Origin of the sequence: Phaeocystidibacter marisrubri (genome assembly GCF_008933165.1) — a bacterium.
Taxonomy (GTDB): domain Bacteria; phylum Bacteroidota; class Bacteroidia; order Flavobacteriales; family Schleiferiaceae; genus Phaeocystidibacter; species Phaeocystidibacter marisrubri.
The window spans coordinates 115,343-230,685 of record NZ_WBVQ01000001.1 but is presented as its reverse complement, the minus strand read 5'-3'; the positions used below and the strand labels follow the sequence as shown (position 1 = coordinate 230,685).

At 45.3% G+C, this 115,343-nt stretch carries 96 protein-coding genes, 2 tRNA genes and 3 rRNA genes (2 of these 101 running past the window's edge); 45 read left to right on the top strand and 56 right to left on the bottom strand.

Features of this window, described 5'->3' with window-relative positions; translation table 11 throughout:
- A protein-coding gene (locus F8C82_RS01010) for an exonuclease domain-containing protein (RefSeq protein ID WP_151691575.1) crosses the window boundary here: on the top strand, positions 1 to 436 show its 3' portion. The gene continues 902 nt to the left of window position 1, outside the view; the window shows 436 of its 1,338 coding nt (coding positions 903-1,338); the start codon falls outside the window, past its left edge; it ends in the stop codon at positions 434 to 436.
- Here F8C82_RS01010 and F8C82_RS01005 read toward each other — a convergent pair.
- The 3 genes from F8C82_RS01005 to F8C82_RS00995 are packed head-to-tail and all read right to left on the bottom strand — an operon-like array spanning position 433 to position 2,947.
- Positions 433 to 1,029: an outer membrane beta-barrel protein gene (locus F8C82_RS01005; protein WP_151691574.1), complete on the bottom strand. Its 597-nt coding sequence runs from the start codon at positions 1,027 to 1,029 to the stop codon at positions 433 to 435. The two genes, F8C82_RS01010 and F8C82_RS01005, sit on opposite strands and share 4 nt — an antisense overlap.
- A gap of 17 nt (positions 1,030 to 1,046) precedes the next feature.
- Entirely contained in the window at positions 1,047 to 1,997 is a 951-nt protein-coding gene (locus tag F8C82_RS01000; protein ID WP_151691573.1) for a phosphoribosylaminoimidazolesuccinocarboxamide synthase, read from the bottom strand.
- Complete coding sequence (locus F8C82_RS00995) at positions 1,994 to 2,947, bottom strand: PhoH family protein (RefSeq protein WP_151692895.1); 954 nt, start codon at positions 2,945 to 2,947, stop codon at positions 1,994 to 1,996. Before F8C82_RS00995 ends, F8C82_RS01000 begins: the two co-directional genes overlap by 4 nt.
- 104 nt (positions 2,948 to 3,051) lie before the next feature.
- On the opposite strand from F8C82_RS00995, the gene F8C82_RS00990 reads away from it, so the two are divergent.
- From F8C82_RS00990 to F8C82_RS00965, 6 genes are all read left to right on the top strand, one after another.
- Positions 3,052 to 3,849: an SAM hydrolase/SAM-dependent halogenase family protein gene (locus F8C82_RS00990; protein WP_151691572.1), complete on the top strand. Its 798-nt coding sequence runs from the start codon at positions 3,052 to 3,054 to the stop codon at positions 3,847 to 3,849.
- On the top strand, positions 3,846 to 4,142 hold the full coding sequence (locus tag F8C82_RS00985; RefSeq protein ID WP_151691571.1) for a putative quinol monooxygenase: 297 nt from the start codon (positions 3,846 to 3,848) through the stop codon (positions 4,140 to 4,142). The genes F8C82_RS00990 and F8C82_RS00985 overlap by 4 nt, the downstream gene beginning before the upstream one ends.
- Positions 4,139 to 6,595, top strand: a complete 2,457-nt coding sequence (gene gldG, locus F8C82_RS00980) for a gliding motility-associated ABC transporter substrate-binding protein GldG (RefSeq protein WP_151691570.1) — start codon at positions 4,139 to 4,141, stop codon at positions 6,593 to 6,595. The genes F8C82_RS00985 and gldG overlap by 4 nt, the downstream gene beginning before the upstream one ends.
- Entirely contained in the window at positions 6,592 to 7,608 is a 1,017-nt protein-coding gene (locus tag F8C82_RS00975; RefSeq protein ID WP_151691569.1) for a hypothetical protein, read from the top strand. The genes gldG and F8C82_RS00975 overlap by 4 nt, the downstream gene beginning before the upstream one ends.
- Before the next feature lie 105 nt (positions 7,609 to 7,713).
- Positions 7,714 to 8,835, top strand: coding sequence for a DNA polymerase III subunit beta (gene dnaN / locus F8C82_RS00970; protein ID WP_151691568.1), 1,122 nt, complete (start codon positions 7,714 to 7,716; stop codon positions 8,833 to 8,835).
- Positions 8,836 to 8,841: 6 nt separating this feature from the next.
- A complete protein-coding gene (locus F8C82_RS00965; protein WP_151691567.1) occupies positions 8,842 to 9,486 on the top strand; it encodes a metallophosphoesterase in 645 nt (214 codons plus the stop codon).
- A gap of 4 nt (positions 9,487 to 9,490) precedes the next feature.
- Here the strand turns inward: F8C82_RS00965 and nadB are convergent, their stop codons facing one another.
- Positions 9,491 to 10,951: an L-aspartate oxidase gene (gene nadB, locus F8C82_RS00960; RefSeq protein WP_170266105.1), complete on the bottom strand. Its 1,461-nt coding sequence runs from the start codon at positions 10,949 to 10,951 to the stop codon at positions 9,491 to 9,493.
- A gap of 7 nt (positions 10,952 to 10,958) precedes the next feature.
- On the bottom strand, positions 10,959 to 11,912 hold the full coding sequence (nadA, locus tag F8C82_RS00955) for a quinolinate synthase NadA (protein ID WP_151691565.1): 954 nt from the start codon (positions 11,910 to 11,912) through the stop codon (positions 10,959 to 10,961).
- Between the two features lie 255 nt (positions 11,913 to 12,167).
- On the opposite strand from nadA, the gene pruA reads away from it, so the two are divergent.
- Positions 12,168 to 13,793 (top strand): L-glutamate gamma-semialdehyde dehydrogenase, encoded by a 1,626-nt coding sequence (gene pruA, locus F8C82_RS00950; RefSeq protein ID WP_151691564.1) that lies wholly within the window; start codon positions 12,168 to 12,170, stop codon positions 13,791 to 13,793.
- Positions 13,794 to 14,064: 271 nt separating this feature from the next.
- The gene (locus tag F8C82_RS00945; protein ID WP_151691563.1) at positions 14,065 to 14,550 is read left to right on the top strand and encodes a hypothetical protein; all 486 of its coding nucleotides are present in this window, start codon (positions 14,065 to 14,067) and stop codon (positions 14,548 to 14,550) included.
- A gap of 26 nt (positions 14,551 to 14,576) precedes the next feature.
- Here the strand turns inward: F8C82_RS00945 and rsmG are convergent, their stop codons facing one another.
- Positions 14,577 to 15,209, bottom strand: a complete 633-nt coding sequence (gene rsmG / locus F8C82_RS00940; protein WP_151691562.1) for a 16S rRNA (guanine(527)-N(7))-methyltransferase RsmG — start codon at positions 15,207 to 15,209, stop codon at positions 14,577 to 14,579.
- Positions 15,209 to 16,333, bottom strand: a complete 1,125-nt coding sequence (locus F8C82_RS00935; protein WP_151691561.1) for a glycosyltransferase — start codon at positions 16,331 to 16,333, stop codon at positions 15,209 to 15,211. Before F8C82_RS00935 ends, rsmG begins: the two co-directional genes overlap by 1 nt.
- A 70-nt stretch (positions 16,334 to 16,403) precedes the next feature.
- Between F8C82_RS00935 and tgt the strand changes: the two genes are divergently transcribed.
- The 7 genes from tgt to F8C82_RS00900 all read left to right on the top strand — a co-directional run bounded on the left by tgt (position 16,404) and on the right by F8C82_RS00900 (position 26,252).
- Positions 16,404 to 17,534, top strand: a complete 1,131-nt coding sequence (gene tgt, locus F8C82_RS00930; RefSeq protein ID WP_151691560.1) for a tRNA guanosine(34) transglycosylase Tgt — start codon at positions 16,404 to 16,406, stop codon at positions 17,532 to 17,534.
- Complete coding sequence (locus F8C82_RS00925) at positions 17,535 to 18,620, top strand: LptF/LptG family permease (protein ID WP_151691559.1); 1,086 nt, start codon at positions 17,535 to 17,537, stop codon at positions 18,618 to 18,620.
- The gene (locus F8C82_RS00920; RefSeq protein ID WP_317132261.1) at positions 18,577 to 19,518 is read left to right on the top strand and encodes a DMT family transporter; all 942 of its coding nucleotides are present in this window, start codon (positions 18,577 to 18,579) and stop codon (positions 19,516 to 19,518) included. Before F8C82_RS00925 ends, F8C82_RS00920 begins: the two co-directional genes overlap by 44 nt.
- 45 nt (positions 19,519 to 19,563) lie before the next feature.
- Positions 19,564 to 20,517: an acetyl-CoA carboxylase carboxyltransferase subunit alpha gene (locus F8C82_RS00915; protein WP_151691557.1), complete on the top strand. Its 954-nt coding sequence runs from the start codon at positions 19,564 to 19,566 to the stop codon at positions 20,515 to 20,517.
- A gap of 236 nt (positions 20,518 to 20,753) precedes the next feature.
- Positions 20,754 to 22,271 carry a replicative DNA helicase gene (gene dnaB / locus F8C82_RS00910; RefSeq protein WP_151691556.1) on the top strand — a complete coding sequence of 506 codons (1,518 nt, stop codon included), beginning with the start codon at positions 20,754 to 20,756 and terminating at the stop codon, positions 22,269 to 22,271.
- A gap of 64 nt (positions 22,272 to 22,335) precedes the next feature.
- Positions 22,336 to 23,520, top strand: a complete 1,185-nt coding sequence (locus F8C82_RS00905) for an asparagine synthetase B (RefSeq protein ID WP_407675822.1) — start codon at positions 22,336 to 22,338, stop codon at positions 23,518 to 23,520.
- Between the two features lie 188 nt (positions 23,521 to 23,708).
- Positions 23,709 to 26,252 (top strand): adenosylcobalamin-dependent ribonucleoside-diphosphate reductase, encoded by a 2,544-nt coding sequence (locus F8C82_RS00900; RefSeq protein WP_151691555.1) that lies wholly within the window; start codon positions 23,709 to 23,711, stop codon positions 26,250 to 26,252.
- Positions 26,253 to 26,299: 47 nt separating this feature from the next.
- Here F8C82_RS00900 and F8C82_RS00895 read toward each other — a convergent pair whose 3' ends face one another.
- The 15 genes from F8C82_RS00895 to porU form a co-directional block, all read right to left on the bottom strand.
- Entirely contained in the window at positions 26,300 to 28,165 is a 1,866-nt protein-coding gene (locus F8C82_RS00895) for a putative porin (RefSeq protein ID WP_151691554.1), read from the bottom strand.
- Positions 28,166 to 28,368: 203 nt separating this feature from the next.
- Positions 28,369 to 28,479 (bottom strand): 5S ribosomal RNA (gene rrf, locus F8C82_RS00890).
- 66 nt (positions 28,480 to 28,545) lie between these two features.
- Positions 28,546 to 31,422, bottom strand: a 23S ribosomal RNA gene (locus F8C82_RS00885).
- A gap of 144 nt (positions 31,423 to 31,566) precedes the next feature.
- Positions 31,567 to 31,640 (bottom strand) — tRNA-Ala (locus tag F8C82_RS00880).
- A 15-nt stretch (positions 31,641 to 31,655) separates the two neighbouring features.
- A tRNA-Ile gene (locus tag F8C82_RS00875) sits at positions 31,656 to 31,729 on the bottom strand.
- A gap of 164 nt (positions 31,730 to 31,893) precedes the next feature.
- Positions 31,894 to 33,412 (bottom strand): 16S ribosomal RNA (locus tag F8C82_RS00870).
- Together the 16S, 23S and 5S rRNA genes with 2 tRNA genes alongside form the textbook arrangement of a ribosomal RNA operon.
- A 637-nt stretch (positions 33,413 to 34,049) precedes the next feature.
- Positions 34,050 to 34,745 carry an SDR family NAD(P)-dependent oxidoreductase gene (locus tag F8C82_RS00865; protein ID WP_151691553.1) on the bottom strand — a complete coding sequence of 232 codons (696 nt, stop codon included), beginning with the start codon at positions 34,743 to 34,745 and terminating at the stop codon, positions 34,050 to 34,052.
- Positions 34,746 to 34,770: 25 nt separating this feature from the next.
- Positions 34,771 to 34,917: a FeoB-associated Cys-rich membrane protein gene (locus tag F8C82_RS00860; protein ID WP_151691552.1), complete on the bottom strand. Its 147-nt coding sequence runs from the start codon at positions 34,915 to 34,917 to the stop codon at positions 34,771 to 34,773.
- Complete coding sequence (feoB, locus tag F8C82_RS00855) at positions 34,917 to 37,025, bottom strand: ferrous iron transport protein B (protein WP_151691551.1); 2,109 nt, start codon at positions 37,023 to 37,025, stop codon at positions 34,917 to 34,919. The genes F8C82_RS00860 and feoB overlap by 1 nt, the downstream gene beginning before the upstream one ends.
- Entirely contained in the window at positions 37,022 to 37,267 is a 246-nt protein-coding gene (locus tag F8C82_RS00850; RefSeq protein ID WP_151691550.1) for a FeoA family protein, read from the bottom strand. The genes feoB and F8C82_RS00850 overlap by 4 nt, the downstream gene beginning before the upstream one ends.
- A 164-nt stretch (positions 37,268 to 37,431) precedes the next feature.
- Complete coding sequence (locus F8C82_RS00845) at positions 37,432 to 38,667, bottom strand: pyruvate dehydrogenase complex dihydrolipoamide acetyltransferase (RefSeq protein WP_151691549.1); 1,236 nt, start codon at positions 38,665 to 38,667, stop codon at positions 37,432 to 37,434.
- Positions 38,668 to 38,691: 24 nt separating this feature from the next.
- On the bottom strand, positions 38,692 to 39,687 hold the full coding sequence (gene pdhA, locus F8C82_RS00840) for a pyruvate dehydrogenase (acetyl-transferring) E1 component subunit alpha (protein WP_151691548.1): 996 nt from the start codon (positions 39,685 to 39,687) through the stop codon (positions 38,692 to 38,694).
- Positions 39,688 to 39,736: 49 nt separating this feature from the next.
- Positions 39,737 to 40,210 carry a cytidine deaminase gene (cdd, locus tag F8C82_RS00835; protein WP_151691547.1) on the bottom strand — a complete coding sequence of 158 codons (474 nt, stop codon included), beginning with the start codon at positions 40,208 to 40,210 and terminating at the stop codon, positions 39,737 to 39,739.
- Positions 40,210 to 41,385 carry a type IX secretion system outer membrane channel protein PorV gene (porV, locus tag F8C82_RS00830; protein WP_151691546.1) on the bottom strand — a complete coding sequence of 392 codons (1,176 nt, stop codon included), beginning with the start codon at positions 41,383 to 41,385 and terminating at the stop codon, positions 40,210 to 40,212. The genes cdd and porV overlap by 1 nt, the downstream gene beginning before the upstream one ends.
- A gap of 48 nt (positions 41,386 to 41,433) precedes the next feature.
- A complete protein-coding gene (gene porU, locus F8C82_RS00825; RefSeq protein WP_170266104.1) occupies positions 41,434 to 45,198 on the bottom strand; it encodes a type IX secretion system sortase PorU in 3,765 nt (1,254 codons plus the stop codon).
- A 290-nt stretch (positions 45,199 to 45,488) separates the two neighbouring features.
- On the opposite strand from porU, the gene F8C82_RS00820 reads away from it, so the two are divergent.
- From F8C82_RS00820 to F8C82_RS00810, 3 genes are all read left to right on the top strand, one after another.
- Complete coding sequence (locus tag F8C82_RS00820) at positions 45,489 to 46,469, top strand: PorP/SprF family type IX secretion system membrane protein (RefSeq protein WP_151691544.1); 981 nt, start codon at positions 45,489 to 45,491, stop codon at positions 46,467 to 46,469.
- A 23-nt stretch (positions 46,470 to 46,492) separates the two neighbouring features.
- Positions 46,493 to 48,088 carry an SUMF1/EgtB/PvdO family nonheme iron enzyme gene (locus tag F8C82_RS00815; protein WP_151691543.1) on the top strand — a complete coding sequence of 532 codons (1,596 nt, stop codon included), beginning with the start codon at positions 46,493 to 46,495 and terminating at the stop codon, positions 48,086 to 48,088.
- Positions 48,089 to 48,165: 77 nt separating this feature from the next.
- Positions 48,166 to 49,440, top strand: coding sequence for a UDP-N-acetylmuramoyl-tripeptide--D-alanyl-D-alanine ligase (locus F8C82_RS00810; RefSeq protein WP_151691542.1), 1,275 nt, complete (start codon positions 48,166 to 48,168; stop codon positions 49,438 to 49,440).
- A 15-nt stretch (positions 49,441 to 49,455) separates the two neighbouring features.
- Here the strand turns inward: F8C82_RS00810 and F8C82_RS00805 are convergent, their stop codons facing one another.
- Together F8C82_RS00805 and alaS are read right to left on the bottom strand one after the other, a co-directional pair.
- Positions 49,456 to 50,184, bottom strand: a complete 729-nt coding sequence (locus F8C82_RS00805; protein WP_151691541.1) for an outer membrane beta-barrel protein — start codon at positions 50,182 to 50,184, stop codon at positions 49,456 to 49,458.
- Between the two features lie 3 nt (positions 50,185 to 50,187).
- A complete protein-coding gene (gene alaS / locus F8C82_RS00800; protein ID WP_151692893.1) occupies positions 50,188 to 52,788 on the bottom strand; it encodes an alanine--tRNA ligase in 2,601 nt (866 codons plus the stop codon).
- Between the two features lie 187 nt (positions 52,789 to 52,975).
- Between alaS and F8C82_RS00795 the strand changes: the two genes are divergently transcribed.
- Complete coding sequence (locus tag F8C82_RS00795; protein ID WP_151691540.1) at positions 52,976 to 53,212, top strand: hypothetical protein; 237 nt, start codon at positions 52,976 to 52,978, stop codon at positions 53,210 to 53,212.
- Positions 53,213 to 53,323: 111 nt separating this feature from the next.
- Positions 53,324 to 54,298 (top strand): M23 family metallopeptidase, encoded by a 975-nt coding sequence (locus tag F8C82_RS00790; protein WP_151691539.1) that lies wholly within the window; start codon positions 53,324 to 53,326, stop codon positions 54,296 to 54,298.
- Here the strand turns inward: F8C82_RS00790 and F8C82_RS14965 are convergent, their stop codons facing one another.
- Complete coding sequence (locus F8C82_RS14965; RefSeq protein WP_151691538.1) at positions 54,299 to 55,132, bottom strand: M23 family metallopeptidase; 834 nt, start codon at positions 55,130 to 55,132, stop codon at positions 54,299 to 54,301.
- Positions 55,133 to 55,281: 149 nt separating this feature from the next.
- Between F8C82_RS14965 and F8C82_RS00780 the strand changes: the two genes are divergently transcribed.
- Positions 55,282 to 56,943: an ArnT family glycosyltransferase gene (locus tag F8C82_RS00780; protein ID WP_151691537.1), complete on the top strand. Its 1,662-nt coding sequence runs from the start codon at positions 55,282 to 55,284 to the stop codon at positions 56,941 to 56,943.
- On the opposite strand, the gene F8C82_RS00775 is transcribed toward F8C82_RS00780, so the two are convergent.
- The gene (locus F8C82_RS00775; protein ID WP_151691536.1) at positions 56,910 to 57,671 is read right to left on the bottom strand and encodes a glycosyltransferase family 2 protein; all 762 of its coding nucleotides are present in this window, start codon (positions 57,669 to 57,671) and stop codon (positions 56,910 to 56,912) included. The two genes, F8C82_RS00780 and F8C82_RS00775, sit on opposite strands and share 34 nt — an antisense overlap.
- A gap of 142 nt (positions 57,672 to 57,813) precedes the next feature.
- Here F8C82_RS00775 and F8C82_RS00770 point away from each other — a divergent pair, with 142 nt between their 5' ends.
- The 15 genes from F8C82_RS00770 (at position 57,814) to F8C82_RS00700 (ending at position 69,230) form a co-directional block, all read left to right on the top strand.
- On the top strand, positions 57,814 to 58,149 hold the full coding sequence (locus F8C82_RS00770; protein WP_151691535.1) for a MerR family transcriptional regulator: 336 nt from the start codon (positions 57,814 to 57,816) through the stop codon (positions 58,147 to 58,149).
- Positions 58,150 to 58,152: 3 nt separating this feature from the next.
- Positions 58,153 to 58,752 carry a LemA family protein gene (locus F8C82_RS00765; protein ID WP_151691534.1) on the top strand — a complete coding sequence of 200 codons (600 nt, stop codon included), beginning with the start codon at positions 58,153 to 58,155 and terminating at the stop codon, positions 58,750 to 58,752.
- On the top strand, positions 58,752 to 59,204 hold the full coding sequence (locus F8C82_RS00760; protein WP_151691533.1) for a TPM domain-containing protein: 453 nt from the start codon (positions 58,752 to 58,754) through the stop codon (positions 59,202 to 59,204). The genes F8C82_RS00765 and F8C82_RS00760 overlap by 1 nt, the downstream gene beginning before the upstream one ends.
- Entirely contained in the window at positions 59,201 to 59,956 is a 756-nt protein-coding gene (locus tag F8C82_RS00755; protein WP_151691532.1) for a TPM domain-containing protein, read from the top strand. Before F8C82_RS00760 ends, F8C82_RS00755 begins: the two co-directional genes overlap by 4 nt.
- A 167-nt stretch (positions 59,957 to 60,123) precedes the next feature.
- Positions 60,124 to 60,540, top strand: coding sequence for a hypothetical protein (locus tag F8C82_RS00750; RefSeq protein WP_151691531.1), 417 nt, complete (start codon positions 60,124 to 60,126; stop codon positions 60,538 to 60,540).
- 173 nt (positions 60,541 to 60,713) lie between these two features.
- Positions 60,714 to 61,247, top strand: coding sequence for a DUF3575 domain-containing protein (locus tag F8C82_RS00745; RefSeq protein WP_151691530.1), 534 nt, complete (start codon positions 60,714 to 60,716; stop codon positions 61,245 to 61,247).
- Between the two features lie 142 nt (positions 61,248 to 61,389).
- A complete protein-coding gene (locus F8C82_RS00740) occupies positions 61,390 to 61,803 on the top strand; it encodes a 6-pyruvoyl trahydropterin synthase family protein (RefSeq protein WP_151691529.1) in 414 nt (137 codons plus the stop codon).
- A gap of 33 nt (positions 61,804 to 61,836) precedes the next feature.
- Complete coding sequence (gene fabD / locus F8C82_RS00735; RefSeq protein WP_151691528.1) at positions 61,837 to 62,712, top strand: ACP S-malonyltransferase; 876 nt, start codon at positions 61,837 to 61,839, stop codon at positions 62,710 to 62,712.
- On the top strand, positions 62,709 to 63,755 hold the full coding sequence (locus F8C82_RS00730; protein WP_151691527.1) for a diphosphomevalonate/mevalonate 3,5-bisphosphate decarboxylase family protein: 1,047 nt from the start codon (positions 62,709 to 62,711) through the stop codon (positions 63,753 to 63,755). The genes fabD and F8C82_RS00730 overlap by 4 nt, the downstream gene beginning before the upstream one ends.
- On the top strand, positions 63,752 to 64,690 hold the full coding sequence (locus F8C82_RS00725) for a mevalonate kinase family protein (protein WP_151691526.1): 939 nt from the start codon (positions 63,752 to 63,754) through the stop codon (positions 64,688 to 64,690). The genes F8C82_RS00730 and F8C82_RS00725 overlap by 4 nt, the downstream gene beginning before the upstream one ends.
- On the top strand, positions 64,687 to 65,574 hold the full coding sequence (locus F8C82_RS00720; protein WP_151691525.1) for a geranylgeranylglycerol-phosphate geranylgeranyltransferase: 888 nt from the start codon (positions 64,687 to 64,689) through the stop codon (positions 65,572 to 65,574). The genes F8C82_RS00725 and F8C82_RS00720 overlap by 4 nt, the downstream gene beginning before the upstream one ends.
- A gap of 83 nt (positions 65,575 to 65,657) precedes the next feature.
- Complete coding sequence (locus tag F8C82_RS00715; RefSeq protein ID WP_151691524.1) at positions 65,658 to 67,046, top strand: dipeptidase; 1,389 nt, start codon at positions 65,658 to 65,660, stop codon at positions 67,044 to 67,046.
- Positions 67,047 to 67,143: 97 nt separating this feature from the next.
- Positions 67,144 to 67,590 (top strand): SMI1/KNR4 family protein, encoded by a 447-nt coding sequence (locus F8C82_RS00710; RefSeq protein ID WP_151691523.1) that lies wholly within the window; start codon positions 67,144 to 67,146, stop codon positions 67,588 to 67,590.
- Between the two features lie 193 nt (positions 67,591 to 67,783).
- The gene (locus F8C82_RS00705; protein ID WP_151691522.1) at positions 67,784 to 68,095 is read left to right on the top strand and encodes a putative quinol monooxygenase; all 312 of its coding nucleotides are present in this window, start codon (positions 67,784 to 67,786) and stop codon (positions 68,093 to 68,095) included.
- Positions 68,096 to 68,162: 67 nt separating this feature from the next.
- On the top strand, positions 68,163 to 69,230 hold the full coding sequence (locus F8C82_RS00700; RefSeq protein WP_151691521.1) for a BamA/TamA family outer membrane protein: 1,068 nt from the start codon (positions 68,163 to 68,165) through the stop codon (positions 69,228 to 69,230).
- A 114-nt stretch (positions 69,231 to 69,344) separates the two neighbouring features.
- Here F8C82_RS00700 and F8C82_RS00695 read toward each other — a convergent pair whose 3' ends face one another.
- Positions 69,345 to 70,559 carry a porin family protein gene (locus tag F8C82_RS00695; RefSeq protein WP_151691520.1) on the bottom strand — a complete coding sequence of 405 codons (1,215 nt, stop codon included), beginning with the start codon at positions 70,557 to 70,559 and terminating at the stop codon, positions 69,345 to 69,347.
- Positions 70,560 to 70,653: 94 nt separating this feature from the next.
- Positions 70,654 to 72,897: an inorganic phosphate transporter gene (locus tag F8C82_RS00690; RefSeq protein ID WP_151691519.1), complete on the bottom strand. Its 2,244-nt coding sequence runs from the start codon at positions 72,895 to 72,897 to the stop codon at positions 70,654 to 70,656.
- A 183-nt stretch (positions 72,898 to 73,080) separates the two neighbouring features.
- Between F8C82_RS00690 and F8C82_RS00685 the strand changes: the two genes are divergently transcribed.
- On the top strand, positions 73,081 to 75,066 hold the full coding sequence (locus F8C82_RS00685) for a thioredoxin domain-containing protein (protein WP_170266103.1): 1,986 nt from the start codon (positions 73,081 to 73,083) through the stop codon (positions 75,064 to 75,066).
- Positions 75,063 to 75,626, top strand: a complete 564-nt coding sequence (locus F8C82_RS00680) for a DNA-3-methyladenine glycosylase I (RefSeq protein WP_151691517.1) — start codon at positions 75,063 to 75,065, stop codon at positions 75,624 to 75,626. Before F8C82_RS00685 ends, F8C82_RS00680 begins: the two co-directional genes overlap by 4 nt.
- Here the strand turns inward: F8C82_RS00680 and tsaB are convergent.
- From tsaB to F8C82_RS00590, 18 genes are all read right to left on the bottom strand, one after another.
- Positions 75,615 to 76,313: a tRNA (adenosine(37)-N6)-threonylcarbamoyltransferase complex dimerization subunit type 1 TsaB gene (gene tsaB, locus F8C82_RS00675; protein WP_151691516.1), complete on the bottom strand. Its 699-nt coding sequence runs from the start codon at positions 76,311 to 76,313 to the stop codon at positions 75,615 to 75,617. The two genes, F8C82_RS00680 and tsaB, sit on opposite strands and share 12 nt — an antisense overlap.
- Positions 76,314 to 77,591 (bottom strand): efflux RND transporter periplasmic adaptor subunit, encoded by a 1,278-nt coding sequence (locus F8C82_RS00670; protein ID WP_151691515.1) that lies wholly within the window; start codon positions 77,589 to 77,591, stop codon positions 76,314 to 76,316.
- Between the two features lies 1 nt (position 77,592).
- On the bottom strand, positions 77,593 to 79,014 hold the full coding sequence (locus F8C82_RS00665; protein WP_151691514.1) for a TolC family protein: 1,422 nt from the start codon (positions 79,012 to 79,014) through the stop codon (positions 77,593 to 77,595).
- 77 nt (positions 79,015 to 79,091) lie between these two features.
- The gene (locus F8C82_RS00660) at positions 79,092 to 79,346 is read right to left on the bottom strand and encodes a hypothetical protein (RefSeq protein ID WP_151691513.1); all 255 of its coding nucleotides are present in this window, start codon (positions 79,344 to 79,346) and stop codon (positions 79,092 to 79,094) included.
- The gene (locus F8C82_RS00655) at positions 79,336 to 79,869 is read right to left on the bottom strand and encodes a DUF420 domain-containing protein (RefSeq protein ID WP_151691512.1); all 534 of its coding nucleotides are present in this window, start codon (positions 79,867 to 79,869) and stop codon (positions 79,336 to 79,338) included. The genes F8C82_RS00660 and F8C82_RS00655 overlap by 11 nt, the downstream gene beginning before the upstream one ends.
- Positions 79,866 to 80,558 carry an SCO family protein gene (locus tag F8C82_RS00650; protein ID WP_170266102.1) on the bottom strand — a complete coding sequence of 231 codons (693 nt, stop codon included), beginning with the start codon at positions 80,556 to 80,558 and terminating at the stop codon, positions 79,866 to 79,868. The genes F8C82_RS00655 and F8C82_RS00650 overlap by 4 nt, the downstream gene beginning before the upstream one ends.
- Positions 80,559 to 80,593: 35 nt before the next feature.
- The gene (locus F8C82_RS00645; protein WP_151691510.1) at positions 80,594 to 80,923 is read right to left on the bottom strand and encodes a cytochrome C oxidase subunit IV family protein; all 330 of its coding nucleotides are present in this window, start codon (positions 80,921 to 80,923) and stop codon (positions 80,594 to 80,596) included.
- Between the two features lie 18 nt (positions 80,924 to 80,941).
- Positions 80,942 to 81,889, bottom strand: a complete 948-nt coding sequence (locus F8C82_RS00640) for a cytochrome c oxidase subunit 3 (RefSeq protein WP_151691509.1) — start codon at positions 81,887 to 81,889, stop codon at positions 80,942 to 80,944.
- 28 nt (positions 81,890 to 81,917) lie between these two features.
- On the bottom strand, positions 81,918 to 82,502 hold the full coding sequence (locus tag F8C82_RS00635) for a cytochrome c oxidase subunit 3 (protein ID WP_170266101.1): 585 nt from the start codon (positions 82,500 to 82,502) through the stop codon (positions 81,918 to 81,920).
- 5 nt (positions 82,503 to 82,507) lie between these two features.
- Complete coding sequence (gene cyoE, locus F8C82_RS00630) at positions 82,508 to 83,416, bottom strand: heme o synthase (protein ID WP_151691507.1); 909 nt, start codon at positions 83,414 to 83,416, stop codon at positions 82,508 to 82,510.
- A gap of 56 nt (positions 83,417 to 83,472) precedes the next feature.
- On the bottom strand, positions 83,473 to 84,270 hold the full coding sequence (gene cysQ / locus F8C82_RS00625) for a 3'(2'),5'-bisphosphate nucleotidase CysQ (protein WP_151691506.1): 798 nt from the start codon (positions 84,268 to 84,270) through the stop codon (positions 83,473 to 83,475).
- Between the two features lie 75 nt (positions 84,271 to 84,345).
- A complete protein-coding gene (locus tag F8C82_RS00620; RefSeq protein WP_151691505.1) occupies positions 84,346 to 85,056 on the bottom strand; it encodes an energy transducer TonB in 711 nt (236 codons plus the stop codon).
- Between the two features lie 47 nt (positions 85,057 to 85,103).
- On the bottom strand, positions 85,104 to 85,826 hold the full coding sequence (locus tag F8C82_RS00615; protein WP_151691504.1) for a hypothetical protein: 723 nt from the start codon (positions 85,824 to 85,826) through the stop codon (positions 85,104 to 85,106).
- Between the two features lie 57 nt (positions 85,827 to 85,883).
- Positions 85,884 to 86,261 carry a VanZ family protein gene (locus F8C82_RS00610; protein ID WP_170266100.1) on the bottom strand — a complete coding sequence of 126 codons (378 nt, stop codon included), beginning with the start codon at positions 86,259 to 86,261 and terminating at the stop codon, positions 85,884 to 85,886.
- Positions 86,254 to 86,634: a glycine cleavage system protein GcvH gene (gene gcvH, locus F8C82_RS00605; protein WP_151691502.1), complete on the bottom strand. Its 381-nt coding sequence runs from the start codon at positions 86,632 to 86,634 to the stop codon at positions 86,254 to 86,256. Before gcvH ends, F8C82_RS00610 begins: the two co-directional genes overlap by 8 nt.
- Before the next feature lie 53 nt (positions 86,635 to 86,687).
- Positions 86,688 to 94,028 (bottom strand): T9SS outer membrane translocon Sov/SprA, encoded by a 7,341-nt coding sequence (sov, locus tag F8C82_RS00600; protein WP_170266099.1) that lies wholly within the window; start codon positions 94,026 to 94,028, stop codon positions 86,688 to 86,690.
- Positions 94,029 to 94,030: 2 nt separating this feature from the next.
- A complete protein-coding gene (ruvA, locus tag F8C82_RS00595; protein ID WP_151691500.1) occupies positions 94,031 to 94,606 on the bottom strand; it encodes a Holliday junction branch migration protein RuvA in 576 nt (191 codons plus the stop codon).
- Positions 94,607 to 94,776: 170 nt separating this feature from the next.
- The gene (locus tag F8C82_RS00590) at positions 94,777 to 95,484 is read right to left on the bottom strand and encodes a T9SS type A sorting domain-containing protein (RefSeq protein ID WP_151691499.1); all 708 of its coding nucleotides are present in this window, start codon (positions 95,482 to 95,484) and stop codon (positions 94,777 to 94,779) included.
- A gap of 96 nt (positions 95,485 to 95,580) precedes the next feature.
- Between F8C82_RS00590 and F8C82_RS00585 the strand changes: the two genes are divergently transcribed.
- The 5 genes from F8C82_RS00585 to F8C82_RS00565 all read left to right on the top strand — a co-directional run bounded on the left by F8C82_RS00585 (position 95,581) and on the right by F8C82_RS00565 (position 101,244).
- Positions 95,581 to 97,524, top strand: coding sequence for a T9SS type A sorting domain-containing protein (locus F8C82_RS00585; RefSeq protein WP_151691498.1), 1,944 nt, complete (start codon positions 95,581 to 95,583; stop codon positions 97,522 to 97,524).
- A 79-nt stretch (positions 97,525 to 97,603) separates the two neighbouring features.
- Positions 97,604 to 98,086, top strand: a complete 483-nt coding sequence (locus F8C82_RS00580) for a TlpA family protein disulfide reductase (RefSeq protein ID WP_151691497.1) — start codon at positions 97,604 to 97,606, stop codon at positions 98,084 to 98,086.
- Entirely contained in the window at positions 98,086 to 99,777 is a 1,692-nt protein-coding gene (locus tag F8C82_RS00575) for a DUF6029 family protein (RefSeq protein ID WP_151691496.1), read from the top strand. The genes F8C82_RS00580 and F8C82_RS00575 overlap by 1 nt, the downstream gene beginning before the upstream one ends.
- A 19-nt stretch (positions 99,778 to 99,796) precedes the next feature.
- The gene (locus F8C82_RS00570) at positions 99,797 to 100,642 is read left to right on the top strand and encodes an Omp28 family outer membrane lipoprotein (protein WP_151691495.1); all 846 of its coding nucleotides are present in this window, start codon (positions 99,797 to 99,799) and stop codon (positions 100,640 to 100,642) included.
- Positions 100,639 to 101,244, top strand: coding sequence for a porin family protein (locus tag F8C82_RS00565; protein WP_151691494.1), 606 nt, complete (start codon positions 100,639 to 100,641; stop codon positions 101,242 to 101,244). The genes F8C82_RS00570 and F8C82_RS00565 overlap by 4 nt, the downstream gene beginning before the upstream one ends.
- Here F8C82_RS00565 and queG read toward each other — a convergent pair.
- Together queG and ruvB are read right to left on the bottom strand one after the other, a co-directional pair.
- Entirely contained in the window at positions 101,235 to 102,158 is a 924-nt protein-coding gene (gene queG, locus F8C82_RS00560) for a tRNA epoxyqueuosine(34) reductase QueG (RefSeq protein WP_151691493.1), read from the bottom strand. The two genes, F8C82_RS00565 and queG, sit on opposite strands and share 10 nt — an antisense overlap.
- Positions 102,158 to 103,183 carry a Holliday junction branch migration DNA helicase RuvB gene (gene ruvB, locus F8C82_RS00555; protein WP_151691492.1) on the bottom strand — a complete coding sequence of 342 codons (1,026 nt, stop codon included), beginning with the start codon at positions 103,181 to 103,183 and terminating at the stop codon, positions 102,158 to 102,160. Before ruvB ends, queG begins: the two co-directional genes overlap by 1 nt.
- Positions 103,184 to 103,545: 362 nt before the next feature.
- Between ruvB and F8C82_RS00550 the strand changes: the two genes are divergently transcribed.
- On the top strand, positions 103,546 to 104,538 hold the full coding sequence (locus F8C82_RS00550) for a helix-turn-helix domain-containing protein (protein ID WP_151691491.1): 993 nt from the start codon (positions 103,546 to 103,548) through the stop codon (positions 104,536 to 104,538).
- A gap of 64 nt (positions 104,539 to 104,602) precedes the next feature.
- Here F8C82_RS00550 and F8C82_RS00545 read toward each other — a convergent pair whose 3' ends face one another.
- The 8 genes in view from F8C82_RS00545 to F8C82_RS00510 are tightly spaced (at most 34 nt apart) and all read right to left on the bottom strand, a layout consistent with a single transcriptional unit that may run on beyond the window.
- A complete protein-coding gene (locus F8C82_RS00545; protein ID WP_151691490.1) occupies positions 104,603 to 106,384 on the bottom strand; it encodes a cytochrome c oxidase subunit I in 1,782 nt (593 codons plus the stop codon).
- 34 nt (positions 106,385 to 106,418) lie between these two features.
- Positions 106,419 to 107,450 (bottom strand): cytochrome c oxidase subunit II, encoded by a 1,032-nt coding sequence (locus tag F8C82_RS00540; RefSeq protein ID WP_151691489.1) that lies wholly within the window; start codon positions 107,448 to 107,450, stop codon positions 106,419 to 106,421.
- Positions 107,451 to 107,470: 20 nt separating this feature from the next.
- Positions 107,471 to 108,868, bottom strand: a complete 1,398-nt coding sequence (locus tag F8C82_RS00535; protein ID WP_151691488.1) for a quinol:cytochrome C oxidoreductase — start codon at positions 108,866 to 108,868, stop codon at positions 107,471 to 107,473.
- Between the two features lie 20 nt (positions 108,869 to 108,888).
- Complete coding sequence (locus F8C82_RS00530) at positions 108,889 to 109,539, bottom strand: c-type cytochrome (RefSeq protein WP_223279403.1); 651 nt, start codon at positions 109,537 to 109,539, stop codon at positions 108,889 to 108,891.
- 10 nt (positions 109,540 to 109,549) lie between these two features.
- Positions 109,550 to 110,089, bottom strand: a complete 540-nt coding sequence (locus F8C82_RS00525; RefSeq protein WP_151691487.1) for a DUF3341 domain-containing protein — start codon at positions 110,087 to 110,089, stop codon at positions 109,550 to 109,552.
- The gene (nrfD, locus tag F8C82_RS00520) at positions 110,076 to 111,464 is read right to left on the bottom strand and encodes an NrfD/PsrC family molybdoenzyme membrane anchor subunit (protein WP_151691486.1); all 1,389 of its coding nucleotides are present in this window, start codon (positions 111,462 to 111,464) and stop codon (positions 110,076 to 110,078) included. Before nrfD ends, F8C82_RS00525 begins: the two co-directional genes overlap by 14 nt.
- Before the next feature lie 26 nt (positions 111,465 to 111,490).
- The gene (locus F8C82_RS00515; RefSeq protein WP_151691485.1) at positions 111,491 to 114,601 is read right to left on the bottom strand and encodes a TAT-variant-translocated molybdopterin oxidoreductase; all 3,111 of its coding nucleotides are present in this window, start codon (positions 114,599 to 114,601) and stop codon (positions 111,491 to 111,493) included.
- A gap of 20 nt (positions 114,602 to 114,621) precedes the next feature.
- Positions 114,622 to 115,343: the 3' portion of a c-type cytochrome gene (locus F8C82_RS00510; protein ID WP_151691484.1), read on the bottom strand. It continues 550 nt past the right edge of the window; only the last 722 of its 1,272 coding nucleotides appear in the window; its start codon lies off the right edge, out of view; its stop codon occupies positions 114,622 to 114,624.

Below are 115,343 nucleotides of genomic sequence, written 5' to 3'. Positions count from 1 at the left end.
GGAACGTCCCATCATCCATTTCTCCGACGAAGCCACTGGATTAGAACTGGCCGCTCAATACTGTAGAAACTTCGGAATTCAACCCAAAGATGTAGCCATGTCTTTTCAATTGGATGCCATGCAAGCGTTCTACAACGAGCATTTAGAAGTTCAGAAAATCAGAGTTACATCGCCCATTAAGCGCGTTTGGAGAACGGCTTTCCCATTCATCAATGCCATGTTAATTGACAAGGGAAGAAAGACCGGAGAAAAGTCGATGGTTCTTATTGAAGACGGAAAACTGCGCGGCTACGGCTACTTTGAACTCGAAATGCAAGTGGCCGATTTGGAAACCGTTAAGCGATCAATTACGTCCATAGCTTCATCGAGCTACTTGGCGAGCTTGGTTTACGATCATTACCACAAAGGAAAGTTTGACGAAGTCCGCACCTATTAAAACAGGGCGTAACCGAGACTCAAGATCAACTGACCCGTTCGGGCATCTACGTCGTACTCCTGACCATCAATCACCACTTTTTCAGCCAAATTCTGAAGGGATCCCTCGTACTTCAAATCAATAATGAAGTTCCCTAAGGTTAGCCCGAATCCAGCTTGATAGCCCAGCGAACCACTTCGATAATCCACTTCAATGATATCTGAAGGATGAGACAAATTGTAACTCATCACAGGTCCGCCAATGATACTTGCTGGACCGAATTTAATCCCTAACAACACAGGTACATCCAGTCGAGTAAGCTGAAAGCTCTTGGTGGAACTCGTTCCATTACTCTCTTCAATTTGCACCTTGCTGTTTAGCGATGAATAAATGACTTCGGGCTGAATATACAGACCCAAAATCTTTACTCGGGTATACACTCCGGCATGCCACCCCAAAGCATTGTTAGCCGAGAGATTTTCAATATTCGCATTCGACTCTAAGTCGCTAAACACAACGTTCGAAGAACTCATTCCTCCTTTCAAACCGAAGTCCAATTGAGCGTAAACTCCTGTGGACAAAAGAGACAGAAATGCGACAAATAGGGGTTTCATGAGAAGTGATTTTAGATCTAAAGCTTTGCTAGGGCTTCTTCAACATTGTGCTGAATTCGTTCTGGAATATTCGTGAGGTCACCAGGTTCAAACGTTTTACCCGTTACCTTTTCGTATAATTCTCGATAACGTTCGCTCACCATAGTCACAAATTCCGAGGTCATTTCCGGTACAGATTGCCCCTCTTTTCCTTGAAAGCCGTTTTCAATCAACCACTGACGAACAAACTCTTTTGACAACTGACGTTGAGCTTCGCCGGCATCTTGACGCTCCGCATACCCCTCTAGATAAAAATAGCGCGAAGAATCTGGTGTGTGAATTTCATCAATCAATACGATCGTTCCATCCTGCAACTTTCCGAATTCATACTTTGTATCCACCAAGATCAAGCCGCGCTCATTGGCCATTTCTTGACCGCGTTGGAAGAGTGCACGCGTGTATTTCTCCAATTGGAGATAATCGCCTTCATCTACAATTCCTTTGGCTAAAATATCTTCCCGAGAGATGTCCTCATCGTGCAAGCCCATATCCGCCTTGGTAGTTGGGGTGATAATCGGTTCTGGGAAAGCATCATTCTCGCGAAGCCCTTCTGGCATTTGCACACCACAAAGCATGCGTTCTCCCGACTTATATGTACGTGCTGCGTGACCACTCAAGTAGCCGCGAATCACCATCTCCACTTTAAAAGGAGTTGCCTTCTTTCCAATGGTCACTACAGGGTCTGGTGAAACCAGTTTCCAATTCGGAACGATATCCGAAGTCGCATCGAGAAAATGCTCAGCAATTTGATTGAGCACTTGTCCTTTGTAAGGAATCCCCGCAGGAAGCACTACATCAAATGCAGAAATACGGTCGCTGGCTACCATCACGAGAATATCATCTCCTATGGAATAGACGTCGCGTACTTTTCCGTGGTACACGTGTGTTTGGCCCGTAAAATTGAAGTCTGACTTATCGAGTGCGTTCATGATTTCTTCTCTTCTTTATCGTATGCGTGAATGATATCCTTCACCAATGGGTGACGAATCACGTCTTTATCATCTAATTCAACAATGGAAATGCCTTTCACATTTCGAAGAATGCGAAGTGCTTCTTTCAGTCCCGAGCCTTGGTTTCGCGGCAAATCAACCTGAGTAGCATCGCCCGTCACAATGAATTTTGCGTGTTTCCCCATACGGGTGAGGAACATCTTCATTTGAGAATGGGTGGTGTTCTGGGCTTCATCCAAAATCACAAAAGCGTGATCCAAGGTTCTACCGCGCATAAAGGCAAGCGGTGCAATTTCAATCACCTTCGTTTCGAGATAGTACTGCAACTTCTCATGGTGAATCATATCGCGAAGCGCATCGTACAACGGTTGCATGTACGGATCGAGCTTCTCCTTCATATCGCCTGGCAAAAAACCCAAATTCTCTCCGGCTTCCACCGCTGGACGAGTGAGGATGATTCGCTTCACTTCTTTATTCTTCAAAGCGCGAACAGCCAATGCAACACCGGTGTAGGTCTTACCCGTACCTGCCGGCCCTATGGCAAACAACATATCGTTTTCATTCACGGCTTTCACCATGCGCTTTTGGTTGAGTGTTCGCGCTTTAATCAAGTTTCCACCTGAACCATGCACTAGAACATCATCAATCTCCGCGTAGGTTTTCGCCACCTCTCTACCGTCTTCCATCACAATGCGTTCAATTTGATTCTCCGAAATTGAATTGTAAAGCTGAAGGTGACGTATAATCAAATTCAGTTTCTCTTCGAACTGCTCAACAATCTGGTCATCTCCATTAATCTTGATCTTATCACCACGAGCGGTAATCTTCAATTTTGGAAAAAAACTCTTGAGCAAGTTTAAATATCGGTTATTTGAACCGTACAAATCCTGAGGATTAGTATCTTCTAGAAGGACTGTTTTCTCTATCAAATGAGAGGTCAATTAACGTTATGTACGAACCGCTTCAATTCGTACTTTTGAGTCCACAAAATAACAGAATATCCCTGAATTTACGTGCTGTTCCCGAGTGATTTATGAACCTAGTTACGCTGACATCCGACTACGGAAATGCCGATCATGACATTGCTGCCTTTAAAGGGCAGTTGTTGAGCGACGCCCCAAACTCTCAGATTATTGATGTGAGTCATGCGGTTTCGCCCTACAATGTGATGCAGGCAGCCTACCTTTTAGGTAGAACGTACAAGCGCTTTCCGGCGGGGACGGTTCACATCATTCTCGTAGACGCATACCAAGGAAGTACCAAGAACTATCTGGTTGCTCAAATTGAGGGACAGTATTTTGTGGCGGCCGACAATGGGGTACTCACCTTGATTGCACCTGACATCGGTTTTGAAAAACTGGTTGCCGTTGACTTGAGAAACACCAATCAGAACTTATACCCGGAGGATGCGTTAGCTCAAATCAGCGCGCATCTCTTGAAGGGAGGCAAACCAGATGTACTGGGTCAACCTGCTAGAGAATACACCGTTAAGTCCGCCTCTCGTCCCACGCTTAAAACCGATGGCAATGGGATTATCGCCAATGTGATTCATATCGATACCTTTGGCAACTTAGTGACCAACGTAACCCGAAAGTGGTTAAAAGACCATGTGGGAGACCGGAAGCTAATCGTAGTGGCAAGAAACAAGAGGATAACCCGTTTGGTGGATTCCTATTTTGAAGGCCCAACCGAAGGGGAACTCTTTGGCGTTTTCAACAGAGATGGCCATTTGGAAATCGCTGTTCAAAAACCTGCCGGAAAATTTAAAAATAGCGCATGCAGCCTGTTGGGATTGCACGTGAATAACAACATCTTCATCGAATTTGAATGATTGTACGAGTTGTAAAAATGCACTTTAGAGCTGAGGAGATTGACAATTTCCGCGCCCTCTTCGAGAGCCGTAAAGAGTTCATCCGCGGATTTGAAGGATGTGAATACCTCGAACTTTGGCAGGATGTAAACACGCCGGAAATTTTCTTCACGTATTCGCACTGGACACATGAAGATCGCTTGGAAAATTACCGCAAAAGTGAGCTCTTTAAGGATGTTTGGAGCAAGACCAAAGCTCTATTTGCCGAAAAACCCCAAGCATGGAGTGTTGAACCTCAAGTGAAGATGCCATGATTAGCTTATTCAAAAAGGAAATCCGCTCATTCTTCAATTCGTTGATGGGATACCTTGTTATCTCTGTATTCCTCATCTTGAACAGCTTGTTTTTGTGGATCATTCCCAACAATGGATTCAATTTGATGGATTCTGGATACGCCAGTATTGATGGACTGTTTATGATTGCCCCATGGGTTTTCATGTTCCTGATTCCCGCTATCACCATGCGCATGTTCGCCGATGAAAAGAAGGCGGGCACCATGGAGTTCCTGTTGACAAAACCCCTCACTGAAATTCAAGTCTTAGTTGCCAAATTCGCAGCCGCACTTGCCCTTGTACTTTTCAGTTTACTTCCTACTCTCCTCTATTATTACAGTATCTACGAGTTAGGCGATCCCGTTGGGAACATCGACTCTGGAGCAACCATGGGGAGCTACATTGGCTTGATACTCATTGCAGGTGCCTATACTGCCATTGGACTCTTTGCTTCCTCAAATACCGACAATCAGATCATCAGCTTTATCGTCGCTGCAGTCATCTCTTTCCTCTTCTATACTGGATTTGATCAAGTGGCCGAATTGGACATTTTTGGGGATTTGGATCTCTTTATCTACAACTTGGGGATTAATGAACACTACCTCAGCATCAGTAGAGGTGTGGTGGATTCAAGAGACGTGCTCTACTTCGCGGGGCTTATCGTGTTTTTTGGAGCACTTGCCCGATTGGTTGTTCAAAGTAGAAAGTGGGATAAGAGTACGAGAAGAAACGACTTGATTCAATTCGGACTTCTCACAGCCATGGTATTGCTTTTGAACATTGCTGGATCTTTCGAATACATGCGTTTGGATCTCACCGCAGAGAAGAGATACAGCTTGAATGAAGCAACCATCGACTTACTCGACCAAGTGGAAGACCCACTCCTCTTCCGCGTTTACTTAGAAGGTGATTTTCCAGCGGATATCCAGCGATTGGAATTGGAAACCAAGCAAATGTTGGACGAATTTCGCGCTCATAATGGAATGATTGAATACGAATTCATCAACCCAAATGAGAGTGAAAGCGATGATGACCGAGTGACCTTTGCGCAACAACTACAACAGCGCGGGCTAACTCCTTTCACCATACAAGAAGCAAATCAAGACGGACAATCTACTCAACAGATTTTCCCTGGAGCTATTGTGTCGTACCAAAATGCAGAAACAGCTATCAACCTTCTGCAAACCCAAATCATGCAGTCGAATTCCACACAAGTGAACAACAGTGTTCAAAATCTGGAATACAACTTAGCTTCTGCGCTTCGACGCTTGATTTTGAAAGAAAAACCGACCATCGGTTTTATGGAAGGACACGGCGAACTCGAAGCCAAACACGTTGCGAGTATTGCCGCAGACCTATCGGGTACATACAGCTTAAGTCGCTTCAACATTCGCGAATTCCAAGTGGATTCCATCAGTGGAAAGATCAGTATTGTCGATCAAATGCGTCGTATCAACCGCTTTGATCTACTTATCATTGCCAAGCCGCAAACCCCTTTTGTAGATGTTGATCGATTCTTGATTGACCAATACATCATGAATGGCGGGAAAGTGATTTGGATGGTGGATGCCGTTAAGGCTGAAATGGATAGTTTGAGCTATGCCAGTGAGTTTTTAGGCATTCCAACACTCGACAAGTTGAACATAGACGACATGCTTTTCACGTATGGAGTGCGTTTAAATACCGTTTTGCTTCAAGACATCATGTGTGCAATGGTGAACGATCGTCGTCAACTTCGTCCATGGCCGTACTTCCCTATCATCATGCCGAGGGTAAAGCACCCTATCACCAAAGACCTCAACGCGGTGAAGCTTGAGTTTGCAGGTACCATTGATACCATTTTCTCGCCTAGAGTAAAGAAGACCCCACTATTAGTGAGTTCTGAAAACAGCAAGGCTCAGGCTATGCCTGGACTCGTTGGACTGAAATCACTCTACACCGATGCGAATCCAGCCGAGTTTAGACAGCAATACCTCCCAGTAGCCTACTTGCTAGAAGGTGAGTTTGAATCGGTTTATCGCCACCGACTATTACCGAGAACTGCAGAGCTCGCACAACTCAAATTGAAGAATACTAGCTCTTGGACACAGCAAGTCGTTATTGCTGATGGTGATATCATCAAGAACCAACTCAATGTCATTGATCCGAACATCCCACGTGGTACGCCACTTAAATTGGGCTACGATCAATACATTCCCGTTCAGTATGGAAATGATGATTTCATGCTGAATGTAGTAGACTACTTGTTGGACGAATCTGGGCTGATTTCGGTTCGTTCTCGAGAATTGAAAATTCGCCTATTGAATTCTGTTGAAATAAAAAATTCAAGGACTTATTGGGCCGTTTTGAACACGGTTGCACCTATCCTGTTTATCATCCTATTTGGTGTACTCTACACCTGGAATAGAAAGCGCAAATACGCCATCAAAGCATGAAAAAGAAGTCGAAAGTTAACATAGGACTATTCGGAATTGTCGTTGCCATTACCATCTTTATCTCCACCCGAGATTTTGGAGGAAATTCAACGCTGAACGACAATAGAGAGGAATATGACATGGCCGTTAAAGACACCGCGGCGATCACAAAAATTGTCATTGAAAGCAAGGAACCCGGTAAGGTTGAACTGACTCGCGAGGGCAACAAATGGATGGTGAATGGTAAATACATCGCTCGTCCCGGTGCCATTCAAGAACTGCTTCTCACTTTCCACAAAGTCACTCTGCGTCACTTCCCCACCGAAAATGCAGAAGAGAACATTTTGAGAAGAATGGCTTCTCATGGAAAAGATGTAAAAATCTACCAAGGCGATGATCTGGTAATGAACTTCATAGTAGGAACCGACAACCTCGATCAGTTGGGGACTTACATGATGAAGAAAGGTGCATCTCGACCTTACGCCATGCATATTCCCGGTTTTAACGGATACTTGAGTTCACGCTTCTTTACGCGAGAAGACCTGTGGAAATACCGCGTAATTTTCGGAACGGACAATTTAGACATCCGAAAGCTCACTATGGAATATGGAATTGTTCCAGAAGAGAGTTTCTCTATTGAGCAGAATGAAAATGGCGATTTAAAAGTCCTCGACAACAACGGACTTCCCATTGAGCCATTTAATTCACAGCATGCTCGTTTCTATCTGGGATCGATACGCACCTTACAGTACGAAGGAGCCATTCTAGAAGATGAAGGGGCCTACGCCAAGATCGATTCGCTTCGCAACACCATACCAGTGTTCAAATTGTCGGTAACCGATAAGACAGGTGAAACCAAAGACATCGAAGCGTTCTATGCACCAGCAGAACCAGACACCTATGACGATGCAGGTCAACCGATGAAATACGATCCAGACAGCTTCTATGCGATTATCAATGGAGAGCAATATGTGTTAATCCAAACCTATGCTTTTGGTAACATCCTCCAGACCAAAGAGTACTTCAACCGATAATTGTGAATCTCGTGTTAGCAAAATTCGAATTGCGAATCGGATAAGCTACCTTGAACAATTATATTTGCTCTTTGCCGAATCTATTCGCAGCAAACAGATTACCTCATGAAATTCATAGTATCCAGCGGAACCCTATTGCGTGAATTACAAGCCATTGGCGGTGTAATCAATAACAACAACACGCTTCCTATTCTCGATAACTTCCTATTCGAACTAAGCGAAAACAGCCTCAAAGTTTCCGCTTCGGATTTGGAAACCACTATGAGCACTAAGCTTGCAGTGGAAACTGAATCTGAAGGTCTTGCCGCCGTTCCGGCCAAGATTCTTTTGGATACCCTAAAGACATTTCCAGAGCAGCCGCTTACATTCGTATTGGATGAAAAGTCGCACTCTGTTGAAGTGAGTTCAGATTTTGGTAAGTACTCACTCGCCTTTGTTGATGGAGATGAGTTTCCACAGCTTCCAGAATTGGAAGATGCTTCGGAAGCGAGTATTCCAGGTGAAGTTCTAGCTACAGCTATTTCTAAAACCATCTTCGCTGCAGGTAACGACGACCTTCGTCCAGTGATGTCGGGCGTTTTCTTCCAGTTCGCATCAGACAGTCTCACTTTTGTGGCTACCGATGCTCACAAATTGGTACGTTATCGCAGAACTGACTTGAACACACCGAACACGGCTGAGTTCATCATGCCACGCAAACCGTTGAACTTGTTACGCTCTTCCCTTTCTAGCACAGATGGAGATGTGAAGATCCACTACAACGAAACGAACGCACGCTTTGAATACGACAACATCATTATGACGTGTCGTTTGATTGATGGCAAATACCCGAACTACGAAGCGGTAATTCCAAAGGACAATCCAAATCGCATGCTAATTGACCGCTCTGGTTTCCTCGGTTCGGTTAAGCGTGTATCGATTTTCTCGAACAAAACGACTCACCAGATTCGTCTAAAAATTGCAGGTGCCGAATTGACTATTTCTGCAGAAGACCTCGATTTCAGCAATAAAGCGGTTGAACGCCTAACCTGTGATTACGACGGGTCGGATATGGAAATTGGCTTCAACAGTCGCTTCCTCACAGAAATGCTCAACAACTTGGAATCTGATGCTGTTCGCGTAGAGCTCAGTGCTCCAAACCGAGCAGGATTATTGATTCCAGCAGATGGCACTGACGAAGGTGAGGACCTTCTCATGCTTGTAATGCCAGTGATGCTCAACGCATAAGCAATTATGAATATTCTGGCCGTAGGCGATGTCCATGGCTGCTACCACACGTTTAAACAACTGGTAGAAGAACATTGGAATCCGGAGAATGAATTTCTGATTCAGGTTGGCGACCTCATCAACAAAGGTCGCAATTCCGGAAAAGTGTACGCCTATGCCCGCCGTTTGCAGGATGAATACCCTTACCAGGTATTCTTCTTAAAAGGCAATCACGAAGAACGCTTTATCAAGTTGCACAATCGGCCCGGTGTGGATAAACTGATTGACAAGTGCAAAAAGGACTTTGTGAAGCGTGACATCAATATCAAACGTGCACTAGAGTGGATGAAAGCTCTACCACTGAAGTGGGAGAATCCATCCATTCTAATCACGCACGCTGGCATCAGTCCTTTTTCCAAAGATCCGTACGGCCCTAACGCCCGAAGAGGCGTTCTTCACAACCGAAGTTCGCTAAAGAATATTGGGAAAGTTCAGGTTCACGGTCACTTATTGCTCGACAAAGGCGAACCTGCTTACAGCAGTGAATCGAACTCATGGTGTATTGATACAGCCGCATGGACTGGAAAAAAGCTGACTGCACTAAGACTTAACTATGATGGGCAAATCCTTGAAAAAATTCAAGTGAACACCCACCCCAAAGACATACGTTAAGGGATTAGGCCATCCAAGTTAATGCTCCTACATCTTGCGAATAGCGCAGGGAATCTTTGGCGATTTCAATACAAAGTGCCAATCGAAGTGCGAGTTCTCTATTGGACGTTGATTCTTTTCTCGATTCCCAGGATGCGATCATTTCATCGAGTTCTGCTCGGTTGCGCATCACTCCCAAATAGCGACTCACCTCTCGTTGCAGGTTTTCGATTTCGCTGCGATCGGATGCCTCACTTTCTGAAAACTCTGCCGCGAGCGGCACATCAGAAACGGCTCTCTCCACTGATTTGGAAATGGAATCTGCTACGGTTCGTGCAAAAACGATAGCCTCTAGAAGTGAATTCGAGGCCAAGCGATTGGCACCGTGCAAACCCGTTCGAGCACATTCACCCAAGGCCCATAACCCCGACACATTGGTGGCCCCTGAAATCGCAGTATCGATTCCACCACAATGGTAGTGTGATGCAGGAGTAACAGGGATCAAGTCCACCGCTGGATCAAGCCCCCTTTGGCGCAAGCCCTCTGATATGATAGGGAAAACTTCTTCAAACTTACCGGTCTCAAAATGCGTCACATCCAGATACATCCACTTTACATCTGCCTTGAGCATTTCGTTGTAAATGGATTTTGACACAACGTCCCGTGTAGCCAAATCGCCACGCTTGTCGTATTGTGTCATGAAGGCCACTCCGTCATGATTTCTCAAAATTCCGCCTGCTCCTCGAACGGCTTCAGAAATAAGCAGTGACTTTCCGGGTTGATCGGAATACAGCACGGTAGGGTGAAATTGTACAAAAGCCATGTCGCGAACCTTTGCTCCTAATTCCATGGCTAAGGCCACTCCACTTCCCCACGCCAAATCAGGATTTGATGTTGTGTTGAAAAGCGCGCCCAAACCTCCCGTTGCCAAAACGGTATGATCGGCTTCAACGGTGTAATATTCCTCACCATCGTGAAGTAGAGCTCCTCCACAAGAACCATCGGATCGACGGAGCAGCTTGTCAGCTCGCCATCCTTTGTGAACTTCAATATTCGGATGAGATTCCAACTGCTCATAAAGAGCCGTCATAATTCCCTTCCCTGTATAGTCTTTTATATGAAGAATTCGAGAGGCCGAATGACCTCCTTCTCTGTGTAGAGAATAAGAGTGATCTTCTACCTCATCAAAGTGGACACCCCATGATTCCAGTTGTGAAATTTCTTCTGCAGCATGTTCGATCACGTATCGAGCTACAGTTTCATCCGTCATTCCAGCACCTGCCTCTAGAGTATCTTCCAAATGTTGATCGAGCGAATCTTCGGTATTGGACAATACCGCTGCGATTCCACCTTGGGCGTGATAGGAATTGGTGTCCTGAACGTGCTTCGGCATCGCCAAAACCACCTGATTTCCACTGTGGGCCAAATGTATGGCGACTGCTGTTCCTGCTAGTCCACCTCCTACAACCAGTACTCGGTTCTTCATAGTGCAATTAGGCCGGACGCAAGTTCCAGTTAAGCATTCTATCAATAGGTCGGCGGGCATTGGCAATGGTCGCTTCGTCTAATTCTATAAACGGAGCTTCGTCGCGCATGCATCGGTAGAGCTTCTCCAAGGTGTTCATCTTCATGAAAGCACACTCGCTACACGCACATGTATTGTCTTCTACGCCTGGGGCTGGAATAAATTCAATATCTGGATATCTCAGGCGCATCTTATGTAGGATACCGTGCTCGGTAGCAACGATGTAACGCTTGTGATTCTTTCCTTCTGGATAATTCAATAATGCAGCGGTAGAACCGATGAATTCTGCAATCTTTAGAATAGGTGTTTCCGACTCTGGATGGGCAATCATAGCTGCATCTGGGTATTTCTGCTTCAATTCAATGATGCGTTCCAAATCGAATGCCTCGTGTACCATGCATGCACCTTCCCAGAGCACCATATCTCTTCCGGTTTTCTCTATCAAGTATTTACCTAGATTCACATCTGGAGCAAACACAATAGGCTGATCTTCTGGGATGCTATTAATCAACTCCACTGCATTACTGCTGGTACATACCCAATCACTCATGGTTTTGATCTCCGCAGAAGCATTGATGTAAGTCACCACTGTGTGATTTGGGTAATTCTTGAGGAACTCGCGGAATTGATCAGGCGGACAAGAATCTGCCAGCGAACAACCTGCAGCCATATCCGGTAAAACCACCTTTTTAGATGGATTGATAATCTTGGCGGTTTCAGCCATAAAATGAACACCTGCAAAGACAATCAAATCGGCCTCTGTTTCAGCAGCGCGCTGTGCCAATGCGAGGCTATCCCCTACAAAGTCGGCAATGTCTTGAATATCTGACTCTTGGTAATAATGCGCTAGTACCACCGCATTCTTCTCTTCTTTAAGCTCGTTGATTTGCTTAAAAAGCTCCTGCTTTCTTTCCTCGTTCATACCGGTTCAGTTATGGTATATAAAACCCGAAAGGTCAAATTTAGTTCTAATCGGGCGCAAGTTGGCTCTATTTCGAAAGGTAGTCTATGAGAATTGTCAGGCTCTCATGTTTCCACCCCATAAGTACAACGTGAAAATTGTGCTTAACCGGTTTGTAATCAACACTTTTTTCATTCGCGGAACTTCAGTAACCTAGGTCATATGCTATTCCAATGTGATTGGCTACTTTTGCCTCGAACCCAAAAATATTCCGTCATGCCAAAGGGAATTTATCACGTACCTATTGCCGTGAACGAACCGGTTTTGAGCTATGCTCCCGGTACTCCAGAAAGAGACGAGTTGTTGAGCACTTACCGCAAGATGAAATCGCAGGTAATGGACATTCCTATGTTCATTAACGGTAAGGAGGTTCGCACTAACGATACCCACGCACTTTATCCACCGCACGAGCTGAAGACTCAAATTGGTACTTACCATAGAGGAACCAAGCAGCACGTTCAAGATGCGGTTGACGCAGCCTTGGAAGCGCGTGAAAAGTGGGCAAACTTGAGTTGGGAGCACCGTGCTAGCATCTTCTTGAAAGCGGCTGATTTGATTGCCGGACCATTCCGCGCACGCATCAATGCTGCCACCATGTTGGCTCAAAGTAAGAACGCCATGCAAGCTGAAATCGACTCAGCATGTGAGTTGGCCGACTTCCTTCGTTTCAACGTTCAGTACATGACCGAGATTTACGACAACCAACCTGAATCCTCTGATGGGGTTTGGAACCGTTTGGAATACCGTCCACTCGAAGGATTCGTATTCGCCATCACTCCATTCAACTTTACCGCTATTGCAGGTAATCTTCCAGCAGCACCAGCTCTTATGGGGTGTGTAGCAGTTTGGAAGCCCGCAGATTCTCAGATTTACTCTGCGAATGTTGTCATGGAAGTATTCCGCGAAGCCGGTGTTCCTGCAGGAGTAATCAACTTGGTATTTGCTGATGGCCCAGATGCAGGTGATGTTGTATTCAACCACCCTGAATTTGCAGGTCTTCACTTTACGGGATCTACCAACGTATTCCGTCATCTATGGCAAACCATCGGTGAGAACATCTCTAAGTACAAGAGCTACCCACGCATTGTAGGAGAAACGGGAGGAAAAGACTTCATTGTAGCTCACCCTTCTTCTAACGTTCAAGAAGTAGCCGTAGCCATTGCTCGCGGTGCTTTTGAATTCCAAGGTCAGAAGTGTTCTGCAGCATCTCGTGCTTACCTTCCTTCTAACATTGCTAGCGACATTCTCGATCGCGCCGTTGCAATAGTGAAAGATTTCAAGATGGGTTCTCCTGAGAACTTTGAAAACTTCATCACAGCGGTCATCGATGAGCGTGCATTCGACAAGATTGCGGGCTACATCGACTTCATCAAGGAGCAAGATGACGCTGAGATTCTAGTAGGTGGTAACTACGATAAGTCTGAAGGTTATTTCATCGAGCCTACCATCGTGAAGACTTCCAACCCAATGTTCCGCACCATGTGTGAGGAAATCTTTGGTCCAGTAATTACGATTTACGAATACCCAGAAAACGAGTGGTCAGAAACCTTGAAATTGGTTAACGCTACTGGCGAATACGCATTGACAGGAGCCATCTTCTCACAAGATCGTTACGCGATTGAAGAGGCAACTAAAGCATTGGAAAATGCGGCTGGTAACTTCTACATCAACGACAAGCCAACTGGAGCCGTTGTTGGTCAGCAGCCATTTGGTGGCGCACGTGGATCAGGTACAAACGACAAGGCAGGTTCTTATTTGAATCTTCTTCGTTGGGTATCTCCTCGTACTATCAAGGAAACCTTCGTTCCACCAACCGATTACAAGTACCCATTCTTGGGGTAATCCGATATGGAAACAAACGAGAAAGTCCCTGCCAATTGGTAGGGACTTTTTTATTTCACACCATCTATAAGCATTTCTATAAGTGGCCAAAAATTGTTGTTTTGAAGCAAAATGGCCACTTATAGTTACTACAGAGTGGTTGAATCATTTTATCTATTTTGCTCCTCTTATAACAACTCCACAAAAAATCTCTCTGATGACTGAATGTCCTGTTTGCAAAACTATATGTCATAATAACCAAGCCACTTGTCATCATTGCAATTATCCATTTATGGGATCGGAGCAAGATAAGGCCACCTTTATTGCAGAGTCGGTTAATTTTAAATACGACATAGAAAAAGCACAAAAGCGCATAGTCATTGCCCGTCGCATCTTAGCCGTGCTAAGCATCCTCTACTTTGTCAGTATCGCATACATCACTTCTAAACTACCTGCCACTGATGCATTTGGTGTAGCGATAATTATGGGAATAATTCCGGTAACCTTCCTCATCTCTGCCATTTTCATGAAAAAAGCACCACTGGCAATGGCATGGCTCAGTTTGGGAGTCTACATCACCTACGCACTAATCGAAATGATGATAGACCCTATCACATTGTTACAAGGATTAGTCTGGAGAGTACTCATCATCGGATCCCTCTCAGGTGTTCTCGTTGTTGTCCACAACATTAGACGAATTGCCAAAAAGTCCAACTACTTCATGAGTCAGATCTTCCCAGACAAAAAATTCCAAGTATTGGATGAATTGAACGGATGAGTCTGTAGCAAGAAACCAGAATCCACCTAGCCCTTCTTCGCTGGCAAGTACACCACGTACTTCGTCTCAAAGAAGTCTTCTTCAAAGAAGTCTGAAATAGGGAACAGCTCCGCCTTAGGGAAATCGGCGAGTTCTTCGGTCAGGTCGCCACCTTTGAGGTAAAGAATGCCATTGGGTAAGGTGTGCTGCGAATGCGATTTGAACTTGCGTTTTACCCAGTTCACAAACTTGGGCATTTGGGTAACCGCACGAGAAACAACAAAGTCGAAGGACATCTTTACATCTTCAGCTCTTCCGTGAATGGCCTTCACATTTGTAAGTCCTAGCTCCTCGGCAACTCCATTCACCACCTTAATCTTCTTGCCGATACTATCCACCAAAACAAAGTCCGTTTCAGGAAAGAGTATCGCCAAGGGAATCCCCGGAAAACCACCGCCTGTGCCAACGTCGAGAACCTGTGCACCAGGGGCAAAAGCAATGATGCGTGCAATGGCCATGCTGTGAAGAAGGTGACGTTCGTTGAAGGATTCCATATCCTTCCGACTGATCACGTTGATCTTCGCATTCCAATCTTCATACAGATCTTTCAAACGAGAGAGCTGATCAACCTGATCCGTTGTTAAATCTGGAAAGTAGGCTAGCACTTTGTTGATTTCCATCACTTCCACTTTTTTGAGGTGCCAAGAACCTTGTTAAGAATGAGGAGATATCCACCGGTTAGCACCCAAATCATTTCGTACACAGGCCACAAAAGTACCAAATCGGCATTGCCCAAAAATCTTGAGGTAGTAAATCCAACTACCCACTGGGCAATGGTCCGAAGCCCTACCACTCCCAACATAATATACATGTGGAATTCATCAACGAAAGGAAGAGCCATTGCGAAGAAGAACCAAAACCAAAAAATGGATGCGGCAAAAGTGGCAAGCACAAACTTGTGGTGCGGCTTATACAGTGTTGACGTAGAAAAATGACGACGTTTTTGTGTGATCCATTCCTTCCAGGTCTCTTTGCTTTCCGTTAAGGTATGAGCGGTGTCTTTCGCCACAACTCCAACTTTGCCTCGCTTAGCTGCGGAATTCACGAATAAATCATCGTCCCCACTTGGAACATGGATGTGCTTAATAAAACCATTCTGTTCAAACCAAAGTGACTTGCGGTAGGCAAGGTTTCGACCCACTCCCATGTAAGGCATCCCCCAGAAATTCCAAGCGAAATACTGAAGAGCAGTTTGTACGGTTTCAAATCGACTAAGGGCATTGACTACGCCCTTGGTTTTAATGACATCGCCATAACCGAGAACAATCTCCTTCCCCCCCATAAACCCAGAAATCATTTCACGAATCCAATCTGGACTACTCGGGTAACAATCTGCGTCGGTAAGCAGAAGGTGTTCGTTTTGAGCCGCTTTAATACCGAGCGCCAAACCGTACTTCTTACCGTGCCAGAAATGATCATTTTCGGGAACACGAACAATGCGGAGGTGATCGTGCTCTTTTTGCATCTCTTCCAACACGTCGATGGAATCGTCGCTACTCATATCATTCACGGCAATCACCTCAAAGTTGGGGTAATCTTGATGAAGGATGGTTGGCAAATACTTCTTGAAATTCTCGGCTTCATTCCTTCCCACAACAATAACACTCACGGGTGGAAGTAAGTCTGCCCGCTGCGTTTCGTGCGGTTTTTTAAAGGAGAACCGAGGAAATATCAGCAACCAATACAGCAACTGAACTGCTGCAATGCCGATAAATACTGAAAATAGAAGCTCTGGTGTATTCATAGGTAATCGAGGGCAAATGTATGACACTCATTTCGACCTTCACCGTAGAAAATTCCGCTATTTTTGCCCGATGCAATTTGAACTGCAATCTACAGACCCAAAGAGTAAGGCGAGAGCTGGGAAAGTCACTACAGATCACGGAGTGATTGAAACCCCCATTTTCATGCCTGTTGGCACCGTCGCATCCGTAAAGGCGGTGCATCAAACCGAGTTAGTTGAAGACACCAAGGCGGAAATCATTCTTGGTAATACCTATCACTTGTACCTGAGACCGGGCACAGAAACGCTTACCGCAGCTGGAGGTCTCCACAAGTTTATGAGTTGGGATCGTCCTATCCTGACGGATTCTGGTGGGTTTCAAGTGTACTCGCTAGACGGCATCAACAAGATTAAGGAAGAAGGTGTGAAATTCAAGTCGCACATTGACGGCTCCTACCACCTCTTCACTCCAGAAAATGTTATGGACATTCAGCGTCAAATTGGCGCAGATATCATCATGGCCTTTGACGAGTGTACTCCATATCCTTGTCCGCCGGAATACGCGAAAGAAGCAATGGATCGTACCCACCGTTGGTTGCAGCGTTGTATTAATCGCTTTGACGAAACGGAACCTCTGTACGGGCATTCGCAAACCCTTTTCCCTATTGTTCAAGGCTCAGTTTATCCAGAACTTCGCAAGATTTCCGCGGAATTCATTGCAGAGACCAATAGAGAGGGATATGCCATTGGCGGCTTGAGCGTGGGCGAACCTCACGAAGAAATGTACGCCATGAGTGATTTGGTGTGCGACATTTTGCCCAAGGACAAACCGCGTTATTTGATGGGTGTCGGAACTCCGGCCAACATTTTGGAAAACATTGCTTTGGGAGTAGATATGTTCGACTGTGTGATGCCGGCTCGTAACGGTAGAAATGGTCAGCTCTTTACTTCTGAAGGGATCATCAATATTAAAAATGCCAAATGGGAAAGAGACTTTTCTCCCATTGACTCCAATGGCACCAGTTACGTCGATCAGCTTTATACCAAAGCCTATCTTCGTCACCTCTTCCGCTCTAACGAATATTTAGGACGTCAGATTGCGACTTTACACAATTTAAGGTTCTATTTGTGGTTGGTGAAGGAAGCCCGTGAGCGAATCATTAATGGCACCTTCCGAGAGTGGAAAGAATTGATGGTTCCCAAATTGCAAAATCGCTTGTAAGTGAAGCTTGTTGATCGCTACATATTTAAGAAATTCCTTGGCACATTTACCTTGTTTTTTGTGCTCTTGATGCTCATTGCTGTGGTGATTGACATCTCTGAGAAATTGGAGGATTTCACCAAGAATGGTGCGCTTTTAAATGAGATCGTTTTCGACTATTACGTGAACTTCATCGCGTACTATGGCAACCTGTTTAGCGCCTTAATCCTCTTCTTGTCTACCATCTTCTTCACATCCAAGATGGCCAACAATACCGAAATTGTTCCTATTCTGACCGGAGGAAGAAGTTTTAGTCGATTTACGGTTCCTTACTTTTTTGGAGCAACGGTAGTCTTCTTAATCAGTGCGGCCATCAACCATTTCGTCATTCCAGTCACCAATGTAAAGCGCCTAGAATTCGAGGCAAAATACACTCAAGTAAGAGACGACCGACGAACCACTCAAATCTTTCGTCAGGTTGAACCCGGGCATGTCGTTTACTTCTACTCCTTTAGTCCAGAGCGTAATGCCGGCTATCAATTCACCTACGATGTGTACGACATCAAAGAGAATCGAATGGTGAAAAAACTGGAGGCCGACTACGTTCGCTACGACAGTATTAAAGGTACCTGGCGACTCGACAACTGGGAAATCCGAAACATCCATGAGGATGGCACGGAATCTCTGCAGAGAGGTCGGCGTGTGGACACCACCTTTTCCTTTGACGGCAACGATATCGTACCCAGACTATCGTCTACCGCGATGATGACCACGCCCGACTTAATCAAATTTATTGAAAAAGAAGAGCTGCGTGGCTCCGAGCGATTGAACTTTCATATCATCGAGCTCAACAACCGTACAGCCTACCCTTTCTCCAGCTTCATCCTTGTTCTCATTGCTGTTTCCATCAGCAGTAGAAAACGACGAGGGGGATTGGGGGTCAATATTGCCATAGGTCTCATTTTGGTGATGATCTACATCTTCTTCATGCAGATATCTACCACCCTATCAACGCATGGAAACTTTCCTCCTACTTTAGCTGTTTGGACACCGAATATGGTCTTTGCCCTTCTGGGTATTATCAGCTTCCGACTTGCTCCTAAGTAAACGTACATATAACGCCCAGCTCAGACTCCATTTCGTTGTATTTCTATGGGGTTTTACTGCCATCCTGGGAGATATAATTTCCGTGGATTCCATCCCCCTTGTGACCTATCGCATGCTCATCGCCGTCATTTCCATTTACGCCTTTCTGAAATTTAAAGGAGTAAATGTTGCTGTAAGCGGTCCTTTGCGATGGAAGCTCTATGGTGCGGGGATGATTATAGCCCTTCATTGGATCACCTTTTTCCATGCCATAAAGATCTCAACGGTTAGTGTCACTTTAGCCTGCATCGGATCGGGAACCCTCTTCGTTTCCATTCTGGAACCCTTATTCTTTAGGCGAAAGATTGCCCTATCTGAAGTCTTATTGGGAATCGCAGTTGCGGCCGGGATCTTCACCATAGCCAATGCAGAAACCAGTTATATCAATGGAGTCATAGTCGCATTGATTTCCGCATTCCTTTCCGCCCTTTTCAGCGTGATGAACGGGATGCTTGTGAAGAAGAGCAACTCTGCGGTGATCACCGTTCATGAACTCTTTGGGGGATGGTTGGCAATTGCACTTTTGATGATCGCTCAACTCGCCTTTGGAGAGCGCAGCGTAGAATCTATTTCACTTACAGCCAAAGACGTTGGGCTCTTAATTGTACTGGGAACCATTGCCACCGCTTATGCCTTCATCGAATCGGTAGCAGTGATGAAGGAACTCAGTCCATTTACCGTGGTTCTCACCATCAACTTAGAACCTGTTTATGGCATTTTACTCGCCTATTTCCTCCTTGGCGATGATGAAAAAATGTCGCCTGAGTTCTACTTTGGAGCATTAATTATCCTAGCTTCCGTTCTGATTAACGGGTACTTAAAGCGCAAACAGCGAAGAAGATCACAAGAAACTTCGTAGGAAAGCGGATATTCGTAATTTGCACCCCCTAAATAATTCCTACATATGGACTATCTAGACTTCGAGACCCCTATCCAGGAGTTGGAGGAACAGTTGGAAAAAACCCGTGGCTTGGAAGTTGAAACCAACACGGACATGAACAAGACCATCAAGGAACTTGAAAAGCGTATTGTTCAAACCAGAAAGGAAATCGCAAAGAATCTCACACCTTGGCAACGCGTACAATTGTCGCGTCACCCAAGCAGACCGTATACACTCGCTTATATTGAAGCCATGACCAATGGCAACTTTCTAGAACTTCACGGGGATCGTGGAGTGAAAGATGACAAAGCGATGGTTGGCGGTTGGGGAGAAATCGATGGCGAATCTTACATGTTCATCGGCCAACAGAAAGGAGTAAACACCAAGATGCGTCAGTACCGCAACTTTGGTATGCCCAATCCTGAAGGGTACCGCAAGGCACTTCGCCTGATGAAAATGGCAGAGAAATTCAACCGTCCGGTGGTTGCCCTTATCGACACTCCGGGAGCTTTCCCTGGATTGGAAGCCGAGGAGCGAGGCCAAGGTGAAGCCATTGCACGCAACATCTTTGAGATGGCTCGATTGAGAGTTCCTATCATTTGTATCATTATTGGTGAAGGTGCTTCTGGTGGTGCTTTGGGAATTGGTGTAGGCGACAAAGTGCTTATGCTCGAAAACACATGGTACTCTGTGATTTCCCCAGAGAGCTGTTCTTCTATCTTGTGGCGATCTTGGGATTACAAGGAGCAAGCTGCTTCTGCTCTTAAGCTCACTGCTGAAGATATGCTGAAGAACAAACTCATCGATGGTATCATTAAAGAGCCATTGGGTGGAGCACATGTGAATCCAGACGAAATATTCAAGACTGTAGCTTCAGAGATCTCGAAACACTACAACAAATTGAAAACTCTTGATGTAGATAAGCTCATCGACAAACGCGTTGAGAAGTTCTGCAAAATGGGAGTATACAGCGAATAGTATTCGCGTCGTATAAAATGGGAAACGCCGTCCATTGGTCGGCGTTTTTTCATGCTCTGTCATTCCGACATACAGCCTGACGAAGATTGCATTTGGAATGAAAAACGGGTAGGCACACTTCAATCAAACAGAGATATCTTTTTGATTAGCAAGCAATTCCTTCAACATTCAATTCGTTAAAAACTAGGTGAGCTATCCTGTTCATCACCTTATGATATTTGTACTTTTGACTGACGATGAATCAGCCTGACAACAATCCTTCTCCGAGAAGAAATCAAAAAAGTAAGTCCGTAGTTCAACTGGAACAAGGACGAATTCCACCACAAGCCGTAGAGCTTGAGGAGGCCGTATTGGGTGCTCTTTTGATTGACAACTCTGCACTTAACCAAGTCATTGACATCTTGAGTCCAGAGGCCTTTTACAAGGATACGCACTCCAAGATTTATCAAGCCATCCACAATCTATTTGGTCGTTCGGAAGCGATTGATATTTTGACCGTTGCACAAGACTTGAGAAAGAAAGGACAGCTGGATCAAGTGGGAGGAGAATACTACCTCGTACACTTGAGTCAGCGCGTATCTTCATCGGCCCACATTGAATACCACGCTAGAATTATCGTTCAAAAGCATATTCAACGTGAGCTCATTCGAGTTTCCTCTGAGATCATCAACGAGGCATTTGACGAAAGTGCAGACGTACTTGAACTCTTGGACAAAGCAGAACAGAGCTTGTTTAACGTGGCTCAAGGGAACTTGAAAAAGAACTACGAAAGTTCACAAGACCTCATTCACCAAGCGATTTCTAGAATTGAAGAAATCTCTAAGAAAGAAGGTCTTTCAGGAGTTCCAAGTGGATTCTCTCAAGTGGATAGAGTTACATCGGGTTGGCAGCGATCTGACTTGGTGATTATTGCGGCTCGTCCTGGTATGGGTAAAACCGCATTCGTACTCTCCATGGCGAGAAACATCGCCATCGACCATCAAACACCTGTAGCAGTATTCTCTTTGGAGATGAGTTCCGTTCAGTTGATCACTCGTTTGATTTCCAGCGAAACCGGACTTTCTTCGGAGAAGTTGAGAAAGGGAAACTTGGACGATCACGAATGGCAGCAATTGCTAGCGAAGGTGAAGAACTTGGAAGATGCACCTATCTTTATTGACGACACCCCTGCCCTTTCCGTATTTGATATGCGTGCAAAGTGTAGACGTTTGGTAGCACAGCACGGCGTAAGTATCATCATCATTGACTACCTCCAGTTGATGACCGCTGGCGGTGGCAAGAATGGCGGTAACCGCGAACAAGAAATCTCCACGATTTCCCGTTCCCTAAAGAGTATTGCCAAAGAATTGAACGTTCCAGTAATCGCCCTGTCTCAGCTGAGTCGAAGCGTAGAAACACGTGGAGGTAGCAAGCGACCGCTTCTATCTGACCTTCGTGAATCTGGTGCGATTGAGCAAGATGCCGATATCGTATCCTTCATCTACCGTCCAGAATACTATGGAATTACCGAATGGGACGACGATGGAAGTCCAAGTGAATCCCAAGGTGAATTCATGATCGCCAAACACCGTAACGGTAGTTTGGAAAACGTTCGCTTGAAATTTGAAGGCCATATGGCTAAATTCTCCGATCTTGACGAGGTAGGAGGATTTGATCAACCTGCAGTGTTTGAATCTAAAATGAATTCTGATGATGAGAACCAGGACTTCTTCGGCGATTCGGGACCAACAGAAGACTACGGTTCTGCGTTCTAGTACGCTTACCTTTCTCTTTGTATTCCTCAGCTTCTTTGCCAACGCAGATTGGCTGCTCATTCCCATGGATGAACAGGGTCAACGCGATCACCTCAAAGCCTATGGAATTGCCTATTGGTCACTTGAGAGAAGTGTAGAAGTCCAATGGTTATTGAATTATAGAGGAGGCGCCTTCATGATTCCTCATCATGCAGAAATTCAGCGTGAGTGCACAATTCGCGGAGTGAGCTTTGAAACGTTGTCGGATGTTGACGCAGATGGAATTCTAGCGCAGATCGCTTCACCATCTGTGAATATGGAAGCGGTGAAGTTGGAGAAAGCTCCAAAAATCGCCGTCTATTCTCCAGAGGGAAATCAACCTTGGGATGATGCCGTAACACTGGTGCTCACATATGCGGAGATTCCCTACGATATCATTTACGATAGAGAAGTTCTTAACGACGAGCTAACCAAATACGATTGGCTTCACCTTCACCATGAAGACTTCACGGGTCAGTACGGAAAATTTTACGCCAGCTTCCGCATGTCGGCCTGGTACATAGAACAAAAACTTCAGGCCGAAAAAGATGCTGCGGAATTGGGGTTTGATAAAGTTTCCGAGCTCAAGTTAGCGGTAGCCCTTCGAATCAAAGAGTACGTTGCAGGAGGAGGATTTCTCTTCGCCATGTGTTCTGCCACCGATAGCTACGATATTGCACTTTCTGCCGAAGGTGTGGATATCTGCGAACCTATGTTTGACGGTGATCCATCTGATCCCAGCTATCAGAATCAAATCGACTTTACACGTACACTTGCTTTTCGTGATTTCACCCTAAGTCAAGATCCCAACGAATACGAATTCTCGGATATTGACATGACGAATTCGAGAAGAATCGATGCTGAGAATGACTTCTTCACCCTCTTTGATTACTCCGCTAAGTGGGATGTCATTCCTTCCATGCTTTGTCAGAATCACACGAGAATTGTTCCTGGCTTTATGGGACAAACTACAGCGTATCGCCGAGAATTAATCAAGCCCGATGTACTTATCATGGGCGAAACGAAGGCCAATGGAGAAGCTCGATATATTCATGGAGAACTCGGCAGAGGTCAGTGGACCTTCTATGGTGGGCATGATCCTGAAGATTATACCCATCGAGTGGGTGATCCTCCTACGGAATTGGAACTTCATCCAAATTCACCCGGCTATCGACTCATTTTGAACAACATTTTGTTCCCCGCAGCACGTAAGCAGAAACAGAAGACCTAGCGCGCGAATTAGTCGACATCAATCCTTCTCTAGGGATGATAGATAAAATCAAATCCTTCGGAAATCCGCATTATCAAATCGATTTCGGAGTTGTTCACCGCACCGGTTCATAAGTCCAAAATCCCCCTCTTCGAACGAGTCAATTATAGCGCAAACTTTACGGGAAGTATCAACCAAAGTTCAGCTCTATGCCATCAGATATAACCGTATCCACCACGCGGACCTACACCTACGAAGAAGTTTACAGCGCTAGTTTACAATATTTTAGAAACGATGAACTAGCAGCCACTACTTGGATGAACAAGTATGCGCGAAAGAATTCAAAAGGCGAATTTCTAGAAACTACACCTGCAGACATGCACCGCAGGATGGCCCGTGAGTTTGCCCGAATAGAAGGAAAATACAAGGATCAATTCGACCGAAATTCGAAAGGCCTATCCACTTATGGGAAGAACCGTCCGCATCTGGATGAGAAGTCCATTTTCCATCTCTTCGACAATTTCAAATATGTCGTTCCCCAAGGTTCAGTTATGTTTGGTTTGGGCAATACAGATGTTCTTGCCTCTCTTTCCAATTGTGTTGTAATGCCATCCCCGTACGACAGCTACGGTGGTATCATGCACACGGATCAGCAGCTTACTCAACTGTTTAAGAGAAGGTGTGGAGTTGGCATTGATCTATCCTCCCTTCGCCCCTCAAACCAAACTGTAAACAACGCAGCTGGAACCACAAGCGGAGCCGTTTCCTTCATGGAGCGATTCAGCAACACAACACGTGAAGTTGCGCAAAATGGAAGAAGGGGAGCTTTGATGCTAACTATGGATGTAGCCCATCCCGACATTGAGGATTTTGTAAAGATTAAGCAAGATTTATCGAAGGTAACAGGTGCAAACATATCCATTCGCTTGAGCGATGCCTTTATGTCTGCTGTAGAGCAGAAAGAGCCGTTTACTCTGCAATGGCCTATAGATAGTGATAAGCCTTCCGTAACCAAAGAAGTTGACGCGGTTTCGCTTTGGAACACCATCATCAAATGTGCGCATAACTCAGCTGAGCCGGGGCTCATCTTCTGGGATAGACAACATCACTACTCCACCTCAAGCGTGTACCCTGGGTATGAAAACCTTAGTACCAATCCGTGTTCAGAGATCGCCATGCAGGGAGGAGACAGTTGCCGTCTCATTGCAATTAACCTGTACTCTTTCGTAAACGATCCATTCACTGCCGATGCATCGTTTGATTACGAGCTTTTCTATCAAACCACGTATGAAGCACAGCGCCTCATGGACGACTTGGTTGATCTAGAGTTGGAGCATGTTCAGAAAGTCATCGACAAGATCAAACAAGATCCTGAGCCCGATTATATCAAACAACCTGAGCTCGACTTGTGGCAGCTCCTATATGACAATGGTAAGAACGGTAGACGAACCGGCTTGGGCTTTACGGGGCTTGGAGATGCCATCGCAGCACTGGGGTTAAAAATGGATGAAAAGGGTGGTTTGGAAACCATTGACACCATAATGCGTACGAAACTTAAAGGGGAATTCGATAGCTCCATTGACATGAGCATTGAACGCGGTTCTTTCGTAGGTTTCGATCCAGTGATAGAGGCTACCTCTGAATTCATTCAAATGATGAAAGAGGATTTCCCTGAAGTTCACGATAGAATGATGGAACACGGAAGACGAAATATCTCCATTAGTACCGTCGCTCCAACAGGGTCTTTAAGCATGCTCACACAAACCACTTCGGGAATTGAACCTCCATTCATGCTAAGCTACAAGCGCAGAAGAAAATTGAGTGGCAAATCTGATGAAACCAAAGTGAGCTTTGTAGATGAATTGGGAGATGCTTGGGAGGAGTTTGACGTGTACCATGCAAAACTCAAAACATGGATGGAAATCAGTGGAAAGAGCGAAATATCCGAGAGTCCTTATGCGGGAGCCACCGCAAATGAGATTGATTGGATAAAGCGCGTTGAAGTACAATCTATCGTTCAGAAATATACCACACACTCCATCAGTTCAACCATCAACCTCCCTTCTGATGTAAGCGTTGGAAAAGTTGGCGAGATCTATCTCGAATCTTGGAAACATGGACTAAAGGGAATTACTGTATACCGTGATGGTAGTAGAAGTGGAGTTCTGGTTTCTAAAGACGAGAAGAAGGCAAAGGTAGATTTGAACGCTCCCGTCATTCCTCGTCCAGACACATTGGAGGCACGCATCATTCGCTTTAAAAATGAAAGTGAAAACTGGATTGCCGTTGTGGGGATTCTAGACGACTTGCCGTATGAAATCTTTACAGGTAAGGCCGAAGATGCATTCAATCTTCCTCCTTATGTGACCCGAGGTTCCGTTGTACGTGCACGCACGGAAACACAAACACGATACGACTTCCAGTACACGGATAGTCAGGGCTACCGCGTAACCATTGAAGGCTTGTCGCGTTCCTTCAACAAGGAATTCTGGAATTACGCCAAGCTTATTTCAGGGGTACTTCGCCACCGCATGCCTCTGCCTTATGTAGTTGAATTGGTAAGTAATTTGAATCTCGACAATGACTTCATCAATTCATGGAAGAACGGTGTAGCGAGAGCGCTGAAAACCTTCATTCCAGACGGTACGGTTGCAGTAGACAAAACCTGTCCAGATTGCGGAGACACAGACGGATTAATTTACGAAGAAGGATGTTTGAAGTGTAAAAGCTGTGGTCACTCCAAATGTGGATAAGTTAGATCCAAAATAATAGAAAAGGCGGGAAATCACTCCCGCCTTTTTTAATTAAAGAATCTCCATCGGAGTCCCAAATGAATCGTTCGATCTGCCAATGGATAATAAGGTGCTGCGTAGTACGACCTGTTAAATAAGCCCTCTGCGACATTCTCTGCGAGCACGTAGATTTCTGCAGTGCCAATTCTAAATCCAGCAACGGCATTTAGATAGAAGAAGTTCCCAATCTCTTGACCATTTTGAAGATGAAACACTCCAGTTACAGGCATGTAGGCATTGGCTTTATACTTAGAATACACCATGGATTCTAGTCCGGTATAAGCCTTAAGCGCTCCTTCGTAAATTTGCCACTTCCCAAAAATGCCACTTCGGTTCACCCAGGTGGGCAGGCGAAGGATATCTCCAGATCCTGAAGTGACCTGGAAGGTAGTCTTACTCGTCACGATCAACCAGGTGCTGAGTGGAACACGCACATTCAATTCGGTTTGGATGAGCTGCATAGCACCTTCCAATTGCATTGGCAGTGCAGATTCATCATAGTATACCGGTCTGCTCCAGTTATTCAAATTGACTCCCAATCGAATGTAGTCGTTGTAACTGGCATATCCTCCTAACTTTTGATAATAGGTGGACTCCCAGTTGTTGTTCCATCTAAAGTCGTTTCCATACCACTGTTGACTTTGCAAGGTTGGCATTTGATTTTGGAAGATGGCGTCAGCTCCAACTTCAAGACCATATAATTCGGCTCGAAGGTTTCCACGTATGTCAAATCCACCAACTTGAGTTCCTATAATGTGGTACCGTCCTTTAGCTCGCCAGTCAAACGACTTCGTTTCGCCTCTCACCTCTCCAGAGAGATAGATGGCATCTTGTGTGCGTCGTATGGAATCCGTAGAGAGCGCGCCGTAGGCATATCCTATCCCCACTTTCGCATAAGAGAATCCCTTCACACCGCTTTGGAAAACGAGCCCTACTTGCTGATCAGTTGAAAGAACACGGGTGCTATCTCTTGTTTCCGCAGAGTCTAAGTACCAGTTACCAAGAATACTATCTGTTGAAAAGAAGGTTCGATTTGACGTTCTGAAATCACCCTCGTGATACACCCCAATTCCCTTCGCGCCCATACTATCGGCAAACGGAAGATACTGCTGACTAAAAGTCAAATTGAACTGAGTTGCTTTAAAGTAGCTATCATTCCATCGAATATTGATGAGCTCGCGATTTGTTATCAGGCTATCTGGATTGCTAAAACCATCGGTATTGGTAATACCGCCGCTCTCTCTACCGCGGTTTTTATTCCACAATAAAGCCGTTTGATAGCTGTAATGATTATTCTTAGTGCGATAGTGACTACTTGCTTTGACCTGGTCTGAAAGGTTATCCTGAGAAAAATAATCACCTCTGGCAGACACGCGTTGAAAATCAAAGAAGAAATTGAGGCGTTCATGTGCGTTCAGTGTCAAGTACCCCCCAAATAGTTGACCCCGTTCATAACCACTCAAATATCGAATACCCGATAGAGGAGCCTTAACGTCATAGAGAGGAATATCCCGCGCGTTGCCCCAACCGTGGAAATACGATTGAAATCCCGAGCGAGGTCCAATGGAAAGGTCTGGATCATATACCAAATATACCAGTGGTGTGGCAAGGTTAGCCATCGACAACTGCCCGTACAGATCTCTATTCCATTCATTCAGTCGGGTATGATTCAAAACCGTAATGGTACTATCCACCGGACGGAAAGACAACTCGTCCCATTGGCGAATTGTTAAGGCCGAATATGCCTCTTTCAGTGAATCTTCATGAGATTCATTCATAATCACATCAGAGGAATCACGAATAACCACCTCTTGTCCATAGGACATGACGCACGAGAGCAGTGCGATAAGCGATAATGCTACATTCTTTTTCACAGTGAGCGAAGATAGGGAATAGCGGGTTGCAATTGGTTGATGGCAATTGGCTTTTGGCTATTAGCTATGAGGATGAGGAGCAAATGGATGTTCGCTATCGGCTCTGGAGCCTGAAAATTATTACCCTATCGATATGGAGAAATAAGCAAGAGTACAGTACAGCGCAAAAAAAAGCCCTGCCAGCAGAACTGACAGGGCTTGAAGGATGGCGACGACCTACTCTCCCGGGGCGAACCCAGTACCATCGGCGCTGTTAGGCTTAACGACTCTGTTCGGAATGGGAAGAGGTGATCCCTAACGCAATAGTCACCATAAATCGTCGGTCGGTTAAGACCGTATGTTTTAACATATTGATAGAGCCATACAAAAAGACTTTCGGGAAGAAAAAAGCTCACGGGTAATTAGTACTACTCGGCTATGACATTACTGCCTTTACACCTGTAGCCTATCAACGTCATCGTCTATAACGACCCTTAAGAGAAATCTCATCTCGGGATGGGCTTCGCGCTTATATGCTTTCAGCGCTTATCCCTTCCGTACATAGCTACCCTGCGGTGCAGCTGGCGCCACAACAGGTACACTAGCGGTACGTCCAACTCGGTCCTCTCGTACTAAAGTCAGATTCCCTCAAATTTCTTACGCCCACAGCAGATAGAGACCGAACTGTCTCGCGACGTTCTGAACCCAGCTCGCGTGCCACTTTAATGGGCGAACAGCCCAACCCTTGGGACCTTCTCCAGCCCCAGGATGTGACGAGCCGACATCGAGGTGCCAAACCCCCCCGTCGATGTGAGCTCTTGGGGGAGATCAGCCTGTTATCCCCGGAGTACCTTTTATCCTTTGAGCGATGGCCCTTCCATGCGGAACCACCGGATCACTATGCTCTACTTTCGTACCTGATCGACTTGTAGGTCTCACAGTCAAGCACCCTTATGCCATTGCACTCTACGCACGGTTACCAAGCGTGCTGAGGGTACCTTTAGAAGCCTCCGTTACTCTTTTGGAGGCGACCACCCCAGTCAAACTACCCGCCAAGCACTGTCCCCCGTGAGGGGTTAGGCTCCAAACAAGTAAAGGGTGGTATTTCAACGTCGACTCCACAACGCCTAGCGACGCCGCTTCATAGTCTCCCACCTATCCTACACATTACTTGTCCGAAGTCAATACTAAGCTGTAGTGAAGGTTCACGGGGTCTTTTCGTCCCGCTGCGGGTAATCGGCATCTTCACCGATACTACAATTTCACCGAGCTCGTGGCCGAGACAGTGCCCAGATCGTTACACCATTCGTGCAGGTCGGAACTTACCCGACAAGGAATTTCGCTACCTTAGGACCGTTATAGTTACGGCCGCCGTTTACTGGGGCTTCAATTCAATGCTTCTCCGAAGATAACATCTCCTCTTAACCTTCCAGCACCGGGCAGGTGTCAGACCCTATACTTCATCTTTCGATTTCGCAGAGTCCTGTGTTTTTGATAAACAGTCGCCTGGGCCTATTCACTGCGGCCCCACCGGAGTGGGGCGCCTCTTCTCCCGAAGTTACGAGGCGATTTTGCCTAGTTCCTTAGCCACGATTCACTCGAGCGCCTTAGGATTCTCTCCTTGACTACCTGTGTCGGTTTACGGTACGGGTTGTATATACCTGAAGCTTAGAGGTTTTTCTCGGAAGTACGATTACATCCACTATCTCCGCATCCGAAGACTTGGAGTACTATCACGTTCGACTAACAATGCGGATTTGCCTACATCGTCAATATCTACACGCTTTAACGATCTATTCCGTCAGATCGCGGGATTGTCACAGCTTCGTCACCCCATCGCAGTATATACAAGTACTGGAATATTAACCAGTTGTCCATCCACTACCCCCTTCGGGTTCGCGTTAGGTCCCGACTAACCCTCAGCTGATTAGCATTGCTGAGGAAACCTTAGTCTATCGGCGTGCGGGGTTCTCACCCGCATTATCGTTACTCATTCCTACATTTTCTTTTCTATCCGCTCCAGCATGCCTCGCAGCACACCTTCGGCGCAAATAGAATGCTCCCCTACCACTGTATAAATACAATCCATTGCTTCGGTAGTATGCTTATGCCCGATTATTATCCACGCCGGACCGCTCGACTAGTGAGCTGTTACGCACTCTTTAAATGAATGGCTGCTTCCAAGCCAACATCCTAGCTGTCAATGCAGTCTGACCACGTTTGATCAACTTAGCATACATTTGGGGACCTTAGCAGATGGTCTGGGTTCTTTCCCTCTCGGACATGGACCTTAGCACCCATGCCCTCACTCCCGGCAAGCATGTTATAGCATTCGGAGTTTGACAGGATTTGGTAGGCGATGAAACCCCCGCATCCAACCAGTAGCTCTACCTCTATAACACTCAATACCGAGGCTGCACCTAAATGCATTTCGGGGAGTACGAGCTATTTCCAAGTTTGATTAGCCTTTCACCCCTACCCACAGTTCATCCCAAGACTTTTCAACGTCAACGGGTTCGGTCCTCCACTCTGTGTTACCAGAGCTTCAACCTGACCATGGGTAGATCACTTGGTTTCGCGTCTGCCCCCACTGACTGCACGCCCTATTCAGACTCGCTTTCGCTTCGGCTTCGAACCTAAAATTCTTAACCTCGCCAGTGAGGAGCAACTCGTAGGATCATTATGCAAAAGGCACGCCGTCACATCTCATGGATGCTCCGACCGCTTGTAGGCACACGGTTTCAGGTACTATTTCACTCCCTTATTCAGGGTGCTTTTCACCTTTCCCTCACGGTACTTGTTCACTATCGGTCTTCTAGGAGTATTTAGCCTTACCAGATGGTTCTGGCAGATTCAGACAGGATTTCACGTGTCCCGCCCTACTCAGGATACTGCTAAAAATAACATAACGCTACGCTTACGGGACTATCACCCCCTATGGTCCTACTTTCCAGTAGGTTCAGCTTAATTATGCATCTTACGTCGCAGTCCTACAACCCCGACCTTGCCGAAACAAAATCGGTTTGGGCTATTCCCCGTTCGCTCGCCACTACTGAGGGAATCACTATTGTTTTCTCTTCCTCCGGGTACTTAGATGTTTCAGTTCCCCGGGTTAACCTCCTTTCGGATGACATGTCTTCAACATGCCGGGTTGCCCCATTCGGATATCTACGGATCAATGGTCATGTGCACCTCCCCGTAGCTTTTCGCAGCTTATCACGTCCTTCTTCGTCTCTAGAAGCCTAGGCATCCGCCGTATGCCCTTATCTACTTTCTTCTTCCGGTGTTGCAAAACACGATATACATCTTGCAACCGGAAATTCTTTTTGTTGCTCTATTCAATATGTCAAAGAACTTTTCTAACTCTCTACCCTAAACACCAATACTGCTACCGCGTTCAAAGTATTCATAAAGTCAGACTGTGGAGAATATCGGAGTCGAACCGATGACCTCCTGCTTGCAAAGCAGGCGCTCTAGCCAACTGAGCTAATCCCCCTTCTCTGGTATCTTGTAGTCCCGGGCAGACTCGAACTGCCGACCTCTACATTATCAGTGTAGCGCTCTAACCAGCTGAGCTACGGGACTGTTTTCATTGCTAAATGACATCTCCCATATCTCTACGGTAGACGCCCCTACCAGGAAAGGTCCAAGCCTTTCTCATTATCTATTACATACAAAGAAGGAAAAACCAAACTCCTCAATCCTTTCATCCCTAAAGAACCTATTCTTCAGCTCTCTTTTTTCTCTAGAAAGGAGGTGTTCCAGCCACACCTTCCGGTACGGCTACCTTGTTACGACTTAGCCCTAGTTACTGGTTTTACCCTAGGCAGCTCCTTGCGGTTACCGACTTCAGGCACCCCCAGCTTCCATGGCTTGACGGGCGGTGTGTACAAGGCCCGGGAACGTATTCACCGCGTCATGGCTGATACGCGATTACTAGCGATTCCAGCTTCACGTAGTCGAGTTGCAGACTACGATCCGAACTGAGATAGAGTTTGAAGATTCGCTTCTGCTCGCGCAGTCGCTGCCCTCTGTCTCTACCATTGTAGCACGTGTGTAGCCCAGGGTGTAAGGGCCGTGATGATTTGACGTCGTCCCCACCTTCCTCTCAGCTTGCGCTGGCAGTTCCATTAGAGTCCCCGGCCGAACCGCTGGCAACTAATGGTAGGGGTTGCGCTCGTTGCGGGACTTAACCCAACACCTCACGGCACGAGCTGACGACAACCATGCAGCACCTTGCAAAGTGTCCGAAGAAAAACCGGTTTCCCAGTCTGTCACTCTGCATTTAAACCCTGGTAAGGTTCCTCGCGTATCATCGAATTAAACCACATGCTCCACCGCTTGTGCGGGCCCCCGTCAATTCCTTTGAGTTTCACCGTTGCCGGCGTACTCCCCAGGTGGATAACTTAACGCTTTCGCTTGGCCGCCGACCGTATATCGCCGACAGCGAGTTATCATCGTTTACGGCGTGGACTACCAGGGTATCTAATCCTGTTCGCTCCCCACGCTTTCGTCCCTCAGCGTCAGTAGTGCTTTAGTAAGCTGCCTTCGCAATCGGTGTTCTAAGTCATATCTATGCATTTCACCGCTACATGACTTATTCCGCCTACTTCACGCACACTCAAGATCTCCAGTATCAAAGGCAATTCCACAGTTGAGCTGTAGGCTTTCACCTCTGACTTAAAGACCCGCCTACGGACCCTTTAAACCCAATGAATCCGGATAACGCTTGGATCCTCCGTATTACCGCGGCTGCTGGCACGGAGTTAGCCGATCCTTATTCGTATGGTACCTTCAAGCCACTACACGTAGTGGTGTTTATTCCCATACAAAAGCAGTTTACAACCCGTAGGGCCGTCATCCTGCACGCGGCATGGCTGGTTCAGACTTGCGTCCATTGACCAATATTCCTCACTGCTGCCTCCCGTAGGAGTCTGGTCCGTGTCTCAGTACCAGTGTGGGGGACCACCCTCTCAGGCCCCCTACCCATCGTTGCCTTGGTGAGCTGTTACCTCACCAACTAGCTAATGGGACGCATGCCCATCTCAAACCGATAAATCTTTAATTATTAATACATGTGTATCAATAATACTATGGGGTATTAATCCGAATTTCTCCGGGCTATCCCCCTGTTTGAGGTAGGTTGCATACGCGTTACGCACCCGTGCGCCGCTCTCATAATTAGCAAGCTAATTAATCCCGCTCGACTTGCATGTGTTAGGCCTGCCGCTAGCGTTCATCCTGAGCCAGGATCAAACTCTCCATTGTAAAGCGTTTGATGCTGTTTTGCTGTTTCCTCTAGGCTTTCGCCTCTAGGTCTCAAAGTATCTCAGGGCTTGGCTTTCCTTGTTTTCTTTGTACGCAATATGTTAAAGAACTTCTTGTCTTAATCTATTCCCCGCTTCCGTTGTTTCTGCTTGTCAACCTCGCGGCTCACAGCTTCGTTGCTGTCGGAAGGGGCGGCAAAAGTATGTCAGGTTTTTATTCTGACCAAAACTTTTTTGAAGTTTTTTTTTCGCCGTCGCTAGTGTCAAAAAACGCGCTCATTGATGTGATCGCTTGAGCTTTTAGCGGCGGCAAAATTAAGTCAGCTTTTTATTCTGACCAAAACTTTATCCAAGTTTTTTTCGCCGTTTTTTCCTTTCAAATAACGCGCTAGTTTCGCTTGACGCTTCCTAGCAAAAGGGCTGCAAAGATAGAACGACTTTTCTTTATCATCCAAACTCTTTTCAAAGTTTTTTTTCTCTCCTTAGCTCCCGATTTTTTAACCTCCAACCATCGCTGATCTTTAGTCTTTATCTGCGCTACCTTCAATGAACGTCCTCGTTGTTGAGGGCTGCAAATGTAAGCTAGTCTTTCTTCCCCGCAAGCCTTTTGGGAAGGTTTTTTTGAGGGAATTCTAGCCTCACGGCGTAGTGCTACTGATTGGCAGCACTTTACCTCTGATAAATTTTTGCGCACCCTCGGTAAAGTCGGCTATAAAGGTGGACATCTCGCTAGGATTTACCGGCGCTTTGAAGCCTGGGAAGGCTTCTGCCAGCATCTCGGTTTGAACAGCACCAAGACACAATACATTAAAGGACCATCCCTTTTCTCCGAATTCTTCCTGTAAGCATTCCGTTAAAGAAGCCACCGCAGCCTTGCTCGAACTGTATGCAGATAACCCTGGAAACTTTTGCGCCCCCTGAAATCCCCCCATACTCGATATGTTGACGACATGAATGTCATCCGCAAATACCGACATGGCCTTTTGAATCAATTCGAATACGGAGAATACATTCACTTCATATACATGTCGAAGCTCAGAAGCCGATATTTCACCAAAGGGTTTATTGACCAATGCTCCTGCATTGTTAATCATATGAGAAATAGTGTAGCCTCTATCTACCAATGCCGAAATGAATTGATCCACCTGTGCAGGCTGACCTAAATCTACAACGGCACATTCCATACGATTGTCATTGCATTCCGCTTTTAACGCTTGCAACTTATCTTCTGATCGAGCTAAAGCGATTACATGATGGCCGCGCATGTGCATCTCCAATGCAAGAGCGTAACCAATACCTCTACTGGCACCGGTTATGAGTGTTACTTTGCCCATATATAATGGTATTTGTTCTGGATTGTTACTTGCCCCCTTTCAGAGCATCCACTTCGCAACCGCAGCTGCCGGTTGAACAACCTTTGCTGTTCTTTTTAGGGATAGCCATTTTGACGAGGGTCCATACCGCCCAGCCAACAATCAATACTACGATGATTTCTTGTACGCCCATCAGCTAAAGATTTGATAGGTTATTAAAGATACAACATATGCAAAGCCTGTCATGAATACGGCTTGGAAGATTGGCCATCTCCAACTGTTGGTTTCCTTCTTCACAATTGCGAATGTACTCATGCACTGCATCGCAAAAGCGTAGAACATCAAAAGTGACATTCCCACCGCTAAGGTGAAAAACGGTCCACCTGTGGTTTTGTTCTTCTCTGACGCCATGTACTCCATGACGGTCTTTTCATCTTCACTACCTACACTATAGATGGTAGCCATGGTTCCAACAAAGACTTCTCTCGCGGCAAATGAACTAATCAGCGCAATGCCCACTTTCCAATCATAACCCAAAGGGCGAATGCCCGGTTCGATAGCCTGACCAAGGTAACCGATGTAGGAATGTTCCAAACGGTAACTGCCTACCTTGCTTTCAAACTCTTCTGGAGATAAATCTACTTGAGCATATTCAGTACGAACGTATTGTTCGGCATCTGTAAAGTGATCATTCGGACCGTTACTGGCCATCACCCACAATACGATACTGATGGCGATGATGATTTTACCAGCATTAGTGACGAAGGCTTTGCCTTTCCCCCAAATGGTCAGCAAAACATTCTTATACAATGGAACGCGATAGGCCGGCATTTCCAAAATGAACTGAGATGTCTTTCTCGTAGGTATGAGTTTGCTCATCAACCAAGCTGAACCCAATGCCACTCCAAACCCGAGTAAGTACATAAACATTAGAACCAAACCTTGTAGGTTCACTCCAAAATACCGCTCAGATGGTATGACTAAGCCAATCAATACAGTGTAAACTGGTAGTCGAGCTGAACAGGTGGTAAAAGGAGTAACGAATATGGTGATCAATCGCTCTTTCCAACTCTCGATGTTTCGCGTAGCCATGATGGCGGGAATAGCACAGGCTGTACCACTGATCAGAGGAACCACACTCTTGCCACTTAATCCAAATCGACGCATCAATTTATCCATAAGGAATACCACACGAGCCATATAGCCCGTCTCTTCCATAAGGGTAATAAAAGTAAAGAGGATGAAGATCTGAGGAAGGAAAATGACCACTCCGGCCACTCCTGGAATAATTCCATCTGATATCAAGGATGTGAGTGCACCTGGCTCCATGGTCTCTTTTACCCAAATGCTCAATTCACTAAAAATGATATCGATCAAATTCATGGGCAATTCAGCCCAAGAGAAGATGGCCTGAAAAATGAGGAAAAGCAGAAACAAGAGGATGATCACCCCATAGACCTTGTGGGTGATGATTCGATCCAAGCGTCCGGTCCAACTTCTATCTTTCTCTGGAGAGACAGTAACTGCCTCCTTTAGGATATCATTAACAATCTTATATCGCTGAATGGTCTCTTGAATACGAAGACGTTTGGTGTCAACCTTCGTTCTCAAGTTCAACTGAAGAATTTCTTCAACTTTCAGTTTGTCGATATAATTCAGATCTTCTATTTGAGTAGCGACTAACCATGCGGCGTAATCACCATCCAAGCCCAATACTTGACGTGCACTCTCTGCATAATTGGGCGCTTTCTCTCGAACATCAAATACAGGAGCTCTAAATTCAGGAGCCAATTTGATGACCTCTTTCTTGAGAACATCAATTCCCTCTCCTTTTCGAGCATTGACTAGAACGACCTTGACACCAAAGTCACGTTCAATCTTTTCAACATCTATCTCAATTCCCTTACGGCGAACTTGATCGACCATGTTCAACACCAACAAAGTTGGCAAGCCCAAATCGAGTATTTGAGTAAAGAGGTAGAGATTTCTCTTCAGATTGGTTGCATCGGCAACCGCAACGATCGCATCTGGACGATCGGGGTTATTGGGTTCCGTCAGTGTACGGAGTACCACTTCTTCGTCAACCGACGAAGGATGCAAACTATAGGTACCGGGCAGGTCGGTGATTTCTGCAATTGATGTTTGATCGAGTTTGGAAAAACCCGATTTCTTCTCAACCGTAATACCAGGGTAGTTACTTACCTTTTGGTTTAGGCCTGTAAGTGCGTTAAAAAGTGACGACTTCCCTGTATTGGGGTTGCCGACCAACGCTACTTTCAAGGCCTTGCGACCTCCGATCATGCTACATGCTCTACAGAATCTTCCAACAGAATCAATGATGCTAGATCCCTACGGATTGCAATATGATAATCTGCCATGCGGAAGTAGATTGGTCCATTAAACGGAGCAACGTGTTTCACCTCAAGCTCAGTTCCAGGCAAGCAGCCCATCTCCAAAAGCTTTACTGGCAAGTCTTCAAGGCTGAACTCACGGATCACTCCACTCTCCCCAACTCTTAAGTCCGCTGCACTCTTAAATTTCATCCCGTTTATTTAGACTGATTTTAAAGTAATGCAAACATACTCAATATTTGGGTATTTAAACCATGACTTTTGGCAGGAATCTCGGAAAATTCTGAATCCTTTTGAAAGAAATAAAAAAGGCCGCTCCTTGCGAAGCGGCCTTTGTCTGAAAACAGTGTATTCTGTTAGAGAAGCATTGAAACAGGCTCCTCCATCATTTGCTTAAACGTCTGCAAGAATGCAGCTCCTTTCGCTCCGTCAACAACGCGGTGATCACATGATAGTGTCACTTTCATCACATTGCCTGGAACTACTTGACCATCCTTAACCACTGGCACTTGACGAATCCCACCAACGGCCATGATACAAGAATCAGGAGGATTCACAATGGCAGTGAATTCTTCAATTCCAAACATACCCAAGTTGGAAATGGTAAAGGTGTTTCCTTCCCAATCTGAAGGTTGCAGTTTTTTGTCTTTTGCCTTTTGAGCAGATTCGCGAACTTCTGCAGAGATCTGAACCAGACCTTTTGCATTGGCGTGACGAACTACTGGAACCAATAGACCTTCTTCTACAGCTACTGCGACTCCGATATTCACGTGGTCGTACTGACGAATGGAATCTCCCATCCAGCTAGAGTTAACCGCAGGGTGTTTTGTAAGTGCAACGGCCGCAGCTTTGATCACCAAGTCATTGAAAGAAACTTTAACGTCTCCTCTGTCATTGATGCGCTTGCGAGTAGCTACAGCATTGTCCATATCAATCTCAATAGTGAGGTAGAAATGTGGAGCAGTAAACTTACTCTCAGCTAGGCGACGAGCAATCGTCTTGCGCATTTGGGTAACCGGAATATCTGTATATCCTTCAGAAACTGCGAAAGAGTTAGAACTCGTAGAAGTAGAAGAAGACGAACTTGGAACAAAGCTGTCGATGTCGCGCTTTACAATTCTACCGCCTTCACCCGATCCCGAAACTTGGCTCAGAGAAATACCTTTCTCTTCTGCCATTTTCTTTGCCAATGGTGAAGCTTTCACACGAGAGTCGGATGAATCGGTAGCAACAGGAGCTGGACTCGGAGTCTCTTTTTCACCTGACTTTTCAGCTTCAGCGGGTTCCGCCTTTTCTTCTTTTGCTGATGATCCACCTTGCTCATTGAGGATGGCGTCTACATCATCTGAATCCGATCCGAGGATACAAAGAATATTGTCAACCGGAGCTGTCTCGCCTTCTTGAACGCCGATGTAGAGCAATTTCCCCTCTTGACCCGGGAATGCTTCAAAATCCATCGTTGCCTTGTCGGTTTCAATTTCCGCCAACAAGTCGCCTTCATTAACTTGATCTCCAACTTTCACATGCCACTTTGCAACCACCCCTTCTTCCATGGTGTCGCTCAAGCGAGGCATATTAATCACTACTGCCATAGGATAATTCTTTTGCCGATTGGCTTATTCGGTAATGAACGGATAATCTTCCTGAACGTAAATTCCCTCCCAAAGTTCATGTGCTTCTGGGAATGGAGATGCATCCGCGAAATCAACACATTCCTTCACGAGGTCTTTAACGCGTTGTTCGATTTCTGCAAAATCATCTTCTGTTGCCCACTTCTTCTTCTCGATGACATCTTTCACCGTGATGATTGGGTCGATTTTCTGGTACTCAGCCACCTCGTCTTTGGTACGGTAGTGCTGAGCATCACTCATAGAGTGACCTTTATATCTGTAGGTACGGATCTCCAAGAGGGTTGGTCCACCACCGCTCTTTGCACGATCGATAGCCTCTTGCATTTCCTCGTATACCACTTTTGGATCCATACCTTCTACTGGCTTACATGGCATTTCATAGCCTAAGCCCAACTTGTAGATATCCGTGTGGTTTGCTGTTCTTGCAACGGAAGTACCCATTGCATAACCATTGTTCTCAATGATGAAAATAACAGGTAGGTTCCACAACATCGCCAAGTTCATGGTCTCGTGGAAAGAACCCTGACGAACAGCACCGTCACCCATGTAACACAGCGTGACATTGTTGTCTCCTTTGTACTTGTCGGCAAACGCCAAACCTGCACCAAGTGGAATCTGACCACCTACAATACCGTGACCACCGTAGAAGTGATGTTCTTTGCTAAACATGTGCATTGAACCACCCTTACCACGTGATGTTCCGTCAACCTTACCCATCAATTCAGCCATAATCTTGCGTGGGTCAACACCCAAACCGATAGGCTGAACGTGGTTACGGTATGCCGTAATCATCTTATCTCCCTGCTCCATTGCGAGGAGGGCACCGGCCAAAACGGCCTCTTGTCCATTGTAGAGGTGTAGGAAACCACGAATCTTCTGTTGAATATACAAGGCAGCCGCCATGTCTTCAAACTTTCTCCAGAAGAGCATGTCTTCATACCACTTGAGGTATACCTCTTTTGTGAGCTTCTTCTTAGCCATGTTGTAGGATACTTTTCGAATGGCAAATCTAATACAAATAGAGTGGAACTCAGCCCAATCTGTCAGGTTCAAAAGAGAAAGGCAGAAGGTCTTTTACTGAATTAGATATCAGAACGTTACCTTCATCATCCGCCATAATCACGCGAATTGGGCCCAATTGACGGTTCTCAGATTCGACCATAACTTGCCTACACGCTCCGCAACTTGCCGCTGGAATAGCCCCATGACGAGAGGTGATTATAGCCAAGGTTTGGACTTCACTTTCAGGATAGACTGCACCTGCATGAAACAAGGCCACTCGTTCGGCACAAAGGCCAGACGGATAGGCGGCATTCTCTTGATTGCTCCCGGTTACAATTGTACCGTCAGACAACTGCACGGCTGCTCCTACCTTATAACGAGAGTAGGGAGCGTATGCACGCTCCCTACTTTCTTTTGCTTTCAATATCAAGGTACGATCTGCACTACTCAACTCACTCATGTGACCCGAGTGAAAGGTTGCAGACCATTCGTGATTCTTCATTAATTCGTCGCTGAGTTCAAGTCAACTGTCAATGTAAAACGCAAAGTATTTTCCAATGGAGATCGCACAGTTTGGTTCGCAGGGAACAAATAACTGAAGTCAAATCCAAGGGTATTGTATCGAATTCCAACACCTGCAGTGAAGTACTTACGGTTTCCTTTGTTCACGTGCTCGTATTGGTAACCCGCTCTCACCGCAAAGATGTGATCGTACCAGTATTCAACACCTAGGTTATACATGTTTTCTTGCCAGAATTCATCCCAACCATTTGGCTTTGCATTTGGGTTGAACGATTGCATAATGCCCGCAATAACGCCCACATTATCATCTTCACCTGCTACAATTTCTCCTGTGTTCTCATCGTACTCTGGAGGAGTAGGGATCAATAAACGGTTTACATCTACATACGCTGTGAATGAGTTGTACTCATCCATCTGGTATTCGTAACCCGCACCTAGACGAAGGTTGGTAGGAAGGAAGTCTTCAGCTCCACCATCGCTGTAGCTAATCTTAGCACCAACGTTGGTAATGGCAAGACCACCTAACCATCGCCCCTTCTGACCATCAGGCAAATTCATCAGGCGACCTCTGTAGTAAAGAGAAAGGTCGGTACTTACAGATTGTCCGGGGCTGTTTTGTAATCCTTGAACAACTTGTCCTTGCGTAAGGTCAGAGAAAATATATCGAAGGGCGATACCTGTAGACCAGTTATCTGACAATTTCAGTGCATAACCAAAGTCAACCGAGAACTCGTACGGATTGTACACTCCCTGTTCGGTACCATTTTCATCTCTAAACGTGATATTTCCCAACGAGAAATAACGAAGGGATGCTCCGATGGCCTGCTTGTCGTCGAGTCCCATTGCGAAGCTCACATAAGACAGGTCGATGTCTGGAACCAGTTTATTCAGCCACGGCGTATAGCTCAATGACAAATCTACTTTTCCATCACCGATGAAGGCTAGTTTGGAGGTGTTCCAGAACATGGCATTTGCATCCACTTCTGTTGCCGCTCCAACGTTGGCCATACCACCCTGACGAGCATCTGGTCCAATTGCAAGTACTGGAACTGCAGATGAAACGACATTCGGATCTCCAAAAGCTGACGTCTGAGCGTGTGCACTAACTCCAGCTCCAAGTATTAAAATGCCTGATAATAGGCTGCTAATCTTCATGTGTAATTCTAGATTGAGGATACAAATATAGGTGGTTAAGTTGGAAGACTATCGAAGGTACACCAATCGTTCACTTAGCTGCGCTTCACTTCCGTCTGCCTTGGAACGAACAACTAACCTAAAAACGTATACACCGGATGAAACTTTTGCTCCGGATCCCGTTGTAGCGTCCCATGTCATATCCAAGGTTCTGTTTCCCTCTGGGTTTAAAGTTTTCTGTTGCGAATGAACAATTCTACCACTCATATCCATGATATGCAACTCTACATCCAATTCTTCTCCTTGACGGTTGTGCTCAAAACTGAAAGTAGTCTGATCTGTAAAAGGATTCGGGTAGTTGAATAATTCTCCAATAACGAGGTTATCTCGATCCGCAACCACAAAGTTTACGGTGGCCTCACTCACATTATTCATCACATCCCAAACGCGAACCATCAAGGTATGTCTGCCATTGCTCAAGTTAAAGAACGGATAATTCACAACTCCAGAAATGTAGGTGTCTACATCTGCTTCGTAGTAAGCATTTAGCTTAAAGGTATTGCTTTCATCTCCGTCTAGAACACCTACTATATCATGACCTAGTCCATTTCCAACTACATTAATTCCCGAAGAATCCGTCAGCAATGCAAGTCCGATAGGATTTTCATCTGTTGTCCCTCCAGAAATGAAGTTGGTATCGTTCATGAAGAGTCGGATACGAGGCCCCTCTGTATCGACAAATGGAGCATTTCCTAAGCCTCCAACTACGATATTCTTGTCGGCACCCATGGCATCCGTTACATCATTCTCTGCATAGAATGATATTTTGGCATTTCCATAGGCAAAATTGATATCGCGAGGTACAATAAATTCGGTGGACCAAAGTCCATTTTCCACCGTAACAAGACCTTTGTAAATGATATTCTCTTGCTGAGAAAAAGGAACAATAACACCTACTCCGTCATTGCGCTTTGTTTCTCGCTCCACCGGTTTATCAAATACAGTAAGTGACAATTCCCCGTTGAAATCAGAATAAAAAGCCCCAGAGCTTCGGTTGATTCGTCCGCTGAGAGTTACCAATTCACGAGCTTTTATCGTGTCGAGTGCCGTGTTGACATCCACGCCATTCAAACTGTCCAATACCACTTGGTGAATAGGTATGTTCAATCGAATCGCTGGATCGCCGATCAAACTGAACCGAACCCTATCTCCATCAGTTACACTATTCTTCGCGTTGAGCACCACTTCCCCCAAGGTTGGGTATCCATTTTGCCCCTCCTCAAACAGTTGTTCTGACACGGCTCTGTTCAATGCAATGGCCCCCGGAACAAACACCACGCGAGTGGTTGAAATCAAAGCGATGGCTCCTCCGCCTCTCTTCAAGTAAAGTTGCTCACCTGCCGAGGTTCTAAACGGATCGTCCAAACGAGTGAATTCGCATGTGATGGTTATGAATAGCGGCAACTTCAAACCATTGGACCAATTATCGATATCTGCTAGCTGTAGTAATCGTTCAGAAGACCACCCCACTTCTCCTCCGTGCCCCGTGTAGGAAGTCACTAAATTTCCGCGCTGTACGGAACGGTAAAGCGCATCGCGTGCTTCAGGATAAGATTGACTACCCGAAGAACTCGTTTGGGTATAACTGTCGGAATAAATCTTCTCAATATTGAAAGCTGGATAGGTAGTATCTACAATGGAAGCCACGTATTCGGGTTCTTGTGTAAGTACCGTTTCCCATGCTTCATCCGCATCATCCGACACAAATGCCAAACGATTTCTCCAATCACCAAAAGATTCTGGAGCGGTTTTATAATCGATGATCTTCGATACGGCAACTTCTGCTTCTGCTTTGGATTTGACAGGCATTCTTCCAATCATCACATCCAAATTTTCCACGCTCACGTTCACCCCATCATTATCTCCCACACAAACAAAATAATCGTCGGTCATAAAGGATGAATACAGCGAGTTTGAATTGACAGACTCATAAATAGGAACGAAATTTTGCTTATTCGGAACGCGATCCTTGTAATCGTAGGAAGCATCGCCCATCAATAACACGTAATCCAGAGGATCTGCATTTCTCTTGTAAAGCATGCGAATGAAATCGCGGATAGCAGTGATGTCTTGAGCGCCACATGAGAACTCATTGTACACTTGCTGAGGAGTCACAACCACAGTGGTAAGTCCATCATATTGAACGTGGAAATCAGCTAAGCGAACGGCTTCGTCGTAGAACTCAGGATGTGAAATGATCACCATATCCACATCGTCTATACCGTGTAAGTCTTGATTGGCAACCTTTTCCATTTTGCCTGGAGACATAGCATCACCCGGACGATATACGGCAAAGGTTCGAAGTGAATCACCATGTGAGCGCCATTCTCCATTAACACCTCTTGCTGGCATGAACGGACGAATTGGATTGGTAACATCCCAAACCCATGCGGAGTTATCGCTCAATGTATATTGAACCACACTAGCGGTAGCTATGGATTGCAAGTCGCGAGCGATGAATCCTCCCGTCGAATATATCCAACTTCTTCGAGCTTGAACAGAGATATAATCGAGATAAGCAGAAGAGGACGTACTCTGCCCTCTATTGTAATTTACGGTTAGGTCAATGTTCGTATTCGGACTTGAAAACTTCACTTGGGAAGCCGCCGTTGTAAATTCGATGGAAGAAAAAATAGGGGAAAACGTACTCACTAATTGAGTCGTTCCATTCTCCACATATTCCAAACGTGTACCCGAAACGGGTGAACTTGCTGCTCCTCGCGCTAAAAGCGTGACATCTTCAGTAAGAACGCGATTGGGAAACGAAAAGTTGAATGTTCGGCTAAGATTGAAGTCAAACACTTCGCCGTACCACTCTCTCCCCGTTCCGGTGATGTTACGCTCATCCAATTCGTGGAACTGAAGCTCATCAAAACCTGTAGAAGTAGTCGTTGCCGCTCCACCTGTCCAAGGTTGAGTTTCAACGCGAATACCCGTCACTTGTGAGTTTACCGTAGCATACACATACGACCTCTCCGAATATTCATTGTAATCGTGCTGAAGGCGATCATTGCTAACGTTGTAATCAATACTATGTGGGCCTTCTGCGTAGAAGTAAACCATATCATTCGCATCCAGTACATTATCCCCACCATCTTCGATATGGATCGCTATTTGCGCCAAGTCATCGTATCGAAAATCAGAAATTCGCTGAGGGAGTTTACCACCTGGATTGTGATAGAGCTGCAATGCGCTGGTTGGTTCACCCACAATTGACAATCCACCTGAAGACAAATCTGAAACTTTTACACGATGGAGACCTGATTCCGCAATGGGCATTCGAACCCATGAACCATTTGCCAATACGGAATGCGCTGCCCAGTTGTTGGTTTTGAAAGAATAAGTCTCTTCGGGTTCTGTGATCGCCACGAGATCGAAAGAAACCAACTTCTCCACGCGTCCAGATTGAGGATTGATGCGGAATGGAATAAATCTGTAATTGATGGTCGCACTTTCAGGATCGTAGGACTGCGTGATTTCAGAATTCTCTATCGATGAAATCCACCCCGGTTGAAAAGCTTTCAATTCTTCCGAAGTCAATTCACTGTAAACTGGAAAAAGAAGCTCCAAATGCGACTTAGAAGCAACAGGCAAAGAATAAGAACCCGAAACGTTGGGCATAGGTGAACCGTTGTAGGATGCACCTTCAAATGTCAAATACACGACAGGTTCTTCGCCGCCAATATACTCCGACACTTGCCATTCTAGTTTGTGTTTCTGTCCTATTGCGAAGAAGGACAAAACGAAGGCTAACAGCGTTAGTATAGGTTTCATTGAGTGAGCTTTAGGTGACCTGATAACGCACTCAACCATGGATTCGTATGTATTGTTTTGACTCAAATGTTAAATGTTAAGACGACATATTTACGATTTAGTCGCCGTTACAATTTGTAAATTTAGGATATTGCAGCACGAAAGTAACCTTCTTATACATACGATATACGTCGGAAGACCTTTCAACGTTGCTTATTTAGGAGCACTTCTAATTGTTGTCCGAAAATCCCGACAGTTGAGAAGTGCTGTTAAATTTGTTGTATAATTGTGTTTCGAAAACTCGCGGCTCAATGAACCGAACATCGGCTCGAATATTATTCTTCGCACTCCTGACCAGCGTATTTGCATACGGGCAGGATCCGCATTTCAGTCAGTTCTATGCAAATAGTCTGTACTTGAACCCTGCATTTGCAGGTGTGGATCGTTGTCCTAAACTGTCGTTGAATTACAGGAATCAGTATCCTACTCTAGGTGTTTATGAAACTTTCTCTGGATCGTACGATCAGTACGTGAACGGGCTTAACGGGGGACTAGGTGTTCTCGTTATGCGTGATGAGGCTGCTCAAGGGGCGCTCACACTTACCGAAGCGAGTGTAGTTTATTCGTACCACCTTTCTTTGAGTAGAAAATTCCAATTGTTGGCTGGTTTCCAAGCTACCTTTAGACAAAGAGGTTTGGATTTCAACGCACTGACCTTCCCTGATCAGATTGATCAGTTCTATGGTTTTGTTCGTCCAACGAATGAACTTCCACCTGATCAACCGACTACTTCACATGTAGACATTAGCGTTGGTTTGATTGGATATGGTAAAGGGTACTACTTCGGTGCTGCCGTTCATCACCTCACAGAACCGAACGAGGCATTTTACACCGACAGTAAACTTCCGAGAAAATACACCTTACATGGTGGTGCATCCATTCCTGTTGGGCACAAAAGACTACACAACAGTACGCAGAGTTATTTGATTCCAAACTTGGTGATTCAGCAGCAAGGGAACATTGGTCAAGTAACTATGGGCGTGTCATTTAACCGCTCATTCATCACAGGTGGATTGGCCTATCGCAACAGTAACACCAACCCTGATGCAATCGTAGCGATTATCGGTTTCACACCTCCTGATTGGCCATTCAAATTCGGTTACAGTTACGACTTTACTGTATCGGATTTTGGTGGAGCTTCAAATGGTGCACACGAAATCTCCCTTTCTTATCGTTTTGATTGTCGTAGAAGACCAAGTCGTGCGGAAGCATTGAAGTGTCCTACATTCTAAAAAAGCAGAGAAACACCGAGCATATGAAACTAGCAAAAATGCAAAACTATGTGCCTATTGCAGCTCTCGCTGCCCTGATGGCATCTTGTGGATCTGAAACTTCAAACACCACTGGAATGGCATACAACGACACCGACAACGGTGGATTTGATGTCAATCTGGATTACGACGGTCAGCAAACAGGGCCAGGTCTTGTCTTCGTTGAAGGCGGTACTTTCGTAATGGGTCAGGTTGAAGAAGATTTCATCAAAGACTGGAACAACGTTCCTCGTCGAGTTACTGTTTCTTCTTTCTACATTGATGAAAACGAGGTAACTAACGTAGACTACCGCGAGTACCTTTATTGGCTACACCGCGTTTACGATCAAGATTACTTCCCTGAGATTTATCGTTCAGCATTGCCTGATACGCTTGTTTGGCGCGATCCTTTGGCGTACAATGAAATGTACGTGGAGAATTACTTGCGTCACCCTGCTTATAACTTCTATCCAGTTGTCGGTGTTAACTGGATTCAAGCTACTCGCTATTGCTCATGGCGTACAGACCGTGTTAACGAACAGATTTTGATCGATGAGGGTATCCTCAACGAAGCCAATGATCAATTGGATGGTGATCACTTCAACACAGAAGTTTACCTCTATCGTCCAGGTAGCCGTTTCACTGCTCAAGACAAAAAAGGACTTCCTGATCTTTCTCCTAACAGCGCGAACGGTGACGCAGGTCGTCCAGCTCGTATCGAAGACGGTATTCTTCTTCCGAAGTACCGCCTACCAACAGAAGCTGAGTGGGAATACGCAGCATACGCTAATGTTGGCGCTCGTGTATACGACCGTTCAACTGACGAGAACAAGTACACTTGGAACGGATCTAGCATGCGTAACCCAAGCGACGATGAGCGTGGTGACATGCTTGCCAACTACAAGCGCGGTCGTGGTGACATGATGGGTCGCGGTGGTTGGTTGAATGACCAAGCTGACATCACTATGCAAGTTCGCTTCTACCCACCTAACGACTTCGGTCTTTACGATATGGCGGGTAACGTTTCAGAATGGGTGATGGATGTCTACCGTCCAATGACCTCTACAGAAGTAACTGACCACAGATCTTTCCGTGGTAACGAATACGAAACATTCGACAAGAACTACCAAGACCTTGGTATGCTTGAGCCACTTATGGAAATCCAGTGGGAAACAGATGAGAACGGTGATAGCGTAATCGCTCGTCTTCCAGGTCAGCTTCCTACACGTGCGGTTTCTCAAGAAGAAAACCTCGACCGTCGCAACTACCAGTACAGCGATTACCGCAACTACTTGGACGGTGATGTTCAGTCTTCAATCTACTACGACGAAGCACCACCTGAAGGTGAAGCTCCAATGTACGACTACTCAGAAACTACTTTGGTAGGTAACACTACTCGAGTATACAAGGGTGGTAGCTGGAAAGACCGTGCATACTGGTTGAGCCCAGGTACACGACGCTTCCTTGAAGAAGATCAAGCTACGGATGACATCGGTTTCCGCTGTGCAATGGATCGCGTAGGTTTCCAAAACCAAGATCCAGATCGCGAAAAGCGCCACACTCCGCCTAGCCGTCACAACTTCCGTCGTTACCGTATGTGATTGAGAAGTGAATAAAATATCAGAAAGGTCGTCCGTTGGGCGGCCTTTTTTTATTGCCAATACTTTTACTTTGCGATATGCTTGAAGAACTCTACCAAACGTATCTAACGTGCTCGGGTGTAAGCACAGATACTCGTGCAATTGAACGCGGAAACATCTATTTCGCTCTGAAAGGACCTTCCTTTAATGGAAACCTATTTGCCTCTCAAGCCATAGAAGCTGGAGCCATTGCCGTGGTAGTAGATGAAGATGTGGAGGTACCAGAAAGTGCACTCGTCTTTCAAACTATTGATGTACTCACCACGCTTCAAGATTTAGCGAGACATCATCGAACCCAATGTTCAAATACGACATTTATTGGATTGACGGGTAGCAACGGAAAGACCACCGCGAAAGAGCTCATGAAATCCGTTCTATCCACCTCCTTTAGAACTCATGCTACTTTTGGTAATTTAAACAACCACATCGGCGTTCCCCTTACCCTGCTTCGCATGCCTGTGGATACCGAAGTGGCCATCATTGAAATGGGCGCCAACCACCGTGGTGAAATAGAACTACTGAGTGGGATTTCACTTCCCAACTACGGCTATATCACAAATTTCGGCAAGGCCCACCTTGAAGGTTTTGGAGGCATTGAAGGCGTAATTAAAGGAAAGAGTGAACTCTATGCTCGAATGAAAGAGATCAACGGCACTTGCATCGTGAATGGCATGGATGAACTTCAACTCGTGCAGAGCAGTGAGTGTAACCGTATTGTGTATGGCTCGAAACAAAGCGAGTACCCCATGGAGTATAGCGAGGTGAACTACCCAGCACAGGTGAGATTCAACGGCAATGACTACCGCTCACAACTTACGGGAAGCTTCCATACTGCGAACATTGGTGCAGCGATTGCCATCGGTAAAATACTAGGCGTGAGCGAAGCTAACATTGCTTTGGGGATTCATTCTTATGCGCCTGAAAACAATCGCTCACAATGGACGAAAACCAACACTAATCGAGTAATGCTAGATGCCTACAATGCCAATCCCTCTAGCATGTTGGCCAGCTTGAAGAGTTTTATTGACGAGGCGGCAACTCCTCGCATTGTCATTATTGGCGATATGTTTGAACTTGGAGAGGCTTCTGCTGAAGAACATCAACTCATTGTTGACTATCTGAAACAAAAAGAGGGAACCAATGCGATACTTGTAGGCGAACACTTCTCTGCTACGGATCACGAATCAATGCTGTCTTTCACCACAACCGAAAGGTGTGAGAATTACCTGAAAGAGAACCCTATTACCAATAGCTCTATACTATTAAAGGGTTCCAGAGGCATGCACCTCGAAACCCTTTATCCGTATTTGTAGAACGTCGTTTGGCGCTTACATTCTATATCTCAAGCCAAATGTCAAACCCGCACCATAAGGAGTTTCTGTAGGGCGATTGGCCTTTTCAATCATAGGTGTAGTAAAGTAGCGGAATTGAGCACTGGCGATTACCGACCAATGATCAGTTAAATGAAATGCACCTCCCACTTGAATAGCCACAGACCACATGTCAGAATTGGCCTGTTCCGTCAAATCTTCATTCAAATTTTCTCCAGAAATTGAGGTGCTTTCCTGATAAGTTACAAGCTTATTGTAAGCGATAGGAATCCAAATCTCCAAAGAGTACACATCGTTCATCGGTGTTGAAAAACCTATACGCAGTGGGAAGGTGTTATACACCCCATTCACCTTCAAATTAACCGAAGAAGTATCCCCGTTGTAATAGTACTTATACTTCTCTAGGGTATAGTTGATGGTTGTTTGTCCGGCACCTACACCAAGGCGAAGACTACTATTGATATTGAAATTCACATAACCTCCCCAATTGTAACCAAAACCTCCTGAGGCTGGAAAGTTGTCCTTATCATAGTTGCTATTCGCGTCTGCATTATTCAGAGCAAACAACCGACGATGTGTGTACAACGGGTCGAAGTGAATCCCGAAACTTGCATAGTGCTTCTCGATATCAGAATCGGTGTAATAGACCTTGTCTGGCTGAGCCATACCGACCCAACTTGAAAGAATCATGCAACCCAGAAGTAAGAGATGTGTGAGATGTTTCATAAATCAAATATAAGACTTAGCCGCTTCGAAAGCAGCTTGAATTCCTCCGGCATCTTTCCCTCCTGCAGTTGCGAAGAATGGAGCTCCACCGCCTCCCCCTTTCACATGCTTGGCAATTTCACGAACGATAGAACCCGCATTGAGTCCTTTATCTTTCACCAATGCATCAGAAATCAAGAGGTGAAGTTGAACTTTCCCATCTCCTTCTGTAGCGAGTAACATGAACAAGTCGTTGTTCTTAGCCTTGAGTTGGAATGCCATGTCTTTGATAGCTCCAGCGTCCAAGTCTACCTTTTGAGCGATAAAACGAACTCCGTTTACCACCTCAGCGGCCTTCAATAAATCTTCCTTGAGGTTTCCAGCCATCTCTTTCTGAGCTGCCTCTAAAGCCTTCTTCAAGTCGGAATTTTCTGCCTTCATCGACTTTACAGCAGCCAATGGATCGGATGCCTTAAGCTCTGCTTGAATGGCGTGAAGCTTGTCAATCTGATCGCGAAGCCACTGATCGGCTGCCTCTGAAGTAAGAGCTTCAATTCTGCGTACACCAGCTGCAACCGCTCCTTCTGAAACGATCTTGAAGAAACCTATTTGACCCGTAGCACTGACGTGTGTTCCGCCGCATAGCTCAATGCTTGATCCGAATTTGATAGCGCGAACTGTATCGCCATACTTCTCGCCAAATAGAGCCATAGCTCCCATGTCCTTCGCATCTTCCATGGCAATATTGCGGAATTCTTCCAATGGTAGGTTCTGTCGAATCTTGCCGTTCACCAAATCTTCTACTTGGCGAATTTCACTTTCTGATACTTTTTGGAAGTGAGAAAAGTCAAAGCGAAGATGCTCTTCGTTCACCAAGCTTCCCTTTTGTTCCACATGCGTCCCCAAGACCTCACGCAGCGCTTCGTGCAAGAGATGAGTCGCACTGTGATTATTAGCCGTGAGTCTGCGCAAGTCGGACTCCACCTCAGCCTTAAGTGCCGATTCAATTCGTTCAGGCAATTCATCTACATAGTGCAGAATCATACCCGTTTCCTTCTTCGTATCCCAAACGCGAATCTTTTCATCGCCGGCAGAAAGCCAGCCCTTATCGCCTACTTGTCCGCCACCCTCAGGATAGAAAGGTGTGTGGTCCAACACTACTTGATAGAAATTCTTCTTCGTTGTGCGAACCTCTCTATATTTTGCCACATGAACTGTAGAATCTAATCGATCATACCCGATAAATTCTTCACGTGCATCTTTTCGAATTTCAACCCAATCATCGGTTGACATCTTTGTTGCCGCTCTTGATCTGGATTTCTGCTTTGCCATCTCCTCATCAAAACCAGCCTGATCCAAATCCATTTCTTTCTCGCGAAGAATGAGACTGGTAAGATCCACAGGAAATCCAAAGGTGTCGTATAGTTCAAAGGCCTTCGCGCCATCAACCACCTTTCCTTGGGTTTGCGAAATGATATCATCTAGACGCTTCAATCCTTGCTCCAACGTGCGAAGGAAAGCCGATTCCTCTTCTTGAATCACACTTTCAACCAATGTTCTCTGACTTCTGATTTCAGGGAAGAATTCTCCCATTTCACGGTCGAGAACATCCACCAATTTGAACATAAACGGCTCGTTCATATCCAATACGCTATAGGCGTATCTCGTCGCACGGCGCAAAATTCTACGGATAACATAACCTGCACCGTTGTTTGAAGGCAATTGACCGTCTGCTATTGCGAAGGCAATAGCTCGAATGTGATCGGCTATTACGCGCATGGCCACCAAGCTCTTGTGGTCACGTGTTTTCACCACACCTGAATGTTTCTCAATTTCCGAGATGATCGGTGTAAACACATCCGTATCGTAATTGGAACGTACGCCTTGAATAACCATACACAGGCGTTCAAAACCCATTCCTGTATCTACGTGTTGTGCTGGAAGTCGCTCTAGTGATCCATCAGCTTTGCGATTGAACTCCATGAATACGAGATTCCAAATCTCAACCACCTCTGGGTGATCCATATTCACAAGTGACTTTCCATCTACCTTATCGCGGTCTTCTTGTGGACGCAAATCAAAGTGGATTTCCGAAGAAGGCCCACATGGACCTTGGTCACCCATCTCCCAGAAGTTGTCTTTCTTGTTTCCGTTCAAGATTCGATCTTCCGAAACCCACTTCAACCAGTATTTGCGAGCATCATCATCCGAAGCGAGACCTTCGCCTTCATCTCCCTCAAATACGGTAATGTAAATGCGGTCCTTATCGAGTTTGAAAACATCCGTCAGTAACTCCCATGCCCAAGCAATGGCGTCTTCTTTGAAGTAATCGCCAAAACTCCAGTTGCCCAACATCTCAAACATGGTGTGATGATAGGTATCATGACCTACCTCTTCCAAGTCGTTGTGCTTTCCCGAAACACGCAAACACTTCTGTGAATCTGCCACACGAGGGGCAATGGCCTCTGCATTACCCAGAAAGGCGTCTTTGAATTGATTCATCCCGGCATTGGTAAATAGCAAGGTTGGATCATTCTTGATGACAATAGGTGCAGAAGGCACAATAGTGTGAGCTTTGGACTTAAAATAGTCCATGTAAGCCTGGCGAATCTCTTTAGCAGTCAACATTCTAACTTTGAATGGGTTGAGCAATTATCCAATATCACAGGTTGAAAAATAGAGATGATCACCTCTATTACATTCATTACAAGTGATGTAATATGCAGCAAAAATAGGAAAAGACAAGCCGATGACGAAGGTTGAAACCCACAAGGATTTGAGTTCTTCAAACAAAACCAAAAGAAGGAGAAAGATGAAATCTCTCCTCTTGATCTTCTCCATCACACTAAACCTTATTCTAGGTTCGTTAATCGCCATAAATTCAACCACCACCGCATTCCAAAAAACCCTGTATCAGCAAGAGATAGAACGAATGCATCAACAAATCTATGAGCTTAATTCTCGACTCATTAAGGTGAATGAATTATTAATAGCCAACAGCGAGAATGACACTTTATATCAACTCATTTTCGACGAGGCGATCGAGTAGATATAGGTAACGGACTACAAGATTCCCTGGCCCCGTCTCAAAAAAGTTAACTTTGCAATGCATACCTCCGTCTTGAATTGACATCGATGCATATAAACTCAGAAAAGCAATATGGCGAAAGTCAAATATTACTATGATCCAAGAACGCTGTCTTATCGAAAGATAGAGCGCACGTGGAAAGACAAACTGAGAAATACCGGTGTATTCCTAGCTTCTGCTTTTTTGTTTGGCGTTCTCTTGTTTTTTGCTGCGGATAACATCATTGATTCCCCGAAAGAAAAACGCCTAAAGCGCGACCTCAGCAATATGGAATTGCAATATGAGGATTTGAACAGAAGGATGGAGGAACTCGCTGATGTGTTGGATGATATTGAATACCGAGACGACAACATTTATCGCGTGGTATTTGAAGCTGAACCGGTTCCGAAAGAGGTTCGCAATTCGGGTTTTGGCGGTGCGAATAGATACGAGGCTTTGGAAGGATATAGTCACAGCGACTTACTCATTCAAACCACCGCAGAGCTCGATCAACTCACCAAGCGCTTAGTGGTACAGAGTAGATCATTTGACGAAGTGATGGAATTGGCTAGAGACAAGGAATCTCTTCTCGCGGCTATTCCAGCAATCCAGCCTGTGTCCAATCAAGATTTGAGAAGAATTGCCTCGGGTTTTGGTTATCGCATCCACCCCATATACAAGGTTCGTAAGCTGCACACCGGACTCGACTTTTCAGCTCCAACAGGCACGCCGATTTACGCAACTGGCGACGGCAAGGTAACTGTCGCGAGAACGCGTAACGGCTCCGGCTATGGCCGATATGTTCAAATTGATCACGGCTTTGGATACGAAACACTTTATGGTCACATGAACCGAGTAGTGGTTCGAAGAGGTCAGGAAGTAAAACGCGGTGACATTATTGGATATGTTGGAAACTCGGGCCGATCTACCGCTCCTCACTTGCATTATGAAGTAATTCGAAACGGGAGCAAAATCAATCCGATCAACTTCTTCTATAACGATTTGTCGCCAGAAGAATACGATGAATTGATTGAGATCAGCTCACGCAGTAATCAGTCATTCGACTAATTACCGCACTCTCAAATTTTGTCCAATTCGAATAATGGAGTTTCTCGAAATTCCATTTAGTCGACAAATGGAAGAAACCGAAGTATGGTATCTTCTAGCCAAGGCGGATAAGGTTTCACCTGAGCGAACTCGGTGATATCTACGAGCGCGCATTTCCTTCTTGTAGGAGAACACATCACTAGTAATGTCCATCTCTTTCGAAATCAATTCACCTGTTTCAAAATTGATGACCTCTTCAGGATTGATCGCATTACCAAGATATCTCACCTCAAAATGTAGATGTGGTCCCGTAGACCTTCCTGTAGATCCACCCAAACCAATGGCCTGACCTGAGCGAACGTATTGATTAGTATCTACTAGAAACTTGGACAAGTGGGCGTAGTAAGTTTCTACTCCATTGTAATGACGAATCACAACGAGATTGCCATAGCCCCCGCGGTTGTATTGTGCATATCTGATCTTACCGTCAAATGCCGCATAAATTGTGTCCCCTGTACTTAACTTCAAGTCAACACCATAGTGGTAGCGCGACCCTCTCCAACCAAACTTGCTTCGCAACTGTCCATTCATAGGCAATTGAAAACTTCCATGGCGACGATCTACCCAGTTTAGGTGAATGGTATCTTCTGAAAGTGAGAGGTCAATCGAATCGACGTGGCACTCGTGATTGTCCCACTCCCATTGAAAAACAGAAAGTTCTTCTAGGAAATAATCAAACGAAGGAGTGAGCGGCTCTTCTTCCAGTGTAGCGGGAGCCAGCTCCGCAAATTCGCGATATTGCGAAAAGCCCGTCAACGAAAGAGCGAGGCTTAATAGTGTTAGTGTCTTTTTCAAGTGCTTCCCGATTGGTCTGTTGATTGCAAATATCGCAAAAAGATGATTGAGTCGTTTTTGGCCTTCGCCAACGAAAAGTTAATTTCGCTGGGTTCTATTCCTTCAACTTACACACGTTCAAGAAATAGCGTAACTCATTACATTCCAGCATGAAAGATTGGTTAAATCACAAGAGTTTTTGGGCGCTACTGGCAGCAGTGTTCTTCCTTCCATTTTTAGGTGGTGTCCACTTGTTCGACTGGGATGAGATCAATTTTGCCGAGCTAGCGCGTGAAATGGTCGTTTCTGGAGATTGGCTAAAGATGCAAATCAACTATGCCGAATTTACTGAAAAACCGCCCCTTTTCTTTTGGTTACAAGCGAGTTCTATGGAACTCTTTGGAATAGGTGATTACGCCGCACGCTTCCCAAACGCCTTGCTCGGCATCCTGGTGCTTCCCGCTCTATACCGGTTGGGTTCATTTTTGGTGGATCAGAAATTCGGGATACTTTGGGCGCTTTCGTGGTTCGGCAGCACACTCCCCTTCCTCTATTTCAAAAGTGGAATTATTGATCCGTACTTCAACTTCTTCATCTTCACGGGACTTTTATTCTTGATTCTCGCTTCATGGGTGGGAAAAGAAGATGGAGTACAATTCAGACTCTCCAAAACAGCCATGCTATGGATAGGAGGTGCAGCAATCGGACTCGGCATACTCACCAAAGGACCTGTTGCCTACCTCCTTGTATTCCTCACTACGGCCGTTTACATCTTAGTTAAACGGGGAAAAATGCCCGTTAAGCTGATTCAATTCATCGGCTTTTCTGCGGTTGCACTCCTAACGTTTGCTCTGTGGTTTGCCGTTGATTTTCTCTTTAGGGGTCCCGATTTCCTCATTGAATTCACCATTCGTCAGTGGGAACTTCTAACAACCGGGGATGCGGGACACAGCGGTTTCATCGGCTATCACTTTGTGGTGTTGTTCTTCGGTTGTTTCCCTGCCAGTATTTTCGCCATTCAATCTCTCCGCAAGGCCGCTGATCTTCCTGGTCATCTACGCGATTTCCAACTCTGGATGATCATCCTATTTTGGGTCGTGTTGATTCTGTTCAGTCTGGTTGGAACCAAGATCATTCACTACAGCTCTATGGCTTATTACCCGATCACTTTCCTATCGGCAGTGAGTATCTGGCGCGTCGTTCGTGAAAAGCGCTCCTATGCCAAGTGGTGGAACATTGGGTTGGGGTTAGTTGGCCTTATCATGGTGGCTGTGAGTTTGGCTTTGCCTTACCTCGGCATGCATCCCGACAAACTCATTCCGCTACTTTCTGCCGATCCTTTTGCACAAGCCAACATGAATGCGGAGGTGAATTGGAGTGCCATCGACTATTTGCCGGGGTTGATAGCCATGGCTGTGTTGGCGGGATACTTTGTTTACAGAAAGAAAAACTTCAACGCCTCTATAAAGATCCTTTTCTTCGGGAATGGGGTTTGGGTTTTCGCGGCGCTAATCTTCTTTGTAGCCAAAGTGGAAAGCATTTCTCAACGCGCTAACGTCTCATTCTTTGAAGGCTGTGTGGGAGAGGAAGTATACGTCACCACCTACGGGTACAAATCCTACGTACCTTGGTATTATGGCCGCATTCAACCGCATCAAAACGAAATGGCAACAGATGGAAAATGGCTGCTCTATGGAGAAACCGATCGTCCCGTGCGGATTTCAGTAAAAATCAACAAGGTTGAAGAGTTTGAAAGACGGGTTCCAGACGCCGTACTTCTCTATGAAAAGAATGGGTTCTACTTCTTCGAACGCCCAGCGTTGAGTAAGTAAGAAGGCTTCACCAATCCCCATTTAGCCAAGCGGTATTGCATGCTCACCTTCAGCACGCCCAATCCGTAGATAGAACTGCGCTTGAGGTTGATGCTACTGGCCTCTTCAAAGTATTTAGTTGGACAAGTAATTTCTCCAATTTCAAAACCTTTGTAGAAGATTTGAGCCAACATTTGATTATCGAAAACGAAGTCATCTGAATTCACATTGTAATCTACAGACTCAAGCACTTCTCTAGAGAAAGCGCGATAACCCGTGTGGTACTCCGATAATTTCTGACTCATCAAGATATTCTGGAAAAGCGTCAGCAAGCGGTTCGCTACATACTTGTACCACGGCATACCTCCTTTGAGCGCTCCTTTTCCTAAAATTCGAGAGCCGAGAACAACAGGATACAAATCATTCGCGATAATGTGACACATGCTCTGAATCAGCATTGGAGTGTACTGGTAATCGGGATGGAGCATAACGACAATATCGCCACCAATCTCCAAAGCCTTGTTGTAGCAAGACTTCTGATTTCCGCCATATCCCTTGTTCTGCTCGTGAGAGATAATGTGCTTAATGCCAAGCCTCTTCCCCACTTCCACGGTGTCATCCGAACTCTTGTCATCAACCAACACTACATCGTCTACAATGTCGAATGGAATCTCATTGTAGGTTTTCTCCAAAGTCTTCCCGGCATTATAAGCTGGAAGTACAATTACCACTTTTTTGTCGCGAATCATGCCGCAAAAATATACTTTCAGTCGCAAGGATGAAGTCAAAATGTCATTCTAATCTCTGACATTTCCATTATTTTCGATTATCCAAAGCGCGAAAGCCACGTCAGCTCTTTGATACGGGATGATTCTACCTTAACTTCGATTCATGCACTTAAAATTACCTGAACTCACCAAACGCTACTACACCATTGGAGAAGTAGCCGATATTTTTGGAGTGAACGCTTCCCTGCTCAGATACTGGGAAAAGGAGTTCCCAAAACTTCAACCTAAGAAGAACACTAAGGGAAATAGATCTTACACACCAAAGGACATCGAGCAGATTCATTTGCTCTATCACCTGGTGAAAGAAAGAGGCTTCACCATAGAAGGCGCACGCAAGAAACTACGGGAGAACCGTGACGATGTGGCACAAGAAGCCGAAGTGGTAGGCCGTTTGATGACGATACGTGAGAAACTAGTCAAACTAAAACATCAGCTGTAAATCATGGCAAAGAAATTATTCCTCATTCTAGTGGTGGTATTTGCTGGCTTAGGCATCATTGCAGTATTCACCTATTTCAATACCTATAACTCGTTGGTTACACTCGACGAAAAGGTAGATGCTCAATGGGGAAATGTACAGAGTGCCTACCAGCGTAGAGCCGATCTCATTCCCAACTTAGTTGCCACCGTTCAAGGTGCTGCTGATTTCGAGAAGAGCACCATTACAGATGTGATTCAAGCTCGTTCAAATGCCACTTCCATCAATTTGAACGCGGATCAACTCACACCCGCTAATATCCAACGCTTTCAAGCCGCTCAAGAACAACTTTCGGGCGCATTATCCCGACTTCTGGTTACCGTTGAAAAATATCCAGAGTTAAAGGCGACCTCCAACTTTTCTCAATTACAAACTCAATTGGAAGGCACTGAGAATCGGATTAAAATTGAGCGCGACAAATTCAACAACACCGTTCAATCTTATAACGCCAAAGCGAGAAGATTCCCAGGTTACATTGTAGCTGGAATGAGTGGAATGGAAACTCGCACTGGATATTTTGAAGCAAACCAAGGCGCAGAGAACGCACCTCAAGTGCAGTTTTAATGGGTAAAGAAAAGGAAAAACGATTTTTCTTTAGCGAGGAAGAGGAACGCCAAATTATGGAGTCCATTCAGCGTGCTGAAAAGGCAACATCGGGAGAAATTCGCGTACGCCTTGAACACATCTCGGGTGGGGACCCCTATAAACGTGCTGTTGAGGTTTTTGAAAAACTTGGAATGACAGCCACGGAACAACGAAATGGCATTCTCTTCTATCTCGCTACCGACGAGCACCAATTCACACTCATTGGCGACAAAGGAATTCACGAAAAAGTGAGTGATTCCTTTTGGATCAGTGTAAAAGACGAAGTCATCTCAGAATTCAAAAAGGGAAACTTTGCAGCAGGCCTATGCAATGGCATTGATCATTGTGGGAAAGCACTAGCTGAGCATTTCCCGTATCGCTCCGACGATGTAAATGAATTATCTGACGAAATATCAAAAGGCGATCTATGAGAAAGATTCTCTTCATCGCGATCAGTGCCATCCTGAGTTTTACGGCTGTTAGTCAAGATTTCCCAACCCGACCCGATCTGAGAGAAGGGTTAGTCATTGATCGAGTTGGAATTCTTTCTGCCACTCAAAAAGAAGCACTCAATCAAAAACTTCTCGCCTACGAGGACACCACATCTACTCAAATCCTTATTTACATTTCAAAACCTGTAAATGACGATGTCAACCTCTATGCGGCTGAACTAGCTGAACAATGGGGAGTAGGACAAGGTGGATCAGACAATGGATGTATCATCTTCATGACCATGGAATCGAGAACTTCCACTCGAAACCGTCATATATCCATACAGAACGGATATGGTCTTGAACCCTACATGACTGATGCTACCACAAAGTCGATCATCGACAACCGCATCATTCCTTACTTTAAAAATGGTGAGTACTACAATGGACTACAAAGTGGAACCAATGCCATCTTTGAAGTTCTCGCTGGAACCTTCCAAGGATCTGGAACAAAGGCTCCAAAAGATGGAAATCCATTCGCCATTCTGATCATCCTTGGCTTATTCATTCTCGTTTTCATCATCCGAAACAAAGGTGGCGGAGGACGTGGAGGCGGTAGATATCGAGGTGGCTACTGGATTGGCGGCTTTGGAGGCGGTTACTCTGGCGGAGGAAACTTTGGAGGTAGGGGAGGTTTTGGCGGCTTCGGCGGAGGTGGATTTGGAGGTGGCGGAGCCTCTGGTAGTTGGTAAAGGATCTCAAAATTTACGGGATCTAATGTTGACTTCCCCCTCAATTAGCGCGTAGTATCACAGCACACCGCACATTCGCAAAAGACAGAATATGCTGACGAGCCTCAATGAGTTTGGAATCATATAAAAGTGCATCTTTGTTAGGTAATCATTTACGACACACGATTATGAAATTGAACACAATCCTCAGAGCCACCCTTTTATCACTGGTTGTTTTTACAACTGCATGTTCCCCATTCAAACAAACGGCAAGCAGAATGCAGCCTGCTGAAGGGAACCGCACGGAATATGTTTTGTCTATTGAAAAAGACGCTCAGGATTACTTGGAAATCATTGACGTTCGATTGATGAATTCTGAAACTAAAGCCTCAGAGAGTGCCACCTTTAAAGTGACCGACGGTTCTAATCAAACCCTTCTAAACCTCAAAGGGTATGAAACCTTCACCATTATTGCTGCTACTTCTAACAGCGACTTAAATCCAGATTGCGCCATCATCACCTACAAAGATGAAATGGATGGCGATCAGAAAAGCAAAAAGATCAAGCCTCTTTTAGCTCCAGCAGAAGAAGAAAGCGAAGAATAACACGCTTCTAACCGAATTGAACGCGCCTTGAGCCATGCTTGAGGCGCGTTTTTTTTGCCCCAAGCATCGGATAATAAGCTCCAGGAACCAGATATCAGATTTCAAGTTGTGCATACTCCTTCCCTTTTGGCACACCCTTTGTTTTGTCCCTGCGCAAACAGAAACTAACAACTATGAAACGCACACTTTTAATTTCACTTTTCGCTCTCGCCGGACTTGTAGCATCTGCTCAAACCAATGAAACTAAAAACGCTCGGGTACATGCATTTGTGGGAAGCTTGAATGGTATTGAATGGGGAAATGAATACGGATACTTCGGTGGTGGTTTTGGCTTATCGGCTGGAATGGGAAAACATTGGGCACTCAACACCGAATTTGGCTTCTACGGAAGAGACATCAAAAACGGTTCTGGATATATTGATAGAAATGTATTCGACATGAGAGGAAGTGTGGACTTCTACTTCAGCCGAGCATTCAGAGGATTCTACGTAGGAGCTTTTATGGGATACACCAATGTAAAGTCCACCGTATATGAAGGAGCTAACCCTATCGCCAGTCCAAATTCATTTGTTCCCATGGGCTTTCAGCTTGGATTCTCTGCGCCAATAACCAATCGACTAGACCTCAATCTTAAAACCGCTGTAGGTTCTCAACCAGGAGGACCAGGGGCACTCACTTTCAATGCTGGAATCGGATACAGATTCTAGTCCTCCACCAAACCATTCTTTCAGACAGGCTCTGTCGGACCGATTTCACTCTTGCCGGTTCACAGATGCCTGTCTTTCATTTTTTATAACACTTTATCGTACTCTATTTCTCTATCTTTGCAGCTTCAAATAGGCCATCTATATGATCTATATTCAAAGGCGAGAGCGTTTTAGCGCTGCACATCAGCTTTACAATCCGAACTGGACGGAAGAACAGAACGAAGCTGTTTTTGGAAAATGTGCCAATCACAACTTCCATGGACACAATTTCGAACTGATTGTTACCGTAAAGGGCGAAGTGAACCCAGACACAGGCTTTGTGATGAATCTCGCAGATCTCAAGAAGATCGTCAAGACACTTGTGACGGATAAGCTCGATCACAAAAACCTCAATCGCGATGTAGATTTCCTTGCCGGTCAAATGACCTCAACCGAGAATATCGCTATCGCCGTCTGGAAAATTCTTGCTCCGGTTATTGCTGAACACGGAGTAGCATTACATTGTATTCGATTAGTGGAAACTGAAAACAACTCTGTAGAGTACTACGGAGAATAAGGTTTCTTAATTCAACCGATAAAATCACAATTCATGAAAGCATACGTATTCCCTGGACAAGGGTCTCAGTTCACTGGAATGGGCAAAGACCTATACGATGCATCATCTGAAGCAAGAGCATTGTTCCAAGAGGCAAACAACGTATTGGGATTTGACATCACCAATATCATGTTTACCGGAGATGCTGAAGCATTGAAGCAAACGAACGTCACTCAACCGGCCGTTTTCATCCACTCGGTGATTGCAGCAAAAATGATGGGCAAGGATTTCCAACCCGACATGGTTGCAGGTCATTCATTGGGTGAAATTTCTGCACTCGTAGCTGCAGAAGCAATTTCGTTTATCGACGGATTGAAACTGGTTGCAAAACGCGCCAATGCCATGCAGCGCGCATGTGAAGCAACCCCTTCAACCATGGCCGCTGTTCTCGGTTTGGAAGACAAGGTGGTAGAAGATATCTGTGATTCTATCGATGGTATCGTTGTAGCTGCCAACTACAATAGTCCAGGCCAACTGGTTATCTCTGGAGAATTTCCAGCCGTAGAGAGAGCATGTGCTCTGGCTAAAGAAGCGGGAGCAAAACGTGCGCTTCTTCTTCCCGTAGGTGGAGCCTTCCACAGTCCATTGATGGAAATGGCACGTGAAGAATTAGCCATGGCCATTGAAGAAACAACCTTCCACACGCCGATCTGTCCTATCTACCAAAACACGGTAGCTCACGCAGTTCGCAATCCTAAAGACATTCAACTCAACTTGATTCATCAATTGACGGCTCCAGTACGCTGGACTCAATCTGTGAAGCAAATGCACGAAGATGGCGCTACTTTATTCACAGAAGTGGGCCCAGGCAAGGTGCTACAAGGTTTGGTACGTAAAATTGCTCCTGAGGCAGAAGTTGCAGGAGTATGAGTTTAGCGCATAAAGTTGCTTGGCAAAGCCCATCAAATATTGCACTCGTAAAATACTGGGGCAAAAAGGCCGGACAAATTCCGGCCAACGCCTCCATTTCTTTTACTCTAGATCAATGCCATACCCGAACCGAGGTTCGTTGGGAACAAATTGAAGCTACAGGTGCACCCTTTCACTTTGAAATTTATGTTGATGGAGTTGAGTCTCCCAGCTTTAGGCCCAAAATTGAGACCTTCTTTCAAAGAACATCGGATCTCCTCCCATTCTTACCCAGCATTAAGATGGAGATTCACACGTCTAATAGCTTCCCTCATTCTTCAGGGATAGCCTCTTCTGCGAGCGGGCTGAGTGCACTTTCTCTGTGCATGGGTTCCATTGCAAAAGAAATGGGAGCCCTGGAAGAAGATGGTTTTGAAAGGTTTTGCTCAATCTTATCCCGCTTGGGTTCCGGCTCCGCTAGTCGCTCAGTGTACGGAGGCTTGGTTGTTTGGGGTCAACATGAGTCCATCCCCGGAAGCAGTAACAGTTTTGGTATTCCCTACCCTCATCACGTTGAACACGTATTTACAACCTACAGAGACACGGTTCTCTTGGTAGAAGTAGGTGAAAAAGCCGTTTCCAGCACTAAAGGACACGGCTTGATGGAAGGACACGCTTTTGCAGAGGCTCGCTTTGCGCAGGCGAAAAGCAATATGGACGAAATGATTAGTCACCTTCAAACTGGAGATGTTTGGGGGTTTGGTGAACTGATTGAAGCCGAAGCGCTCAGCCTTCATGCCATGATGATGACAAGTCGACCGGGTTATATGCTCTTCCGTCCAAACACCATTCAAATCTTAGAGAAGGTCAAATCGTTCAGAGAGGAAAACAAAGTTCCGGTACATTTTACCTTAGATGCAGGCGCCAATGTACATTTGCTGTACCCTGCTCACGTGGAACAAAAAGTACATACCTTTGTTACCGAAGAACTAACCTCCTATTGCAAGGATGGACGTTTCATTCACGACCAAGTGGGTGAAGGTCCAAAACAGATTACGGAATGAGTAAAGGTCCTCTGTTTTACGCAAAGATTCTTCTCTTCGGAGAATATGGTATCATCAAAGATGCCATGGGACTTTCCATCCCATACAATTACTACAAAGGAGCATTCCAACTTCCCGAAGTACAAGACGAAAGAACCGAAAGCTCAAACGCCTCCCTATTCAGATATTGGAATCATCTGAGAACGCTGAAAGAGAGTGGAAAGCTCAAGGCCAACCTCGATCTAGATGCTTTCAAGACGGATATTGACGCGGGTTGGTTCTTCGACTCAAGTATTCCCCAAGGCTTTGGCGTGGGTAGTTCTGGTGCGTTAGTCGCTGCTATTTACGACAGATACGCCATCGATAAAATCAATCCTGAAACCGATTTGAGCCGTGAGAACCTCGTAGAACTCAAGGCACAATTCGGACAAATGGAGAGCTTCTTCCACGGCAAGAGTTCGGGGATTGATCCAACCATTTGTTACCTCAACTTACCTCTGCTAATTAGTGGTAAAGACGATTTAGGCACCGTAGACCTCCCTGCTGAAAAAGCGGGAAGCGGCGCTATTTTCCTCATCAATAGTGGTCAGCCAGGCGATACACAGCCCATGGTGAACATCTTCATGGATAAGCTCAAAGAAGAAGGTTTCCGTAAATTGATGAAGGATCAGTTTAAAAAATACAATGACGAGTGTATCAAGGCTTTCTTGAAAGGTGATATCCACCCTTTGTTTTCGAATCTTAAGCACCTCAGTCATCTCTTACTTGAGAACTTTACTCCGATGATTCCCGTTCAATTCCACGAGTTGTGGAAAAAGGGAATTGACACTAATGCCTACTACCTTAAATTATGTGGATCAGGTGGCGGCGGTTACATTCTAGGCTTTACGAGAGACTACGACAAAGCCCTTGAATTACTAGAAGAGCACAACCCAGAAGTCATTTATCGATTTTGAGCCCAGCGGTCGTAAAGCAAAAGAAATCGACCGCACTTAAGGGAGTTGCACTATTATCCGTAGTGCGATGGTACAATTTATTGCTCATTTCAATCGCACAGTACTTGGCGGCATTGTTCATTATGAACGATCCTTCCCAATACATGAATGTTGTGCTTGATTGGCGACTCCACCTCATCGTGCTCGCTTCAAACTTAACGGTAGCGAGTGGGTTTATCATCAACAACTACTACGATAGGGAGAAGGACATGATCAATCGTCCGTCAAAGACTCTATTCGAGCGATTGATTAATAAGCAGCAGAGCATTCAGCTCTATCTTACCTTCAATTTTATCGCCAGTGTGATCGGACTATTTATGTCGCTCAAGGCGTTTGCATTCTTTGTAGTTTACGCCGCAGGACTTTGGCTATACTCACACAAATTCAAGAAAATTACCTTATTGGGAAATGTGACGGCTGCGGTCCTCACCATACTGCCCTTCTTCGCGGTTTTCTTCTATTATGGTTTGCATCGAGTGGATGTCATTCTTTACGTATGCTTTCTCGTTTTTGTTGAAGTCATCAGAAATCTAACGAAGGATATTGAGGCGCTTAAAGGCGATGTCATTTTCGGCTACCCCACTCTTCCAGCCATTTGGGGAATCACCAAAACCACTCAACTGATTTATGGCGTAATCGGACTGTGTTTCATGCCTGCTGCTATGTTCGCACTAACCAATGACGGAATCATCCGTTTTATTCCCTTGCTATTGGCCTCATTTATGTCGATTGCCGCATTGATATTAAGTCCATCTGACACAGGACACCCCAAAGGATATACGCGGTTTAACTTTGCAGTGAAGGCCGTTCTAGTGGCGAGTATTTTGGCTATTGTACTGTTCTGATCTAGTGCATTTCAACCCCTACATTCCTTTGAGAGGCTTCGCATTCTCCGTACCTTCACACCTCCAAATTAAACTCAATTCACATGAGTAAATACTCTTCTTATATAGCGGGTAACAAAGAGCGTATGCTCGATGAACTACTCGAATTGCTTCGAATTCCATCTGTAAGTGCAGATTCAGATTACAGTGAAGATGTTCACAAAGCGGCTGGAGTAGTAGCAGAACACCTGCGCAAGGCTGGAGCTGACAACGTTGAAGTTGCTAGCACACCTGGCTTCCCAGTGGTTTACGGCGAGAAAATTGTCGATCCCAAGTTGCCAACTGTATTGGTTTATGGTCACTACGACGTACAACCCGCAGATCCTATTGAGCTTTGGACATCCCCTCCATTTGAACCTATCATTAAAAAAACCGACTTACACCCAGAAGGAGCCATTTTTGCTCGCGGAGCCTGTGATGATAAAGGTCAATTCTTCATGCACGTCAAGGCCTTTGAAACCATGATGCAAAATGGTGGTGTTCCTTGTAACGTGAAGTTTATGATTGAAGGTGAAGAGGAAGTGGGTTCAGCCAATCTCGGTTGGTTTGTTGAGCGCAATCGCGAGAAACTATCTTGTGATGTGATTTTGATTTCTGATACTGGAATGATCGGTCCTGATCAACCTTCCATCACAACTGGCCTTCGCGGCTTGAGCTATGTTGAAGTAAAAGTAACAGGTCCGAATAGAGACCTTCACTCCGGACTTTACGGCGGAGCCGTTGCGAACCCTATCAACATCCTAACTCAAATGATTGCTAGCTTACACGATGAGCACAATCGAATAACAGTAGAAGGTTTCTACGACAAAGTGCTTCCTGTAAGTGATGAAGAGCGTGAAGGCATGGCCCGAGCTCCATTCAGCCTAGAGGAATACAAGAAAGCTCTTGACCTCAGCGATGTTTGGGGTGAAGAGGGATATAGCACCATTGAACGAGCGAGTATTCGTCCTACGCTAGACGTAAACGGCATTTGGGGTGGCTACATTGGCAAAGGAGCGAAAACCGTAATTGCGAGTTATGCAGAAGCTAAAATTTCAATGCGTTTGGTACCCGACCAAGACCCAGCTGAAATCACTCAGCTCTTCAAAACGCATTTTGAGAAGATTGCCCCTTCAAGCGTAAAAGTTCAAGTCACCCCTCATCATGGCGGAGAACCTTATGTAACAGGTATAGATCATCCAGGTTATCGTGCAGCTGCTTCAGCAATGTCACAAACCTTTGGCAAGGAAGCCCTGCCTATGCGTTCAGGGGGGTCCATTCCTATCCTCAGTTTGTTTGAGCGTGAGCTAGGTGCAAAATCCATCCTTATGGGATTTGGTTTGGATTCCGATGCCATTCACTCACCAAACGAGCACTATGGCGTTAAAAATTACTTTATGGGTATCGAGACTATCCCTCTTTGGTTTGAAGCCTATACCGAAGAAATGAAGTGAATATCTTCATAAAATCACAAAGCCCTTCTCCCAAAAGAGAGGGGCTTTTTTCATGCCTACACCCTACCTTTGATAGATATCCATTCAACCTGTACTCATGCCCCTCAGCCCTTACTTGGAATTCGAAAAAAATTCAAGCATTGCCTTGCCCACTCACTTTACTCAGTTTATTTCAGAGCACGGTGATCGCGTTTCCAAACTCCTCGACCTTGCTGAAAATGAAGATAACATCTTTATTTCAAGAGATTCAAATTGGATGATAGCCGCAAACGTTGAATCGCGAGATTCCAAAAGCGGACCATTTTACCTACCCCACGTCATCGTCATTGGCCACGATGGTGCAGGCAACTTAATTGCGATTTCTGAAAACGAAAGTGACGAAAGAGTTTGGGTTGTTGACTTTGATTACATCAACGACTATCGAAATCCTGAAACACTCACGATCGATTGGAATCACGAAGACCTTGAAGTGTATTCCAATCTGATACTATTCGTGGAGGAACAGATAGAGTTGCTGAGCGAACTGGATGAAGATTGGGATTGAAATATCTCTCCAAATGCAAACATGTGTATTCGTTTGTAATCGGATAGAGTTTGCACTGGATGCATGCTATGAGTAGCTTGTCGCCAAGGGGAGGTGGGCCAAATATTACCCACTATTGATTTTTCACCACATTCTGCCCCATCTCACTACAGAACTTTTTAAAGACTAAAATTCATTTTCAAAACAAAGTCCAATGAATCGCTATCTACTCCACGGAAAACTAAGGGCACAAGAAGGTAAGGGACATGAACTTTCCCAAATACTGTTGCGTGCAGCCGATATGCTTCAGTCGGCCAATGGCTGCCAATTGTATGCAGTCAGTGTCGAAGAAGGTGTGCCTGACGATATCTGGATTACGGAAATTTGGGACACCAAAGAAGACCATGACAATTCGTTGAAATCAGTCGAGATAAAAAACCTCATCTCGACAGCCATCCCACTGCTAGCAGGCAATCCTGAGGGTGGATTAGCTTTACATGTTATAGGCGGTTTAGGGGTTCAATGAATTCTCGCGCGTATGAAGTAACTTCATGCAAAGCGCAGAGCATTAATCCAACACACTTACACCCACTATGAGAATACGGCTTCTCTCCTTTCTAATCGGCTTTGGTCTTGCTGCAAGTGGACAAGTACAGGACACAACCAAACACGTAAAATATGCCGCAATTCCCATACTAAATTATAGCACGACCATGGGGTTTACGGTGGGTGTGATGGGGCAAGCTTACTATGCCTTTGACTCAGACGATACAACCTCGCCCAAGTCATCAACTGGGGTGTTTGGGATGTACACAACCAACCAAACCTACTTTTTTGCGGCTTTCCAACGACTATACCTAAGCGAAGACCGCTGGCGAGTGATGATGGGAGCAGGACATGGCGACATCAATTTTCAATTTTGGCAGGAATTACCAGTAATTGGAGGAAGCTTCATTGGGTTTGATACAAAAGCTGACTTTGTGTTGGCTCGAGTGGAAAGAAAAGTATACGACGAACTGTACTTTGGTGTGCGAGCAATGTACTGTAACGCCCTCACTTCTTATGATGTACCGGATAACTTGCCGGATGACTTGCGATTTGATCGACGTAACCTCAACAACATTGGATATCTATTCAATTTTGACAAAAGAGACCATCAAATCAATCCATACAAAGGCTACAACATCGAACTTTTGGATGTGTTCTATGGAGATGCAATTGGAAGTGATAACGACTTCCAAAAGGTTCAACTCACCTACAATCACTATTACCCGATAGTGGATGAAACTCAGATTTTAGCGACTCGAGTTCGCGTAGAGTCTTCCATTGGCGATGTTCCCTTCCAAGGTCAAAGTGTAATTGGTCAAGACGACATTCGAGGTTACTCCTCTGGAAAATATCGAGACAATCAGGTATATGCCATTCAGGCCGAGTATAGATGGCGATTCTATAATAATTTCGGAATGGTTGGATTTGCCGGAATCGCCTCAGCCGTTGAGAACTTTGCTCAACTCGCAGATGGAGAGATCTTACCAGGCGCAGGACTTGGGTTACGATATATGCTTATCCCGGAACAACGAGTGAACATTGGCTTGGATATAGCCGCAGGAAAAGGGGATTGGGGAATTTACTTCAGAATTGGAGAAGCGTTCGGACGATAATCACTCATCCTTCTATAAAAAGAAAAAGTCCAGAACATCAATGCCCTGGACTTTTTATATGGGTGGAATATAAGGTAGGTTGTTCGAAACACATTACATCTCCACCGCACTGTATTAAATACCGATCTCAATCTGGAAGCGAAACATTAGAGGATCACTTTCGGCTGTTTCCACCATATTGGTGAAACTGACATCGGTTTGAACCTTGATATTGTGTCCATACACATATCGAGAAACACCTAAGGTGTACTGTTCAAACGCCCCTCCCACTACTTCGTCTGGAGTCACTCGGGTATACCTCCCTGCAACTTCCCAATTACTCTTAAAGACGTAGCCCAATTGAGAACTCCATGCTGAACCCGCATAGAATACGTCAAGGAAATTACCTTGCTCGTCGTAAATTACAGGGTCATTCACGGTACGATCAAACCACTCAGCGGTCATGCTCCATCCATTGTACTTGGCCATAACGTCCATGATAACAGTACTGATATCTCTAGGATAAAAAGTACCAGCTGCATCTTCTAACCAACTCCCTTGATTAGAACGTGTGCGAACCGCATCATTGTTAAAGTCGTAGGTAGCACCAATGCTCAATTTCAAGGATTCTTCTCGGTAGATATCCGCCTCCAAGTAATCTCCTTTATTGGTGAATTGTCCCAAGGGAAGCCACTCGGCTCTGGCGGTGTACTCAAAACCTCCTGCATTGAGGTCTGTGATGTTTCTACCTTCACCTTGAGAGATGGCTACGGCCCACTTCCAATCGCTGTTCAAGAATTTCTCTTTACCGTGGAATTGGAAGCCCATGTCACGATCTAAATTAAATCGTGAATTGGCTAAACTTCGGTCTACGAATTGAAGTTTCTGACTTGACACCACTCGCTCTCGGTTTCCCGGTAGCTTGGTCTGACCAAACCAAAAGGAATACTTCCCTCCATCGATTTGGTACTTAACAACAGCGTCTAGAATGATTCGTGCACCGAGACTGGTGTGACCACTCGTACCACCGAGATTGCGGTTTCCCAAGGCCAGTTCAAGCTTGTACACCCATCTGGGATCTCCCAAATAGCCATCAAGTTTGATTCGAGCCCTGCGAATCTGCATGCCTGTCTCAATTAATTGAGGATCATCAAGAACCTCAAAATCACGAAAATTGGTGGTGAACAAGGGCTGGATTCTAAACCCAAGCTTCACTTTGTACGTCTCGTTCTCAACATCTTGAAATACGAGACCACGCCTCAGAGGTGAATCGTCGTTCGCCTGTGAATGCGCTGATACGGATGCTACTGTCCCAACCACGAGCAGTAACACCTTCTTCAGTGTCTTCAAACCAATAAAATTGTCCGTTCTGTCTTTTCTGTGCTGCAATTGCTTTTTAAAGCAAACTCCTAGGTCACAACACCCCTAGGAGTCTGCTAGGTCATCACTCCTCGTCTTCTGTCAAAGGACGATTAGCGTATGTGCTGTACAGCTTCATGATTCGTGCAGACAAGGCAACCATGTCCTCAACCTCAAGAATCAATTCCACTTGCAAACCACCTAGTCTATTCCCCAATTCGTCTTCTTGAATAAGGGTGATTTGACGATCTAAACGCTCTCTCAAGTAAGCCAACAATGCTCTTTTGTCTTCAGCTACATTCTCGGCTTTTGTGAAGTCTAGATTGACAATACTTTCTGAAATTTCACTCAAGAACTCCTTCAATGAATTTTGAATATCAATAAGGTCATCCAAAAACTCTCTTGAAGGGAGTGAATGGTGATTCTTTACATGATCGTGACACATTCTCACTACAGACTGAGAATGTCTTTCGTATTCTTGAAGCAAATCGAAAACGGTTACATACAAACGACCTGCGTCGGTATGCCCTTCGCCCATCTTGCGAATGTACTTGATGAGTTTTCCTCTAAACTTGGCTGACTTCTCAATGCGCTTCTTCAAGAGTTTCGCATTTCTATTCAGTACATCGTCATTATCTCCAACCAATGCACCTAAAGAAAGCAATACCAATGAACTTACAGTTTGTAAGTGCTCTGCTGTATCATCTTTGCTATTCGCAATAACATCATCAATATTGGCAGGATTCAACAAAGCTTCGTTCTCTGCGTCTTCCTTCGACTTTCTCTTGAACCAAGAGTGAGTCATAAAGAGCACGAATCCAGCAATGGCAAATAAGGCGTATGCACCAACTGAACCTGTGTAGAACAAGACCAAGGCAATGATGGAAGAAGCTAAGAAAGCAATAACTGCTGTCATCAACCAACCTCCAATTACACTGAGAACACCTGCCACACGGTAAACCGCTGATTCACGTCCCCAAGCACGGTCAGAGAGGGATGTACCCATCGCTACCATGAAGGAAACGTATGTAGTAGAAAGAGGCAACTTCAATGATGTTGCATAGGCGATCAAAATACTCGCTACCATCAAATTGATAGAAGCGCGAATCAAGTCGAATGCAGGTTGATTCTTCTCGTCAATGTGACTCGATTTTAACTGCTCAAAACGGCTAGCAGAGAACTTTCGGGCATTTTCTGGCACAACGAACCCAACAGTTCGTGAAACAGCCATGGCAGATCCGACAATTGCTCGGGAAATCATATTCGGGCGGAAGCGTTCGTCACCTTCACTCTGGCGACTCAAGTTCACTTCGGTCTCTGTTACTTTCTTAGCCTTAGATGAAACCCACAAAGTGATCACCATAATTACACCTGCGCCTAACAATAGGTATGTAGGAGTTGCCACTTTCGCATCTAGCGCGGTCATATAGAACTCACTTGCAGGAATTCCACTGCCGGACCAACTCGCATACGATTGCATACCGGCCACAGCCACTCCGATGAAGTTCACCAAGTCGTTTCCTGCAAAGGCCATTGCCAATGAGAAAGTACCTAACAATACAATCAAACGAAGAGGATTAAACTTAAACGCACTCATCATAACTTGTGTGATGATGGTCCAAGCCACAAATGAAATCAACATGAGAAGAGCAGTGTGCTCTTTTATACTGTCTAGAGTTTCGGTAGAAACCAATGAACTCCCCTTAGCCCCTTTAATGATAAGGAAGTAGGTGATCAGTGTGATGGCGACCCCTCCAAAGATGGCACCGAACTTCTTCATGGTGCGCTCGATGTTAAACGAGAATAACAATCGTGCGAGGTATTGAACGATCATACCCACCGTAAAGGATATGATGACACTCAGGAATATCCCACTGATAATCTTAAACGCACTGGCAAAGTTTAGAAACTCGTCAAACACTACAGGCGAATCCGAGCTCATAGAAACCAACCATCCAGTCATGAATGCGGCACCCAAGAGTTCGAATACAATAGAAACCGTAGTAGAAGTAGGCAATCCCAAACTATTATAGAGGTCGAGCAACAAAATGTCGGTCAACATCACCGTTAGGAAGAGAATCATGATGTGTTCAAACGAGAAGAACCCAGGATTGAAAATCCCTTTTCTCGCCACTTCCATCATACCACTAGAAAAAATCGTCCCGACGAGTATCCCGACGCTGGCTATAACCAGAATTGTTTTGAACTTAGCTACCTTCGAACCGATTGCTGAGTTTAGGAAGTTTACCGCATCGTTACTAACGCCTACGATAAGGTCAATTGCTGCTAAAACAAACAACAGTAAAACCAGCCAATAGTATGTATCCATCTGTCGGAATAATTTGACGCGAAAGTACTTTGACCCGAACGGTCCAATTTTAAGCCAATGTTAAGTTTCGCGGTTTAACGCAAAATAATGACAATCCAGAGAACTATCACCTTCCGCCTTCATTTATACTTATTTAGCGCCCTTTTCGCTATGTTAAGTTGCACCCCAAACAACACTTCTTCCATGAATCACTTGAAAAATTCTTCGAGCCCCTACCTGTTGCAGCACGCACATCAGCCCGTTGACTGGTATCCATGGGGTGAAGAAGCCCTTCAAAAGGCAGTTGAAGAAGACAAATTGATTATCATTTCAGTTGGATATTCTACTTGTCACTGGTGTCACGTGATGGCACACGAGACCTTTGACGACGACAGTGTTGCTGCTTTCATGAATGAAAACTTCATCTGTATTAAGGTGGATCGCGAAGAACGCCCGGATATCGATCAAGTGTACATGCGAGCGGTCCAAATGATGACGGGGCAAGGTGGATGGCCCCTCAACTGCGTGGCCCTTCCAGATGGAAGACCGATTTGGGGCGGTACCTATTTTCCGAAAGATCGCTGGGTAGCTAGCCTTTCTAAGATTCTTGAAGTCCGAAAAGATGACCCTGCGTCGGTGATTGATTATGCCTCCAAGCTTCAAGAAGGTATGCAAATCAGTTCAACCCTAGTAGCTTCGGAAGACCCTGTGCCAATGGACACAGAACTCTTTCACGTGATGCGCCATAATTGGTCCAGAAGATGGGATACCACTGAGGGCGGCCCGAACAAGGCACCAAAATTCCCCCTCCCCAACAATTATCAGTTCCTACTTCGCTACGGCATTCAATTTGAAGATTCAGCCGCCCTTAATCAAACCAAATTGACCTTGGACGCCATGTTCAAAGGCGGACTCTACGATCACGTTGGTGGAGGTTTCACGCGATATTCAACCGATGCTCAATGGCGTATTCCACACTTTGAGAAAATGCTCTACGACAACGGTCAGTTACTAGAACTCTACGCCAATGCCTACAAGGTTTGGAAGGATGAGAATTACGAGCACGTGATGCGACAAACCATCGGTTTTCTAAATCGTGAAATGAAAGCTGAAAACGGTCTCTTTTACAGCGCACTTGATGCCGACAGTGAAGGAGAAGAAGGAAAATTCTATGTGTGGACCACTGGTGAAATCAAATCTGTTCTTGGAGATGATTTTGATCGATTTGCTGAGCTGACCGATTGGAATGGCAGAGCCCATTGGGAAGACGAAAATCACGTGATCCTTATTCATCCCAAAAATACTCCCACCCTACCGGAATGGACAAAATGGATGAGCCTTCTTTCTGCAAAACGAGATGAACGCATACGTCCTTCAACGGATACGAAATTGCTCTCGGCATGGAACGCACTTGCCATTAGCGGCATGATTGAGTCGGCTCTAGCGCTGCAAGACAATAACCTCAAATCCGAGTGTATCGAACTGGGAAACCTATACTACACTTCTTTTATTGAGGGCAATCACGTTTGGCACGCCTACGGAGAGAATGGAGGATATATCAAAGGGTTTGCTGACGATTATGCCTTGTCGATTCGATTATTCCTCAAGCTAAACACCATTAGTGGTAATGAAATTTGGCTACAAAGAGCAGAAGAAATCACAGAATCTGCCCTCAACTTATTCGGTAACCCAGATTCACCACTGTTGTGGTATACTTCCTCCTCGCATGAAGAGCTGGTCGCCAAATCACAAGAAACCGAAGACAACGTTATTCCTTCTGCCAATGGACTCATGGCTCGGAATTTATTTCAGTTAGCTCGAGCGTTGGGAAAGAGTGAATGGGAAGAAAGAGCACAAGCTATGACGGAGTTAGTTATTCCTCAAGCAGAATCCTATCCTGAATCATACACAGAATGGGCGCAATGCGCTTTGGATATGCACGGACCTTTCCGTGAAGTTGCTTTGGTAGGGGAAAATGGAAGTGATTTGGCCTTCGAAATGGGCGCCACATATCATCCTAGTGCACTCATCCTATCGTCAGACACAAAATCGAATGAGCCTCCTTTTGAAAGCCGATTTATTCCAGGAGAAACTTTCATCTATGTATGCGAAGATCGCCGATGCCAACTTCCCGTTAGATCTATTGAAGAGGCCCAAGCTTTGATTCCCGTTAAAATTGAAGATCAATGAAACGATGCAGCTGGTGCGGAAACGACCCACTCTATGTGAAGTACCACGACGAAGAGTGGGGTGTGCCATTCTCTGACGATCAAAAAATGTTCGAATTTCTCCTGCTCGAAACGTTTCAAGCTGGATTGAGTTGGATCACTATCCTCAGAAAAAGAGAAAACTTCAGAAACGCCTTCGCAGATTTTGATGTGGATGCCGTAGCAAACTTTACTGCCAAAGACATAGAAAGACTTCAGAATGACCCGGGCATTATTCGCAATAGATTGAAGATTCAATCGGCTATCAGCAATGCTCAATTGATTGTACGGATGAGGGATGAAGAAGGAATAGGGCTATCCGACTACTTTTGGAAGTGGGTGAATCACACCCCAATTGTGAACTCTCCCGCTAGCCTAAAAGAAGTTCCAGCAACTTCTAATTTGTCAGATGCCATCTCCAAAGACTTGAAGAAAAGAGGTTTCAAATTCGTGGGAAGTACCGTGATTTACGCTCATCTTCAAGCTACGGGAATCATCAATGATCACGTAGTAGATTGCGATTTTAGAAACTCACTGAGCTAGGGGGGACTTCTTGGGTTTACCAGCCACAAAGTCCTTCAAGTAAAACGGTTCAAAGTAAGCCACATCCTCTGCCTGCTCATTTTCTATCTTCTTTAAGATGATAGATCCCATGTGGGCAGCGGAAGGATAGATGTGCGTGGTGAAATTGTAATGAGCAATAGGCAACACCTCTTTCAATTTCTCTTGAGCATCTCCGACTAAGACAAACTTTGTTCTCCTTCGATCTTCAAAAGTATCGGCTTCTACAATCTCGGCTTGGGTTTCGCTCAATTCGGTTCCTTCCGAATCGAAAACTGAAGAATAAACCTCCATTCTTCGAGCGTCAATAACCGACAATACATCAGCATCACCTATTTCAGCTTTCGTAAGTCCGTTGGACAAAACCCGTAGACTGTTAACGCTGTACAATGGAATTTGAAGTGCAAAACAAAGTCCTTTAGCAGCAGAGACACCTATTCGCAATCCAGTGTATGAGCCCGGCCCTTTAGACACTGCAACCGCAGTGAGATTATGCGCTTCTATTCCCGCATCGGCAAGTGCCCGTTGAATAAAGATGTGAAGCATTTCGCCGTGGATGTAGCTATCACTCGATTGTTCAACCAGCGATAATCTTTCACTTCCACGAAATACGGCAACGCTGCAATTATGCGTGCTCGTTTCAATGCAAAGAAAAATGGGGTTAATCATCTACTTTTCTCCTTCATCCTTTGATCCACCCGAAGATTGGGACACGATGGCATCACCAGCATTGAGTTTTTTCGCCACCGCCTCATACGAACCGACAATTATCTCTTGTCCGTCCGACAAACCTTCAAGAATTTCGATAAAACGCTCATCTTGAATTCCGGTTTTCACTACAATGATCTTCGCCTTTCCATTGTCAGGGGCAAATACTACCTCAAACTCTTCCTTTTCTTCGGTTTCATTCTGAGAGCTAAACTTGGGTCTACTTCCCGTTGATGAAGTATCCTCACGAACGGTTACAGCTTCAATTGGAACCGTCAAAATACCCTCTCTACGGTTGGTTCGAATATCCACAGAAGCGGTCATACCCGGTCTAAACGGCTGCTCTTCTGAATCCGGAGCATAGCTGCTTCTCAAAATGCGAACCTTTACTTCAAAGTTAGTTACTTGATCCGCGGATGTTCCATTGGTATTCGCGCTATTGGCAATTTCTGTAACTACACCCAAGTACTTCTCACCTAGATAGGCATCCACTTCGATATCGGCAGTATCATTCAACGCCACCTTTACGATGTCGTTCTCATTGACCTCCACCAGTACCTCCATGTCATTCAGATTGGCAATGCGTAGTAACTCTGTACCGGCCATTTGCGCCGTACCCACTACCCTTTCCCCTAACTCAACATTGAGCGCGGAGATGGTACCTGAAACTGGAGCTGTGATGGTGGTTCTCTTCAAGTTATCTTGAGCTTCTCTCAGTGTAGCTTGAGCACTTTGTAATTGATATTCAGCAGATTCTACCGACAATTCACTTACGCTATAAGCTCGTTGAGCCGCATCCCATTCCGCTTGAGAAATTACATTTTGCTTGAAGAGATTCTCATTTCTGCGATAGCTCTTTTCCGCTTCCACGAATTGAGCTTTGGCTTGTGCCAAGGCCGAACGCGAAGCATTCACAGAAGCTTGAGTACGGTTAACAGCAGCTCGGTATAAATCTGGATTGATGCTCACCAATAACTGTCCAGCCTCCACGTACTGGCCCTCTACAACAGGCAAGGCAATGATCTCACCACTTACTTCTGGCGACAATTTCACCTCCACTTCGGGTTGAATCTTCCCACTTGCACTGGCAGTCTCTACAAGGGTGCGTTTAGTGACCACACCCACTTCTACTTCGAGTCCTTCTGGTTCTCCAAAAGCACCAGAAACTCTAGCGACAACGAGCAGTACAACTACTAGGACAATACCTAGAACTATAAAAAGCGATTTTCGATTTTTCATATTAAAGCTGGTTGGTCAGGTAGAATTCGAGCACGCGAACCTTAAAAATGTAATCGTACTTGGATTGAAGCTGTTGCGATTTAGCAGCGAGATAGTTGTTTCGAGCTGATTCATACTCATATTGAGAAATCGCCCCCTCTTCTCTTCGAATACGAGCGTAATCCAAACTTTCCTCTGCCGCTTCGGCAGCTTTGGAAGAAGCCGTGTAACTCTTTAGTGAAGCTTGTGCATCTGCGTGAGCCTTTTGTATCGTTTGGCGAAGCTGGTTCTCTACTCTATCCAATTCGAGTTCCGCTTGAGAAACAGCAAACTCCTGTTGACGAACGCGGTTTCGAATCTGGAATCGAGAGAAAATTGGCCACACCAAGTTCACACCGACATACTCGTTCAAGTTGTCTGAAAACTGAGTGCCAAAATTCTTGCTGTAACGTCCGTACGGAACGCTCGTGGTTGTATAAACCGGAACCGCTGAACCCGAGTTATTCCAAAAACCAATGGGAATGGTTTGATCCGAAACTCCTTCATAGGCGAAAATTCTATTCGAATAGTTCGTGCTGATCGCCGCTTGTAAACTGATGGTAGGCCAATAAGAAGATTGAGACTGATACAAGGAGTACTGAGCACTTTGAATATTCAGCTCACTCGCTTTCACAATGGGTTGTACCTCTCGCGCTGTAGTGTAGATATCCGTGGGAGTTCGAGCAAGAACAGAACCTGCAGGCAAGTCCAACTCTGGCGATACCACGTCAAAGGAGGTAGGATCTTCCAATTGTAGAAGTTGCGCTAATGAGAGAATACTCAAGGTTACATTGTTCTGCGCCTGAATTAATCGCTGTTCATCAGAAGCTAATTGCGACTCTGCCTGAAGATAATCGCCGTAGGCAATAGATCCAGCATCGTATTGCGCTTTCGAGCTTTCGAGCATTAGGGCACTCGTATTCTTCTGCTCTAGCGCTACAGCCGCAATCTCCTTATTCATCAGTATCTGTAAATAAGTAGAAGAAATGTTGACTGTGATGTCATTCTTTATCGACTCCAACTGATACGTTGCCGCTAGATAATCAATACGTCCCTGACGAAGTTGATTCACATTGGCCAATCCATCAAAGAGAACCCACTGTGAACTCAAACTGAAGTTCCCAGTTTGACGGTTAGCAGAAGATGGCAAGTTCGTTACGGGGTCAATATTGTAACCGAAGTTCCAGTTGTACCCACTCGAGAAGGTCAGATTAGGAAAAAAGTTGGCTGAATTCGCATCGCGATTGTAATCTGCCATCTGGACGTTCTGGCCTTGTTGCCTAACGTCGATGTTATTCTCCAGTGCATAATGAATACACTCCTCTAAGGTCCAGGCTTTTTTATCCTGAGCAAATGAAGAATAGCTTAGAAAAATAGATAGTAAGAGATATCCAGATTTTCTCATAGGTTGAGTTAGGCTTGATCAGTTCTGTAGCCTAACAAAGATAAAATTTGCAACCACATGAAAGGAATGAGAACTAGTTAGTTCTCATTAGCAACCTGGTTTTTCGTCTTTTTATTGTGACGATACCACAAATAGGCTACTCCACCCAAGAGCATATAAGGGAAGAACATCAACCAAAGGATTCCTTCATTGAGGCCACTTGCAATTCCGCCGCCGCCCTGAGCATTGCTCTCTGCGGTTGCCTTACACATGGCACACTGGGCTTCTGCGGATTGAGCAATCAATACCAAAGCCAATGTGATGAAAACGATCTTGATAGACTTAGTGAACATAGTACGGAGCCATAAATACATAAACCAACACTCCAGTAACCGCAACATAGAGCCAAATTGGATAGGTCCACTTGACTATTTTGCGGTGCTTTTGAATCTCATTGGTCAGTCCGCGATAGATGGCAAACAACGCCAAAGGCAAAACCGCCATGGACAATACAATGTGTGATATCAGTATGGGATAATAGATGTATCCCATATCCCCCAAATACTTCGAATCAGGCGTGCTACTGTGATAAATAACATAGCTAATCAAGAAAACGGAAGACAAGACAAAGGCCGCCAGCATGGAGAATCTATGCCAAGTCACTTGCTTCTTTTTGATCAAAACTTTCCCCACAAGTAGGAGAATAGCCGTACTACCGTTCAAAGTTGCATGAAAAAATGGAAGGCTACGAAGGTTTGCGTTGCCCAAATTCAGCTTCATATCCTCAGGAAGCAGAAACAACACGGCTACTGCAACCGGAATGACAATGCTCAATCCAATGATAATCGGTTTCCAAATTTGGTCTTGCTTTCTCATCCTCGCATTTTCACTTTCCTGTACTCTTTCGCAAGAACGCGTAAGTCATCTACCAATTGATCGATGTCTTTTGCTTCTGTAATATCGTAACCGCCAACTGGGTTTCCGTCATCGTCAATTCCCGAACGAATACGTCCATCCCAATCCACTAACACCACCTGACCACTGTGATAGAATCCAGCGTGGTTGGTCATGGTAGAATCTTCATTAGCAGCTAAGTAATATGAACTAGCCATTGAATAGATGTCTTCCTTCGACCCTGTCACGAAATGCCATTTCTCGCTGTTGTTAATGCCGCGTTCAAGCGCATATGCCTTGAGTTGGGCAATGCTATCGTGAGTGGGATCAATCGTGTGAGAGATGAAGGCAATATCCTTAAAGGCATACAACCTATCGTACACACTCTTGAGGTGGTAATTCATAGGTGTGCAAATGGTAGGACAACGCGTGAAGAAGAATGAAGCCACGTAAATCTTTCCCTTCATGGACTCACGGGTAACCGTATTCCCATCTTGATCCGTGAAAGAAAAATCGGGAACCGTGTAGTAAACGGTCTCCTCTTCCCCCTCATCATTTACTGTCACTTCTTTTGGACCAACGAAGTCCAACGAGCGAAAAGTTATTTCACCACTGATAAAAACAGCGGCTAAATAAACTGAAACAGGCAGTGCTAATAAGATAATTAACACTGCCTTTTTTCTTTTGTTGTTCTCTTGCTGAGCCATTAAACACCGAACAAGTGACTACCTTCAGTAAGTAGAATAAAGGTCAAATAAGGTATCAGAATGAGTACTGGCAAGTAGATCGAAAGACGCAAATTCTTCCGTTCCCCTTCCAAGTGCATGAACACCTCAACAATATAATAGGCTTTTACAAGGGTAAGCAAGATGAAGATGATGTTCAACCAAGAAGTGAATCCTCCTGGTTCATTCAACAGTGCTCCTAAATCGCTTTTGTAGATACCCAACATTACTTCTACAAACGTTACAACGAGTAGTAGAAGGAAAATCATAACGAGTTTACGAACTCCTCCGTGTGCGTGATTATCAGACATAACTCTTATTCTGTAGAATTAAACTAGGTAGAAGAAGGTAAATACGAATACCCAAACGAGATCGACAAAGTGCCAGTACAAACCAACCTTCTCAACCATTTCATAATGACCTCTTCTCTCGTATGTACCCAACATCACATTGTAGAAAATGATGAAGTTCAACACCACACCTGAGAACACGTGGAAACCGTGGAAACCGGTAATGAAGAAGAAGAAGTTTGCAAATTGAACATGACCGTATTCGTTACGAGTCATATTAGCACCTTGCACCACCATGGTATTCTCTTCATTCAAAAGCTTCATCGCTTCATCGTGAGGAATAACGGTGTGGGTATACCCGCCATCTTCGCCGCGCACCCCTTTACCAGGGTAACGAAGGGTAAAATCTCCCTCTGCGAAAGAAGTTCGAACTTGCTCTATAGTGAAGTGCTCGTGGTGACCATGACCTTCCGCACCTGGATGAACCAGTTCAGAAAGAGAAATGAAGTTACCCTCTGCATCCGCTGGACGGATAATCTCTCTTGAAGACAATTCGATTGCGCCGTTATCACCAACAATGAAGTGATACCACTCCCACGCCTGTGATCCCAAGAAGATAGCACCACCAACGATGGTTGCCAACATCCAAAGCCCAACGCGAATCTTTTTCTTGTGCTTCCCTTCGTGTACTGCCATAACCATGGTTACAGAAGACAAGATGAGGATGAAGGTCATCAATGCTACGTAGAGCAATGGTTGATCACCATCGATACCCGGGAAGTGGGTAAACACGTTTTCAGCAACTGGCCATGTTTCTTCATACTTGAAGCGCATAAGGCCATATGCAGTTAAGAAGCCTGAGAATGTCAAGGCATCTGAAATCAAGAAGAACCACATCATCATTTTGCCGTAGCTCGCGCCCATCGGCTGGTTCCCTCCGCCCCATAGTTTCTCTTGAGGCACTTCAACAGACGTATTCGTCGCCATGTTTACCGGATTAAATTGCGGTGCAAGTTTAACGAAAAATTGCCAAAAACAGGAATAGGAAAATCCATAAGATGTCAACGAAATGCCAGAAAATGGCAGCCATTTCAATTCCTAGGTAGTCATCCTGACTGTATTTCCCCATCTGCGCTTTGACCCAAGTAACCAACAAAGTGATCACCCCTCCCGTTACGTGAAGGAGATGAAACCAAGTGATTATATAAAACCAAGAGCCGGCCACATTACTACCTTCTCCTGTAAAACGAATCTCATTTTGAGTGAGTTGACTCCACCCCATTACCTGAAAACCTGAAAAAACAAGTCCAGCGATCAAGGTGAGCAACAATAGCAATTTTGCCTTTCCCATCGATCCTGCTCGAGCAGATCGAACAGCAAATGTCATCACAAAACTACTCGCGATAATAATCGCTGTTGATATGTAGAATTCCGACGGAATATCGAAATACAACCATGTATTGGCTTCAATAAGCGACGATCGCGAGACGATGTATCCAGAAGTTAGACCTGCAAAGGCCATAATCATGGAAGCTATGCCAATCCACAAGAGTGGTTTAGCGGCTCTTCTTCTATCGTTCTTTAGCGCTGAATCTGCCATTGCCATTAGATGTATCTATCAATCACATATACAATTTGAACAAGCGGTAGATAAGCCACACTCGTAAGCATGAGTTTTCTAGCGTATTCTTTCGATGGATTCTTCTTAAGTAAGATCGCTGATCTCAACATCCATGCTCCGAGAACAAGGACAATCAAAGCGGCGGGATCAGAAAGCACAAGAGTTCCAGTAAAGCCAAAGACGGGAAGTACACTCGCCACAATCATGAACATGGTGTAGACTATGATCAAGTTTGAAGCCGTTTCATCAGGCTTGCGATTGGGCAATAAATAGTACCCTGCCTTCGCATAATCGTCGTATGCAACCCAACCAATAGCCCAAAAATGCGGAAACTGCCATAGGAACTGTACGAGAAATAGTATTCCCGGTTCAATATCGAAGTCGTTGGTTGCAGCCACCCATCCCAACATAAATGGAATGGCACCTGGAAAAGCGCCCACAAACACGGCCCACGGACCTTTGGCTTTCATCGGTGTGTATACCAAAGTATACAAGACTACTGAAGCTAGTCCAAAAATCGCGCTCAATGGATTGATGGAATACAGGAGACTAATTCCTCCAATCAACGCAACTGTACTCACGATGAGGGCTTCAAGAACTGATAGGCGACCGGTGGCAACCGGACGATTCTTAGTTCTGTTCATCAATGCATCTCTATCACGTTCCCAAACTTGGTTGTAAGCATTGGATGCGCCCACCACCAAAAATCCGCCAAGGATAAGAGCTAAAAAGGTAGAAACCTCAAAAAAAGGAGCGGCTAGCAAGTAACCTGCGCTTGCAGAAAACACCACACTGGAAGTTAGGCGAAACTTTAATAGCATCGCATAATCAGAAAGTCTTGCACTTTCAGCTGGCATTCTCTCCGTTTGAGATGTAGAAATTGAACCTTTCATTTCAGGGGCACAAAGATACGCTTCAAAGTCTCCTCCACCAAGATGTATCTCAGGTTCTATCGAACTAAGAAATACGGATTGAGTAGATCTTCTTTATTGTATTGAAGGGATTCACCTGAAGATGGGATCACCATCGTCTTTCCAACTCCAAGCACCAATGCGTGTCCCGCTGCAGTATCCCACTCCATGGTGGGTGCAAAACGAGGGTATTCATCGGCCTTGCCTTCCACCACCATACATATCTTCAGAGATGATCCAACAGAGATCATATCTACCTCACCGTGCTTTTCTTTTAGCTCAGTAATGTATTTCTCCGTATCCTCATTCATGTGAGAACGACTTCCCACCACAGTAAATGGTCGTTTGCTTTCTTCTGGCAGTGATGTAGCAGCTTTGATGAGCTCTTCTAATGTCTCAAACTGAGTATTGCTATCAATTCGCTCCACTTTGTAAGAACCACCTAAATCAGTTCCTCCGAAGTATAGCGTATTCTGAACGGGAACATAAATGACACCGAAAACAGGAACACCATCAATGACGCGTGCGATGTTGACGGTAAACTCTCCATTGCGTTTGATAAACTCCTTCGTTCCATCCAATGGATCAACAACCCAAAGCGTTTTCCATTCAGCTCGTTCGGAATACGCATTCTTCTTTCCCTCTTCGCTTAGAATGGGAATTTGAGTGTCCTTTAGAATCTCCACGATCTCCGCATTCGCGGCAGTATCAGCTTCGGTCAATGGCGACTTATCATCCTTCTCTAAAACTTGAATGGTATCCTCACGGTGGTAAACTTCAAGTATGGCCTTACCTCCAAGTAGTGCTGCCTTGATAGCAGCTACATCATTATTCATAATCTAGGTTGGTTGGATATGGAATGAAAAAACCCCTGACAAAACAGCCAGGGGTTTAAAATTTCTATAGATGAATTACTGAAGCTTCGCGTTGATAGGCACAGTATATCTCATACGAACAGCTCTACCACCCGACTTAGCAGGCACGAACTTTGGCAACTCTTGTTGAACACAACGAACTGCTTCACGATCGATATACTCATCACCACTCGAACGAGCTACGGTAACATTACTTACAGATCCGTCTTTCTCGATTACGAAATCGATCCAAACTTTACCCTGTGAACCCATTTGACGGGACATTTCAGGGAACTCAAACTCACGAACAAGACGATTGTTAATCTGTGTTTGGAAACACAAGAACTTAGCGTCTTCGGTCGGTTCATCTTCGCAACCAGGGAAAACAGGTTTGTTTTCAACGTTTACGAAGGTCATAATTTCATCAGATGCCTCTGGAATTTCGTCAATCAAAGCAATCTCAGTATCTTCAGTAACCTCTGTACTTTCGAACTCGATTTCTTCAATTTCCACATCGTTCTCAACGATTTCCAAAACTTCAGGCGGCGCTTCAGGTGGCGGCGGAGGCGGCTCCTGCGGTCTTTCCGTAATCGGAATAATCATTTCATCGTCGAAGGTCGCAGTGACCTGTAACGCTTCTACTTGAGGAGCGTACGTCTTATGAGCAAACATGATGTAAACCGCAAACAAACCTAGGACTAACCCTATGTCGCGGAAGAGGCCACGCTTGCTCTCTAAGTCGGCTTTAAAGTTTTTTCTCGATTTCATCCGAAGAAATTTGTGCTGCTAAGATAAGGTAAACTCTAAACTTAGCCTCAATTAAGTACAATCAAAATTGGAAGCGACATTTTAGTGGAGCGCTCCCTCCCCTGGTATAGTCCCGGAACAAACTCCGGAAGACCTTCAATTATACGTTTCACTTGCATTTCTACATCCATATTCGGTGCATATGAAATGTCCACCACCTCTGTAGAGCCATCCGTTTTTATGACAAACTCCACAAGCATTCTCACTCTTCCAGAAGTTTGTACCGAACTACTTGAAACTCTCAGTTGATTTTGAACTTTCTCATGAATTCCGCGAACTAAACAACGCTGACGCTCTAAGTTGTCTTTGAGACTTTCACATCCTGAAAAGATGGGATATCTATCCATCATAAAATCTTCAACAGGGATAGAATCTAACAGCTCCTCTCCTTCAATAAGAGGGATCTCCTCATCTCCTGATGTAAATTCATCCGAACGGATATCTACACCATCAAACACGATTTTAAAATTGGTAGGGTTGGGCTTAACGATATCATCTAAATCACTCGCTTCCGAAAACTCTCGTTGTGGAGGTTTAGGATCTTGAATATGCGTGTTGGGAATGATGAGTATGGTATCCTCTTCAAGAGGTAATGCAGGACCTTTGTAGGCCAGTGTAGATTGCGCTTGGTATTCTAACGTTGTGAGAGCAGCGAAGAGAGCAAGCACCAATCCAACGAGGAAGAAGGTGGCACGATACCTCTCTAGTTTTTTGTTGGCTGATGACTTCATACATATAAGTTTTTAATACGCATGAAAAGACACAAGAATCAGACCAAAAAAGAAGAATTATTTTTTTCTTCTGGAAAGGATGAAGGTAATCCCCAATCCAACAATGGATCCAGTAGAATTGGCAAGGATATCTGCCCATTCAAAATGGCGATAATCAGTGAGGTACTTTTGAGCGAACTCCACCCCCAATCCAAATACAAGCGCGCAGCAGAGTATAACCATGTACGCCGATTGCTTCATTCTCTGGTGTACTTGAACATAACCCCAGCACGCCAGCATCGTCCACGCTACGTAAATACATGCATGAATGAATAGATCACTCACTTCAATAAGTGCATCAGGGAGGTCACGAGATGGAAGAAGGCTCATGACCAAAACAAAAACACCCCAGCTAATCACTGGGGTGTAATATAAAATAGGGGATTTCTTATCCACCAATATGGTCTTTGTATTCATCGGCAGACATCAAGTTGTCAATTTCAGATGCATCTGAGAACTTGATCTTCACCATCCATCCTTCGCCGTAAGCATCCGCATTTACCTTTTCAGGCTCATCAGCAAGACCCTCATTCACTTCAACCACTTCACCAGAAATGGGCATAAATAAGTCAGAAACGGTTTTAACAGCCTCAACAGAACCGAATACCTCTTCGGCGTCAAGGGTCTCACCTTCTTGATCGATATCAACAAAAACGATATCGCCAAGCTCACCTTGAGCGAAATCGGTAATACCAACAACAGCTACGTCGCCTTCTACGCGTACCCATTCATGGTCTTTGGAATACTTCAGTTCAGCAGGAATATTCATGAGGCTCTAATTTTTCACAAATGTAGCAGATTCCACTCTTGTTTTCAAAGGAATCAGTTGGCCAAACTCAAACGAATACTGATACCCGTTTGAATGCGATTGGTAGGGAATGCACTGGACGTTTTGAAGACAGCGATATTCTGATCGTAGTACAACTGAGCTGTGATTCTACGAGAGATCTTATAGTCGGCTGTAAACTTGATGGTTGTGAGCCTCTGCCCTGCGGTAATCTGGTTCTGCCCCACTGCAATTCTTCGTATCACCGTAACATTATCCCGAATGGATAGATCAACACGCAACTCTAGGTTTGAATTCACTGGAGTTCTTGAAGCACCAGTAGTGATAAAGTTGAACTTCACATCCTTGATGATGTAACCCGCACCAACGGTAATTTCATTGCCCTTGGTATCTGTGATTTGCTGGTTGGCCAAGCTCATGGATATGTTCCGATCGCGATTGTAATCGAACTTGAACGTGGTGTTGTTCTTCATTCTCATGTTGAAACCCACCAACGGTCGGAAAGCTTCAGTCATGGAAACCTGACTCACCTGGAATTCCGGCATGAAGTCGCCCGAAAGATCTCTAGGGTTTACATTCGGATTCTCTAACAATTGCTGTTGACGAAGCAAGTTGGTTTGATAATTTGCCACTTGTAGCGTTGAGCTATACGATGAACTCAAGGCAAAACTGGAGAAATTCTCCTTGAACCACTCCAAGCGCATCAGACCAGTGTAATTCAATCTCCAGTTAGGCATCGGAACCTTTGGAAGCTCATTCAAAGTCATACCAATCTGATCAGATGGCGCACCACCATAGGCAGATATGAAGGCTGGAATCATGGCCTGTTGTGAGAACACACTATAACCTGAATATCCACTATCGGGATCAAAGGTTGGGTTGTAGTTAGGATCCTGTAGGGCGTAATCTTCCGCCAATCTGCCCGACAACACAAATCTGTTTTCGAGGAACTGGTTGTACGCTACCGACTCACGATCTGAACTCGATTCAAATGCACTTCCCCATGCCAACCAAGAGATGCTGTAGGTGTTTACCGACATAGGATTGAGATGCTGGAAACCGGTTCCGAAGGCGTCTCTCAATACTTGATCATCTGGATTAGTACCGATATATCGGAATACAGAATTGTAGTTATAACCCGTCGTCCGTGTGAAGTTCACATCAATTCGCAAGTCAGAAATGGGTTCGATTGTACCGCGCACTTGAAGGTTGGTGTTCTCCATTTCGGTATAGCGGTTCGGCTGACCTCTGCGCTGCGTGAGGTACTTATCATTGGTGAGTGCTGGATCATCTGCGAGTTCCAATTCTGCCATTTGTTCGGCAACAGGCACTTGCCAACCCAACGCAAAAGCAGCACCTGGAGACCATCCCGAGACATCGGACATACCGAAGAAGACCGGCTCTGGAAGATACCCCGGCAACAAGGTACCTTGGTTGATGGTATACGTACCATTCACGTTCTTCACCATGGTGAGTAGCCCTACCCCAAATCGAGCGAGCTTCATTCCGAATCCATCCTTGTTGTCGTCGTCTGCTTGATCCTCGGCCGCTGCATTGCCCGATCCCGGCAACTGTCTTCTCACCGGCCCAAGTCTACGATTACCTCCACCCGCAGGCTGACTCAACCTCTTGATGAAAGGAAACTTGTTGTACAATGTAGACATGTTCAAATTCAAGTTCGCCTGCCAGTTCGCAGAGTTTTGAATGGTATTCCCGTAATTCAATGCAGTATCTTCTCGAGCAATCAGTGAAATGGCCTGCCAATCGTAATCACCTGTGTATCTCAAACTCGCATTGACAAACTCGAAGTATGGAATCTTGTCCACCGGGAGCTGCCACGTAACTTGTAGGGTTTGGTGGTAGTTGGTTGGTCGTCCTAAATCTTCAAGATTGTTTCTCAGGTACTCTTGAGCAGCTGGATTGCTAATGGGGCCCGCTAGCTCGTCAAAGCGCACGCGCTGCAAAGCGGTATAGTCAATCTTAATTCTTTCGGTTAGATCCCAAGCCACGTTGTAGTTCCGATCCATGCGGAAGTTCTTGTTCCAGTTTTCAGGAAGTGCAAACTTCGGATCTGGGTTGTCCACATTTCGCATCTGTAGCTGCTGATAGCTACGCACCACATCTCCTCGGAACGAGAATCGCTGTGGATACCACTGGAAGTTGAAGTCGCGAATCAATTTCAAATACTCACTAGTCACTACATTCTCAAGTGGCTTCCAAGGCTTCGCGCTGGTTTGGAAGGTATAGTTCAAGGTTCCTCGGTGATCTACCCTTCTATCCAATTGGGTGTTGACATTTCTCCGATACACTTCAGAGAAGCTGTAACTCACGGAGAAGTTTTCAATATCATAGAACTGTGGACGTCTTGTACTGGAGCCCGATCGATCCTTTCGAACGTTCGTCAAGTTGATGTCTCTGCGTAACGTGTAATCTTGAGAAAGGGCTTTAAGTGAATCTCGCTGAGCGGTAGTCTCCAAATTCTCCAATGCAGTTGGGAATTCAATGTCTGGATCCAATGGGTTGAACATTGGATTCTGCCACTCCTCACTAAGGTTGAAGAACACCGGTATACGAAGGGCGATATCGTCATTGAAGAACTTACCCATTTCAACATTCGTCTGAAGGTTGTAGCTCAATGCTTCGAACTGATTTCGCTCTTGAGGACCTTGATCCAAACTACCATACCCAACAGAACTGTAGTTACCGGTTAGCGACACATTCGCGAAGTCCGCGAGCTTTGCGGTCATTCTCGCGTTTGCAGCCCAACCTCCGCGGTTGTCGAAGTCTGTTAAGCGCAATTCGTTCACCCAAACTTCCGCACACTTATCCTGACCGTCATCAGTAGGATCATTGAGGCGTTTTTTAGGATTTCGAATACCGATAAGGATGGTGCGAACATTGCCGAGGTTTGGACTACCCAATACACTCACAGAACCTCTACCCCTTGGAACAGAATACAGTGTTTGACGACTGAAATTCGGGTTTCCTTGCATCATCTGATCGCGTTCCAACTTCACCTCTTTGAACAAATCAAGATCGAGGTCAATGTCGTTGGAAGAAGGCCAAATTCGATCTGGATCGGTTTCGCCAAACTGTGTTACGGTAAGAGGAATCTCGTACTCGTAGTAGTTGTTATTGTAATCGGAACCTACTCGAACGAAGAGGTTGACATCACCATCGCGGAGAATCTCGTTGAGTCCTCCAGCTTCAGCGTGAGCGAACATCTTCAAGTTACCGTACATTCTCATGTCCATAGACAGGTTGCGGAATACCGCTCTCGCATCGCCATCTTCTAGACCACAAGTGTAAAGGGACAAACTCTGTTCATTGGCCTGCACGGTAGAAGTGGTTCCAAAGAGCACCTGACGGTCAATGCCCGGAGGTAGAACGTAGTTGATTGGATCTCTACTTCCGTTTTCTTCCAAGTTCACGGCATTCACGTTGAATATCGTAGAACCGTCACCATCAATAGGAACGTTTTCGTTCAACACATTTAGGTCGAATCGGTATCTTCTCCATTCTCCTCTCACCAAATCCAATCGCGCAAAACGCAATACAACAGGACGGTTGAAGCCTTTCAAGAACATACGGATGAAGCGAATAGAGCGGAAGTCACCAATCTGACCAATGGTTTGATCAGGTTCAAAAATTGGAATCTTGAATTGAATCCATTTCACTTCTCGCGGCACTTCACTATTCGGCACCTTCACATTCCTAGCATAACGTATATCAGTGATGTAGTTCTGACCCACCGTTTGTAAATCCGCCTCTGCCATGGAAACTTTGTACTGGAAGTACGTTTCCGTTTTACTCAAAGTGAGATCACGGTTCACATCCTCCTTATCTGGAAGGTTGGTAGCAAAGGCTGGATATCCATCTACTTGTTCGATGCTCGAGTTGCCTTCTGTACCGTTGAAGTCGCGGTATCTTCTCAGAATACCTGCATTCGCATTATCGAGTGAAGACCCTCTGTAGTAGCCGAAGTTGTCAGCAGATGGATCGGCATTAGCTTTTGTATAGGCAACAGATGCAGCCCCAAATTCACTTTCCACTCGTTCCGTGTAAGATGGCTGATTGAGGTATCTCCAAGTTCTTTCGTCTTCAGTTCTCAATCCATCCAGACCAACGTCTTGATTAGCACGAGCTGTTGGATCGTTATCAAACGCATCTACGATAGGTTGATTCTGTGTCGTATACCCCCAAACTGTAGAATCTAGGTCCGAAATATCTCCTGTTGGATCTAGACCGTTCTCAAAACTCTGTCTTCCGTCTTTGAGGATATCTTCAGAAATCGAACCCAAATTGAAGTACAAATCCCCTACATCTGCAGCAACGGAATCTTCCGCATAAGGGTCCATAATCCAAAACTGGATAAACTCGATATTTTGTTCTTCGAAGTTGTTTACCTGAAGCGGTCGCATTACCCCAGCCCAACGAGAATCGGGATCATTCAACTTACCATCAGCACCCATACCTGCAGAGAAGTTGGTAGGACCTACTTCGTAATTGTATGGACCGCGTTCTTCTGGGTAAAAAGCCAAATCGAAAGTGGCGATATTCTGAACCGTTGTACCCTGTTGTAAACTCGTATTCGGGAATACCTCCTTGATAGGAACTTGACGAGTACGGTGATCTGAAATAAGGTTCTTATCACTTCGGATATTATCCGGCGTTTGGGCATTGTCCTGATAGAAAACTGGATCGATGATATACCAAGCTAGCTTAGCACGATTGTAGTTGTAAGCTAAGTCTTGTGTGAGATTCCCCTCTGGAAATAGACTTGGCTGTCCAGCTGGGGTTGAAGCGAGCAACCAGCTTGTGGCCCCTCTAATATCAATGTTCGTCTGACTACTTTCAAAGTCATCGATGTACGTTGTTGCACCATCTTCCCCAATCTTAATCCCACTTGGAGATCCCGGAATCATGTGTGCGAATTCCCCTTGGAAAGTAATGGAAGATGGCTCTTTGGTATCGATGAATGGAATGGCATCTACCATTCTTGTCAAGAAAGGAGCGTCAGTATTGTATTGTGTATTGAGCCCCCAGATAGTGTTGGCGATAGGCTCATCACCCAAGTTCACTTTCTGAGTCAGTGGACGTTCACGCAAGTGGAGCAAAGCACCTCCCACATTGAAATTGTCGCTGAACTTATGATCGAAGGTAGCCCCTGCGAAAGTCTTCGTCTGGAAATTAAAGAGTGAGTTATTCTCGAAACTCACATTGATAGGAACACCGGAATTGAGAATACTCTCATTGATAATCCGAACTTGTCCGAGGTTGTAATCTACCGTATAGTCTTGGTTCTCGGTTAGTTTTGCACCACCCGCAGAAACCGTTACCGATCCTTGAGGAATGTTGAAAGCATTCAATTGGATAACAGAACCTGAAGAAGACTTGTACTGACCTTTCAGCAAATACTTGTTCTTTTGAGTCTGCTCTTGAGCCCGAAAGCGCGTACTGTCGTAGAGCTCTTGGAAAACATACTTCTCCCTCGCTTCCTGAGACGTCAAGTTACTCGACAATCGTTCTCCAAAAGGTTCCAATACGGGGAAGAAAATCCGACCGTTCTGTGAATTGATCGTTCTTCCCTCCACAAAGTCAAACAAACCATCGGGAACCGGGTCGTTGTTGTAGTTCAACTGGTCGAGAGACATTACGTTGAGAAGCAATGAGTCATCCAAGTTGGAATTCGGAAGATATGGAACTGGGGTTCCTGTTTCATCGTTCATGTAAAGAACCTGGAGGCGGAAATCCTCTTGAGACACTTGGAAGGCTCCGAGTGAATAAACGTTCTTCATCATCAAGTCCCAAAGTGGTGTTTTCACATCCAAGATGGTACTCTTCAACATTTTCAAGATGAGTGTGCTTGGAGGGTTCACCCCGTCGTTCGAGAATTCCCCCACTTGGTAAGTTTGACCAAAAGCCGTGTATTGAAAGGCCACAGCAAGGACTTCATCTTGGTTGAGTGCCTCATTCAAGGAAAGGATACCCAATTGAGGATCGAGTTTAAACTGCGAAGGTTGAAGTTTACGAGCATTCGTCAACTCAACGAATTCTGTCGCTTCAATAAAGCCCGCAGAATTCAAAACGGCATTCGCATCGCCAATATCGCGCACGCCTGGATAGGCACTTGCCAATGCAGATGGCTCCAATTGGTTAGCTCCGTTGTTTGGAAACTGGCTAGATGACGAACCTGGGAAAATATCCGGTCCACCAAGTGGTCGGTTACCATCACGATAGGCGTCTCCTTGATTTTCACCAAGGTCCATGAAAGCCACAATGTTTCGCACGTCTTCTGTAACCGATCTACGGTTGGTTACCCAGATTTCAACCTTTGTAATTTGAACAGGTGAGTTAACCACCGGCATAGAAGCCAACCACTCTTCGTAATGATCGCGGAAATACTGGCTCAAGAAATAGTGGCGGTTCGCTTCGTATTGATCGCCCCAAATTTCAAATTCTTGTTGCGTTGCCCCACCCTGAACGCTAATAGATTGGGATTGAGAGCGCTGTTCTGAGAAAACCGTTGTTACCGTTGTTTTACCAAACTGGAACTTGCCTTTCACCCCGAAGAGACTCTGCGCCCCAGTGATGAGAGAACTGTTTACTGGAAGGGAAACGTTACCCATTTCCAGATTCTTAATAATATCGTCTTCTTGTCCTTCAAAGCCCAACTTCATCTTATTCTCAAAAGCGAAGGTGGCTTCAGTATCATAGTTTGTACTTAGCGACAAGCGTTCACCAATTTTACCCGTGATATTGATTTGAATACGTTGATCGAAATCGAACGCGAAGGTTCTTTGATTTCGAACAGGGATAATTGGGTTTTCAATTTTTTGATATCGGGCACCGATTCGGATTTCTGCAGTACCCTGCGGACGAATTTCAATGGTATTTCCTCCAAAGATGTCAGCAAAAGTTTGGCTATTGATTCGGATTTCAGGAATCAAACCATCCGACTCTCTATCGTCTCCACCTCCCATAGATTCAGCACGTGAAGACATTTGAACGCGCTGAGGAAAATACTCAGCATCAATTTCTCCAAACGCTCGTTCTTTGTATTGATCTTGAGTTAGGATAGTTGGAGACCCAACAGGAACACTACCGATGTACTTCTGAATCGTATAAAGTCCTGTTTCGGGATCATAGGTCACTTCTTCCCTAAAGTTGGAAGGATTGTTAAGGTACAAGCCGCCATCGCCATTTTCAGGAATGGGATATATCAGCGAATCTGGATCCCCTGTATCAAGGGCAAATCGCCCATCTTCAATAATGAGATCAACGGCATCAACGCTAGAATTCACCCATCCAAACGACAGGAGAATAGGCGTGATCACAACAGCCAATAGGAACGGTTTTGCAACGGGTACTCTCAAACTCAGAGTTTCTGGAGGGCGTTTTTAATAATCGATTCAACCGAGGCATTGGCATCTTCTTTAAGATGCGCACTCACCACTTTATCTACGGACACGCGGGAGAAGCCTAAAATTTCCAAGGCTGCAACAGCCTCTTCTCTACTCGACTTCACGGCAGCCATAGATGTACTGTCAAGATGCAGACCCACTTTGTCTTTCAAATCGACAACGATTCTTTGAGCGGTCTTAGCACCGATGCCTTTAACGCCTTTTAACAGTCCGATATTTTCCGAACGGATGGCAGATTCAACCTCTTCAGGTTGGAGAGAGCTTAGAATCATTCTAGCTGTATTCGCCCCTACACCAGACACACCAATCAATTGGCGGAATATTTCGCGTTCCTCCTTCACGGCAAAACCGTAAAGAGTATGCGCATCTTCTCGAACAGCGAGATGGGTATACAGCAGCACATTTTCATCCGCACCCAATTTTGCATAGGTACTCAATGAAATATGTACATGATACCCTACACCCGCACACTCAATAACGACAAATGTGGGACTCTTCTCTACGAGGCGACCTCTGAGATGGTGATACATGCAGGAAGTTGTTTTTATAAGTTACCCCCTCCTTTGTGGTGGGAGGGCGGCATCAAAACGCCAAAAATAGAAAAATCGTACACCTAGAAATGAATGATTTACAATTCTATAAAAGAAAAAGGGCTCTCCGAAGAGAACCCTTTTTAACATTTCTTTATAAACCCGCTCTACTAGTGGGATACAACGATTCTTTGCGTATTTAGAATTTGACCGTCGTTTACAACTTGAAGCATGTAAACTCCAGCAGGAAGCGTTCTTACTTCCATTTCAACGGGAGTAGAATTGCTTGTAAAATTCTTTTGAGACACCATCATACCTGCCAAGTTCATCAATCGAACCACTCCGTGATCCATGTTTCCCACTTGAACTGTAAGGCGATCTTTGGCAGGGTTAGGATAAGCGTTCACAGTAACCGCTTTTGATTCGCGGATAGAAATCGACGGAGCAACGCTCAAATGAAAAACTATATCCAAGTAATCATTCACATCCGCCGCATTGTAGTAACGGTAGATAACAGAATCACTCTCGGTAACGTTGTTGCCTTTGATATACCAACCGATGTAGAAATCTGAATTTCGAGCACCGTTTGCCAAAGTAACTCCACCGAATTGAGAGCTATCGGTACCAACGCCGTAACATAAATCCCAGCAGAAATAGTTACTGTCGGCAATACCAACGGAACCATTATAAATGCGAGCCATTTCGAAAGTGGCTTCAGGACCATTGTTCGTTACAGTAACGTGCGCCTTTACTTCATGTAAATAAGATGAATTAGCCACGGTATTGGTATCCATGGTTACCAAAGACAAGCTTTGAGCCTGTACAAAAGAGCTCAATGTCAATGATAACGCTATTCCTAAAGTGTAAATCTTCTTCATTAATATGGTTTCAAGTGTAAAAAACCTGCTAAACAGTAGGCACAAATTTAAACAAATCTTAATTTGGGCGTCCGTAACCCTTAATTTGTTTGTTTAATGAAGAAGCTTTACACCTTGTCGCTTGCGCTTTTGAGCATGGCGGCTATCGGGCAAACCCAACGCCTTGCCCTATTCGAAGAGTACACAGGTGAAAACTGTGGACCTTGTGCTTCGACGAACCCTGGCTTAGATGCTTTGGTTCAATCGAACCCTACTAAAATTTTGATGTTGAAGCACCAAGTGCCGATTCCATCAGCAGGACCTATTTACAACGCATGGCCAACAGATGCAAACGCACGCCTTACTTATTACGGTGTGAACTCTGCTCCAAATGGTCGTCTTGACGGATCTACTTTTGGAAGCAATCAGACGCACCCAGCTTACTTGACCCAGTCAATTATTGACTCACGCGCTCAAGTATCTTCATCTTTCACGATGAGTACGTCACACACTGTTTCTAGCGACCTAGATTCAATTTACATTACCGTTGTTGTAACGAACGTAGACGGATTCACTGTTAACGCACAATCAGCTGGATCACTTCGTCTTCACGTTAACGTTATCGAGGAAGAAATCAACTTCGCAACGCCTCCAGGAACCAATGGAGAGAAAGATTTCTACCACGTATCTCGCAAAATGTACCCAAGCGCTGCTGGTACAGCTATGCAAGATTCATGGCCTACTAACGCAACGATGACTTACACTTTTGCGGAAGCTCTTCCTACTCACATCTACAACTACAACGAAGTTGGTGTGGTAGCTTACATCCAAGAAAATGGTACAAAGGAAATCATGCAGGCTTCTCATTCAGCAGCAGGCAACCTTGTAACTAGCAACCCAGATCTTTCTATTGCAAACCTTACTGCATCTGGAAATGATCTTTGTGCTGGAAACGCCACTCCTTCTTTCGAAATCACCAATGAAGGTCAGGCTACCGTAACTTCTGCTGACGTTCGTTACAGAATCAACGGTGGAGCTTGGACTACTCAAGCATGGACTGGTTCTTTGGCTTCTGGTGCAACTGCAACAGTGAACTTCCCTAACATTTCTCTTCCTTACGCTTCGAACAACTTCCAAGCTCAGGTGACGAATGCAAACGGTGGTGCTATCGAAATCAACAAATTGGACAACGATATTGAGCCGTTCACTTTGAACGTTCTTTCTCCAATCGTTCAGTCTGCTCCATTCGATGCAAACTTCGAAAATGCTACTTCAGGAAGCGTTCCTAGCAACATGATCTTGAGTGGAAACAAAACGTACAACACTGTTATTGATGCTGCATTCGTAAACGGATCAGGTATGATGGGCGGTTACGCTGCATCGAACAAGTCAATGTTGTTCGGTTTCTTCTACCTTGAGTCTGGCACCGTTAGTGAATTGATCATGCCTAAGGTTGATATTAGCAACTCTACGTACACTAGCTTGTTCTTCTCAAGAGCATCTAAGACGTACGCAGGAGAAAACGATATGCTTGAAGTAATGATATCGGATGACTGTGGTCAAACTTGGACTACTGTATGGAGTGCTGCTGGTTCTAACTTGAACACTGTTGCTGCTCCTTCTACTAGCCCTTACTTCCCAACTGCAGCTAGCGATTGGAAGATGGCGCAAGCAGGTATCCCTTCATCTATGCAAGGTGCAACTGAGCTTATCGTTAAGTTCAAAGCAACTTCTGATTACGGTAACAACTTGTTCATCGACAACGTATGGCTTTCTAACTCTCCTTTGAGTGTTAATGAAGAAGGTCTTGCTGAAATGATCATCTTCCCTAACCCAGCTAACCACACTGCTCAACTTAGCTTCGATGCAGTTGAAGGTGGTGCAGTTGAAGTGAATGTAGTTGATCTTAACGGACGTACAGTAAGCACATTGAACACTGAAGTTTCTGCAGGAGCTCAAAACATCACTCTTGATGTGGCTGACCTTCCTGTTGGAGTTTACGTGGTACAAGTTCGTCAGAACAGCACTGTTAAAACTCTTCGTTTGAACGTTACTCACTAAGTAGTACGGCACAAACATTGAATAGTATAGAACACCGACGAGGGAAACTCCGTCGGTGTTCCTCATTTAATAATACACCATGAGAAGTTTTCTATTCGCACTTAGCTTTTTAGTATTGGGCACAGCTGCCAAAGCGCAGATTTTCCCACAAGTATCCATCAAAACTCTTGATGGCCAAACGGTAGATGCATCCACCATTGAGCACGACGGTCCAGTGGTCGTTAGCTTTTGGGCTACTTGGTGCTCTCCTTGTAAAAAAGAACTTGAAGCGCTGAACGAGTATTACATCGACCTTCAAGATGAAACCAATGTATTGGTAATTGCCGTTTCTATTGACGACCCAAGAACTGCCTCTACTGTTGGTGTAGAAGTGAATTCTCGCGGTTGGGAATACGACGTATACCTAGACACGAATAGTGACCTCCGCAGAACAATGGGGGTAAACAACGTTCCACACACCATGGTGTACAACAAGAGTGGAGAGTTAGTTTACACGAGTAACAAGTACAACCCAGGTGATGAAATTCACTTGATGGAAGTCATTCGCGAAGCCGCTGAATAGTGAAGAAGAAACTACTCCTTGGACTTGGCATCCTTGCCGGATTCCAAAGTCTACATGCGCAAGAAAACCAAGAGAACTGGGGAACCCTCCATGGGAACTTCCAGTTTGATGGTCAACTATACGTTCGCGATAAATCTATTGACCCATTAGGGGAATTCTACCCCGATGAAAGATTCCTAGGTCAAGGTTTCGCCAACTTCAATTATTCTCACGGAAACTTCCGCGCAGGTTTGCGCTACGAGAACTATCAAAACGTAATTCTTGGCTTCCCAACTGGATATACCGGGGAAGGCATTACTTACCGCTACCTCCAATTTGTGAAAGATGGATTGGATGTTACGGTAGGTAACTTTTACGAGCAGTTTGGTTCGGGTATGATCTTCCGCGCTTACGAAGAGCGCGGCCTCGGTCTGGATAACGTGATGGATGGTGTTCGATTGAAATACGCTCCGATGAAGGGTCTACAACTTACAGGCGTGATCGGAAAGCAACGCGTTTATTTCGACAAAGCCCCAGGCGTTGTTCGCGGTCTAGATGCAAACATGAGCCTGAACGAAGCCATTCCCGCCATGGCGGAAAACAAGTGGCGCTTTACCATTGGTGGTAGCTTTGTGAGTAAGTACCAATCGGCCAACGATCCTTTCTACAACCTACCAGAAAACGTAGGGGCTGGTGCTGGTCGACTAACGGTACAACGCGGAGGGTTTATTTGGAACACCGAATACGTTTACAAGGCAAATGACCCATCGGCTGACAATGGTAATATCTTCCGCGATGGCCAAGGTTTATTGTCTACGCTCACCTATACCCAACGCGGTTTGGGAATTATTGCGAGCTTTAAGCGAATCGACAACATGGCTTTCCGCAGCGATCGCAATGGCAAGGAATTCGAAGCGTTTATCAACTACCTTCCTCCTACCACCAAGCTGCACACCTATTCCCTTCCAGCCCTCTTCCCTTATGCAACGCAAATCAATGGAGAGGTTGGTCGACAAATTCAGGTGAGCTACAAGTTTGATCGCAGCACCCTGCTCGGTGGCAAATACGGAACACTCGTTACCGTGAATTATGCCGATGCTTATAGTCTTTACAAAGAAGAAGTGGAGCCTGGTGTGCCGATCGGAGAAGCGGGAACAGATGGTTACAAAACCGACTGGTTCAAGCAGGGACAAGTGCACTATTACACCGACTTCGACATTGAAATTCGCAAGAAGATTTCACGCGAATGGAAGGTGATCGGTACATACTACAACTTCTTCTACAACAAGTCTGTTTTGGAAGATGGTGTAGCAGACCAAGTGGTGATGAATAATCCTAACGTTCAAGAAATTGCATTTGTGAACGCAGGTGTGGTCGAATTGATCTGGAACTATCGTCCACAACATAGCATACGTATGGAATTGCAGGGAGCATTCTCTGATCAATACCGTGGTGACATGGCCATGGTTTTGCTGGAATACGGATGGAGCCCTCACTGGTTCTTCTCCATGCAAACCATTCACAATTACGGTCATACTGACCCAGCTCAACGTCTAACTTATCCAATAGGATCTGTAACTTACTACTCGGGACAAACCCGTATTCAAATGAGTTACGGTAGACAACAAGCGGGTATCTTCTGTGTGGGCGGCATCTGTCGAGTGGTTCCTCCAAGCAACGGTTTGAGCCTCTCTGTAACCACCAATTTCTAACGGGAAACGAAGAAAGATCATGAAGAAATTATTGATTCCTGTTGCCATCTTCACCTCATTCATCTTCGGAATAATGAGTTGTGACGTAATTGAAGATCCATTGAAGGATGGCGGAGTAGTAAACCCTCCGAGCAACGATACCGTGTACCGTAATGTTCTCATCGAAGACTTCACCGGACACCGTTGCAAGAACTGTCCAAAGGCTTCAAAGGCCATAGAACAAATCACTGATTTGTACGGAGACAGAGTCGTTGCAATTGGTATCCATTCAGGGCCATCTGAGTTCACGGCACCACTACCTCCTGATTATCCAACTGATTTTAGAACGGCAGATGGTGATGCTATCGCTTCCTTCTTTGGAGGAGTTCCCGCTCAGCCCATTGGAATGGTAAGCCGTTTGGATTATACCGGAACTGGCATTAGCCACTTTAAGCTCTATAATTCATGGGCCGGTGAATCTGCGGCTTTGATTGACCAACTGGCCATTGCCAAAATTGAAGCAACGGGAACGGTTTCTGGATCGAATTTACTGACAGATGCCACAGTTACCTTTATAGGCGACCAAAACGGCACTTATAAAATTGCCATCTACCTCGTTGAAAATGACGTGGTAGCTCCGCAACTTATGCCAGACGACACACGTGATGCGAACTACGTTCACCACAACGTTCTTCGAAAGGCCATCACACAGCCTATGGGCGACGCCTTGGCAAGTGGCGCGATTTCAGATAGCGCTTCTTTTGATGTCAACTATACCACGGCCTTGGACGCTAGTTGGAATACTAGCAATCTGAAAGTAATTTGCCTAGTGATTGATGATGCCAATCAAGAAGTAATGCAAGTTATCTCTGAAGACGTTCAATGATCCAAAAAACACTCATATTCCTCTGGCTCCTCCTGGTTTCACTAACCGCGAGGAGCCAGTATTTTTCTGGGGGATTCCAACTAGGTATCACCGCTAATCAAATTGACGGAGATGGCTTAGGGGGATATGACCACATCGGCCTTCAAGCAGGTTTCTTCACCAACCGTGACCTCGGAGGAAAGTGGGCTGGACAATTGGAGTTGATGTACATCTGGAGAGGTTCTAGAGAACCGGTATCCGACACCAGCAACCTCTTCCGCGCAGATTTACATCAAATCTCCATTCCTCTCATTGCCCAATACAATTACAAACGATTGGTGTTTGAAGGCGGGCTTTCGGCAGATTTAAACATCATTACCAAAGAGAGTAATCTGTATGGGAGCTACGAGCCAGATCCTGCGTACTACCCTTTGGTATTGAACAGCATCCTAGGAGTGAGTTATAAGCTCACTGATGCGACGATCATCAACTTGAGGTCACATTACAGTTTGAGTAGAATTCAAGACGGGAGAATCGTTTATAGAGGTCCAGGACTTTTTGATGATTGGATCAAAGGGAAGCATTCCGTGACAATTGCTATGGCTCTGTATTTTTACTTCTGAAGAAATTTCAAGTTTCTCATCAAGCCTTCATACTTTGTTCGCTTCACTGCGGATTTTCGAAAAATCTCGTTGAAAACATCAACGGAGATATCCATCCACTCTTCCCTACTCATTTCTAGCATTCCATCTCTGGGATTAAATCTCGGTTCAGAATGCGGTTTGGAGAAGCGATTCCAAGGACAAACATCCTGACAAACATCGCATCCAAAGGCCCAATCGTTCATTTCACCTGCAAACGACTCTGGAATAGCATCCCTTAATTCAATCGTCAAGTAGGAAATACACTTGTTAGAATCTACCACGTAAGGAGCGGTGATCGCATCGGTTGGACAAGCATCCATGCATGCCGTACATGACCCACAGTGATCAGTAGTCGGTCCATCTGGTTCTAACTCCAAATCCAAAATCAGTTCCCCAATAAAAAAGAAAGATCCTGATTTCTTCGTCAGTAAGAGACTGTGCTTTCCAATCCAACCCAATCCGCTCTTTGCCGCCCAAGCACGATCGAGAACAGGTGCAGAGTCCACAAATGCTCTTCCTTCTACATCTCCAATGGTAGACTTAATGAAATCGACCATTTCCCGGAGCTTATCTTTAATGACGAAGTGATAATCCTCGCCATAGGCATACTTCGCAATTTTAGGGGCGTTGGCATCCGACTGAACGCTTTCAGGAAAGTAATTCAAAGTGAAGCTGATCACGCTCTTTGCTCCAGGAACGAGCAAGGTTGGATCAAGGCGTTTGTCGAAGTGATTCTCCATCCATCCCATGGTTCCGTGATTACCATCTCGCAACCACTTCTCCAGTCGGGGAGCTTCCTCTTCTAAAAAACCAGCAGGAGAAATACCGCATCCAGCAAAACCCAACTCTGAAGCTTTGCGCTTAATGAGCTCTGATCTTTCGCGAAGCGTCATCAATCGAAAAGACCTCTTTGATCCGCAGGGCGCTTTCTACCCAAGTGCTTGTACGCCTTATCCGTGGTCATTCGGCCTCTAGGGGTACGAACTAAGTATCCTTCCTTAATGAGGTAGGGCTCATACACTTCTTCCAAGGTGTCGGCTTGTTCTGAAACAGCCGTTGCCAAGGTGTTCAATCCAACAGGTCCACCTCTAAACTTATCGATAATGGACGTCAATATCTTGTTGTCCATGTCGTCCAATCCGTGTTCATCTACATCTAGTGCATTCAAACCGTACTGAGCGATTTCAACATCAATGGATCCGTTGCCCTTCACCTGTGCAAAGTCTCTTACACGACGCAATAATGCATTGGCGATTCTCGGTGTTCCTCTACTTCTTCTCGCTATTTCTACCGATGCATCAGCTGACATTGGCACATTTAGGATGATTGCCGATCGTTCGACGATGTTGGACAAGAGTTCCGTTGAATAATATTCGAGTCGGGAGTTGATCCCAAAACGTGCCCGAAGTGGAGAGGTCAATAAACCTGAACGGGTAGTTGCACCGACCAAGGTAAACGGATTCAATCCAATCTGAACCGATCTTGCATTGGGTCCCGTTTCTATCATGATATCGATCTTATAATCCTCCATTGCGGAATACAAGTACTCTTCTACAATAGGGCTCAATCGATGTATTTCGTCAATGAAGAGGACATCATTCTCCTCTAAATTGGTCAGTAGTCCGGCCAAATCACCTGGTTTGTCCAATACAGGCCCGCTGGTAATCTTAATCCCCACGCCGAGCTCATTGGCAATGATATTGGCCAAGGTGGTTTTTCCCAAACCTGGAGGGCCATGTAGAAGGACGTGATCCAACGCTTCACCTCTTCCCTTTGCCGCCGCAACGAAGACACGCAAGTTGTCGAGAACCTTATCCTGTCCAGCAAAGTCGTCAAACGACGCCGGCCTAAGCTTCTTCTCTAGATCCAGTTCTTCAGGTGAAAAACCGCTCTCGTCTCCGTCTAGCAATCTATCCATGGGCTAAAAATAGCCAAACTCGCGATGATGTGAACAGGATGGGTCACAAAAAGCAAAGGCCCGCATCCATATGATACGAGCCTTTTGTGCTCAGGAATAGGAGTATCTATATGCGGTCAGTGAGAGAGCGTAGAACTCCAGTTTGGTGGTGAGGCCTTAATGACCTTATTGGTGTGACAAATATACTGTACCTCAAAACAGCATATTCTCACCGCATGCGACAATCGTCTTCGTTATTTGCGAAATACGCAAATACAAACTTTAATTTTCGCACCACATGCGATTTTTAAATGATTTCATGAATACTTTCGCATAGCGTGAGAAAATTTATATCTTAATTCACATACAGTGAGAAAGATTCTATGACTTCAAACACATTTCAGTTGGCTTTTGTGAAAGTATTGCTCCGCCAACTTCCCAAGAACACTAAGCCCGCTGAGCAAATCGCTGCCGTACTCGGCTGTTCAACTGCTTCGGCCTATCGCAAAATAAAAGCCGACAGCCCCTTTACCATAGAAGACATTACCACCTTGTGTTCTCAGTATCGCATTTCACTCGATGAAGCGATGTATTCAGATCCCAGTCAGGCAGTGATCTTCAAAAAGACACAAGACGTTGTGTCGATAGACTCGTTAGAGATTTATTTCCACAACACCTTGGCGCAACTTCAAGCACTTCGCAATATGCCGGAGGCCACCTTATACTATGCAGCTAGGGACCTACCTCTCTTCTTCTATTATCGATTTCCCTCCCTTGGTGCATTCAAGACTTTGGTGTGGTTGAAAGACTCTGGATCTGACTTTCTGGAAAAAAACGAAGTATTCGACTTTGATAAAGTACCCGAAAAGATCACGGATTTGGGTTATCAACTCAACCAAACGTATTACGACTTGTCGACCTCGGAGATATGGACACCCAGGACCATGGCTAACGTTTTTGAACAAATTCAGTACTACTACAAGTCGGGCTTACTACGTCAACAAGACGCCAAACGCGTTTTAGAGGACGTAGCACAAGTGATTGATGAAAGAGAGTACAGAGCCCGAGAAAACGAAAAGAAGGACAATATCAAGGCTGAATTGTACTCTTGTGATTTCCTCATGATGTCCAATGGAGCTCTTGCGGTGTTAGGTGAAAACCGAATTGCTTGGGTAGCCTTTAACGGGATCAACTTTGTGCACACCACCAATCCAAATTTTTGCGAAGAGTACGAAAGAGCATTCAAGCAACACGCCAACTTGGGGGTATTGATATCGGGCAGTGCAGAAAAGCAGAGATCTGAATTCTTCAGAAAACTCCGAGATCAAGTATCTGCTATGCAGAAGATTCTGGACATCGATCTGAAATACTATTAGGTATAGCAATACAAGAAGGGCTCCGAAATTCGGAGCCCTTCTTGTATTGAGTAGTAGGATAATATCAGTGTCCTGATGTTTCACCTGGTCGGAGTGCAACGGTTTGAGGAATGAAATCCTCATCGGCACCTGGCTTGCTGTAATCGTAAGCCCAACGGTGAACTTCTGGAATTTCTCCTGGCCAGTTACCGTGGATATGCTCAACCGGAGTTGTCCATTCCAAAGTATTCGCTCTCCAAGGGTTTTGAGAACTCTTTGGACCACGAAGTGCACTGTAGAAGAAGTTGAAGATGAAGAACACCTGTGCCAAACCACCAATGATAGCAAAGACAGTAATCAAGATGTTGATGTCTTGAAGGTCATCAAACATTGGGAAGTTAGTGTTCTCAAAGTAACGACGTGGTAAACCAGCCATACCTGTAAAGTGCATTGGGAAGAATACTCCATAGGCACACACAAACGTCACCCAGAAGTGGATATAACCCAACATCTTATTCATTCTTCTGCCGAACATCTTAGGGAACCAGTGGTAAACACCGGCGAACATACCGAAGATAGCAGATAGTCCCATTACAATGTGGAAGTGCCCCACTACGAAGTATGTATCGTGAACGGCGATATCCAATGCAGAGTCACCAAGAATAATACCTGTAAGACCACCGGCAACGAATGTGGATACCAAACCAACCGAGAACAACATCGCAGGTGTAAACTGCAAGTTACCTTTCCACAAGGTAGTGATGTAGTTAAATGCTTTTACAGCCGACGGAATCGCAATCAACAATGTGGTGAAGGTAAAGACAGAACCCAAGAAAGGACTCATACCTGTCACGAACATATGGTGACCCCAAACGATAAACGAAAGGAATGCAATGGCCAAGATCGAACCTACCATCGCGCGGTAACCGAAGATTGGCTTACGAGCGTTAGTAGAAATTACTTCTGAAGTGATACCCAACGCAGGAAGAAGGATGATGTAAACTTCAGGGTGACCCAAGAACCAGAACAAGTGTTCGAAAAGTACAGGGCTACCACCTTGGTTTGTCAATAACTCACTACCCAACATGATGTCAGAAAGGTAGAAGCTAGTTCCAAAGCTACGGTCGAATACAAGCAAAAGGGCTGCACTCAACAAAACAGGGAAGGAAAGAACACCAAGAATTGCTGTTACAAAGAAGGCCCAGATTGTCAAAGGAAGACGAGTCATGCTCATACCCTTTGTACGCAAGTTCAAAATCGTAACGATATAGTTCAATGAACCCATCAAAGATGAAACGATGAAGAGTGTCATAGACACCAACCAAAGTGTCATACCCATACCGGAACCAGGGATCGCTGTTTCTAGCGCACTCAATGGTGGATAAATAGTCCAACCTGCAGAGGCTGGCCCAGCTTCAACAAAGAGAGAAGCCAACATGACCACACTCGACGCAAAGAAGAACCAATATGAAAGCATGTTGAGGAATCCAGACGCCATATCACGTGCACCAATCTGCAATGGAATAAGGAGGTTCGAGAACGTTCCACTCAAGCCTGCAGTCAACACGAAGAACACCATAATGGTACCGTGAATCGTTACAAGGGCTAAGTAGATGTTTGGATCCATAACTCCACCTGGAGCAAACTTATCGCCCAATAGAGTATTGAGGATAGGCATTGGTTCACCTGGCCAAGCTAGTTGAAGACGGAAAAGAAGGGACATGGCAACACCAATAATACCCATGATCATACCCGTGATCAAGAATTGCTTCGCAATCATCTTATGGTCCGTGCTGAACACGTACTTCGTAAAGAAGGTCTGATGATGCTCGTGGTGTTCGTCGTGTGCGTGTGCTTCTGCCGACATAGTATTACGCATTAAATATTCTTAATCGAGAAGCTTATTGAGCTTCAGCGAAAGTCGTTTGTTCTGAAATCCATTCGTCGTACTCCTCAGGAGTAACTACAGTAATCGGGAAACGCATGTTGTAGTGTGAAGCTCCACAGATCTTATTACACAACAATACGTAGTCGAATTCGTAGGCGTCTTTTCCAGCTTCAGCGCGAATTGCGTTGATGCGATTCACCTTCTCAATGATGCCAGCGTCTTGACGCATTTCAGCAGTGGTCAATGAAGGAGTGAATTGGAACTGAGTAGACATCCCCGGTACACAGTTCATCTGTGCACGGAAGTGAGGCATGAATGCTGAGTGAATGATATCCTTAGAGCGGAACTTGAAAAGAACAGGACGTCCTTTAGGAAGTACCAACCCATCGCGAACGACAATATCATCGAAACCTTTATCATCTGACTTATCAATCCCCAAAGAGTTAGCCCCTTCGATGAAACGAACGTTGGCATACCCCAATTGGTTATCTTCTCCAGAGTAACGTGCGGTCCATTTGAACTGCTCTGCAAATACTTCAACAACAATTGGTTCTTGTTCTGAATTATCTGGTGTCATCACATTCGACCAAGTGTAAAGACCAAAAGTGATCAATACTGCCAAGGCAACAGCTGGAATAATGGTCCAGATGAATTCGAGTGTGTTATTGTGCTCATAATAAGTAGCTGTGCGACCTTTTACACCTCTGTACTTATAAGCGAAGTAGAACAAAATAGGTTGAACGAGAACAAATACGAGTATGATGGTTCCCATGGACAAGTCCCACAAGAAATCGTAATCTGCGCCGTGTTCAGAACCTGGAGTACCCAAGGTTAAGTCACCCCAAGCCCAAATCATCGCTACAAACGAGGCCATGAATAGAATACCAAAAGCCAAGAATAGGCGACCTTGAGTATTGTTGTCTTTGTGGCTAACATCATTATTGCGATTCTCTTCCAACGCTGAAGAGGTCTCGTAAACTTTGACCACCTGCGTGAGGGCGATGATCGCTAAAACAATGACTAAAGCCGTGATAATCCCTACCATCTTATCCTTCGATTAAGCGATTAGAGTGAAAAGTGTTTGCTCTCCTCCACCATTGGATGGTTCTTCTGAAGGAGTGGTGCTTTCGCAAGGTTGCGGAATACAACCAAAATAAATAGACCTGCGTAAAGAAGGAAACCTCCAATTTCAGCCCAACCAAATCCGTAGAATTCACCTACAGAACCTGGCATAATCATAATGAAGTGATCCATCCAGTGACCAATCAATACGATAGTAGCCGTTACGAGTACCAATCCCATTACACGCTTAGAGTCACGAGACATCACAAGCAATACAGGAGCTACGAAGTTCAGTGCAACCATGATCAAGAACATGGTGTTGTACTGACCAAAACGTTGCATGTAGTATGTTACTTCTTCCGGAATATCAGCATACCAAATAAGCATGAACTGAGAGAACCAGAGGTAAGTCCAGAATACAGAGAACGCAAACATGAACTTCGCCATGTCGTGTTGATGGTTCTCATTGATCCAAGGCAAGTAGTTGTTATAGCGCAAGAACACAATCAAGATGTTCAATGCAGCCAGAGCTGTAACGAACATACCCGCAAACGTGTACCATCCAAAGAGTGTAGAGAACCAGTGCGTGTCAATAGACATGATCCAATCCCATGCGCTAGTAGATGAAGTAACTGCGAAGAATACGGTGAAGACTGCAGCAAGCTTGAAGATCTTCTTGTAGCGAGCAGTGCCGCCCTCCAAGTCTTCAGCAAGAGAATGCTTACGAACCAATACTATAATTCCGAACCAAACCAATGTGTAAACGACAGCACGGATGATAAAGAAAGTATCGTTCAAGTATCCAGCCTTACCAGCAATAATAGGATCGAAGTTAGGTGTCCCTTTCTCCATGATTCCATCTTGCATCCAGTGCCAGATGTGGTGAACATCAGCAACTCCTGCAAAGATGATAATCAACATACCGATCAATGGAATAATCACGAAGAGACCGACAGCCTCAAATACGCGGTTAAGTCCAACGGTCCAACCCGCCTTAGCAACGTACTGGATCATCAAGAAGAAAACAGTACCCAAGCCAATGGCAAGGAAGAAGAAAGTGTTCACGAATAATGCTGACCATGGACGGTTGGCTTGTTGGTGTGCAGCATGTTCTGCATGTGCAGCGTGTTCTTCAGCCGAACCGTGATCTTCGCCATGAGTGTCGTGGTGACCAGCTTCAGCGTGAGCTTCCGTGGCGTGATCGCCGTGACCCTCTGTCGCCACTGTGTGGTGATCATCGGCGTGATCTGCGTGTGCAGCATCTGCATGCATTTCTGTAGCATGACCATCATCGTGATGATCTCCACCCGGCACGGAAATAAATCCAATCGCTAGGGATACAGCTCCCAAAACGATAAGGATCAATGCTAGGATTTTTGCCTTCGAAGTAAATTGAAACATAGCTCTACTTTCTGGTCAAATTAAGCTGGTTCTTCTGTTGTTTCAGTTTCTACAACTGCTTCTTCAGTAGCAGGTGCTTCCGCTGAGATATCGTCCATTCCTGATTGCTCCGCACGGAGTTTCCACACGTAACGGATAATCTTCCAACGCTCTTCAAACGTAAGCTGAGAAGCGTGGCTACCCATGATACCCTTACCGTACATTATCACGTGGTACGCAGATGCTGGAGTGATATCAGGAAGACGTGTGTTTCCATAACCTGGAACACCAAGAATTTTTTCATTTTCAACGAGGATACCTACACCGTCACCCTTCGTACCGTGACAGTGCGAACAGAATACGTTGTACAATTCCTTACCCTCAGCCGGATCCATTGCTGCGAAATTCGCAGGAGTCAATGACGCATCGGTTTTAGATAGTGCATACCCCTCTGGAGTGTTGGGCACTTGATAAGGATGATATCCACGTGGGATAGTTCCTTCTACCGGAGTTTGCGCTTCCATGCCGTTATCAAACATCTCTGTTGCCTGGTAAGTCTCCAAAGATGGAGATACATACATGTCGTCCATGTAAGTGTAACCCGGAGTTGTCTTGTCGTAGTTACATGAAGTCGCTACAACAGCAAAAGCAGAAACCGCAAGGGTTGTCCGGATGACATTGGTCATCTTCATAGCAATGGATTTACGCGTTTTCAGTTACTTCATTAATCTCAATCGCGCCAGAGCTTTTGAGGAACTCAATGAGCTCATCGCGATCGCCTTTAACAGGAACCTCCATGAGGAACTTGTCGTCAGTTGTTCTTGGATCCGGGTTCTGAGCATCAGCACCTGGATAAAGCTTGTTCACTGCAAAGTATGTCCATACCATAGCGTGAGCTGCAAAGAACACGGTAAGTTCGAACATGATTGGCACGAAAGCCGGCATGTTCTGGATCCAAGTCATACTTGGCTTACCACCGATATTTTGTGGCCAGTCCGCATTCATCATACCCCATGTCATTACAATGGCTACGATGAGTCCGGTTAGACCGTATAGGAAAGCGGCAATCGCGATGCGAGTTGGCTTCAAACCCATTGCGTGATCCAAACCGTGAATAGGGAATGGAGAGTAAACTTCGTTTACGTGATAGCCCTTCGCACGAGTGTCCTTGACAGCCTTCAAGATCACGTCATCGTCATCGTACAGAGCGCGGATGATTTGTTTTGATTCAGTGGTCGCCATGTTGCTCGTGGAGTTTTTTATAGTTTTCACCAGATGACTTCAAGATAGTCTTCAATTCCGCTTGAGCAATTACCGGGAAGGTTCTTGCATAAAGGAGGAACAAGACAAAGAAGAAACCAATTGTTCCCAAGAAAATACCCACATCAACGAAGGTAGGTGAGAACATTGACCATGAAGACGGAAGGTAATCACGGTGTAGTGAGGTAACAATAATTACGAATCGTTCGAACCACATACCAATGTTCACCACAATCGAAATGAAGAAGGTAAACATAATGCTAGTGCGGAGTTTCTTAGACCACATAAACTGTGGAGAGAACACGTTACAAAACATCATACTCCAGTATGCCCATTTGTAAGGACCTGTTGCACGATTCAAGAATGCGTATTGTTCGTATTCAACACCTGAGTACCATGCGATGAAGAGCTCAGTGATATAAGCCACACCTACAATAGAACCCGTCACCATGATGATGATGTTCATCATCTCAATGTGTTGAATCGTAATATAGTCTTCCAATTTGAAGAGCTTTCTCATGATGATGAGAAGCGTTTGTACCATGGCGAATCCTGAGAAGATCGCACCCGCAACGAAGTACGGAGGGAAGATGGTGGTGTGCCATCCTGGAATCACAGAAGTTGCGAAGTCCATGGATACGATGGTGTGTACCGAAAGTACAAGAGGAGTAGCCAAACCAGCCAAAACGAGAGATACCTCTTCGAATCGCTGCCAGTGCTTGGCCTTACCACCCCAACCAAAGCTAAGGATCTTGTACACGTGTTTCGTCACAGGACGAACGGCACGGTCGCGGATCGCAGCAAAGTCAGGAATCAAACCCACATACCAGAACACTGTAGATACAGAGAAGTACGTCGAAATCGCGAACACGTCCCACAACAACGGAGAGTTGAAGTTAGGCCAAAGTGAACCGAGTTGGTTTGGAATTGGGAAAACAAAGTACGCCAACCAAATACGACCCATGTGAATTCCTGGGAAGAGTGCCGCCTGGATTACAGAGAAGATGGTCATCGCCTCTGCAGAACGGTTGATTGACATACGCCACTTCTGTTTGAAGAGGAGAAGAACGGCTGAGATCAATGTACCGGCGTGACCGATACCTACCCACCAAACGAAGTTGGTGATATCCCATGCCCATCCTACGGTCTTATTCAGACCCCAAACACCGATACCGGTGCCGATGGTGTAAAGAATACATCCCACACCATACAAGAACATGGCAAGTGAGATTGAGAATACAATCCACCAAGAACGGGGAGGAGCCGTTTCAATGGGGCGAGCCACGTCCACTGTAATATCGTGGTACGATTTGTCTCCTATAATAAGGGGCTCACGTATAGGCGCTTCGTAATGCATCAGCGATCTCCTTTAGTCAGATTGAATTAGGCGTTTCTTACTTTAGTTTGGTAGAACACAGATGGCTGTGTACCTACCTCTTCCAACAAGTGGTATGCACGTGGGTCTTGCTTAACCTTGGCAATGGCACTCTCTGGATTATTTACGTCACCGAAGACGATTGCACCGGTTCCACAAGCCTGAGCACAAGCTGTAGTAAAGGCACCATCTTCAATTGGCTTTCCTGCTTTCTTCGCTTCCAATTTGTTGTACTGGATGCGTTGGATACACATAGAACACTTCTCCATCACACCGCGTGCACGAACAACCACATCTGGGTTGAGTACCATCTTACCGTACTCATCCAATGCAGGATTCACATCTCCAAAGCGACTTTCGTTGCCTTGATAGTTGAACCAGTTAAAGCGACGCACTTTGTATGGACAGTTGTTCGCACAGTAACGTGTTCCGATACAACGGTTGTAAGCCATGTGGTTCAAGCCCTCTTTCGAGTGAGCCGTTGCACCTACTGGACAAACCGTTTCACAAGGAGCGTGATTACAATGCTGACACATTACTGGTTGGAATACAACTTGTGGATTCTCGTTCGCTGCTTCCAGCTTGTTAAATCCACCAAGTGATCCGTTCTCTCCGAACAAGCCACTCATCTCTTCTACTTTCTCTTCGTCACCCGAGAAGGTGTCTTCTGAAGAGTAGTAGCGGTCGATGCGCAACCAGTGCATATCACGGTGCTTGCGAACTTCATCTTTACCAACAACTGGTACGTTGTTTTCAAGGTGACACGCAACCACACAGGCACCACAACCCAAACACTTGTTCAAGTCCATGGACATGTTCCACATGTTGCCCGTTTCGTGATCGTGATCTTCCCAAAGGTTCACCTTATCTGCTCTCATCTTACCTTGGTAAGTGTCGAACAATGGAAGTTCGTTCCACTCTGAAGGGTCTGAACCTAGGAAAGTATCTAGAGTCGTTTCGTTTACAATTCTACGACCCATCATGGTGTGTGCAAGCTGAATACATGCAAAACCATGCTCGTGATCGTCTGACTTAGCTGTAATCTTAGCGTCGGTTACGTAATGGTCATTGCCCATCAATACGTAAGCGTTCACACCAACATCGCTACCAGCTTTACCGATATCTGTTCTACCGTAGCCAACTGCCAAACCAATGGTTCCTTGAGCTTGACCTGGTTGAACAAAAACAGGAACCTTCTCAAGGGTCTTGTCCCCCACTTGAATAGTGATGGTCTTACCGTTGTAAGCACCCGTGCTATCCGTAGAAGTTTCCAAATCCCACGCACCTTCCGCAGCATCTGCTTGTGAGATGGTTGCGTAGTTGTCCCAAGAAACTCGGCTGATTGGATCAGGAAGTTCTTGCAACCACGGGTTATTTGCTTGGTTACCGTTGCCCAAACCATTCTTCTGGTAGAAGAACAATTCGATTTCTCCGGCACCTTTTGCCTCTTTATTTGCAGATGATGCAGCGGCGTTCATATCGATCGCTTCTGCATTCATAGCAGGTTCTACCATAGAAGACACTTCTACCATACCATCATGAAGGATGGTATTCCAGCTCAAGGTAGGATGAGACACTTGCATGTTCATCATGAAGAAGTTCTTCAAGTAGCTGTAGTAGTCAGCGTCCTTACCTGCAAGAGCCAATAGAATATCTTGACCGTGCTTTGAATCGAAAAGAGGACGGATTGTTGGCTGAACCATACCGTACACCTTCGAAGTTGGCATTACATCTCCCCAGCTCTCCAAGTAGTGGTTCACAGGAAGTGCATAACCAAAGTTTCTAGCGGTTTCGTCCATTCGATCTGTCAATGCTGCAGTGGTAGCAACTTTTGAAGATGCATCGGCAAAACCATTCAAGCTGTAAGAAGGATTCACTCCCCAAGTGAGAAGGGCACCAACTTTACCAGCTTTCATATCGGACATCAATGTAGCAACTGCTTTATCGTCACCGCTTCTCAAGTAAACCGGAGTAGCCGTGTCAACTGTTGTACCCATGTTGCCCAACATATTGTTGATTCCAGCAGCAAGAGCTTCTTGAGCGTAGTTGTTGTTACCAGCAAGTACAAGTGACTTACCGCGGTTCTTCAACAACTCTTCTCCTACTCGTTGAATGGAAGTCTTCAATTCAGCAGGAAGTTCAGCCGCAGCCAAAGTAGCATTACCCGTACCACCTGCCACTACATTGTAGAGGTGAAGAAGGGCCGCACCTTGCTGAGACGACTTGAGTTTGAGACGCTTGTCAGCGTTCGCCCCCGTTAGGCTCAACTGCGTTTCAATCTGAATATGGCGAATCATACCTTCACCCGGTGTACGAGCTTCCGCATATTCGCTGGCCATATCCTGACCTGTATAGTTGAATAGGAAGTCAGCACCTACACCTACAACCAATTTAGCATTTGCCAATTTGTAGGTAGGAATAGCGCGCATTCCAGTCAAATCATTCCAAAGATCAAGCTTCGCTGAGAACGATACCGGATCGTAAGTAACGTGCTTGAAGTTGGTGTAAGCCGCTCCCAAATCAGCAATCACTTTTGAAGTAGATGGGCTGATGATAGAAGAAGTCATCAAGACTACTTGCTTACCTGAGTTATTTGCCGCTTCAAGTTCAGAACGCAATGAAGCAAGGACATCCGTCCAATTTACTTCCTCTCCACCCTTCATTGGGTGACGCAAGCGAGCTGAATCGTACAAAGACAAAACAGAAGCTTGAACACGAGCATTGGTTCCGCCATTGAACATGGCCATATCGTTCGGTTCAACTTTGATCGGACGACCTTCACGAGTCTTCACAAGAATGCTCGCAAAATCGTGACCGTCGTAGAACGTCGAAGCGTAGTAGTTAGGAACACCCGGAGTGAGTGAATCCGGCTTAACCACGTAAGGGATAGAATTCACTACTGGAGACTCACATGCAGCAAGTGTTGCTGCAGCGGTAGAGAAGCCAAGGTACTTGAGGAAGTCGCGACGCGTAGTGCTTGAGTTGCCCAACGCATTTTCGTTACCCAAAAAGTCCTCAACCGGAATCTCTTCTGCGAACTCATTCTGAGCGAGCTGTTGCGCCACAGGCGTTTCCGCCAGCTCGTCATTGCTCTTCCAATATTTCTTTGTCGTAGCCATTATGATGATCCGGGGTTATTTTAATAGTGACACTTACCGCACTCCAGACCACCGATTTTTTCAACCGTGATCGTTTCGCCGTGATACTTCTCAACTAGTGCGTCGTGCTGATGCTCATAGAATCCGTTCGTGTTGATCTTCACCTCTGTTTCGCGGTGACAGTTCACACACCAACCCATCGTCAATGAGCTATATTGATACACTTCTTCCATGGTCTCAACCGGACCGTGACAAGTTTGACATTCAACTTGACCCGCCGTTACGTGCTGAGCATGGTTAAAGTATGCCAAGTCTGGCAAGTTGTGGATACGAACCCACTTAATAGGCTTCTGCTCGTAATCCTCGATGTAAGCACCTTTATCAGGGTCCCAACCAATTGCCGCGTAAATCTTAGCAATTTCTGGTGAGCGCTCTCCACCGTACTTCAAGTTACCGCGCTCGTCTGTGATTTCAGAACCGTTCACGTACATGTGACAGTTCATACAAACGTTAGCAGATGGAATACCAGAAGTCTTTGAGTGGCGAGCACTGCTGTGACAGTAATTACAATCAATTCCATTGTCGCCCGCATGCAACTTGTGAGAGAATGCAATAGGCTGAACCGGTTGATAATCCTGCTCCACACCAATACCCATAAGGTACCAGTAGGTCTCATTCAAGAAACCCACTCCGATCACGATGGTGAACAAGGTTACGAAACCTGTGTTCTTCATCAAGAAGCGCATGTAAGCAGCCGCTTCTG

Coding starts and splice junctions, on each gene's coding strand:
- F8C82_RS00780 (WP_151691537.1), top strand. CDS start 55,282: ATGAAAGATTGGTTAAATCACAAGAGTTTTTGGGCGCTACTGGCAGCA.
- F8C82_RS00640 (WP_151691509.1), bottom strand. CDS start 81,889: ATGGCGACGAATACGTCTGTTGAAGTGCCTCAAGAGAAACTATGGGGC.
- porV (WP_151691546.1), bottom strand. CDS start 41,385: ATGAAGATTAGCAGCCTATTATCAGGCATTTTAATACTTGGAGCTGGA.
- F8C82_RS00745 (WP_151691530.1), top strand. CDS start 60,714: ATGAAACGCACACTTTTAATTTCACTTTTCGCTCTCGCCGGACTTGTA.
- pdhA (WP_151691548.1), bottom strand. CDS start 39,687: ATGGCTAAGAAGAAGCTCACAAAAGAGGTATACCTCAAGTGGTATGAA.
- cysQ (WP_151691506.1), bottom strand. CDS start 84,270: ATGAATAATGATGTAGCTGCTATCAAGGCAGCACTACTTGGAGGTAAG.
- F8C82_RS00685 (WP_170266103.1), top strand. CDS start 73,081: ATGAATCACTTGAAAAATTCTTCGAGCCCCTACCTGTTGCAGCACGCA.
- F8C82_RS00850 (WP_151691550.1), bottom strand. CDS start 37,267: ATGAAATTTAAGAGTGCAGCGGACTTAAGAGTTGGGGAGAGTGGAGTG.
- F8C82_RS00620 (WP_151691505.1), bottom strand. CDS start 85,056: ATGAAATCGAGAAAAAACTTTAAAGCCGACTTAGAGAGCAAGCGTGGC.
- F8C82_RS00755 (WP_151691532.1), top strand. CDS start 59,201: ATGAGAAAGATTCTCTTCATCGCGATCAGTGCCATCCTGAGTTTTACG.
- F8C82_RS00765 (WP_151691534.1), top strand. CDS start 58,153: ATGGCAAAGAAATTATTCCTCATTCTAGTGGTGGTATTTGCTGGCTTA.
- F8C82_RS00985 (WP_151691571.1), top strand. CDS start 3,846: ATGATTGTACGAGTTGTAAAAATGCACTTTAGAGCTGAGGAGATTGAC.
- F8C82_RS00935 (WP_151691561.1), bottom strand. CDS start 16,333: ATGAATACACCAGAGCTTCTATTTTCAGTATTTATCGGCATTGCAGCA.
- F8C82_RS00770 (WP_151691535.1), top strand. CDS start 57,814: ATGCACTTAAAATTACCTGAACTCACCAAACGCTACTACACCATTGGA.
- gldG (WP_151691570.1), top strand. CDS start 4,139: ATGATTAGCTTATTCAAAAAGGAAATCCGCTCATTCTTCAATTCGTTG.
- F8C82_RS00750 (WP_151691531.1), top strand. CDS start 60,124: ATGAAATTGAACACAATCCTCAGAGCCACCCTTTTATCACTGGTTGTT.
- F8C82_RS00570 (WP_151691495.1), top strand. CDS start 99,797: ATGAAGAAATTATTGATTCCTGTTGCCATCTTCACCTCATTCATCTTC.
- F8C82_RS00725 (WP_151691526.1), top strand. CDS start 63,752: ATGAGTAAAGGTCCTCTGTTTTACGCAAAGATTCTTCTCTTCGGAGAA.
- F8C82_RS00730 (WP_151691527.1), top strand. CDS start 62,709: ATGAGTTTAGCGCATAAAGTTGCTTGGCAAAGCCCATCAAATATTGCA.
- F8C82_RS00580 (WP_151691497.1), top strand. CDS start 97,604: ATGAGAAGTTTTCTATTCGCACTTAGCTTTTTAGTATTGGGCACAGCT.
- gcvH (WP_151691502.1), bottom strand. CDS start 86,634: ATGAATATTCCTGCTGAACTGAAGTATTCCAAAGACCATGAATGGGTA.
- nrfD (WP_151691486.1), bottom strand. CDS start 111,464: ATGCATTACGAAGCGCCTATACGTGAGCCCCTTATTATAGGAGACAAA.
- F8C82_RS00790 (WP_151691539.1), top strand. CDS start 53,324: ATGGCGAAAGTCAAATATTACTATGATCCAAGAACGCTGTCTTATCGA.
- nadB (WP_170266105.1), bottom strand. CDS start 10,951: ATGAAGAACCGAGTACTGGTTGTAGGAGGTGGACTAGCAGGAACAGCA.
- rsmG (WP_151691562.1), bottom strand. CDS start 15,209: ATGGAAATCAACAAAGTGCTAGCCTACTTTCCAGATTTAACAACGGAT.
- tsaB (WP_151691516.1), bottom strand. CDS start 76,313: ATGATTAACCCCATTTTTCTTTGCATTGAAACGAGCACGCATAATTGC.
- F8C82_RS00975 (WP_151691569.1), top strand. CDS start 6,592: ATGAAAAAGAAGTCGAAAGTTAACATAGGACTATTCGGAATTGTCGTT.
- F8C82_RS00915 (WP_151691557.1), top strand. CDS start 19,564: ATGGACTATCTAGACTTCGAGACCCCTATCCAGGAGTTGGAGGAACAG.
- F8C82_RS00845 (WP_151691549.1), bottom strand. CDS start 38,667: ATGGCAGTAGTGATTAATATGCCTCGCTTGAGCGACACCATGGAAGAA.
- F8C82_RS00585 (WP_151691498.1), top strand. CDS start 95,581: ATGAAGAAGCTTTACACCTTGTCGCTTGCGCTTTTGAGCATGGCGGCT.
- F8C82_RS00705 (WP_151691522.1), top strand. CDS start 67,784: ATGAATCGCTATCTACTCCACGGAAAACTAAGGGCACAAGAAGGTAAG.
- porU (WP_170266104.1), bottom strand. CDS start 45,198: ATGAAACCTATACTAACGCTGTTAGCCTTCGTTTTGTCCTTCTTCGCA.
- F8C82_RS00545 (WP_151691490.1), bottom strand. CDS start 106,384: ATGTCGGCAGAAGCACACGCACACGACGAACACCACGAGCATCATCAG.
- cyoE (WP_151691507.1), bottom strand. CDS start 83,416: ATGAAAGGTTCAATTTCTACATCTCAAACGGAGAGAATGCCAGCTGAA.
- F8C82_RS00715 (WP_151691524.1), top strand. CDS start 65,658: ATGAGTAAATACTCTTCTTATATAGCGGGTAACAAAGAGCGTATGCTC.
- pruA (WP_151691564.1), top strand. CDS start 12,168: ATGCCAAAGGGAATTTATCACGTACCTATTGCCGTGAACGAACCGGTT.
- F8C82_RS00515 (WP_151691485.1), bottom strand. CDS start 114,601: ATGGCTACGACAAAGAAATATTGGAAGAGCAATGACGAGCTGGCGGAA.
- F8C82_RS00565 (WP_151691494.1), top strand. CDS start 100,639: ATGATCCAAAAAACACTCATATTCCTCTGGCTCCTCCTGGTTTCACTA.
- F8C82_RS00990 (WP_151691572.1), top strand. CDS start 3,052: ATGAACCTAGTTACGCTGACATCCGACTACGGAAATGCCGATCATGAC.
- F8C82_RS00865 (WP_151691553.1), bottom strand. CDS start 34,745: ATGGGCAAAGTAACACTCATAACCGGTGCCAGTAGAGGTATTGGTTAC.
- cdd (WP_151691547.1), bottom strand. CDS start 40,210: ATGAAGAATCACGAATGGTCTGCAACCTTTCACTCGGGTCACATGAGT.
- F8C82_RS00540 (WP_151691489.1), bottom strand. CDS start 107,450: ATGGTAGGGATTATCACGGCTTTAGTCATTGTTTTAGCGATCATCGCC.
- dnaN (WP_151691568.1), top strand. CDS start 7,714: ATGAAATTCATAGTATCCAGCGGAACCCTATTGCGTGAATTACAAGCC.
- feoB (WP_151691551.1), bottom strand. CDS start 37,025: ATGATCGGAGGTCGCAAGGCCTTGAAAGTAGCGTTGGTCGGCAACCCC.
- ruvB (WP_151691492.1), bottom strand. CDS start 103,183: ATGGATAGATTGCTAGACGGAGACGAGAGCGGTTTTTCACCTGAAGAA.
- F8C82_RS01005 (WP_151691574.1), bottom strand. CDS start 1,029: ATGAAACCCCTATTTGTCGCATTTCTGTCTCTTTTGTCCACAGGAGTT.
- F8C82_RS00710 (WP_151691523.1), top strand. CDS start 67,144: ATGCCCCTCAGCCCTTACTTGGAATTCGAAAAAAATTCAAGCATTGCC.
- fabD (WP_151691528.1), top strand. CDS start 61,837: ATGAAAGCATACGTATTCCCTGGACAAGGGTCTCAGTTCACTGGAATG.
- F8C82_RS00615 (WP_151691504.1), bottom strand. CDS start 85,826: ATGAAGTCATCAGCCAACAAAAAACTAGAGAGGTATCGTGCCACCTTC.
- F8C82_RS00525 (WP_151691487.1), bottom strand. CDS start 110,089: ATGGCGACCACTGAATCAAAACAAATCATCCGCGCTCTGTACGATGAC.
- F8C82_RS00740 (WP_151691529.1), top strand. CDS start 61,390: ATGATCTATATTCAAAGGCGAGAGCGTTTTAGCGCTGCACATCAGCTT.
- F8C82_RS00860 (WP_151691552.1), bottom strand. CDS start 34,917: ATGGGCGTACAAGAAATCATCGTAGTATTGATTGTTGGCTGGGCGGTA.
- F8C82_RS00660 (WP_151691513.1), bottom strand. CDS start 79,346: ATGTTCACTAAGTCTATCAAGATCGTTTTCATCACATTGGCTTTGGTA.
- F8C82_RS00550 (WP_151691491.1), top strand. CDS start 103,546: ATGACTTCAAACACATTTCAGTTGGCTTTTGTGAAAGTATTGCTCCGC.
- F8C82_RS00795 (WP_151691540.1), top strand. CDS start 52,976: ATGAAATCTCTCCTCTTGATCTTCTCCATCACACTAAACCTTATTCTA.
- F8C82_RS00900 (WP_151691555.1), top strand. CDS start 23,709: ATGCCATCAGATATAACCGTATCCACCACGCGGACCTACACCTACGAA.
- F8C82_RS00670 (WP_151691515.1), bottom strand. CDS start 77,591: ATGAAAAATCGAAAATCGCTTTTTATAGTTCTAGGTATTGTCCTAGTA.
- dnaB (WP_151691556.1), top strand. CDS start 20,754: ATGAATCAGCCTGACAACAATCCTTCTCCGAGAAGAAATCAAAAAAGT.
- F8C82_RS00805 (WP_151691541.1), bottom strand. CDS start 50,184: ATGAAACATCTCACACATCTCTTACTTCTGGGTTGCATGATTCTTTCA.
- F8C82_RS00700 (WP_151691521.1), top strand. CDS start 68,163: ATGAGAATACGGCTTCTCTCCTTTCTAATCGGCTTTGGTCTTGCTGCA.
- tgt (WP_151691560.1), top strand. CDS start 16,404: ATGCAATTTGAACTGCAATCTACAGACCCAAAGAGTAAGGCGAGAGCT.
- F8C82_RS01000 (WP_151691573.1), bottom strand. CDS start 1,997: ATGAACGCACTCGATAAGTCAGACTTCAATTTTACGGGCCAAACACAC.
- queG (WP_151691493.1), bottom strand. CDS start 102,158: ATGACGCTTCGCGAAAGATCAGAGCTCATTAAGCGCAAAGCTTCAGAG.
- F8C82_RS00665 (WP_151691514.1), bottom strand. CDS start 79,014: ATGAGAAAATCTGGATATCTCTTACTATCTATTTTTCTAAGCTATTCT.
- F8C82_RS00645 (WP_151691510.1), bottom strand. CDS start 80,923: ATGTCTGATAATCACGCACACGGAGGAGTTCGTAAACTCGTTATGATT.
- F8C82_RS00775 (WP_151691536.1), bottom strand. CDS start 57,671: ATGATTCGCGACAAAAAAGTGGTAATTGTACTTCCAGCTTATAATGCC.
- F8C82_RS00760 (WP_151691533.1), top strand. CDS start 58,752: ATGGGTAAAGAAAAGGAAAAACGATTTTTCTTTAGCGAGGAAGAGGAA.
- F8C82_RS00905 (WP_407675822.1), top strand. CDS start 22,336: ATGGATGAACAGGGTCAACGCGATCACCTCAAAGCCTATGGAATTGCC.
- F8C82_RS00810 (WP_151691542.1), top strand. CDS start 48,166: ATGCTTGAAGAACTCTACCAAACGTATCTAACGTGCTCGGGTGTAAGC.
- F8C82_RS00945 (WP_151691563.1), top strand. CDS start 14,065: ATGGGATCGGAGCAAGATAAGGCCACCTTTATTGCAGAGTCGGTTAAT.
- F8C82_RS00690 (WP_151691519.1), bottom strand. CDS start 72,897: ATGGATACATACTATTGGCTGGTTTTACTGTTGTTTGTTTTAGCAGCA.
- F8C82_RS00655 (WP_151691512.1), bottom strand. CDS start 79,869: ATGAGAAAGCAAGACCAAATTTGGAAACCGATTATCATTGGATTGAGC.
- F8C82_RS00680 (WP_151691517.1), top strand. CDS start 75,063: ATGAAACGATGCAGCTGGTGCGGAAACGACCCACTCTATGTGAAGTAC.
- ruvA (WP_151691500.1), bottom strand. CDS start 94,606: ATGTATCACCATCTCAGAGGTCGCCTCGTAGAGAAGAGTCCCACATTT.
- F8C82_RS00815 (WP_151691543.1), top strand. CDS start 46,493: ATGAAACTAGCAAAAATGCAAAACTATGTGCCTATTGCAGCTCTCGCT.
- F8C82_RS00965 (WP_151691567.1), top strand. CDS start 8,842: ATGAATATTCTGGCCGTAGGCGATGTCCATGGCTGCTACCACACGTTT.
- F8C82_RS00590 (WP_151691499.1), bottom strand. CDS start 95,484: ATGAAGAAGATTTACACTTTAGGAATAGCGTTATCATTGACATTGAGC.
- F8C82_RS00820 (WP_151691544.1), top strand. CDS start 45,489: ATGAACCGAACATCGGCTCGAATATTATTCTTCGCACTCCTGACCAGC.
- F8C82_RS00530 (WP_223279403.1), bottom strand. CDS start 109,539: ATGAAGATGACCAATGTCATCCGGACAACCCTTGCGGTTTCTGCTTTT.
- F8C82_RS00635 (WP_170266101.1), bottom strand. CDS start 82,502: ATGGCAGATTCAGCGCTAAAGAACGATAGAAGAAGAGCCGCTAAACCA.
- F8C82_RS00535 (WP_151691488.1), bottom strand. CDS start 108,868: ATGTTTCAATTTACTTCGAAGGCAAAAATCCTAGCATTGATCCTTATC.
- nadA (WP_151691565.1), bottom strand. CDS start 11,912: ATGAACGAGGAAAGAAAGCAGGAGCTTTTTAAGCAAATCAACGAGCTT.